The sequence below is a fragment of the Streptomyces sp. NBC_00252 genome, assembly GCF_036187565.1.
Taxonomy (GTDB): Bacteria; Actinomycetota; Actinomycetes; order Streptomycetales; family Streptomycetaceae; genus Streptomyces.
The window spans coordinates 8,857,579-8,968,993 of the sequence record NZ_CP108087.1 but is presented as its reverse complement, the minus strand read 5'-3'; the positions used below and the strand labels follow the sequence as shown (position 1 = coordinate 8,968,993).

Genomic DNA, 111,415 nt, shown 5'->3' with positions numbered 1-111,415 from the left:
TCTCCCCCGAGGCGGCCGAGCGGGTGCGCGAGGGCCAGGGCAGCTGCCGCGACCTGGTGCTCGGCGCCGGTTTCGCGCACGAGACGGAGGTCGGGCTCGGCCTGTGGCTCAGCGGCCCGAACGGATCGTACGGCCCCAACCCGAAGGCTTTCGGACACGACGGGTTCGGCGGCTCCTTCGGTCTCGCCGACCCCGAGGCGGGGGTGGCGATCGGCTATGTGATGAACCGGATGGGGCCTCATATCGCCGACGACCCGCGGAAGATGACCCTCATCGACGCGGTGTACGGCGCGCTGTGAGCGGTGATCGGCGCGGGTCGGTTTCGGCCTAACTGCCCTGCCGCTCTTCCCTGGTGGTTTAGACCAATGCTAGATCTGGTCGCGCAACGAGCCCGCACGGCTACGAATCGTCACCAGTTCTGCTCTCAGTCTTGTCACCAACAGGAGGCGCGGCATGGCCCGCACCACCCCCCACGACCACCCGATCGCCGACGACCAGCCCCTCTACGGGAAGGTCGCCGCGCAACTGCTCGGCGAGCTCCACGACGGCACCATCCCGCCGGGTGAACGCCTGCCCGGCGAACGGCACTTGGCCGAACACTTCCAGGTCAGCCGGGAGACCATACGGCAGGCATTGGAGGTGCTGCGCAGGGAAGGGCTGGTCTCCACCGACCGGCGCGGCAGCCACGCCACCTTGACCGGACACCCCGTCGAGAACCCGTCCTCCCTCACCTTCCCGGTCGGCGCCCGCAGCCCGGAACCGTCCGGCTTCGACCGGGCCACCGTCACCTGGGAGACGCCCCCGCCCGACCACGCCGAGGCCCTGGGCATCGCCCCGCACCGGCCGACGCTGGTGCACCACTACACGTCGGCGGCGGCCGACGGCAGCGGGCTGCGGACGGCCGTCACGTCCTTCTCCGCGGTGGCGCTGGCCGAGGTGGAGGAACTGGGCCGCTACCGCGACCGCGCCGACGGCTCCGCCGCCGCCCAGCTCCGGCGCGCCTACGACTGGATGCGCCGGGCGGGCCTGACCCTGCACCACCGCGACGCCATCACCCAGACCGCGCACGCCTCCTCGGTCCGGGTGACCCGGCGCGTGCACGACCAGTACGCGCGCCCGCTGGAGATCACCGACCTGGTGGTGGAGGCCCAACAGGACGCCCTGATCTACGAGTTCACGCTCCCGGCAGCGGGCTGAGGCCGAGGAGTCGGCGCGCGGCGGGTCTCACCTCGTCGCGCGCCACCCCGGCTTACGCGCTCGTGAGCACGACCAGCTGCTGGGTCGCCCGGGTCATCGCCACATAGTGGTCGACGGCTCCCTCGATGCCCTCGCCGAACTCCTCCGGGTCGACGAGCACGACCAGGTCGAACTCAAGTCCCTTGGACAGCACGGGAGTCAGCGCCCGGACGCGCGGCCTCGCCCGGAAGACGCCCTGGTCCAGGTCGGCCGTGGCGATGACACAGCCGATCCCGTCCGCGTGCTCGGCGAGCCAGCCGTCGAGAACCGACTCCAGGTCGGAGGCGGAACCGTGGGCGACGGGGATGCCGCTGCTGCGGATCGACGTCGGCACGTTGGCGTCCGGGAGCACGGCACGGATGACCGGCTCGGCCTCCGTCATGATCTCTTCCGGGGTGCGGTAGTTGATGGTCAGGGACGCGAGGTCGATCCGGTCGAGGCCGATCCGCTTCAGCCGTTCCTGCCACGACTCGGTGAAGCCGTGCCGGGCCTGGGCGCGGTCGCCGACGATGGTGAAGCTCCGGGACGGGCAGCGCAGCAGGAGCATCTGCCACTCCGCGTCGGTGAGTTCCTGAGCCTCGTCCACGACGATGTGCGCGAACGGCCCGGCGAGCAGGTCGGGTTCGATGCCGGGCTGCGCGGCCTCGTCGATGAGGGCGTCCCGTAGGTCCTGCCCGTGCAGCATGCCCATCGCGCCCTCGCTCTCGTCGATCTCGACGTTCTGCAGCAGGCTGTCGATGACGTCGGTCCTGCGGGAGTGCTCGGCGGCGACGGCGGCTTCCTGCCGGCGCTTGCGGCGCGCGGACTCGGGGTCGCCGAGCCGCTGCCGGGCCGCGTCGAGCAGCGGCAGGTCGGACACCGTCCACGCCTGGGCGTCCGCGCGCTGCAGCCGCTGCACCTCGTCGCGGCTGAGCGAGGGGGCGCACTTGCGCAGGTAGGCCGGTACGGTCCACAGGTCGCCGACGAGGTCGGCCGCCTCCAGCAGCGGCCAGGCGCGGTTGAAGGCGGTGAGCAGTTCCCGGTTCTGCCGCAGCGACCTGCGGAGCAGTTCGGGCGAGACCTGGCCGTCCGGCGCGGCGGCGCTGTCGTCGTGCTTCTCCATGAGGATCGTGAGCAGTTCCTGCCAGACCTGCTCGCGTGCCTCGTTGTGCGGGGTGCCGGGTTCGGCCGCCTCGAAGGCGACGGCCCAGTCCTCGGCGGTCAGCCGGATGTCGGACCAGTGCGTGGTGACCGTCATGCCCTTGGTGGGCGGCTCCTCGTAGAACCTGACGGCGGGCTCGATCGCCCGCACCAGCTGCACGGACGACTTCAGCCGGGCCACCTCCGGGTCGGCCTCGACGGTCGCGGCGGCGCCCTCGTCGACGAGGTCCCGCAGGATGCAGGTCTGCACGCCCTCCTCGCCGAGGCTGGGGAGGACGTCAGCGACGTAGTCCAGGTAGGGCCGGTGCGGCCCCACGAAGAGCACGCCGCCCCTGCGGTGGCCGAGGCGCGGGTCGGCGTAGAGGAGGTAGGCGGAGCGGTGCAGGGCGACGACGGTCTTGCCGGTGCCGGGGCCGCCGTCGACGACGAGCGCGCCGCGTGATCCGGCGCGGATGATGGCGTCCTGGTCGGCCTGGATGGTGCCCAGTACGTCGCGCATCCGGCCGGAGCGGTTGCCGCCGAGGCTGGCGATGAACGCGGACTGGTCGTCGAGCGCGGCGTGCCCGGCGAAGCCGTCGGCGGTGAACACCTCGTCCCAGTAGTCGCTGATCCGGCCGCGCGTCCAGCGGTACCTGCGGCGGCTCGCCAGGCCCATCGGGCGGGCGTGGGTGGCCCCGAAGAACGGCTCGGCGGCGGGGGAACGCCAGTCGAGCAGCAGCCGTCGGCCGGTGCGGTCGGTGAGGCCGAGCCGCCCGATGTACACGGGCTCGGCGGTGTTCTCGTCGACCATGTGGCCCAGGCACAGGTCCAGGCCGAAGCGGCGCAGGGTGCGCAGCCGGGTGGTGAGCCGGTGGATCTCCGTGTCCCGGTCCATCGCCGCCCGGCCGATGCCGCCGGGCGCCCTGCGCTCGGCGTCGAGGAGCTCGGTCAGCTCCGCGATCGACTCCTCCAGGCACTCGGCGATCGCCGCGAAGTGCCGCTCGTCGCCGGCGATCAGCTCCGGGTCGGCCTTGGCGGAGAGGCGGTCGGGGAGGTCGAAGGCGCTGGTGGTCAGGGGGTTCACGGCATCAATTCCGTTCTGCGGTCGCTCGCGGCGGGGCGTGCCGACCGGTGTGTGCGGGTTCTCGTGTTCTGTGTCCGGCCTGTTCACGCGCGCGTGGCGGGCCTTTCCTCGCTGACCGTGTCGAGGAGCATCTTCGCGGCCACTGTCGTCCCGTCGGTGCGGATCGTGCCGTCCGCTGACAGCGCCCGCGCCCGTGCCCTGGTCCCGGGGTCCAGGACGGTGGTGAGTGCGGCCGTCAGGGAGTCGTACGTCGGCGTCGGTCCGGCGTGTGCGACGCCGATGCCCAGGTCGGCCACTCCTGCCGCCCAGTATGGCTGGTCGGCGATCTGCGGCACGACCAGCTGCGGTACGCCGGCCAGCGCGGCGGTCGTGGTGGTGCCCGCCCCGCCGTGGTGCATGACGGCGGCGACCCGCCGGAAGAGCGCCTGCTGATTGACCTCTCCTACGACGAAGCAGTCGTCCCGGTCGTCGATCGCGGCCAGGTCGGCCCAGCCTCGGGCGAGCAGCACCCGGCGCCCCTGGGCGCGGACGGCCTCGATGGCGACCCGGGCGAGGTCGGGCGAGGTGCGCAGCGCCATGCTGCCGAAGCCGACGTAGACCGGCTCCTCACCGGCGTCCAGGAAGGTCTCCAGGTCGGCCGGGAGCGGGCGCTCGTCGGGCAGGATCCAGGGTCCGGTCACCACGACGTCGAGGTCGGTGTGGTCCTGCCAGGGGAACAGCGCCGGGTCGGCCGCGAGCCACGGCCGGTCGGTGAAGACGTAGTCCCGCACGTTCTCCACGGGCGGCAGGCCGATCTCCGCCCGGTGCCGGTTCTCGGCCTCGCCGTACAGGGCGTTCACGCGCTGGGCGTCCTGCTCCCACAGGGCCTTGATGTCGGTCTCCTCCGGCGAGGAGGCGTGGCCCGGTCGGGAGAGCGGCGGGTACTTCGAGGACGGCAGTCCGGCCGTGTGGAAGCAGGCCAGCACATAGCGGATGCCGAGTTTCTCGGCGACCGAGCGGGCCCCGGCCGGCATCAGTCCGGTGGCCAGCAGGACGTCACAGCCCTCGGCCGCCTTGGTGAGCGTCTCGTAGCGGGCGGCGACCAGCTCGGGCGCGAGTTCGAAGGCCCGCGCCGCCGACGGCGGTTTCGCGCCGTTCACCACGGACCGCACCGAGGGGCCGAGGGGCGTCAGCGGCACACCGGCCCGGGCCAGCAGCTCGACGAACTCCTCGTCGGGCGGCGCGCACACGCGCACCTCCGCGCCGAGTTCCAGCAGGCGCGACGCGAGTCCGGCGAGCGGTTCCACATCCCCGCGCGATCCCCACGTCGTCAACAACACACGCATTCGAGACTCCCGTTTCCGCAGGTCGTGGCCTCAGGCCGGACATTCTGCGGCACGACGGGGGCCTTGCCGCAAGCCCCCCGGTGCGCTATACGTTAAGAAGGGAAGAGGAGTGACCACCCGCCTCCCTTTCCGCCCTCCCCTTCTCCCCTCGCGAAACTCGCGGCATATCGATCCCGCGCCGATGTCGAGAACCCGCGCCCGGCTCCGTCCCCGAGGTGAAGGCGACCACAATGGATCGCACCGGCACCGAGGAGAACGACGATGGCCAAGTACCTGCTCCTGAAGCACTACCGCGGCGCCCCCGCCTCCGTGAACGACATCCCCATGGACCAGTGGACGCCCGAGGAGATCTCCGCCCACATCCAGTACATGAACGACTTCGCGGCCCGGCTGGAGAAGACCGGCGAGTTCGTCGACAGCCAGGCGCTCTCCCCCGAGGGGACCTTCGTCCGCTACGACGGTGAGGGCCGCCCGCCGGTCACCGACGGCCCGTTCGCCGAGACCAAGGACGTCATCGCCGGCTGGATGATCATCGACGTCGACACCTACGAGCGCGCGCTGGAGCTGGCCGGTGAGCTGTCGGCCGCGCCCGGGGCCGGTGGCCGGCCGATCCACGAGTGGCTGGAGCTGCGCCCGTTCCTGGGCCTGCACTCCACCGTCTCGGACACGGAGTGCACTTTCAAGTGAACGAAGTCCTGCTGAGGAGCCTCACGCCGAGCGTCCTCGGTGTCCTCGTCCGGCGCGGAGCGGATTTCGCGGCGGCCGAGGACGCCGTGCAGGACGCGCTGGTCGAGGCGGTCCGGGTGTGGCCGGACGATCCGCCGCGGGACGCGAAGGCCTGGCTGGTGACGGTGGCCTGGCGGCGGTTCCTCGACGCGACGCGGGCGGACAGTGCCCGCCGTAGACGCGAGGACCGTGTCGACGAGGAACCGGCGCCCGGTCCCGCGTCCGCGACGGACGACACGCTCCAGCTCTACTTCCTGTGCGCGCACCCGTCGTTGACACCGTCGTCGGCGGTCGCGCTCACGCTGCGCGCGGTCGGCGGGCTCACCACCCGGCAGATCGCGCAGGCCTATCTGGTGCCCGAGGCGACGATGGCGCAGCGGATCAGCCGGGCCAAGCGCACCGTCTCCGGGGTGCGGTTCGACCAGCCCGGCGATGTCGCGACCGTGCTGCGCGTGCTCTACCTGGTGTTCAACGAGGGCTACTCCGGCGATGTCGACCTCGCCGCCGAGGCGATCCGGCTCACCCGGCAGCTCGCCGCCGCGATCGACCACCCCGAGGTCGCGGGCCTGCTCGCGCTGATGCTGCTGCACCATGCCCGGCGCGCCGCCCGGACCGCGCCGGACGGCAGTCTGGTGCCGCTCGCCGAGCAGGACCGCACGCGGTGGGACACATCCGCGATCGCCGAAGGCGTCGCGATCCTCCAAGTCGCCCTGGCCCGCGACCGGTTGGGCGAGTTCCAGGCGCAGGCCGCGATCGCCGCGCTGCACGCGGACGCGCCCGCCGCCGAGGAGACGGACTGGGTGCAGATCGTCGAGTGGTACGACGAACTCGCGCGCCTGACCGACAACCCGGTGGTCCGCCTCAACCGCGCGGTCGCCGTGGGCGAGGCCGACGGCCCCCGCGCGGGTCTCGCCGCGCTCGCACCCCTGGACGACTCACTGCCCCGCTACACGGCGGTCGCGGCCTACCTGCACGAACGCGACGGCGACCTGAACACGGCGGCCCGGCTGTACGCGGAGGCGGCCCTGAAGGCACCCAACCTCGCCGAGCGCGACCATCTGACCCGGCAGGCGGCCCGGCTCAACTCCGCCCGCAGCCGCTGACACCCCACCGCACCCGGCCGCGGTCACTCCCACTGGTACTGCAGGTACTTGCCGTCGAGGGTGATGACCACCCGGTCACCGGCCGGGTCGGGCACCCGGCTCACGTCGAGGCGGAAGTTGATGGCGCTCATGATGCCGTCGCCGCACTGCTCGTGGATCAGCTCCTTGATGGTCGGGCCGTAGACCTGGACGACCTCGTAGAGCCGGTAGATCGTCGGGTCCACCGGTACGGCCGCGTCCAACGCACCCCGGGTGGGCTGGAGTTGGAAGGCGAGGGCGGCGTCCTCACCGAGTTCCAGGAGGGCGGCTGCCGTCGCCGCCTCGTCCTTGGACATGGGGTGCTGGCCCAGCAGGGCCGCCGTGGTCCACGCGAGCGGCCGGCCCACAGCCTCCGCCAACTGGGCCCATGTGACACCGGTCTTGACCTTGGCCTGGCGGACCGCTTCGCCGGCTTCACCCTTGCTGAGCATGTGCAACTCCGTTCCCGGACAACACGCTTGGCCACTCGACGCTCAGCGTAGGAGATCGCCCGGGCCGCGACAATGGCGTCGTCGTCCGCCGAGTGCGGGCATATGCCGGACTCGGGGACGCCCGCGGACGCATACTTCCGAGCATGACCCACATCGACGTGCAACAGATCGAGCAGGCGAACGCCGTCGACCGTACGCCGGTCGTATTCGTCCATGGCCTCTGGCTGCTGCCGAGCAGTTGGGACCGCTGGGCGGCACACTTCGAGCAGGCCGGGTACGCGCCGGTCTCCCTGTCCTGGCCCGACGACCCGGAGACGGTCGCCGAGGCCAACGCTCACCCCGAGGTCATGGCGGGCAAGACGGTCGGCCAAGTCGCCGACCACCTCGCGCAGTTGATCGGCACGCTGACCCGCAAGCCGGCGATCATCGGCCACTCCTTCGGCGGGCTGCTCACGCAGATCCTCGCCGGGCGCGGACTGTCCGCCGCGTCGGTGGCGATCGACCCGGCGCCGTTCCGCGGCGTCCTGCCGCTGCCCGTCTCCGCGCTGCGCTCCTCCGCACCGGTCCTCAGCAACCCCGCCAACCGCAATCGCGCCGTCCCCCTGACCTACGACCAGTTCCGCTACGGCTTCGCCAACGCCGTCGGCGAGGAGGAGGCACGGGAGCTGTACGAGACGTACGCGGTGCCCGCGCCCGGCGCCCCGCTGTTCCAGGCGGCCACGGCGAACCTCAACCCGTGGACGGAGGCCAAGGTCGACACGGAGAACCCCGACCGCGGCCCGCTCCTGATCATCTCGGGCGAGAAGGACCACACCGTGCCGTGGTCGATCGCCAACGCCTCCTACAAGAAGCAGCAGCACAACAAGAACGTCACCGAGATCACCGAGATCAAGGACCGGGGTCACGCGCTGACCATCGATCACGGCTGGCAGGAGGTCGCGGACACCGCCCTGTCGTTCGTGCGCCGCTATGCGTGAACTCCCGTACGGCTGCCAGGCATTGACCAGCACGCGTACGACGCCGATCTCCTCGACCTCGACTGGAGTCCACCGATGACGATGTCCCGTAGACCCCTGCTGCTGGGGGCGGTCGTCGCGGCCGGCACCCTCGCGGCCTCCGCGCTTCCCGCCTCGGCGGCGTCCGCCACCGGGGGTTCGCACTCCGCGCCGAAGCCCACCGTTGTCCTGGTGCACGGCGCGTTCGCCGACGCGTCCAGCTGGTCGGCGGTGGCCTCCCGGCTGCAGAAGGCGGGCTACACCGTCGTGGCGCCCGCCAATCCGCTGCGCGGGCTGATCTCGGACGCCGCCTACCTCACCGCGCTCCTCGCGACGATCGAGGGCCCCAAGGTCGTCGTAGGACACTCCTACGGCGGCGCGGTGATCACTCAGGCCACGGCGGGCGACGCGAGCGTGAAGGCGCTCGTGTACGTCGCGGCCTTCGTGCCCGACAAGGGCGAGCAACTCGGCGAACTGGGCGCGCGGTTCCCCGGTTCACAGCTGAGCGACGCGCTGCAACCGCTGCCCGACGGCGCGGGCGGCACCGATCTCGCCATCCAGACCGCGAAGTTCCACGCGGTGTTCACCGCCGACCTCCCGGCGGCGACCTCGGCGCTCATGGGGGCCTCTCAACGCCCCATCAGCGCGGCGGCGTTCACGGACGTCGCCACGGCGGCGGCCTGGCGCGACATCCCCTCCTGGGCGGTCGTGGCGGCGCAGGACCGGGCGATCTCGCCCGACCTGGAACGCTTCGAGGCCAAGCGGGCCGGTTCGCACACGACCGTCGTGGACTCCTCGCACGTCGTGATGATCTCCCACCCGGACCTGGTCACGAGGGTCATCAAGTCGGCGGCGACAGCGACCCGTTAGGCCCTCCGGCTACGGCAGCCGTCGCGCCGCGACCATGCGGACGCGGGGGCTGCCGTCGCCGCGCAGCCCGAACTCGGGCAGGGCGTACAGGTCGACGGCGAATCCGGCCCGCTCCAACTCCGGTCGCACGAGCCCGAGTTGGAAGTCCCGGTAGTACATGACGAACGGCGGCCGCCAGACGGCGTTGCGGACCTTCATCACCGCGTCGAAGCCGGACAGCATCCAGTACGCGGGCGAGGTCGGGCGCGGCGGCGCGACGACGGGGAAGGCGAAGCAGCCGCCGGGCCGCAGCGCGGAGCGGACCTGGTCGAACAGTCCCGGCAGTTCGCGGGGCAGGAAGTGCCCGAACGCCCCGAAGCTCACCACCAGGTCGAAGGCCGAGGCGAACGGCAGCGCCCTGGCGTCGCCGCGCACCCAGGAGACACGGGGTCCGCCGCTCGTGACGTGCTCCCGCGCGACCTCGAGCATCCCCGTGCTGAAGTCGACGCCGGTGACGCTCACTTGGCACACCTTCGTCAGGACCTCGACGCCCGCGCCGGTGCCGCAGCACAGGTCGAGTCCGTCGTCGAAGGGGCCGACACGGCGCAGCATCGCGGCCACCGCGTCGAGCAAAGGGGCCGGGGTGCGGAACGGGGTGTGGTCGAACTTGGGCGCCAGGAGGTCGTAGCCGTGCTCGACGGACGACAGTGCCTGGACGGCGAGTTCACGCAGACTGGGGCCTTCGGGGCTGAACACCGGGTCAGCCTAGGGCAACCCGCTGCTTCAGCACCGCGAGAACGCGCTCGCACCAGCGCAGGTTCTCCTCCTCGAAGGAGATCCCGGCCATCAGCGTGAGATACGGCCCGACGCGGTCGGCGTCCCGGAGGTACTCCTCCTCGGTCCGGCCGGCGAGGAGACGGTCCCGGACCCGTTCGTAGCGGTCGAGCTTACCGCGCGACCACGACCGGCGCTCCTCGATCAGCTCGCGGGTGACGGCGGGGTCGGTGCCGTCCATCGCCTGGATCTTGATGAGGAGTTCGTCGCGGATGGCGGTGGGACGCCGGGGCGGCTCGGCGGCGAAGGCGTCGAGGTCGCGGCGGCCGGCCTCGGTGAGCGTGAACATCCTTTTGTTGGGCCTGCGTTCCTGCTGTACGACCCGTGCCTCGATGAGGCCGTCCTGCGCGAGGCGTTCCAGTTCGCGGTAGAGCTGCTGCGGTGTCGCGGGCCAGAAGTTCGCGAGTGACACGTCGAACACCTTGGCCAGCTCGTAGCCGGAGGCCTCACCTTCCAGGAGGGCCGCGAGGACCGCGTACTTGAGGGACATATGGACACGCTAACAGCCGTTGATTAGTCTCATCCACACCTACTCAACTAATTGACTATGAGGTGAACCGATGCGCGCGTTCCGTGAGGCCGTCGAGGCGCAGGACATGGACGCCGTCGAGGCGCTGCTGGCCGAGGACGTGGTCTTCACCAGCCCGGTCGTGTTCAAGCCGTACCCCGGCAAGGCGATCACCGCGGCGATCCTGCACGGGGTGGCCCGGGTCTTCGAGGACTTCCACTACGTCCGGGAGATCGGCGACCCGGACGGCACCGACCACGCCCTGCTGTTCGCCGCGCGGATCGGCGACCGCGAGCTGACCGGTTGCGACTTCATCCACGTCAACGAGGACGGCCTGATCGACGAACTCACCGTCATGGTGCGGCCGTTGTCGGGGGCGCAGGCTCTCCAGGCGGCCATGGGCGCGCAGTTCGAGCAGATCGCGAAGGAGGCGGAGGCGCGGAGCACGGCGGGATGAAGGCGATCACGAACGCGCTCGACGCCAGGTGACGACCGGGGTGGACCCGCCCTAGCGGTCGGTGCGGTCGGTGCGCAGGCCGGCCGCGAGCCGGGTGATGCCCTGCACCGCCAGCTCGGCGAGGTTCGAGCGGGCCACGATCGCCTTGGTCTCGCCCTGCCGTCGCACGGTGCGCAGATCGCGCTGGAACTGCCGTGACAGGTCCTGGAGTTCACGCTGTGCGGCGGCGAACCGCTTCTCGGCGGCCGTGCGGACTTGCCGGTGCTCGCGACGGGTGCGGGGCGTGGCGGTGCTGCTCTCCGACCTGTGCGGCTCCGGGGCGGGCGGTGTCGCCACCGCGAGAGGACGGACACCGACGGAGGCCAAATAGGCTTCCACGACGGTGAGTTCGGCGGTGTCGACGACGGCCGCGACATAGCCGTCCGGGCGGACGAGTACCCACTGCTCGGCGGTGAGCCCGTAGGCGCTCTGGACCCAGCCGCCCGTGTCGAGGAGGTCGCCCCGGGCGCCGATGGTGTGAATGTGCAGGCCGGGGCGGGGAGTTGGGGCCGACGTGTCGTCGACTTCGTAGCCGAGCAGCGTCCAGTGGGGGCCCTGGAAGAGGGTGAACAGGCGGGTGGGGAGGCCGCCCGCGCCGGTCACGGGGGCGTCGGGCGCGCGGTCACCCGCGAGCACCCCTTGGCCGTCGCGCCGTGAACCGGGCAGCGACAACGGCGAGTCCGCGTACCCGAGGTCGAGCTGGCTGACCTCGCGGCCACGGCGGGTGTCGCGCTGCTTGGCCGCTTCGAGCAGCTTCTCGGAAAGTCCGAGGACGGCCTCGGCGATCGGGCGCCGCTCCGACTCGTATGTCTCCAGCAGGGATTCGGGGGCTCCGCCGAGTACGGCGGCGAGTTTCCAGCCGAGGTTGTAGGCGTCCTGGACGCTGGTGTTGAGGCCCTGGCCGCCGGTCGGCGGGTGGCAGTGCGCCGCGTCGCCGGTGAGGAACACCCGTCCGCGCCGGTAGGCATCGGCCAGCCGGGCGTTCATCTGGAACGCGGACGCCCAGGACACGGAACGGATCACGACGTCGTCGCGGCCGGTGCGTTCGCGGAGGAACGCGGTGAGCCCCTCGGCCGAGAGGTCCAGATCGACGTCGAAGGGGACGGGGGACTGGAGCTGGAACAGGTCGGTGCCGTAGAGCGGGCACAGCGACACCTGCGACCCGGTGCCCTCGCCCCAGCGGTGCCAGACGTCCCACGAGACGCCCTCGGCCAGTACGTCCGCGACGATCGCGCGGACGCCGAGGGTCTTGCCGGGGAAGCCGATACCGAGGGCCTTGCGGACGAAGCTCGATCCGCCGTCGGCACCGATCAAGTAGGCGGCCCGTACGGTCCGTTCGGCGTCCGGGCCGGCGATCCGCGCGGAGACTCCGTCGGCGTCCTGCTCGAAGCCGACGAGTTCGTGGCCGTAGTGCGGGGCGTGGCCCAGCTCGGCGAGCCGTTCGCGGAGTCGGCGCTCGGTGAGGAACTGCGGGACGAGCAGAGGGATTTGGTACGGCTCGGCGGGCGTCGCCTCCGCCAGCTCGACGACGGCCTCGTCGACCGGTCCGGCGTCGGTGTACACGCGCTGCACCGGGTACTCACCGCCGGAGGCGACGATCCGGTCGATCACGCCGAGGTCCTCGAACACCTCCTGGCTGCGGGGCTGGATGCCCTTGCCGCGTGAGCCGATGAACGGCTGTGCCGCCTTGTCGATCAGCAGGAAGGCGATGTTCCGGCGGGCGAGGTCGAGGGCGAGGGTCAGTCCGGCGGCGCCGGTGCCGCAGATGATGACGTCGGTGTCCGTGGTGGGGGACATGGCTCTGTGCTCCTTGGGTGATTCCGGTACGAACCGCGTGACGGACGGGGCGAGTTCAGGGCACCAGGACGGTGCGTACGCCCGGGACCTCGGGCGCGTTCCACACGCTCTCGACGTCGGCGAGGGGTACCGCCTGCGCGGTGACCGCGATGCCGCCGCTCTCGATCTCGTCGACCAGGGACGGGAGTTCCTCCAGATACGTCCTGGTCGACACGGCGCCCTGGCCGTTGCCCTGGAGGCGGAAGTTCGCCGAACGCAGCGCCACCGACGGGAGTTCGATGGTGGGTCCCGCCATGGCGCCGATCTGGATCCAGTTCAGGGCGCGGCCGCGGTCGGCGCGGGCGCGGAGCAGGGCCATGATCGTGTCGCCCGCGGGCTTGCCCCACAAGTAGTCGATGACCAGGTCGACTTCGGCGGCCTCCTTGGCCAGCGCCGTGGCGGTGGCGTCGGCGTCGTCGGTGAGCGCGACGGTCGCGTCCGCGCCGAGTCCGGCGAGGGTCGCCAGCCGGGCCTGGTCGCGTCCGGCGCCGACGACCCGTCCGGCACCGAGCCGCTTGGCGACCTGGACGGCCATCTGTCCGGCGTTGCCGGTGGCGCCGAGGATCAGCACCGACTGCCCGGCCTCGATCGGGACGCGGCGGCGCAGCGCGACCCAGGACGACATCGCGGGGTTCATCGCGGCCGCGATCTTGACGACGTCCGCGCCGTCCGGGAGCGGGACGCTGCGGCGGCCGTCGATGACCGTGCGGGTGGCCATCGGGCCGACGAGGTCGTCGTCGGCGACGAAGTACACCAGGCTGCCGTCGGCGCGCCGGCCGACGCCGTCGACTCCGGGGACCAGGGGCAGCTTGCCGGTGCTCGTGTAGTGGTTGCCGGACGCGCCGGTGCGGACGCGGGGGTGCAGGCCGACGGCGAGGACGTCGACCAGCTCCTGGTCCTCGTCGGTCGGCGCGGGCAGGTCGAAGGGCTCGTAGCGGGGCGGGCTGTCGTACGAGCTGACGACGGCGGCGTGGATGTCCATGACTGCTCTCCTGGGATGGGTGCAGGATGCGCGTGGTTTAGTAGGCGCCGCGAACGTTTTAGTACGTGACACCAATCAAATTAGTAGGTGCCACGTACCTTTGCAAGTAGAATCCGCGACATGACCTCATCGCACGACACCCCGGCCCCGCCGATCGAGGACCTCGGCCTGGTCGACGCCCTCGCCCAGCTGTCGTTCCTGGTGCAGAACGCGCTGGCCGAGATCGCCGGGGAGCACGACCTGTCGCTCACCCAGACCCGGCTGCTCGGGATCCTGCGGGACCGGGAGCCGACGATGAACGAGCTGGGCCGCCACCTCGGCCTCGACAAGTCCTCCATCACGGGCCTCGTCGACCGCGCCCAGCGCCGGGGCCTGGTCACCCGCACGCCCAGCACCGTCGACCGGCGCTCGTTCCAGGTGTCGATCACCAACGCCGGGCGCGAGATCGTGGCCCAGGTCGGCACCCGCTTCGCGCAGCGCATCGAGGGCTGCACCGCCCCGCTGACCGAGGCGGACCGCAAGCGCCTGTCCCGGCTGGCGACCCGGCTGGTGACCGCCGACGCCCAGGACCGCGGCATCGACCTGCGCACCACACCCCGCTGACCGGACTCCGTCAGAGGGAGCCGCGCGGCACCGTCACCACGTGCTTGCCCACGACGCCGCCGCGCTCGAACGCCCGGTGCGCGGCCGCGATGTCCGCGAGCGGGTACACGCTGTCGATCACCGGACGCAGCGCGCCCGAGGCGACCCGGTCGGCCACATCGCGCAGCACGGGGGTCTCAGGGTTGGCGCTGAAGGTGCGGATGCGGCGGGAGCCGTGCACGCTCGACGCGGCGATCGCGGCGATGGCCGACGGGGACAGCCCGACGGTGACCATCCGGCCGCCCTTGGCCAACCGGCCCCGGTAGCAGTGCAGTTCCGTGCCGACAGTGTCGACGATGACGTCGAACGGCCCGATCTCCTCCGACGTCGTGGAGCCGTAGTCCAGGACCTCGTCGGCGCCGAGGTCGGTCAGCAGCTCGGCGTGCCGGTCGCGGGCCAGCGCGGTCACATGGCCGCCCATCGCATGCGCCAACTGCACGGCGGCCGTGCCGACTCCACCGGCCCCACCCCTGACCAGGACCCTTTCGCCGCTCACCAGGCGCACGCTGTCGCGCAGCGCGATCAACGCCGTAGAACCCGCGACCACCAGGGAGGCCGCCTCGACCGACGACAGGTCGACCGGGGCGAGTGAGACGCGTCCCGCGGGGACCACGACGTACTCGGCCGCCCCGGCGACGGAGTGCCGCTGCCGCGGGTGCACCATACCCCACACCCGGTCCCCCACCCGGTATCCGTCGACGCCGGTGCCGGTCGCGGCGACGGTGCCCGCGAAGTCCAGCCCCGCCCCGATCGGGAACCGGCGCCCCGACACCACCTTCAACTCCCCTGCCCGGACGAGCACATCGTGTCCGTTCACGCTGGTCGCCTCGACCGCCACCAGGACCTCTCCGGCGCCGGGAGCCGGACGGTCCACGTCGTTGATCCGCAGTACGTCCGCCGTGCCGAAACCGGTGATCTGAACGGCCTTCATGTCGCTGTCCTTCCGTGGCCTGTCGCGTGGTCGGTCCGATGCTGGACCCCGCACGCGCCACCACGGTCGTTCTCCTTTTCCTGGGTCCGGCAGACCCACCCTCGCGCGCCGCACCGACGGCATACTGACGCAGTGACCGCCTCCTCCCCCGCCATGAGCGACGATCCCCGGCGCGAACTCGCCGAGTTCCTCCGCACCCGCCGAACTCGACTGCGGCCGGAGGACGTCGGCCTGGAGCCGGGTCCCAGGCGCCGCGTCGCGGGGCTGCGGCGCGAGGAGCTGGCCCTGCTGGCGGGAGTCAGCTCGGACTACTACCAGCGCATGGAGCAGGGCCGGGACGTACGGCCGTCCGAACAGGTCCTGGACGCCCTCGCGCGCGCCCTCGACTTCTCCGCCGAGGAGACCCGCCACCTGCACAGCCTCGCCGCCGCCGCACGCAACCCGGTCCAACTGCCGCGTTCCTACGAGCCGGAGGAGGTGCCGGACACCACGCTACGACTGCTGAACGACATGACCTCGCCCGCTCTGGTCATCGGCCGTTTCCTGGACGTCCTGGCCTGGAACCCGCTCGGTGGCGCCTTGTTGGGGGAGTTCACCCGGCAGCCCCAGCGGGAGCGGAACCTGCTGGCGCTGTTCCTGCACCCCGAGGCCGACCGCGCGTGCCCGAACCGGGCGGCCACCGTCGCGGAGCTGATCGGCATGCTGCGCACGCAGGTCGCCGCCGATCCCGGGAATCCGCGCGGCGTCGAGCTGGTCGGTGAACTCGCCGTCCACAGCGACGAGTTCGCGGCCCTGTGGGCCCTCCACGACGTGGTGGAACCGACCCGCGGCCAGCTGCGCCTCGACCACCCCCGGGTCGGCGAACTGAACCTGGACTGGGACGCCTACCCGATACCGGGCAACCCCGGCCCCGTCCTCATGGTCTGCACCGCGGCCGAGGGCGGCCTCGACGCCGAGCGGCTCCGGCTCCTCGCGGGCCTGCTCGACGTCCACTGAGGACGGCCCTGCTCAGCCGCGCAACCGGAGCGCCGCGAGCCAGGGCTCGGGCGTCCCGGGTTCCGGCTCCTCGGCCGCGAGCCGGGCCAGGAACTGCCCTACGCGGCGCAGGAATACGAGAACGGTCATCGGAACCTCCGGTGTGATGGGCTGTGTTCACCCCACCGACGAACGGCCCCTACGCAGATCGACACTCCGCGAGCCGCCGCTCCAGAAATCTGCGCTCCGCCGCGTTCTCCACCAGCTCCAGGGCATGTTCGTAGGCGAGAGCCGCCTCCGCCGTACGGCCGCTGCGGCGCAGCAGATCCGCGCGGGTCGCGGGCAGCAGGTGGTAGTCGGCCAGTTCACCCGACCGCTCCAGCTCAGCCACCAACTCCAGCCCTGCGTCCGGGTCTTGGGCCATGCCCACGGCGACCGCCCGGTTCAGGCGCACCACGGCCGACGGCACGAAGCGCTCCAACTCGCCGTACAGCGCGGCGATGTCGGCCCAGTCGGTCTCCTCGGCCGTGGGCGCGGTGGTGTGGCAGGCGGCGATCGCGGCCTGGATCTGGTACGGCCCGGGGCGGCCCCGGCGCAGCGCGGTCTCCAACAGGTCGGCGCCCTCGTCGACTTCGGCCCGGTCCCAGGCCGTACGGTCCTGGTCCTCCAGGGTCACCAGCTCCCCCGCCGGGTCCACGCGCGTGCCCCGGCGGGCGTCGTGCAGCAGCAACAGGGCGAGCAGGCCGAGGACTTCGGGCTCGTCCGGCATCAGATGGGCGAGGACGCGGGCCAGCCGGATGGCCTCCGCGCAGAGGTTCGTCCGCACCAACTCGGCGCCGGACGTGGCCGCGTAGCCCTCGTTGAAGAGGAGATAGACGACCCCCAGGACGCCCGTCGTCCGCTCGGGCAGCAGATGCGCGGGCGGCACCCGGTACGGGATGCCGGCGTTGCGGATCTTCTTCTTGGCCCGTACGAGCCGTTGCGCCATGGTCGCCTCGGGGACGAGGAAGGCGCGGGCGATCTCGGCCGTGGTCAGGCCCGCGAGCGTGCGCAGGGTCAGGGCGACCCGGGCCTCGATGGGCAGCGCCGGGTGGCAGCAGGTGAAGACGAGCCGCAGCCGGTCGTCCTCGACGCCGCTGTCGTCGCCGTCGTACTCCGGGTCGTAGGGTCCCTCGTCCCGCCCCAGCACCGCGACCTCCCGCAGTTTCGCCGCTCCGACCGCCTCCCGGCGCAGGACGTCGAGGGCGCGGTTGCGGGCGGTCGTCGTCAGCCAGGCGCCGGGGCGGCGCGGGATGCCGTCGCGCCGCCACCGGTCGAGTGCCTGGGCGAAGGCGTCCTGCGCGCACTCCTCCGCGAGGTCCCAGTCGCCGGTCACCCGGATCAGGGTGGCGACGACCTGGCCCCACTCCTCGCGGAAGGCCGCGGCGACCGCGCCCTCGACGTCCGGCACGCTCACTCCCAGACCGGCCGCACCTCGACCGAGCCGCCGCCGAGCGCGGCGGGGTGCCGGGAGGCCAGCGCGATCGCCTCGTCGAGGTCGGCGACCTCGATGATGTCGATACCGGCGACGTACTCCTTGGACTCGACGAACGGCCCGTCGCTGAGCAGGACTTCGTCGCCCTGGACGCGCACGGTGGTGGCGTCGGTGGAGGGCCGCAGCCGGGCTCCGCCGCGCATCAGATCGCGGCCCCGGACCTCCTCGATGTACGAGGTGAAGCGGGGGTCGCCCGCGATGTCCTCCGGGCTGAGTTCCTCGCCGCCGACGGGGGTGCAGATGAGCAGGGCGTACTTCATGACCCCTCCTCGGTCTTCACGGCCGCGACCGAGACGTGTTCGTGGACGATCTGCCAGCGCAGGCCCGCGTTGCGGTAGCCGGTGGTCACCCGCAGGACGTCGTCCAGCGGCTCGCCGCCGGCGAGGGTGCCGCGCAGCCGGACGAGGGCGTGGCCGAAGGCGATGGACTCGTCGACGCGGACGCGGAACTCCAGGACCTCGCGGCTCACCGGACCGGTGACGCTCGCGAAGACACCCTCCATGGCCTTGCGGAAGGCGTCGATGCCGTGCGCCTCCAGGCCGGTGGTGAAGTGGAAGGCCTCCACGTCGGGCGCGTAGCAGGCGACGATGCGGTCGACGTCCCGTTCGCGGGCGGCGTCGGTCAGTTCGGCGTCGAGCGCGCGGATCTCGGGCTCGCCCTCCTCCTCGCCCTCCATCGGCCAGAAGGGGCGGACCTCCATGGCGCCGATGGTGGCCACGGGGTGCCTGGCGGCGGCCTCGACGGCCTCCTCCAGGGTGTCGCACTCAAGGATGTCGTAGCCGGCGACGTACTCCTTGGTCTCCGCGAACGGCCCGTCGCTGCGCAGCACCTCACCGCCGCGCACCCGCACGGTCACGGCGTCGGCGGGCCTCGCGAGGCGGTGCCCGTGCAGCCGTACGTTCCGGTCGCCGAGGTCCTCCACCCACGGTTCCACGGGTGTCATCCCGGAGTCGTCGGCGGTGTCGTCGCCGCACACGAGCAGCATGTATTTCATGGGTCCTCCCGGTCCTCGATGAGCTTCCTACACCCCACCGACGAACGCGACCGAGCCGGATCGACACCCGGCACAGAAAACCGGAACAACTCACGGGTTCACGGAAGGATGTCCCCATGAGCACCGACGACCCCGCACGGCTGATGCGCGCCAACCAGGCCAACTGGGACGCCCGTACCCCCGTCCACCTCGCCAGCCGCTTCTACGGCCTCGACGGCGACCCGGATCCGGAGCGCTGGTTCGCTTCCTTCGAGTGGGACGACCTCGGCGACCTCACCGGCCGGGACGTCCTGCACCTGCAGTGCCACCTCGGCACCGAGACCCTCGCGTTCGCACAGCGCGGGGCGCGTGCCACGGGCCTCGACTTCTCCGAGGCCTCCGTGACGGCCGCGAACGACATCGCGGCGAAGGCCGGCCTCGACGTCGGCTACGTACAGTCGAACGTGTACGACGCCGCGGAAGCCCTGGGGCAACGGCAGTTCGACGTCGTGTACACCGGCAAAGGCGCCCTGTGCTATCTGCCCGACCTCCCCCGCTGGGCGGACATCGTCGCTCAACTCCTGCGCCCCGGCGGCCTGTTGTACATCGTCGAGTTCCACCCCCTGCTCAACGCGCTCGGCCCGAAACCCGCCCCGGACGAGGGGCCGGAACTCCTCCTCCGCCACGACTACCTGAGCGGCGGCGGCCCGGTCCACCGGGACGCCACCTTCACCTACACCGACGGACCGGCCGTGACCGGGGCGACCGACAGCTACGAGTGGATGCACGGAATAGACGAAGTCATCAACGCGTTGACGACAGCAGGACTGAACATCCGGCGCCTTCGCGAGAGCGACGAACTGCCGTGGCCGCGCTGGCCGCAGATGGTCCGCACCGAGACCGGCTGGTGGCGCCTCCCCGAGCCGAGGATCCCCCTCCTCTACGGCCTCCTGGCGAGCCGCTGAGCCGTACGTCACACCCAGACCGCACCGGGTGTGCTACGGTGCGGTCAGCACTTGTGTACGCCCCGTTCCGGGCGCCGGTGCAGATCTCATTTCACCTTCGCCGCACAGCCCGTCGGCTTCCGACCGGCACACCGGCTTCTCCACACCACCTCGTGACCGGCGTCTTTCCGCCGTACCCGAGGTGATGTTCCCCGCCGCCCCGAGGAGCGCTCGTTCGCCCTCCACCTGCGGCTTCTCCCCCTTCCTCGCATGACACATGCATCCGTCCTTGAAAGGACCACCCATCATGACCACCACACTCGAACCCCCCGTACAGGAACAGCCCCGCATCCAGACCGCCACCGGTGTCCTCGACATCGACGGCAACGGGAAGGGGCACCTGCGAGCGCTGAACTGCCAGCCCTCACCCACCGACCTCCAGGTCTCCCCCGCGCTGATCCGCCGTCACGGCCTGCGCAAGGGCGACCTCCTGGAAGGCGTCCGCGGCGGGCAGCGCGCCCTGACCGAGGTCGCGTTCGTCAACGGGCACACGCCCGGCGAACTCCGCGGCCGACGCCACTTCCGTGACCTGACCCCGCTGCACCCGCGTGAGCGGCTGCACCTCGAGCACCCGGCGGCCGGCCTGACCGGACGCGTCGCCGACCTGATCGCCCCCGTCGGCAAGGGCCAGCGCGGGCTGATCGTGGCCCCGCCCAAGACCGGCAAGACCGTACTGCTCCAGCAGATCGCGGCCGCCGTCGCCGGCAACCACCCCGAGGCCCGCCTCATGGTCGTGCTGCTCGACGAACGCCCCGAGGAAGTCACCGACATGCGGCGCTCCGTGCGCGGCGAGGTGTACGCCTCCACCTTCGACAAGGCCCCCAAGCAGCACATCACGCTGGCCGAGCTCGTGATCGAGCGGGCCAAGCGGCTGGTCGAGGCGGGCGAGGACGTGGTGATCCTCCTCGACTCGCTGACCCGCCTGTGCCGGGCCCACAACAACGCGGCCGCGTCCGGTGGCCGCACCCTCAGCGGCGGCGTCGACGCGACCGCCCTGATCGGCCCGAAGAAGTTCTTCGGCGCCGCACGCCTCGCCGAGGAGGGCGGCTCCCTCACCATCCTCGCCACCGCACTCGTGGAGACCGGCTCCCGTGCCGACGACTTCTACTTCGAGGAACTGAAGAGCACCGGCAACATGGAACTCCGCCTCAGCCGCGACCTGGCCTCCCGCCGCGTGTTCCCGGCCGTCGAGATCAACCCGTCCGGCACCCGCCGAGAGGAACTCCTCCTCACCCAGGCCGAGTTGACCGCGGTACGGGGCTTGCGCCGAGCCCTCCAGTCGAGGGACGGCCAGGGCAGCACGGAGACCCTGCTGGACCGCATGAGGAACACCCCGGACAACGCGACGTTCCTACGCCAGATCCAGCCGACCCTGCCCTCCGACTGACCTGAGCGGCGTTTTCCAGGGGCGCGGGGCTGTATCGATGTGCGGCTCCGCCGCGCGGGCGCGACCAGCCCCCACCGGCCGCGGACACATCACTAGCGCATCCGGGTGCTGACAGACCCCGTACGGCCCCGCCAGCACCCTCGACGGCACCTCCCGTTCCTACGTTTGCGGTATGACAATCGGACTCCCATCCCGGATCACCGTGTCGGCCTGCGCCCTCTGCCTCGCGGGCGTCCTCGCGTTCACCCCCACCGCGGCGGCAGCCCACACCGGGTCGGATCCCGGCACAGCCACACCCCCACCCGCACTCCTGAACACACCGGACACCCAGGTCAGACCCCGCCCGGGCGCCCCGGCCGTCCCCGACGTCTCCGCCCTCTCCTGGCTGGTCGCGGACGCGCAGACCGGCGAGGTCCTCGCCGCCCACGACTCGCACCGCAGACTCCCACCCGCCAGCACCCTGAAAACCCTGTTCGCCCTGACCGTCCTCCCGGTCCTCCCCGGAGGGATCCAGCACCGCGTCAGCGAACAGGACCTGGCCGGCATCGGCGAGGGCAGCAGCCTGGTCGGAGTCGAGGAAGGCCACACCTACCGCGTCGCCGACCTGTGGCGCGGGGTCTTCCTCAACTCCGGCAACGACGCCGTGCACGTCCTCGCCTCCCTCAACGGCGGCTGGGAGACCACGGCCATCCGGATGCAGGCCAAGGCCCGCACCCTGGGCGCCCTCGACACGCACGTCGTCTCACCGGACGGCTACGACACCGACGGCCAGGTGTCCTCCGCCTACGACCTCGCGGTGTTCGGCCGCGCCGGTCTGCGCAACGCGGACTTCGCGCGCTACTGCTCCACCGCCGAGGCCCGGTTCCCGGGCGAGGGATCGTCCTACGGCATCCAGAACACCAACCGGCTGCTGACCGGCAACGACGGTGTCGAGCGGTATCCGGGGATCATCGGGGTGAAGAACGGCTACACCACGCACGCCGGCAACACTCTGGTCGCGGCGGCGCGTCGGGGCGGCCGGTCGCTCGTCGTCACGGTGATGAACCCTCAGGCGGGCGGTGGTTTCACCGTGTACGACGAGGCGCGTCAGCTGCTCGACTGGGGCTTCGCGGCGGCCGGGCGGGTCGATCCGGTGGGGTCGCTGGACGCGTTGCGGGCCAGGCCGAGGTCGGGTCCCGCAGCCGTGCCGGTGGCCGCCGCGGTCGTACCGGACGAAGGGCCCGGCTGGGCCGACACCGTGGCGATCGTGGCCGCGGCCCTGCTCGGCGCGGGCGCGGTGGTGGCCGCGATCCGGTTCAGGATCAGGCGGCTCCCGCCGGTCTGACCGGTCGGCAGCCACAGCAGCAGGCCGAGGGTGATCCAGGTGTACGTGTTGCTGCCGAGGAAGCCGTCGATGCCCGAGGAGTCGTCGAACCACAGCCAGACGACGCTCGTGCACATCACCGCGTACAGGGCGCCCGCGATCCGCGGGTGCCCCGCGCGGACCAGGACGGCGAAGGACGGCAGCAGCCACACGAGGTGGTGCACCCAGGTGATCGGGCTGATCAGACACGCGGTCAGCCCGGTCAGCGCGAACGCGGCCGTCCAGTCCCCCACGCCGATCGCGCGGCGCGCCCGCAGCGCCCACACGGCCAGGACGAGCACGACGGCCGCCGCCCACAGGGGACGGCCGGTTTCGCCGAGCCGGGCCAGGACTCCTTGCAGGGACTGGTTGGAGACGTAGTCGAGGCGGCCCACCCGGGTCGTGTCCCACATCGCCCGGGTCCAGTAGAACTTCGACGCGTCCGGCACCACCAGGGCCGCGAGCCCGGTCGCCCCGAGCGCCACAGCCGTCGCCACCGCGGCGGCCTTCCAGCGTCTGGCCAGCAGCAACAGGCCGATGAACAGCGCCGGTGTGAGCTTGATGGCCGCCGCGAGGCCGATGCCGACGCCCGCCCAGCGGCTCCGGCCGCTGGAGAGCAGCCAGCAGTCACCCAGGACGAGGGCCAGCAGCAGAAGGTTGACCTGCCCGAAGCTGAAGGTGTCGCGCAACGGCTCGAACAGGGCCAGCCCACACGCCACCAGCGCCCATCCGAACCAGCCGTAGCGCCGCCATCCGGGACCGGCCAGGATGCGCAGCACCACGCCGAGAGCCACGAGGTTGAGGAGCAGGGCGGCGACGATCGCGGCGCCGAGGCCGAGGTAGCCCATCGGGGCCATGCTGACGGCGGCGAACGGCGGATACGTGAAGCCGTAGGCCGTGCCGGGCACGTGGTAGTCGTAGATCCGGCCGCCGTGGTGGAGCCAGGTGTGGATGGTGCCGTAGTAGACGCGCAGGTCGAACCAGTCGCGCAGCAGCGGGACGGTCGCGGTGAAGACGGTGACGACGGCGGCGAGGGCCAGCACCAGGAAGAGGCGGCCGCGGTCGGTGCGGGGTGTTCTCATGCCGCACGTCCCAGGGCCGGGGCCTCGGCGGCCTGGCGGGCCTGCCACAGGACGACGATCGCGAGGACGCCGCCGGAGACGGCCAGCACGAGTTGGCCTACGTCGGCGGGGCCGCCGCTGGGCAGGACCGCGAGGGCGAGGACCCCGGTCACGGCGGCCACCCGGTGTCGTACGGACGTGCTGGGCGCGGCGGCGGCGATGAGGAACAGGCCCCACAGCGCGTACCAGGGGCGGATCGCCGGGCCGAACGCGGCGACGACGGCGAGGCTCAGGCCGAGTGCGTAGACCGGGCTGGGGCGTAGACGCACCCATATGGCGAGGATGGCTGCGCCGGTGACCGCGAGTCCGAGGGCGTGCCAGGCCGGGACGGCGAAGGGAGCGAGATCGCTGCCGAGGTGTTCCAGCAGGGCGCCGGTGGCGCGGCCGAGGAGGCTCGTGAGGGCCCAGTTGTGGGACGAGACGGGCGTGTCGAGGGCGCCGATCCAGCCGTAGCCCGTGCCCGCGACGGCGGTGGCGGCGACCGTGGTGGCGGCGGACGCGACGACGGTCGTCGTGACCGCCTTGACCGGGCGGTGGCCCGCGCGGATCTGCAGGACCACGACCGCGGCGAGCCCGAGCGCGGCCGGAGCCTTGACCAGGGCGGCGAGGGTGACGAGTACGGCGCCCAGGATCGGCCAGCGGCCGAGGGCGGCGACCAGGCCGATGCCGAGGAGGCCGAGCATGATCGCGTCGTTGTGGGCGCCGGCGACGAGGTGGAGCAGGACGAGCGGGTTGAGGGCGCCCAGCCAGAGCGCGGCGCCCGGGTCGGCGCCGCTGTGCCGGGCGAGCCGGGGCAGCGCGGCGGCCATCAGGCCCACCCCGAGGAGGGCGACGACCCGCATCCCGAAGAGCCCGGCGGGGAGTTCGCCGCGGGTCAGCCCGGACAGCCCCGAGGCGAGGGCGAGGAACACCGGGCCGTACGGCGCGCCGGTGTGCTGCCACAGCGGGGCGACCTCGTCGGCGAGCGGCCCGCCGAGCGTGGCGGGGCCGTGCGCGTATACGTCCATGTGGGCGTCAACCATGGCGCCCTGCGCGAGGTAGCTGTACACGTCCCGGCTGAACAGCGGCGGCGCGAGCAGCAGCGGCGACGCCCACACGGCGAGCACCAGGAACAGGGAGCGCGGGGTGGGCGGTTCGGCGCTGCGGATCAGCTTGCCCAGCAGCAGCCAGGCCGCGATCAGCAGGACGACACCGAAGTAGACCCCGACCAGCCCGAGCGCCGCCTGCGCGGAGGCCGGGGAGAAGAGGTCCGCTGACGGGAGCGCCCCGGCCGTCTCACCGCCCAGCGCGAGGACGGCGGTTCCGGCCAGACCGAGTACCTGACAGCGACGGAGATCGACGGGAAAACCCATGGCCAACACTCGCCCAGCGTGTCAACGTCCGATGGCGGGAAAGCGACCTGCCGCTCTCCGTGCGGCGGACTGCGCGTGACCTCCGTGTGCTCGGCCCTCGGCACCGATGAGTTCTCGGTCCGCGACCGGTCTCCCTGATGACCGACTCTCCCAGAACGGACGTGATGACCGTGCCGACCAGCTCCGCCCGCACCAAGGTGAACGGCCAGGAGATGTACTACGAGATCCATGGCACCGAGCACGAGGGCCGGCGCCCCCTGGTGCTGCTGCACGGCGGTGTGCAGACCGTCGGGCTGACCTTCGGGGCGATGCTGCCCACGCTGTCGGCCGAGCGGTACGTGATCGCCCCCGAACTCCAGGGCCACGGCCACACCGCCGACACCGACCGGCCGCTGACGATCCCGGACCTGGCCTCCGACGTGGTGGCGCTGCTCGACGAACTCGGCGTCCGGCAGGCCGACTTCATCGGCTTCAGCCTCGGTGGACTGGTCGCGCTGGAGCTCGCGGTCCGGCACCCGGAGCGAGTCGGACGGATCGTGCCGGCGGCCAGTCAGTACACCCAGGACGGCGTCCACGAGGAGATCCGTTCCTCCGACTTCAGCTCGCCCCGGATGCCCAGCAAGGCCGACTTCCAGGAGATGGCCGACGCCTACGCGGCCGTCGCACCGCACCCCGAGCACTTCCAGGACTTCTTCGCCAAGTCCGCGGCGGCGGCGAACGACCCGCTGCCCTGGACCGCCGACGACCTGCGCACGGTGACCGCGCCCACGCTCCTCGTGATCGGCGACACGGACTTCTTCCCCGTCGAGCACCTCGCCGAGATGCAGCGGCTGATCCCCGGCGCGCAACTCGCGGTGCTGCCCGGCACCACACACATGCAGGTCATGCACCGGAAGGTGCTGCCGGCGATGCTCATGGAGTTCCTCGGCTGACGCCGGTCAGAACACCGACACTCCGGTCAGGGTCGTGAAGCGATCGAGCGCGGCGACCCCGGTCACCGAGTTCCCGCGTTCGTCCAGCCCGGGGCCCCACACGGCGAGGGTGCACCGCCCCGGGACGATCGCGATGATCCCGCCGCCCACCCCGCTCTTGCCGGGCAGCCCCACCCGGTAGGCGAACTCGCCCGCCGCGTCGTACGTCCCGCACGTCAGCATCACCGCGTTGACCTGCTTGGCCTGGGTGAGGGTGAGCAGCCGGGAGCCGTCGGAGCGGCTGCCGTGCCGAGCCAGGAAGCCGGCCGCGAGGGCGAGATCGGCGCAGGACGCCTCGATCGAGCACTGGCGGAAGTACTGGTCGAGGAGGACGGGCACGTCGTTGTCGATGTTGCCGTAGGACTTCATGAAGTGGGCGAGGGCCGCGTTGCGGTCGCCGTTCGCGGACTCGGAGGCGGCGACGTCCTTGTCGAAGTCGAGGGAGGGGTTGCCGCTCTCGGCGCGCAGGAACGCCAGCAGTTCTCCGGCCGCGTCTCCGGTACGGGTCTGGAGGCGGTCGGTGACGACGAGCGCGCCCGCGTTGATGAACGGGTTGCGCGGGATGCCGTTCTCGTACTCCAGCTGGACCAGGGAGTTGAAGGGGTTGCCGGAGGGCTCGCGGCCGACGTGCTCCCAGAGTTCGTCGCCCTCGCGGGCCAGGTCGAGGGCGAGGGTGAAGACCTTGGTGATGGACTGCGTGGAGAAGGGCTGCCGCCAGTCCCCCACGCCGTACACGGTGCCGTCCAGTTCCGCGACGGCCATGCCGAAGCGGCGCGGGTCGCAGGCCGCGAGCGCCGGGATGTAGTCGGCGGGCCGGCCGCGGCCGGGGGTGCGCTCGATCTCACCGGCGATGCGCTCCAGGACCGGCTGGAAGGTCATCGATGGGGACATGATCACCATTGTGCCTCCGGGCCGGTCCTGGTGCGCGTCCGCGCCTCAGACGGCCACGGGGCCGTTGCCTGCCAGGATCTCGGGCCGCAGCAGCGCGGCGAGTGTCTCGGCGGGCAACAGGCCCTTCTCCAGGACGAGTTCGGCCACGCCCCGGCCGGTCACGAGGGCCTCCTTGGCGATGTCGGTGGCGGCCGTGTACCCGATGTGCGGGTTCAGCGCGGTGACGAGGCCGATGGAGTTCTCCACGCTCGCGCGCAGCGCCTCCGTGTTGGCGGTGATGCCGTCCACGCAGCGCTCGGCGAGCGTGACGCACGCGGCGCTCAGGTGTGTGATGGACGCCGACAGCGAGTGCAGGATGATCGGCTCGAAGGCGTTGAGCTGGAGCTGTCCGGCCTCGGCGGCCATGGTGATGGTGACGTCGTTGCCGATCACCTCGAAGGCGACCTGGTTGACGACCTCGGGGATCACCGGGTTGACCTTGCCGGGCATGATGCTCGAACCGGCCTGCACCGGCGGCAGGTTGATCTCCCCGAGCCCCGCGCGCGGCCCCGAGGACAGCAGCCGCAGGTCGTTGCAGCTCTTGGAGAGCTTGACCGCGACGCGCTTGAGCACCCCCGACATCTGCACGAACGCCCCGCAGTCCTGCGTGGCCTCGACCAGGTTGGCGGCCGTCACCAGCGGCAGCCCGGTGATCTCCGACAGATGCCGGCGGGCCGACTCGGCATACCCGGCGGGCGCGTTGAGGCCGGTCCCGATGGCGGTGGCACCCAGGTTGATCTCATGGATCAACTGGACCGCCTCGCCGAGACGTTGACGGTCCTCGTCAATCATGACCGCGTACGCCGAGAACTCTTGACCGAGCGTCATCGGCACCGCGTCCTGCAACTGTGTACGGCCCATCTTGAGCACGTCATGGAACTCAACGGCCTTACGGGCAAAGGAGTCCTGCAGTACAGCCATCGACGTGAGCAGCCCCTGCACGGCGAAGACCGTCGCCACCTTGACCGCGGTCGGATACACGTCATTGGTGGACTGCCCGAGGTTGACGTCCTCGTTGGGGTGCAGGTACTGGTACTCCCCCTTGCCGTGCCCCAGCAGCTCCAACGCCCGGTTCGCCACGACCTCGTTGGCGTTCATGTTGGTCGAGGTGCCGGCCCCGCCCTGCACCACGTCCACCACGAACTGGTCGTGCAGCTTCCCGACCCGGATCTCCCGGCAGGCGCCGACGATGGCGCGCGTCTTCTCCGGCGAGAGCAGCCCCAGCTCCTCGTTGGCGAGGGCAGCGGCCTCCTTGACGGCGGCGAGCGCATTGATCAAGTGGGGATAGATGGAGATCGGCGTCCCGGTGATGGGGAAGTTCTCGGTGGCCCGCAGAGTGTGGACACCCCAATAGGCATCACCGGGTACATCCCGGTCCCCGAGCAGATCATGTTCGCGACGAACAGCAACGGTCATGAGGGTCACCTTCCAAAGGGGTCAAGGGCCAACGCACTGCTTTTCAGGGGCGCGGGGCTGTATCGACATGCGGCTCCGCCGCGTGGGCGCGACCAGCTCCCACCGGGCCCGCAGATCCCCACAACCGGTCTAGGCACACGCGGACAACGGCGGCACAGGGTCCAAAGCCCGCACAGGCCGAACACGACCGACCGGCTCCCCACCACCGAGCAACGGCTCCCCCGCGAACTCGGCGAGCAGCCCCTCCTCGACCCCGGCCCGCACCAGCGCGGCCGCGGCCACGGGAATCCGCGCCCGGTTGGCCCCGTCCGAGACCTTCACGGCAACAGCACGCCCATCGGGCAGCGCGGCCACCTGAACGCCTTCGAACCCGTCCTTGGCCAGCAGCCCGGGAACGGCCCGCATCAACGCGGCCACGTCCCGCCCGGCCCCGGACGCCATCTCCGCGTACGACCGCATCGCGTCGGCGACCCGTGCCTCAGGCGTCCCCGGCGCGGCGGTGGTGATCCGGGCAACGGCACGCGCCAGCCCGTGCAGGGAGATGGAGAACAGCGGCGCCCCGCACCCGTCGACGGACACCCGGGCGATCCGCTGCCCGGTGAGGTCCTCGACGATCTCCGCGATGGCCTGCTGCAAAGGATGGGCGGGGTCGAGATAGTCGTCCAGGGACCACCCGTTGAGCTTGGACACGTAGAGCATCGCCGCGTGCTTCCCGGAACAGTTCTGGGCCAGCCGCGACGGCTCCCGCCCCTCCCGCACCCAGGCGTCCCGCACGACCGGGTCGAACGGCAGGTCGGGAACGTTGCGCAGGGAGTCCTCGGTGAGCCCGGCGAGTTCGAGGATGCGCCGGGTCCCGTCGAGGTGGCGTTCCTCGCCGGAGTGGCTGGCCGCGGCGAGCGAGAGCAGCTCGCCGTCGAGCGGCAGCCCGGCCCGCACCATGGCGACGGCCTGGACGGGCTTGATCGCCGAGCGCGGGTAGAACGCGGCCTCGATGTCGCCGATCTGGAGCTGTACCTGACCGTCGGCGCCGAGGACGACGACGGAGCCGTAGTGGATGCCCTCGATCACTCCGCCGCGGATGAGGTGGGCGACGGGTGCGTGGAGGGGTTCACGGATGAGGGGTGGGTCCGCGAGGGAACTGCTGTACATCACTGCCTGTCAGGATCGGGACGACGTGGGTCTCACGCGTCGGGTGCGGTGGAGGACGTGCCGGCCACGCGGCGGCGGACGGCGAACCATCCGGCGACCAGGGCGGCGGCGATCAGCGGCAGGCACAGCACGGTGGTGCGTCCGGCGCCGCCGTCGGCGTACATGAGGACCAGGACGGTGACGAGGAAGGCCAGCGTCACGAGTTCGGTCCAGGGGGAGCCCGGCAACCGGTAGCTCGGCCGGGTCAGTTCGCCCTGCTCGGTCTTCCGCCAGAAGAGGAAGTGACAGAGCATGATCATGCCCCAGGTGGCGAGGATGCCGATCGCGGCGAAGTTCAGGACGATCTCGAACGCGTCCGCCGGGACCACGAAGTTGAGGGCGACGCCGAGGACGCAGATGCCGCTGGTGAGCAGGATGCCGCCGTAGGGGACCTGGCTGCGGCTCATCACCGAGGTGAACTTGGGGGCCGAGCCGGACATGGCCATGGAGCGGAGGATGCGGCCGGTGGAGTAGAGGCCGGAGTTGAGCGAGGACATGGCCGCGGTGAGGACGACGAGGTTCATGACGCCGCCGGCCGCGGGGATGCCGATCTGGGAGAGGACCGTGACGAACGGGCTCTGGTCAGCGGTGTACTTGCTCCAGGGCAGCAGCATCGACAGCAGGACGACCGAGCCGACGTAGAAGAGGCCGACGCGCCACATGATCGAGTTGATCGCCTTCGGCATGATCTTCTCGGGGTTCTCCGTCTCGCCCGCGGCGACGCCGACCAGTTCGACCGAGGCGTAGGCGAAGACGACGCCCTGGATGATCAGGAGCATGGGCAGCATGCCGTTGGGGAAGATGCCGCCGTTGTCGGTGATCAGGGACGGGCCGGGCGTGTGGCCGTCGACGGGGTGCTGGGTGACCAGCAGGAAGATGCCGATGAGCATGAAGACGACGAGCGCGCTGACCTTGATGATCGCGAACCAGAACTCCAGCTCGCCGAACATCCGCACCGAGATCAGGTTCACCGTGAGGACCACCGCGAGGGCGATGAGCGCGATCACCCACTGCGGGATGTCGGAGAACATGCCCCAGTAGTGGGTGTAGACGGCGACGGCGGTGATGTCGGCGACGCCGGTGGTGGCCCAGTTCAGGAAGTACATCCAGCCCGCTACGTAGGCGCCCTTCTCGCCGAGGAACTCGCGGGCGTACGACACGAAGGCGCCCGACGAGGGCCGGTACAGGACGAGTTCGCCCAGGGCGCGGACGACGAGGAAGGCGAAGAGTCCGCAGACCGCGTAGGCGATGAAGAGGGAGGGTCCGGCGTCGGCGAGGCGGCCGCCCGCGCCGAGGAAGAGGCCGGTGCCGATCGCGCCGCCGATGGCGATCATGTTGACGTGCCGGGACTTGAGGGACTTGCTGTAGCCGGCGTCTCCGGCGTCGACATGGCTGGATCGTTTCTGCACGCCGTCGTGCAGGGACTGCTCGCTCACGCCTCGGGTTCGCCTTCCGTGGGGGTGTCCGTGCGCGTGGGGCGCACGATGTCGGTGAGGGTCGTCTCGACCCGGTCGAGGTGGTGGGACATGGCTTCGACGGCGTCCGGCTCGCTGCCGTCGATCAGCGCCTCGACGATGGCGCGGTGCTCGCGGTTGGACTGCTCGCGCCGGCCGCCGAGTTCGTTGAGGAACGCGGACTGGCGGGCCAGGGCGTCGCGGATCTCCTCGATGACCCGGCGGAAGACCGGGTTCTGGGCCGCCTCGGCGACGGCGAGGTGGAAGAGGGTGTCCATCGCGACCCACGCGGTGGTGTCCGTCTCCTGTTCCATCCGGTCCAGGAGGTGGGCCAGGTGGTCCAGGTTCTCCGGGGTGCGGCGCAGTGCCGCGTAGCCGGCGACCGGGATCTCGACGTGGCGGCGCACCTCCAGCAGGTCGCTGGCCGCGTAGTCGCCGAAGGTGGGGTCCTCCACGGCGTTGGCGACCACGAAGGTGCCCTTGCCGGTCTTGGAGACGGTCAGGCCCATGGTCTGCAGGGCGCGCAGGGCCTCCCGCAGCACCGGGCGGCTGATCTCCAGGGTGCGGCACAGCTCCGCCTCGGACGGCAGCTTGTCGCCGATGGCGTAGTCGCCGCGTTCGATGGCGCCGCGGAGGTGGACGAGGACCGCTTCCATGGCGCTCACGCGCCGCGGCCCGACTCCACCTGTCTGGCTGTCTGACAGGTTCACGGACGTGATCCTGCGGGTGACGGGACAGTGCTGTCAAGCGGTCCGAAAAGAAAAATTCAGCGGGCGTGAAGCCTGAAAATCCGGCTTCACGCCCGCTGTGTCGATCGTCCCCGCGCCGTCAGCTGTTGAGCACACCCGCGCCGAGCAGGCCGAACAGCAGGACGCCGATGATGATCCGGTAGATCACGAAGGCGTTGAAGGAGTGCTTGGCGACGAACTTCAGCAGCCAGGCGATGGAGGCGTACGCCACCACGAACGACACGACCGTGCCCACGGCCAGCGGGGCCGCGCCCACGCCCGTGCCCAGGGCGTCCTTCAGCTCGTAGATGCCGGCGCCGGTCAGCGCGGGGATGCCGAGGAAGAAGGAGAGCCGGGTCGCGGCGACGCGGTCCAGGTCGAGGATGAGACCGGTCGACATGGTGGCGCCGGAGCGGGAGAAACCGGGGAAGAGCAGCGCGAGGATCTGCGAACTGCCCACCAGCATCGCGTCCTTGAAGGTGGTGTCGTCCTCACCGCGCTTGTGCCGGCCCATCTGGTCGGCGCACCACATGACACCACTGCCGACGATCAGCGAGGCGGCGACCACCCACAGCGAGCCGAGCGGGCCGTCGATCAGCGGCTTCGCGGCGAGACCCACCAGGACGATCGGGATCGTCGCGTAGATCACCCACCAGGCGAACTTGTAGTCGTGGTGGTAGCGCTCCTCCCGGTTGCGCAGGCCACGGCCCCACGCGGTCACGATCCGCACGATGTCCTTGAAGAAGTACACGAGCACGGCGGCGATGGCGCCGACCTGGATGACGGCCGAGAACCCGACGACGGCGTTGTCGTCGACAGGGATGTTCATCAGCCCCTCGACGATCTTCAGATGGCCGGTCGAGGAGACGGGCAGGAACTCGGTCACCCCCTCGACGACACCGAGAATGGCGGCCTGACCGACGCTGATGACGCTCATGAGATCCAGTTCTTGGGAGTTGGTCGACAGTGCTGTAGACAATAGCGCCGGGGGCGGTCGAGGCGGGGCACCGGATCCGCCCGACCTGTTACGCCCACAGGGCCTGCGCGATCGACACCCCGACAAATGCCGCACCGAGGCCCGCCGTCACGCTGCCGACGACGTTGGCGGCAGCGTAGAGGCCCGCCCCTGTCTCGGTCAGCCGCAGTGTCTCGTACGAGAAGGTCGAGTACGTCGTCAGGGCCCCGCACAGGCCTGTCCCGACGAGGAGTTGGAGATGCGGGCCCGCGGCACCGGCGGACACCGCGCCGGTCAGCACGCCCAGGATCAGACACCCGGTGACGTTCACCGCGAACGTGCCCCAGGGGAAGACGGTGTCGTGTCCGGTCTGCACCGCGCGGTCGGTGAGATAGCGGAGCGGGGCACCGACCATGGCGCCCGCGACGACCAACACCCAGTTCACAACGACCTCTTACCCTTCGCGTCCGATTCGCCGGAGTCATCCGTGCGGCCCACGTACCGGATGACCTCGCACTCGTCGAGGATCACGAGTCCCTCGGTGACGAGTTCGTCGAGCTGGGGCAGATAGGCCCGTACGCGCTCCTCGGTGTCCACGATCACGATCGCCACCGGCAGGTCCTCACTGAGCGACAGCAGCCGGGAGGTGTGGATGCGGGAGGAGGCGCCGAAGCCCTCGATGCCCCGGAAGACGCTGGCGCCGGCCAGCCCTGCCGTGTGCGCGCGGTGGACGATCTCGGCGTAGAGGGGCTTGTGGTGCCAGGTGTCGTTCTCGCCGATGAAGACGGTCACCCGCAGGGCGCTGCCGGTCAGCCTGGTCATCGCTGCCTCCGGGTGAGCACGCGCCGGGCCGCCGTCACGCCGAGCCACACCGCCGCGAGGGCCGCGAAGAGGGTCCCGGCGAGGTAGGCCAGCGCGGTGCGGGGATGGCCCGCGTCGATCAGTTTCTGGATGTCGGCGGCGTACGTCGAGAAGGTGGTGAAGCCGCCGAGCACCCCGGTGCCGAAGAACGGCCGGACCAGCCGGTGGGCGGCCCACACATCGGTGATGACCACCATGAACACACCGATCACGGCACAGCCGACGACGTTGATCCCGAAGGTCGTCCAGGGGAAACCCCCGTCCGAGGCGGGCCACCAGAGCGAGGCCGCGTACCGGGCCACGGCCCCGATCGCACCGCCGAGCGCGACCACCGCGACGACGGGCCCCTGCCCCTGCCAGACGGACGGGCGCGGGCCTTGCGACCGCGTGCGCAGGCTCTCGGCTTCGGGGGCTGTCATGGCCGTACGTCTCCTACTCGTCGGGGGCCCTGTGGGCGCACGCCTTCACAAGTAGGGACCGTTGGCGGCACCTCTGCCGCGGTTCGGGTACGGCGGGCCCCACCGCCGCGCCGCGAGAGCTGATCGCGGCCGGGCATCAGGGTAACGCCGGGGGCGCGCCGGGGTCACTTCGGGGCGGGCGGCTCGCACAGCGCGACACCGCGTTCCCGCAGGCTGCCCAGCACCAGGTGACCGGCCGCCTCGCAGACGCCGGTGACCATGCGGAAGGACGAGCCGCGCGCGGCGAGACGGTGCACGACCCGGCCCTCGTCGTCGACCGCGAGCGCCCCGATCGTGCCGGTCGGACGGTAGGGCGCGCGTACGGCGATCCGGGCGGCTGTGTGCCGTACGGCGTCGGGGGCGCGGTGGAGGAGGTCGAGCGGGGGCACGCGCGGTCCGGCGAGCGCGACCCAGATCGGCCCGTCGGGGCCCGCGCGCCACAGGTTGTCGGGCATACCCGGGAGATCCTCGACGAAGGGTCCGCTACGGCCCGCCTCGGGTCCGGTGAGCCAGTAGCGGGTGAGGCGGCGGGCGCCGGTCTCCGCGATCACCAGGAAGGACTGATCGGCGCTGGGCGCAAGGCCGTTGGCGAACTGGAGCCCGTCCAGGAGGACTTCGGGGGTGGCGCTGCCGGGCGCGAGACGCAACAGCCGTCCCGTGCCGGTGTGTTCGACGATGTCACCGAGCCACTGGTCGAGGGGGTAGCGACGGCTGGACACGGTGAAGTACACGCTGCCGTCGGACAGGGCGACCACGTTGCTGCAGAACCGCAGCGGCTCCCCCGCCACCGAGTCCGCGAGGACGCGCACGGCGCCGTTCCCGAGGTCGACCCGCAGCAGCCCGCGCTCCGCGTCGCACACCAACAGGCCCTCGTCCGGGAGGAGTTCGAGGCCGAGCGGCCTGCCGCCGGTGTCCGCGAGGGTCTCCACCCGGACCGCGTCGGGGTCGAGCAGTCCGTCGAGCCGGAGGATGCGGCCGTCCTCGACACCGGTCAGCACCCGGCCGCGGGCATCGGCCACCACGTCCTCCGGACCCCGGCCGCCGATCGCGACGTAGCGGCGGGCACGCAGGGCGTCGGGGCGGCCCATGGATCGGCCATCGGGTCGGCCATCGGATCGGTCGTCGGGTCGGTCCATGAAAACCTCCACGGTTGGGTCGGGCGCGCGTACGCTTGCTGCTCTTCCCGGTCATCGCGGCACCCGGCCACGTTTGCCGAGCGTATTCCCGGTGACCCGATTTTCGCTGCCGGTCGGCGAGAGGGGGCCCACATGTCACGGTCGGCCACCCGGTGTTCGGGACATCCGCGATGAGACGGGTGCGCGCGGTGTGGCAGGGACTCGGTCTCGCCGAACTCAACCGGCGCGGGCGGGAGTTGGAGCTGCTGCACCGGGCGATGGGGTTCGCGACGCTCGCCCTGGTCACGCTCGCGCCACTGCTGATCGTGGTGGCCGCGGCCGATCCGCTCGGGCACGGCGGGTTCGCGCTCTGGCTGGTGGACGGCATGGACCTGTCCGGCCGCTCCGCCCGCGCGCTCACCGACGTCTTCACCCCGCCCCGCAAGGTCATCGGCACCACCAGCGCGTTGAGTGTCGCGCTGCTCGCCCTGTTCGGCCTGTCCTTCGCGTCGAGCGTGCAGAACGGCTACGAACACGTGTGGCGCCCGACCGACGCCCCCTGGCACCGCATCTGGCGACGCCAACTGGTGTGGCTGGTCATGCTGATGGGCTACCTGTACGCGCAGGTGCAGACCCGCAACGTCCTCGCGGGCACGCCCCGCATCCTGCTCAGCATGGCGGCCGGCCTGCTGTTCTTCTGGTGGGGCCCGCACTTCCTGCTCAACCGCCAGGTCCCCTGGCGCTACCTCCTCCCGGGCGCGCTCGCCACGATGGCGGGCCTGGTCGGCCTGCGCTGGTTCTCGTATCTGGTGTTCACCCCGCTCCTGGTCACCAACGCGGTCAGCTACGGTCCGGTCGGCACGGTCCTGGTGGTGGAGTCCTGGCTGGTCGGCGTGGGCTTCGTGCTCTACGGCGGCGCGCTGCTGGGCAGGCTGCTGTGCGAGCGGTTCGGGGACCCCGGCGCCGCGTTCCGCACGGAACCGGGAGCGCCGGAGGCAGCGCAGGACCCGGTGACCGAGGCCGAGCAGGAGGAACCGCCGACGCGCTCCGAGCAGGACAAGGTGTGACACCCCGTGCGGCCGAGCCCGTCAGGAGGGTCGGCCTACCAGCCCTTCTCGAACATCCGGGCCACCTCGGCGATACGGACCTCGTCGCGCCGGTAGTAGGTGCGCCGCCGGACCCGCCGCGCCCTCAACAGGCCCAGCGAGGTGAGGAGTTCGAGGTGGGTGTCGGCGACCTGGCGGGACACGCCCAGCTTGGCCGCGACCGCCTCCGTACTCACACCGGCCTCGGGGACGACCCGGTGGGCGGGGAAATGGGCGGCCGGTTCTCTCAGCCACTCCAGGATGTCCAACCGCCGCTGACCTGCCGGAGTCCTCAGCATCTCGTGACCCTCCGTCCTGCTCGCCGCTTGCCGCGTCCTTCCACTCTCCCGCAGCACGGCTCGCCGCGTCCCGGACTCGGTGACCCTTGTCCGGGACCGACCGGTCCTGTTCGAGGGGACCGACCGGCCCTGGGGCGCGGGACTGCGGGTGGGACGGGATCGCACCAGCGTGACCGGCCTCCGGCCACCGGACCCGGACATGGCCGAACCGCACCGCCGTAGCCGAACAGAACCGCACGCCCGGAGGGCCCCGGAGGACGTCCCCCTCCACCCGCGGCTCACGGCTCGCGCGGGCGGAGGGGAGTCGGCTCAGCCGTCGAGCCGTACGACCCGCACGGCCCCGGCGGGCACCGCGAGACCCCCCGCGGCACGCTCACCGGTCAGCAACTCGGTCCCGTCTGCGCCGAGTTGGACCTTGACGTCCGAGGCGCTGTGGTTGATCGCGAAGAGGTAGTCGCCCGCGGCCCCTTCGCGCCGGACAACCTCCACGTCGTACGGCAGGTCGGCGCGCGGGGTGATCCGGGCGTCCTCGGCCGCCCAGCCGAGGAGGGCGTCCACGCCGTAAGCGTCGAGGCGCGTCGACACGTACCAGGCGGTGCCGTCGCCGAGGCGGTTCCGGGTGACGGCCGGATGGTCGGCGGTGAGGCCCTCGGCGTACGTCCACACGGTCTCGGCGCCGTCCGGGACGACGAACTCGGTCCAGACGTCACCGGTGAGTTCGGAGCCGTCGGGTCCGGTGATCCGCACCCGCTGGTCGGCGAGGAGCGGCGAGAACTCCTCGACGGTCAGGCCGAGTACGTCCCGCAGCGCGCCCGGACAGGCGCCCTCGTGGACGGCGTCGTGCTCGTCGACGATGCCGGAGAAGTAGGAGACGACGAGGGTGCCGCCGTTCTCGACGTACCGCTTCAGATTGCGCCCGGCCGCCTCCGTCATCAGGTACAACGCCGGTACGACGACAAGGGGATAGGCCGACAAGTCGGCTTCCGGGTGCGCGAAGTCGACGGTCAGGTGCCGGTCGTAGAGCGCCTCGTAGAACGCGTCGGCGCGCTCACGGGCGTCGTGGTCCTGGCTGGGACGCCACTCCAGTTTCTGCGCCCACCACGAATGCCAGTCCCATACGACGGCCACGTCGGCCTGCGTGCGCGTGCCGCGTATCTCGCCCAACTCCGCGACAGACGCGCCCAGTTCGACGACCTCGCGCCAGACGCGGGTTCCGGTGCCGCCGTGCGGGAGCATCGCGGAGTGGAACTTCTCGGCGCCGCGCCGGGACTGGCGCCACTGGAAGAACATCGCGCCGTCCGAGCCGCGCGCCACGTGGGAGAGGGCGTTGCGGGCCATCTGGCCGGGGGCCTTGGCGGGGTTGCGGGGCTGCCAGTTGACGCCCGAGGTGGAGTGCTCGAGGAGCAGCCAGGGGGCGCCGCCCGCGACGGAGCGGGTGAGGTCGGCGGCCATCGCGAGGTTGACGTGGGTGCGGCGGCCGTCGGTGATCAGGTAGTGGTCATTGGTGACGAGGTCGACCTCGCGGCCCCAGGCCCAGTAGTCCACGGACTCGCACTGGCTGAGCGCGGCCATGAAGTTGGTGGTGACCGGGACGCCGGGTGAGAGGCGGTGCAGGATGTCCCGTTCCGCGATGAAGTTCTCGCGCATCGTGACGTCCGCGAAGCGCGTGTAGTCCAGCGCCTGGGCCGGGTTGACGGCGGTCGGGGTGAGCCGCGGCGGGTTGATCTGGCCGAGGTCGCCGTAGCGCTGGCCCCAAAAGGCCGTGCCCCAGGCCGCGTTGACGCCGTCGACGGTCTGATAGGTCATGGCCAGCCAGCGGCGGAAGTGGGCGGCGCAGGAGTCGCAGTAACAGGCGGAGACCGGGACGCCGTACTCGTTGAAGACGTGCCACAGCGCGAGGGCGGGGTGGTCGCCGTAGCGCTCGGCGAGCCGGGTGGTGATGTTCGCGGCGGCGGCGCGGTAGTCGGCGTTGCTGTGGCAGATCGCGCCGCGTGAGCCGAACTCGTAGCGGGTGCCGTCGGCGGTGACGGGCAGCGCCTCGGGGTGGGCGCGGTAGAACCAGGCGGGCGGGGAGACGGTGGGCGTGCCGAGGTCGACGCGGATGCCGTTCTCGTGCAGCAGGCCGATGATCCGGTCCAGCCAGCCGAAGTCGTACACACCCTGCTCGGGTTCCAGCAGCGCCCAGGAGAAGATCCCGACGCTCACCAGGGTGACGCCGGCCTCCCGCATCAGCCGGACGTCCTCGTCCCAGACGCTCTCCGGCCACTGCTCGGGGTTGTAGTCCCCACCGAAGGCGAGCCTGGTGAGGCCCTTGGGGGTGGTCTCCGGCATGGATCTCTCCCGTAATCGATCAATTGGGAACGTGCACACAGCACGACCCAGGACGCGACCCCAACATAACCGCACGTTCGTGACCGCTGACAAGGAGCCCTGACGTTTCTCTGCTGTGAACGCTCCCATCCCTGTGCTACGGACTGCGGGCCCAGGAGCCGTAGAGTCTTGACCATGAGCAATACGGGGGGTCGGCGCAGGCCGCCGACGATCCATGACGTGGCGCGCGAGGCCGGTGTGTCGCGGGGCACGGTGTCGCGTGTCCTCAACGGCGGGCACTATGTGAGCCCGGCCGCGCAGGAGGCCGTCAACGCGGCCATCCGCAAGACGGGTTACGTGGTGAACCGGCACGCCCGTTCACTGATCACCGGGCGCTCGGACTCGGTCGGCTTCCTGCTGACGGAACCGCAGGAGAAGTTCTTCGAGGACCCGAACTTCAACGTCCTGCTGCGCGGCTGCACCCAGGCGCTGGCCGCGCACGACATCCCGCTCCTGCTGATGCTGGCCGGCACCGAGGACGAGCGGCGGCGCATCACCCGGTACATCACCTCCGGGCACGTCGACGGCGTCCTGCTGGTCTCCAGCCACTCCGGGAACCCGGTGGCGGAGGAGCTGAGCGAGGCGGGCGTCCCCCTGGTGGCCTGCGGCAAGCCGATCGGGCTCGGCTCCAAGGTGAGTTACGTCGCCGCCGACGACCGGGACGGCGCGCGTGACATGACCCGCCATCTCCTCTCCCTCGGCCGCCGCCGCATCGGCACCGTCACCGGGCCGCTGGACACACCGGGCGGCATCGAACGCCTCGCCGGTTACAAGGAGGTGCTCGCCGAGTCGGGCATCGACGTGGACGACGACCTCATCGTCTCCGGCGACTACAGCCGCCTCAGCGGTGAGCGGGGCGCCGAGCGTCTGCTCGCCCAGGTCCCGGACCTGGACGCGGTGTTCGTCGCCTCGGACCTGATGGCCCGCGGCGTACTCACCACCCTGGAACGGGCCGGGCGCCGAGTACCGGAGGACGTGGCGGTCGGCGGCTTCGACGACTCCCCCGCGGCGTTGGCGTCCAGCCCCGAACTCACCACGATGCGGCAGCCGTTCGACCGGATCAGTGCGGAGATGGTGCGGGTGCTGTTGGCGCAGATCGGCGGGGAGGACACGGCGGCGGTGATACTGCCGACGGAGTTGGTGAAGCGGGAGTCGACGTGAGGGGGTGGGTAACGGCTCGGCCCAGGTAGGGAGTTGAGGAGCCGGGGCGTCGAGACGCCGGGCTCTTGCGGGCAGGGTCGGCGCCAACCGTCGCCGCCAGTGGTTCAGTTACCTGTCTCGGGGCCCCATCGCTCGGGCCCCACACCGCGCCAGTCGATCCACGGCTGCCCCGCCAGTTCCGCCGGGTCGATGTCCAGTCCGGCTCGGCGAAGGAATTCCGCCACGTCGGTGGCACTGTGGGCCAGGCCGAGGATCACGCCGTCCACGCGTACACGCCGGCCGCCCTTGGCCAACGGCGGATGGACGATCACGCGAATCGGCACGGGTACGCCGTCGGGCTCGTCCGGGGGTTGCGACTCCGCGTTCCAGTCAGTCATCGGCCGAGCCGCTCATCCACGACTCCGGGCGACCGCCCCAGGTCACGTGGCTCGCACCACGCGACGGAACGTGGCGGTTGTCGGCGCCAACGGGCCTGAAAATACAGCTGAGTTGATGGCCGCCCCGCGCTCCGTTCCAGCCGTCGGCGCAGGTCGGTGCGATCGGGTCGTCGGGCGAGCTGTCGACAGGGGGCAGTCCCCTCCTGGTGGGTCTGGGCGGGGCGGTCGAGAAACAATGGCATACCCAAATTCAAGCACGTGTTCGATTTTCGGCGCCACTGGACGCTTCGCTGGGTGATCGGGGTGGGCGTGCGTGAGCGAGGGGGCCATGGGCGGGAGGGGGGTCGATAGGGGGAGAAGGTCGCAGCCGGGCGGCCCGAACGGGGCCCGGCACTGCGCCTGCGGCGGCACGGAGTCAGGCCCTCAGCCCTGGGGGTACGCGCCTGAACGCACTGCGCCTGCGGCGGCACGCAGCCCGGCCCTCAGCCCTGGGGGTACGCGCCGCCGATGCCCGGCGTACCGACCCGGTTGTCCGAACGGGCGCAGGGTCGCGTGCAGAGCCGCTGCCACCGCTCGGCAGACCAGCCCCGAAAGACGCCGCAGCCCTGGTCGGCCGGCATCAGCGTGTCCGGGGTCAGCTAATGGGCCGATGACCCGTTGCGGCCGGGCCGGGGTCCGGTGGGCGGGAATGCCCCGGCGAGCCGACCCGGCAGCCGGTCCCGCTCCCCCTCGCCGCCCGCGGCCCACTCCTCACGTGCTCCCAGCCGCGTCACGGCCAACGGCATCAGCTCGCACCTGCGCGCTTCTGTCCGAAGCACGAGAACCCCGGTTCCCGCGACCCCAACTGCCTTACCCGGCACCGCACTTCGTCGCCGGCACAGCTCCCCGTCCGACACCCGATCCGCCCGCCGCCTCAACCCGCCGCGCGCCCCGTGACGATCGGTTCGAGCAGTCGTCGCGGCGTGTTGATCGCGCTGGAGATGGGATCGCTGTCCGTCCCGGCCGACCGGTAGCCGGGTCCGGGTTCGCTCCGGATCTCCTGGACCGGGACCACCGCACCGCACTCCCCGCACCGGCCGTCCCCGTCGAGGACCCCCCCGTCCAGGTCATGGCGGAGCAGCCGCTTGACCCCAGCCGGGGAGTAGAAGGCCTCCCCCCAGTTCATCAGCGCGCGCACGGCCGGCCACAGGGCGAGGCCCTTGTCGGTCAGGCGGTACTCGACGACACCGGCCCCGTCGTCCTCACGGGTCAGCACGCCCTCCTGGGTGAGCGACTTCAGCCGGTTGGTGAGAACGGCCCGCGGGATACCGAGCTGCGTGGCGAAGTCGCCGAACCTCCGGACGCCGTAGAACGCGTCGCGAATGATCATGAGCGTCCAGCGCTCGCCCACGACCTCCAGCGTGCGCGCGAGGGGGCAGTTCCCGTCGGTGTAGGTGCTGGGAAGCGTCATACCCCCAATTCTACCAGCAGCAGTTCACTCACTGAACTGGCAGTGCTACGGTGGTCTCGCATGGGCAGTTCAGTCACTGAACCACCCGTCGTCACCTCACTGAATCAACCGGAACCGACCGGTCCCCGCCTGGAGGAGAGCCCCTCATGTACCAGTTCCTCGTGTCCTTCACCGTCCAGCCCGAGCACCGCGACGACTTCGTCCAAGCGGCTCACAGGACCGCCCGTGACTCCCTCGCGAACGAGCCCGGCTCGCACCGGTTCGAGGTCATCGCCGACGAGGAGAACCCGGACGTCTTCTACCTCAACGAGGTCTACGCCGACCTCGACGCGTTCACCACGCACGCCACCGGCCCCTACTTCGCCGCCTTCTTCGCCGAAGCCGGCACCTACGCAGAAGGCCCGACCTGGCTCATGCGGGGCAACCTCGTCGGCGACAAAGCCGCCGCCTGACCCGCACCCGCTCCCGCACCCCACGAAAGACGAGGTCCTCCCATGTCATCCGTACTCATCACCGGCGCCTCCAAGGGCATCGGCCGCGCCATCGCCCTCACGCTCGCGGAACGCGGTCACCGCGTGATCGCCACCGCACGCCGACCGGAAACCCTGGCCGATCTCCCCGTCGACCAGCGGCTGCGTCTCGACGTCACCGACCAGGAGAGCGTCGACCAGGCCGTCCGGGACGCCGGCCACATCGACGTCCTCATCAGCAACGCCGGTGACACCGTGCGCGCACCCCTGGAAAGCGTCCCGCTCGCGGAGGTCGAACGGCTCTTTCAGCTCAACACCCTGGGCGCCCTGCGCGTGGCACAGGCCGTACTGCCCGCCATGCGCGAGCGCGGAGCGGGCCGGCTCCTCTTCGTCTCCAGCATCCAGGGACGCCTGGTACTGCCCGTGATCGGCCCCTACGCCGCCAGCAAGTGGGCGCTGGAGGCGCTGGCCGAGACACTCGCCATCGAGGCGGGCCACTTCGGCGTCCAGGTGAGCATCCTGCAGCCGGGCGCGGTCTCCTCGGGCGGCGGCGAACGCGCCAGGGTGTTCCTCAAGGAGGACGATCCCTACGGCCCGCTGTACGCGGCGCTGCCCGCGCTCCGCGGCGAGGCCATCACCCCGGAGGACGTGGCCGCCGCGGTGGCCGACACGATCGAACACCCCGAGCCCCCGCTCCGCGTACCGGTCGGCGAACCCGCCGAGCGAGCCCTGAAGGCCCGCAAAGAGGCCCCCGAGAACGAGCCCTTCTTGGCGGTCAACATCGATTGGTGAGCACCGGGCATCGGAATCGGGCGCCAGATCGCCGGATGCCCCCACACGGCCCACTCGATCAGGATCGAAGAAGCCCCCGCCCCCTCCCCCGCCCTAGCCTGAATTCACCGGCGAAATCCGTCGGACCACGCTTCACGGAGGAGCTCGCCATGACCGACGGACTGAACACGATCATCTACCCCGTCAAGGACCTCGGCGCCGCGAAGGCCCTGTTCGGCGCACTGCTGGGCGTCGAGCCGTACGCCGACGAGTCGTACTACGTCGGCTACAAGGCCGCCGGACAGGACGTCGGCCTGGACCCGAACGGCCACGCCCGGGGCATGACAGGGCCGGTGCCGTACTGGACCGTGGACGACATCCGGACCCGGCTCGCGGCCATGGTGGAGGCGGGCGCCGAGCTGGTGCAGGACGTCCAGGACGTCGGCGGCGGCAAGCTGATCGCGTTCGTGAAGGACGCGGACGGGAACTTCGTCGGCCTCACGCAGAATCCGGCCGCCTGACGCCGCATCCCGCCGCCTGGCCCGGGACCGGTCGACTACTTGCACACGCACTAGTTGCGTGCTCAATAACTGGCCGAATCGGTGTACCGTTCGTATATGGCAGTGACGTCGGCCGGTGCCCGGCAACTAGAGGAACAGTGGCGGGACATCCTGTCCGTGCACGCGCGCACGATGTGCGAGATCGACCGTGTGCTGCACCCGCACGGCCTGGGTGCGAGCGACTTCGAGGTGCTCGACATGCTCGCGGCCGAGTCGCCCGAGGAGGGCGACCAGTGCCGGGTGCAGAACCTGGTCGGACGGGTGCATCTCAGCCAGAGCGCGCTCTCCCGTCTCATCGGGCGGCTGGAGAAGGACGGCCTCGTGGAGCGCTCCGTGTGCATCGAGGACCGGCGCGGGGTGTGGGTCGCGCTCACCCGGAAGGGCCGCGACCTGCACGCGGAGGTGCTCCCGCTCCAACGAAGCGCCCTGGCACGGATGTTGGACGACCCCGACGCCGGCACCGACAGCTGACGCGCCCCCTCACACCACGAACTCGGCCCCGTCCATGAGCACTTCGACCCCGGCCCCGTTCACCTGGGCCCGCGCCGCCGAGCCCGCGTCGAGCAGTGGGTTCGTGTTGTCGAGGTGGGTGTAGATCCGGCGGACCCCGGGGTGGCGGGCCAGCTCGGCGAGGCTCCCGCGGGGGCCGGCGACGGGCAGGTGTCCCCTGGTCGGCGGACCGGCGGGGGCGCCCCTGGGCGTCGTAACCGACGCGTCCGCGGTGAAGCAAGTGCCGTCCAGCACCGCGCAGTCGGCGGTCGTCAGCAGGTCGTCGAGAGTGTCCGTCCAGGCCGGGACGCAGGGTGCGTAGACAAGTGCTCCGCCGGTGGCCAGGTCCTCGATGCGGTACGCCGTCACCCAGCGGGCGTCCGGTGGGCGCGGCCGTACGTGCCTGGGGGTCTCGGTGGTCATCGGGTGCGCGGTGACGACCAGGCCGCCGGCCAGGACGAAGCCGTCCTCGCCGAGGCTGTCGGACCACTCCCAGGGGGCGTAGCGGTCGAGGACCGCGCGGGCCGGGGTGAGCGCGGCGAGGACGGGCGAGGGGGCGTACACCTTGAGGCCCGCCGCCCCGCGCAAGACGGTCAGGCCCGCGACATGGTCGGCCTCGGCGTCGGTGAGGAGGACGCCGCGCACCGGGGTGTCGCGTGGGCCGGGGCCCGGCCAGAGTGCGGGGGTGGCGGTGAGCTGGGTGCGGAGGTCGGGCGAGGCGTTGAGCAGCCACCAGTCGCGCGCGTTGCCGGTGACGGCCACGCACTCCTGGGTGCGCGAGGGGAGTTTCCCGTCGCGGGCTTCGGCGCACAGCGCGCAGGCGCAGTTCCACTGCGGAAAACCGCCACCGGCGGCGGTACCGAGCAGGACGACCCTCACGACGATCGCGCCCCCTTGTCGACTCGCCGAATCCCCCCGAGGGATCTTTCCTCCATATCGGGCCGGACTACCGCACCGCAGGGGGCAGTTCAGGCCGATCTCCCGCCGGCACACCCTCGTCAGCGCAGCAGATCCCGTACGGCCGCGAAGGCCGCGTCGACCGTCGCCGGATCGGCGCCCGGCCGGGCCAGCGCGCTCATCGGGATCGGAGTGACGGACGGCAGCCCGTCGTACGGAGTCAGTCCGTCCGGAGCCGAACCGACGGCCGCGAGGAGCGCGACGCCCTGCCCGGTGCGCGCGATGTCGAGGACCCCGGCGAGATAGCCCGCGTCGCCGACGACCGCGGCGGGCACGCCGTGCGCGGCGAGGGTGGAGATGGCGCGGCGGCGGATCGCGCACGGGTCCTCGATGGCGACCAGCGGGACGGGCGCGGGCGCGGCCGGTGGCTGCCAGCCGGGGGTCGCGTGCCAGGTGAGCGGGAGGCCGCCGACCGGTGTGCCCTCGGTGGCGGCGGCCTCGGTGACGTACACCGCGACGTCGACGCTGCCGCGTTCCACGGCCTCGACGAGCCGGGCCGAGCGGTCGATGCGGAACCGGACCCGACAGCCGGGCCGCACCTCCTGGACCGCGGCGGTCAGCCGTGGCAGGAACTGGTCGGCCGCGTGTTCGGTGGAGCCGATCGTGACGGTGTCGCCGTCCACATCGAGCAGCGTGCGTACGGCTTCGTCGTGCACGGCGAGGATGCGGCGGGCCTGTTCGAGGAGGAGCCGTCCCTCGGGTGTGAACCGGGTGCCGCGTCCCTCCCGCTCGACGATCGGGCGGCCCAGTGTCTTCTCCAGCCTGCGCACATGCTGGCTGACCGCGGACTGGCTCAGGGCGAGGGCCTGTGCCGCGCGGTGGAAACCGCCTCGGTCCGCGATCGCGGTCAGGCTGCGCAGGGCCACGATGTCGAGGACAGGTGGGGACATGCCGGTGACGGTAGCCTGTCGCGGGCAACGATCGCGACAGCTGATCGGTTTCGATGCGGAATCATCGTTGGACGCGATCGCTCGCGGCCGGTCATGATGGGCGCATGCTGCACACGCCCGCTTCCGCTGCCCTTCTGACGCAGCGCCGAGTCATCGACTTCGGCGTGGCGTGCAGCGCGCGCTGTCGTTGACCCACCGCCTCTCCGCGGCACCCCCTTCCCGAGTTCCCGCTGATCACGTCCGCCCTGCGCACTGACACGTGACGGCGGCTCCGGCCTGCCCACTTCCTCCCCCCCCACCCTCAATTCCCCTCCCCTTTCCCCTCGTTGGGAGTTGCCACCCCATGCCCTCCTCCTCCGTCTCGTCCTGGGACGAACCCGAAGGCCTCACCGCGCGCGGCACGTTGATCGTGCTGGCCGGGCGGGGCGAACACGGCGGCATCTACGAGCGGTTCGGCCGCCGCCTCGGCTTCGACGCCTACCGTGTCCGTGCCCTCGGCGACCCGACCGCCGACCCCGCCGTCCTGGAGCAGGCCGCCAAGCTGCTCGCCGACGAATCGCTGCCCGGCCCGAAGGTCCTCGTCGGTTCCGACACGGGCGCGCTCTACGCCCTTCAACTCGCCGCCGAGCGGACCGCGGGCGTCGACGCCCTGATCCTGGCCGGGCTGCCCACCGGCGCCTGGACGGCGGGCAGTTGGGAGCAGGAGGCCGCGGCCCGCACCGCCTGCCCGACCCATCAGGGCCGCCTCACCGGCGACCCCGGCTTCCGGCGCGGAGCCATCGACGGCACCCCCGACCTGCCCGCACCGCGCCTCGACCTGGTGCACGTCCCGGTCCTGGCCCTGCACGGCAAGGACGACACGATCAGCCCGCTCGACCGGGCGCTGAGCGTCTACGACGGTCACGCGGGCGTGCACACCGTCGTCTTCCACGGCGGCCGGCACGATGTCCTCAACGACGCCCTGCACCGCACTGCCGCCGCCACGGTCGTCCTGTTCCTCGAACGGCTCCGGCTGACCTCCGAAGTCCGTGAGGCGCCCGAGATCCACGACGCCGGTCAGACCCCCGGCATCCGCGAACTGCCCCTGATCGCGGAGAAGTTGACATGACCGGCCGCGTGACGACCACCGTCGCCGAACTGTCCGAGCTCCTCGGCTCCGAGCAGCCTCCCGTCCTGCTCGACGTCCGCTGGGCCCTCGGTGACCCCCACGGCCGCGACCACTACGCCGACGGCCACATCCCCGGCGCGGTCTACGTCGACCTGGACGCCGAACTGGCCGCACCGCCGAGCCCCGAGGGCGGCCGGCACCCCCTCCCCGACTTCACCGCACTCCAGGAATCCGCCCGCCGTTGGGGCATCGGCGCCGGTCAGCGTGTCGTGGTCCACGACGACCTGGGCAACACCGCCGCCGCCCGCTCCTGGTGGCTGCTGCGCTACGCGGGCGTCACCGAAGTGACCCTGCTGGACGGGGCGTTGGGCGCCTGGCGGAGGGCGGGACTGCCGCTGGAGTCCGGGGTCCCCGCCGATCCGGCACCCGGTGACCTCGCGCTCCGCCCGGGTGCGCTGCCGGTCACCGATGCCGACGGTGCCGCTGAACTCGCCGTATCGGGACTGCTGTTGGACGCCCGTGCCGGTGAGCGCTACCGGGGTGAGGCCGAACCGGTGGACCCGCGCGCCGGGCACATCCCGGGGGCCGTGTCCGCGCCGACCGGGGAGAACCTGGCGGCGGACGGGACGTTCCTGGCACCGGAGTTGCTGCGCAAGCGGTTCGAGGAGCGCGGGGCCGACCCAGCGACGCGCGTCGGCGTGTACTGCGGGTCCGGTGTCACCGCCGCCCATCAGATCGCGGCACTGGCGATCGCCGGGTTCGAGGCGACGCTCTTCCCGGGTTCCTGGTCCGCCTGGTCCGCCGACCCCGCGCGCCCGGCGGCGACGGGACACCGGCCATGACGACGGAGCCGCTGGACGCGGCCGTGCTGCCGCAGCAGAAGGACGTCGCCGCCGCGCCGTCCACCCGGGTCACCATCCGAGGGACCGCGAAGGTCGACCGCCGTTTCACCGTGCCCCGTTCGGTGCGGCGCGCCGCCGGACCCGTAGGACTCGTCCTGCTCTGGTTCCTGACCTCCGCCACCGGAGTGCTCCCCGAATCGGTGCTGGCCTCCCCCGTCGACGTCATCCAGCAGGCGGTGGACCTGACGAAGAACGGCGAACTCCCGCACGCCATCGCCGCGTCCGGCCGCCGCGCCGCCATCGGGTTCCTGATCGGGGCGACCGTCGCGCTGGTCCTGTCGCTGCTCGCCGGGCTGTTCCGGCTCGGCGAGGACGTCATCGACTCCTCGATGGGCATGTTCCGGGCGATCCCCTGGGTGGGGCTGATCCCGCTGTTCATCGTCTGGTTCGGCATCGAGGAGACCCCGAAGATCGCGCTCGTGGCGCTCGGGGTGACGTATCCGCTGTACTTCAACATCTACGGCGGCATCCGCTCCACCGACGCCCAACTCGTGGAGGCCGCACGGATGATGGGGCTCGGGCGGCTCGGTCTGATCACGTACGTCATCCTGCCGAGCGCGCTGCCCGGGGCACTCGTGGGCCTGCGGTACGCGCTGTCGACCGCGTGGCTGGCGCTGGTGTTCGCCGAGCAGATCAACGCGGACGCGGGGCTCGGCTATCTGATGAGCAACGCCCAGCAGTACTTCCGTACGGACGTCATCGTGCTGTGCCTCGTCGTGTACGCGCTGCTCGGGCTGGCCTGCGACTTCGCCGTACGGATCCTGTCGCGCCGGCTGCTGACCTGGCGGGCCAACTTCGAGGGTGAGGCGTAGCCATGGCCAACTCCGTGGAGATACGGGGGCTTTCGCGGGCCTTCGACGGCAACACCGTGCTGCACGATCTCGATCTCGACATCCGGGAGGGCGAGTTCGTGGCCCTGCTCGGGCACAGCGGCTGCGGCAAGTCGACGCTGCTGCGGATCCTCGCCGGGCTCGACGACGAGATCGGCGGCGAGGTGACGGTGCCCGCGCGGCGCAGCGCGGCCTTCCAATCACCGAGGCTGCTGCCCTGGTTGAAGGTGTGGCGCAATGTCGTGCTCGGGCTGCCCGGGCGGCCGGACCGGGCGCTCGCGGTGAAGGCGCTGGACGAGGTCGGCATCGCGGAGCGGGCGACCGTCTGGCCGAAGACGCTGTCCGGCGGGCAGGCGCAGCGGGTCTCCCTTGCTCGTGCGCTGGTGCGGGAGCCCGAACTCCTTTTGCTGGACGAGCCGTTCGGCGCGCTGGACGCGCTGACCCGGGGCAGGGTGCAGGCGCTCGTCGCCGAGCTGTGGCGGCTGCACGGGTGCGCGATCCTCCTGGTCACCCATGACGTGGAGGAGGCGCTGCTGCTCGCCGACCGGGTCCTGGTGATGGACGAGGGCCGTATCGCCCACGAGGTGACCGTCGATCTGCCCCGCCCCCGTGACCTGACCGCCCCCGAGTTCGTGACCCTGCGCGCCCGCCTCCTCAACTGGCTCGGCGTGACCCGTACATTGGAAGGAACCCCCTCGTGATCCGCAGCATCGCCGCCGCCTCCCTGAGCCTGACCGCCCTGCTGGCGTTGAGCGCCTGCGGTGCCGACTCCTCGGCGGACACCTCCGCCGGCGGGCAGGTCACCCTCACCATCGGCGACCAGGCCAAGACGCTCCAGACGATCGTCGCCGCGTCGAACGCGCTCAAGGGCGCCCAGTACAAGGTGAAATGGGCCGAGTTCGAGGGCGCGGCCCCGCTCTACCAGGCCGTGCAGGCGAACGCCGCAGACACCGGGTACTCCGCCGACCTGCCCGCGCTCCAGGCGCTCAGTGGTGGCGTCAAGGTCAAGAACGTGGCCGCCCTGAAGAACGACGGCACGCATGTCGGGATCGTCGTCCGCAAGGACTCCGGCATCGACAGCGTGCAGGACCTCAAGGGGCAGAAGGTCGTGGTGTCCTCGGCGAAGGGCAGCATCTCGGAGTACCTGCTGGCCAATGTGCTGAAGCAGAACGGGCTGAGCTACAAGGACGTCAAGGTGCAGTACCTGCTGCCGACCGACGCGCAGGCCGCCTTCGCCTCGGGGAAGATCAAGATCTGGGCGACGTTCGGCGTCTACCAGGCCGTCGGTCTGGAGCAGGGCGGCAAGCTCCTCGTCGACGGCGCGGACGGCCGGGTCAGCGGCTACGGCTTCATCAACGCCTCCGAGAAGGCCCTCGCCAACTCGGCGAAAAAGACGGCTCTTTCGGACTTCCTCCAGCGACTGAGCACGGCGCTGAAGTGGACCAGCACCCACCAGGACGCGTACGCGAAGGCCATCGAGCAGCGCAACGGCGCCGACGCCACGGTCGCCAAGACCCTCGCCTCGGCCGCCTACAGCCAGGTGCTGCCGGTCACTTCGGACGTCAACACGACCGTCCAGCAGGTCGCCGACCTCATGAACAGCATCGGGGTCCTCGACCCGAACGTCGACGTGGCCGAGTCCACCGACACCTCTCTGCTCAAGTGACCTTCCCTTCCTAGGAGTTCGCTCATGCCTGTCGAGTTCATCAGCGCCGTCCATACCGACGCCGGGGCCTCGGGCCCCGCCGCCGCGAGCCGTACCGGGTTCGATGTCGACCATCTCCGCAAGTACGCCCGCGCGTTGGACGACGGCGGTTTCGACCACACCCTGGTCGCCTACCACTCGGCCTCGCCCGACGCCTTCCAGGTCGCCCAGTTCGTGGCCACCCACACCGAGCGGGTCCGCCCGATCCTCGCGCACCGGCCCGGCGTCATCTTCCCCACGCATGCCGCTCGCGCTCTGGCCACGCTGGATCAGATCAGCAACGGCCGGCTGACGCTGCACATCATCTCCGGGGGCAGCGACGAGGAGCAGCGCCGGGAGGGCGACTACCTCAACAAGGCCGAGCGGTACGAGCGTTCGGACGAGTACATCCAGATCCTCCGGAAGGTGTGGCGGGCCGAGGGGCCGGTCTCGCACGAGGGCAGGCACTTCCGGTTCGAGGGCTACTACTCCGACGTGAAGCCGGTGAACGGACTCGTCCCGATCTCGGTCGGCGGCTCCTCGCAGGACGCCTACCGGGTCGGCGGGCAGCAGGGCGACATCTTCGGGCTGTGGGGCGAGCCGCTGAAGGAGACGGCCGAGCAGATCGCCGCCGTCAACGCGGTCGCGGACGCCGCCGGTCGCCCGCACCCCCGGATCTGGGTGTCGTTCCGGCCGATCATCGCGCCCACCGAGGAACTCGCCTGGGAGAAGGCGCACCGCACCCTCGGCGTCCTCAAGGACCAGGCGAGGAACACCGAGTCGCTCCGCCACTACCGCACCACCGGCCGCCCGGCGAACGTCGGCTCGCAGCGCCTCCTCGACATCGCCGAGCGCGGCGAGGTCCAGGACCGCTGCCTGTGGACCGCGCCCGCCGTCGCCACCAACGCGGCGGGAGCGTCAACTGCCTTGGTGGGTACGCCCGAGACGGTGGCGCAGGCGCTGCTCGACTACGTCGACATCGGCTGCGATCTCCTGTCGATCCGCGGCTACGACCCGCTCAACGACGCGATCGACTACGCCCGGCACGTCCTGCCGCTGGTCCGCCAGCAGCTCGCCCACCGCGCCACCGCCTCGCACGCCGCCTGACCCGTCCGTCACCTTCTGATTGCGAACCCCCTTATGGAGACCCCGTGTTGTTGCGCCACACCCTGCGCGCGTCCGCCGCCGCCCTCGTCCTGCTCCTGCCGTTCGCCGCGGCCTGCTCGGGCAGCGCGTCGGCCGAGTCCTCGTCCGACGTCTCCTCCGTCACCCTGCGCGTCGGCGACACCGGCTGGAAGGTCAGCTCGGCCGTCCTCAAGTACGCCCACCTCGACGACACCCCGTACAAACTGAAGTGGAGCCTCTTCCAGGGCGGCGACCAGCAGCTCCAGGCGATCCGCGCCGGAGCCCTCGACGTGGCCTACTCCAGCGAGATCCCGCCCCTCTTCTCGGCCGCCGACGGCAAACCGAACTTCAAGGTCGTCGCCGTACAACGCGGTTCGACCCTCAACCAGGAAGTCATCGTGCCCAAGGGCTCGAAGGTGACCGACATCGCCGGCCTCAAGGGCAAGAAGGTCGGCTACGTCCAGAACACCACCGCCCACTACTTCCTCTACGAGCTGCTGAAGCAGGCCGGGTTGAAGTGGTCGGACATCGACGCCAAGCCGCTGCTCCCGAACGACGGCCTCGCGGCCCTGAACGGCGGCTCCATCGACGCCTTCGCCTCCTACGGCACATCGATCACCACCGCCCACCAGCAAGGCGCGACGACGGTCGGCTCCGGCGCGGACATCCTGTCCGGCAACTTCCTCTGGTCCGCCCGCGACAGCGTCCTCAAGAGCCCCGCGCAACGGGCCGCCGTGGCGGACCTGATCGCCCGGATCTCCAAGGCGTACGCCTACGTCCGCGCCGGTCACGAGGCGGGCTTCGCGAAAGTCACCGCCGAGGCGACCCACCAGCCGTTCGCGCAGGCCGAGTCGGACCTGGTCGCCGGGCAGAAGCAACGTCCCTCGCAGGCACGGACGGTGGGCGCCGACGCGATCGCCTCGCAGCAGAAGGTGGCCGACGCCTTCACCGAACTCGGCGCGCTGAAGGAGCACTTGGACGTGACGTCGTTCTGGACCACCGAACTCACCGCCGACCTGAAGAAGGCCCTGTGACCGCCCGCATCGCCGAACTGGCCCCCGGCTACGACCAGTCGGGCGCCTTCCCCGCCGACTCCCTCCGCATCGCCCACGAGGAGGGCCTGCTCACCGCGACCATCGGCGCGTCCTACGGCGGCCGGGGCGCCCGGGTCGAGGAGAGCGCGCGCATCCTCCACCGCATCGGGCAGGGCGACCCGTCCGTCGCCCTGATCGCGGCGATGACCCTCAACACCCACGCCCGGCAGGCCGCGCAGCCGCACTGGCCCGAGGAGCTGTACGCGCGGGTGGTCAAGGAGTCCTTCGAGCGGCCGGTGCTCGTCAACCACGCCCGCGTGGAACCCGAGTTGGGCTCCCCCGCACGCGGCGGACTCCCCTCCACCCTCGCCCGGCGCACCCCGGACGGCTGGTCACTGAGCGGCACCAAACGCTTCGTGACCGGCGCCGAGGGTCTGGACTGGTTCCTGGTGTGGGCCACGACGGACGAGCCCGAGCCGCGCGTCGGCACCTTCCTGGTGCCCGGCGGCTCCCCCGGCATCGACATCACCGGCCGCTGGGACCAGTTGGGGCTGCGGGCCAGCGGCAGTCACGACGTGATGTTCCGGGACGTGGAGATCCCGTACGAGCACGTCATCGGGATCGGCCCGTACGGCGCGCAGGCCGAGCAGGACAACCGGGCGGGCGCCTCGCTCCATCTCCCCCTCGCCGCGCTCTACTTGGGGGTGGCTCGGGCGGCGCAGTCCTTCTTCCACACGTTCGCCCACGCACGCGTGCCCGTCAACCTCGGTCATCCGGTGGCCCGTACGGAACGCTTCCGCAGGACCGCCGGGGAGATCGAGGTGCTGCTCTCCGCCGCCGAGCAGCTGGTGTTCGGCGGGGCCGCCCGGGTGGACGCGGGCGACTCCGCGTACACGCCTGAACAGGCCCTCGGGGCACGGGTGTTGGCCGACCGGCACGGCGTCCGGGCCGTGGAGCTCGCCGTGCGGCTGCTCGGCAACCCCGGGCTCGCGCGCGGCAATCCGCTGGAGCGGCACTTCCGGGACATCCAGTGCGCGCCCGTGCACGCGCCCCAGGAGGACATCTCGCTGCTCGCGATCGGAACGAAGGCCTTGAACCCCTGACGGACACCCTCACGAACCCCATGTCGGCACGCACAGTGAAGGTACGGAACCGGTGACCACAGCTCCCCCCACCGCCCCCACCGCCGCCGCACGGCTCCTCGGTCTGCTCGCCCGGGATCTGCCGCCGGACCAACTGGCCACCGATCCGCGGACGTTGGCCGCACACACCACGGACCGTTCGGGCACCCGCCCGGAAGGTGTGCCGCTCGCCGTGGTGCACGCGCGGCGCACCGAGGACGTGACCGTCACGCTCCGGCACGCGAACGCGCTCGGGGTGCCGGTGGTGCCGCGCGGTGCGGGCACCGGTCTGTCGGGCGGGGCGTCGGCCGGCGAGGGCGTCCTCGTGCTGGACCTGTCGGGGATGAACCGCATCCTCGAACTGTCGGCAGACGACCAGCTCGCCGTGGTCGAACCGGGCGTGATCACCGCCGAGTTGGACCGGGCGGCGGCCGGGCACGGCCTGCGGTACGCGCCCGATCCGGCGAGTGCGGCGATCTCGACGATCGGCGGGAACATCGCGACCAACGCGGGCGGGCTGCGGTGCGCGAAGTACGGGGTGACGCGGGACAGCGTGCTCGGCCTCGAGGCCGTGCTCGCCGACGGGACGGTGGTCACGACCGGCCGCCGTACCGTCAAGGGGGTCACCGGGTACGACCTCACCGCGCTGCTGACCGGCTCCGAGGGCACCCTCGCCGTCATCACGTCGGCGACCTTGCGGCTGCGGCCTGTACCGGTGGCGACGGCGACGCTGGCCGCGTACTTCGACTCGTTCGAGGCGGCGGCCGAGGCGTCGTACGCAATCGGGCGGGCCGGGATCGTCCCCGCGCTCGCGGAGCTGCTCGACGGGCCGGTGCTGCGGGCCGTCGATCCGGCGCTCGGTGAGCGCGGGGCGGCGCTGCTGCTGGTGCAGTGCGACGGGGCGGGCGCAGCGGCCGAGGCGGAACAGGTCGCGCGGGTGCTCGCGCCGCTCGCCACGTCGGTGGAGACCACGGCGGACCCGGTCGAGGCGGAGGCCCTGCTCGCGGCCCGGCGGCTCGCCCTGCCCGCGCTGGAGCGGCTGGGCCGGCCGCTGATCGAGGACATCGCCGTGCCGCGCTCCCGGCTCGCGGAGGCGGTCCGCGAGATCCGTGCCATCTCGGCCCGCCACGACGTACCGGTCCACACGCTCGCGCACGCCGCGGACGGCAACCTCCATCCGATCATCGTGGTCGATCCGACCCTGGACCGGCTGCCGGACGCGGCCTGGGAGGCGGCCGGCGAGATCTTCGCGCTGGCGCTGCGCCTCGGCGGGACGCTGACCGGCGAGCACGGCGTGGGGGTCCTGAAGCGGCAGTGGGTGGCGGACGAACTCGGGCCCACCGCCCACGCGTTGCAGCGCCGGCTGAAGGAGGCGTTCGACCCCAGGGGCATCCTCAACCCCGGCAAGACCCTGTGAGGCGCCCCGGGTCGGATACCGCCGAACGGGTGAGGCCGAGTGATCCGGGGGTGGTGCGGGAGCACGTGCGCTTGGCATGTGCCTCGACCGCCGTCCGAAGTCATCACTCGTCGTGACCGGCGACGGGTAGCTCTACGCACGGAATGTGACGGACGGCTGCCGTCCGTCACCCGTGCGACAGGAGAGAAGGCACCATGTCGGTCGACACCGGTACCGCGCCCGAGGCGGGCGCCGAGGAGCGGGAACAACAGAGCCTCGGTACCGCCGCGGCACGCACTCTGGCGACCACGACCAAGTCCGAACCCCAGATGCAGGGCATCAGTTCACGCTGGCTGACCCGCATGCTGCCCTGGGTGAACGTGCCCGGCGGCACCTATCGCGTCAACCGCCGGCTGTCGTACACGCGCGGCGACGGACGGGTGACGTTCGTGCAGACCGGCGCACAAGTGCGGGTCGTCCCCGCCGAGTTGAGCGAGCTGCCGGCGCTGCGCGGCTTCTCGGACCCCGACGCGCTGGACGCGCTGGCCGAGCGGTTCGAGCAACGGGAGTTCGCGCCGGGCCAGTTGATCGTGGAGGCGGGCCGCCCCGCCGACCAGGTGTACCTGATCGCGCACGGCAAGGTGGAGCTGCTCGGCGAGGGTCCCTACGGCGACGAGGCGGTCACCGGGCTGCTCGCCGACGGCGACACCTTCGGCGGCGAGGTGCTCAACGACGCGGACGACAGCTGGGAGTTCACCGCCCGCGCGGCGACGGCGACCACGGTGCTGGCGCTCCCGCACTCGGCGTACCAGGCCGTCGCGGAACGGCATCCGGAGCTGAGCGCGCACGTCGAGGCGGCCGGCGCGGACGAGCACGGCCCGGTCAACCCGTTCGGCGAGGCGGCGATCGCCCTCAGCGCCGGACACGTCGGCGAGCCGGACCTGCCGGGCACGTTCGTCGACTACGACCTCGCCCCGCGCGAGTACGAACTCAGCGTCGCCCAGACCGTGTTGAAGGTGCACAGCCGGGTCACCGACCTCTACAACCAGCCGATGAACCAGACGCAGCAGCAACTCCGCCTCACCGTCGAGGCCCTGCGCGAGCGGCAGGAGAACGAGCTGGTCAACAACCGGGAATTCGGCCTGCTGCACAACGCCGACTACGACCAGCGGATCTCCACCCACTCCGGCCCGCCGACCCCCGACGACCTGGACGAACTCCTCAGCATGCGGCGCGACACCCGCTATCTGTTCGCCCACCCGAAGGCGATCGCCGCCTTCGGCCGCGAGTGCAACAAGCGGGGTGTGTACTTCAGCGGCATCGACGTCGGCGGCCACCATCTGCCCGCCTGGCGCGGGGTGCCGCTGCTGCCCTGCGGCAAGATCCCGGTCAGCGAGTCCCGTACGTCGTCGATCATCGCAATGCGCACCGGCGAGGACGACCAGGGCGTGATCGGCCTCTACCAGACGGGTATCCCGGACGAGCTCGAACCGGGCCTCAACGTACGGTTCATGGGCATCAACGAACAGGCGATCATCTCCTACCTGGTGAGCACCTACTTCTCGGCGGCCGTCCTGGTGCCGGACGCGGTCGGCATCCTGGAGAACGTCGAGGTCTCCCGCCGGGACGGCAACTGACCGACAGAACAAGCTAGTTCAGGAACGCGTCCAGCCGTGCCGCGTCCGGTGCCGTCGCCGGTCCCGACGCGGTGACGGCCAGGGCGGCGCCCGCGTTGGCCCGGTGAGCGGCGGCCACCGGGTCCACACCCCGAGCCAGGGCGGCCATGAACACCCCGGTGTGCGCGTCGCCGGCGCCGTTGAGGTCGACGGCGTCGACGACGAACCCGGGCACGGCGACCAGCCGCCCGCCATGGTGCAGGAGACACCCCTCGGGGCCGATACGGACGAGCACCGAGCCGCGCCCCAGCCGGGATTGGAGCGCGCGGGCGGCCTCCGCCGGATCGTCGAGGCCGGTGAGCAGCGCGGCCTCGCGGGCGTTGCAGCTCCACCAGTCGGAGCGGGCGAGCAGCAACTCCAAGGCCCCCGTGGGGATTTCGCGGACCAGCGGCCCCGGGTCGGTGACCAGCGTGACGGCCGGGTCCAGTCGGGGCAGGAGGTCGAGCAGGGCGGTGCGATTGCTGTCGTGGAGCAGGCTGTACCCGGTGACGTACACCAAGTCGCCCGCCCGGGGCCGGAGTTCGGCCAGGTCGGCGCTGCTCAGAGTCGTCTCCGCACCCGGGCTGGTGACGAAGGTGCGCTCGCCGTCCGCGTCCACCAGGCAGACCACGAACCCGGTGTCCTCCGCAGTGCGCGGTGCGAGCAGGACGTCGATGCCCTCGGTGTGCAGCGCGGCGCGCGCCCGGTCACCCAAGGGGCCGGTGCCGTGGGCTCCGGCGTAGGTGACCGCGAGTCCCTGGCGGGCGGCGGCGGCCATGACGTTGAAGCCGCCGCCCGGGGTGTGCTCGGTGCGGGTGGCGAGGACGTCGCCGCCGCGCTCGGGGAGGGCGGGGACATCGAGGACCAGGTCGACGACGACGTTGCCGAGGTGCCACAGTCTCGCGCTCACGACCGGGCCCTGAGTTCGAGCAACGCGGCTGCGGTGGCGCCCAGTTGGAGTGTCGGGTTGACGCGTGCGAGGGTCTCCCGCGCGTCGGCCGGGAAGGCGTCCACGCCGTGGCAGGCGCCGCCGACGGCTCCTGCGATCGCGGCGATGGTGTCGCAGTCGCCGCCGACGGACGCGGCGAGCAGGGCGGCCCGCCAGGGGTCGTCCGGGCAGGCGGCGAGGACGGCGAAGGCGGCGGGCACGGACTCCTGCGTGGCGAGGCTCGTCCCGACCAACGCGTAGACCCGCTCGCAGACTTGGGCCTCGGTCAGGCCTCGCACCAGTCCGGTCGCCCAGACGATCCGCTCGGCGACGTCGGCGGCGGCCACCCAGTGCCCGCGCCCCGCCGCCAACCGCGCCGCCGACACGGCCACTTCGACCGCTTCCGGAACCGACGCCCCGTCAACTCCCGCACTCACGGCGGCGGCCACGGCGGCGGCGCCGGCGAGGGCGACTCCACTGTTGTGGGTGAGGCTGCTGGCCTCCACCACCCGGTCCACCAGCACGGCGGGTTCCGCGACCGGCACCGCGATGCCCACGGGGGCGATCCGCATCGCCGCGCCGTTGGTGGTGCCGTAGCGCCCCACCTCGTCGACCGGGGTGCCCGCGAGGACGAGTTCCACCGCGCGCTTCGTGGACGGTCCGAGGAGGTCGAGCGAGCCGCGGGCGCGCATGTCGTCCTCCCAGGCGACCAGGCGCCGGGCGAGTTCCGCCGGGTCGACGCGGCCCTTGCCGTCGAGGAGCAACCCGGCCAGCAGCAGGGCCTGTTCGGTGTCGTCGGTGACGGCTCCGGCCGGCATCCCGGCGGCGAGGGGATGATCGGGGGCGGCCGGGTGGAAGCCGGTCAGGAACGGGCCGTAGCGAGCGGTGATGTCCGGGCGGGACAGCATCTGGGTGGGCATGCCGAGGGCGTCTCCGAGGGCGAGTCCGTGGAGGGCTCCGGTGGCGCGGCTCTGGAGGGTCATGGGCGCTTTCCGGTGCGGGGTGCGGGTCAGCCGAATTCGAGGGTGAGTTGGAAGTGGTCGGGGTCGAGGAGGCTCACGACATGTTCGACGAAGGAGCCGTCGGCCGCCCGGCTGGTGCGCCGCGTGTCGAGGAACCAGTCACCCGGTTCGCGGCGCAGCAGCTCCGCCTCCCGCCCGTCGATCCGCCGCCCGCTCACCCGCTGCTCCCCGTGGTCGGGCCGCAGCCCGGCCCGCAGCATCACCTCGGTCAGCGACTGCCCGGCGAGGCCCCGGGCGGGCAGCTCGCGCACCCCGGGGACGGGCGGCAGAAAGCTGCGTTCGTACGACACGACGACCGCGTCGGCGGCGAGTTCGCGTATCCGTTCCACGCATACGAACTCGGCGTTTTTCAGAGTGAGTTGGCGCGCGAGTCGCTCGTCCTGCCGGGCGTCCACCGCGAGGGTCCGCACCCGGGTGTCGATGCCCTGGGTGGCCAGTGCGTGGGCCCAGCCGAGGCGGTCGTCGAGGGGGCGGCCGTCGAAGAGGACGTAGGAACCCTTGCCGGTGCGGGTGGCGATCAGGCCCGCCTCGGCGAGTTCGGCGAGGGCCGCGCGGACGGTCGTACGGCTGACGCCGAAGCGTTGCGCCAGGGCGTGTTCGCCGGGGAGTTGTTCACCGGCGGGGCGGTGGCCGCTGCGGATCTCCTTGGCGAGCACCTCGGTGATGCGCTGGTGTTTGAGGCGGACGGCGGTCATGACGACTCCCCGACCGCCTCGGCGACGGTGACCACCCGGATCAGCGGACGGTAGAGGTCCATGACGTGCAGGGCCTTGGCGTGGGAGTCGTCGTCCACGCCCGCGCAGGCGTCGGCGACGACCAGCACCTCGGCGCCCGCGTCGGCGGCGGCGAGGGCCGTGGACAGGACACAGCAGTCGGTGCTGACACCCGCGAGGACGAGTCGGCCTGAGGGGGCGACGCGTTCGGCGAGTTCCGGGGTCCACTTGCCGAAGGTGGGCGCGTCCACGAACTGCCGTGCCTGGGCGGCGAATTCGTCGGTCAGCCGCCAGAGCGGGGCGTCCGGTGGCTGGAGGGCGAAGGGCCATTCGTCGTAGTAGGCGCGCCAGGCGCCCTCGGGTTTCTCGGGGGCCAGGAAGCGGGTGAAGGTGACGCGGTCGTCGAAGGCCGACAGCAGTCGTCGTACGCCTGCCGCCGCCTCGGCGAAGCGGGGGGTGGCCCAGGGGCTGTCGGGTTCGGCGAAGACGCGCTGCATGTCGATGACGGCGAGGTGACCGGTCGCGGTGGTCATACGGCGGCCACCGCCTCCGGGCTCGCGGCCTGTTCCTCCTGGCGGCGGACGCGGTTGCGGCCGAGGGCGAGGGTGCCGAGGAATCCGAGGGCGAGAGCGATCAGGACGCCGAGGTTGGCGTAGGCCCAGGCGCCGGACTTGCCGCCGAGACCGAGCGGGTCGAGCAGATAACCCTGCCAACTCAGCCAGCTGGCCGCCGTGTTGGTGACGAGGCCCCAGCCGATCGCGGTGGCGGCGAGGGTGAGCAGGAGGGGCGTGGGCTGGACGTCGCCGTAGCGGCCGTGCGGGCGGAAGAGGTCGCCCTCGTCGTAGTCGCGGCGGCGCAGGGCGAGGTCGGCGAGCATGATGCCGGACCAGGCGGCGATGGGGACGCCGAGCGTGGTGAGGAAGCCCATGAACTGGCCGAGGAAGTCGTCGGCGAAGAACACGATGTAGACGGAGCCCGCGATCATCAGGACGCCGTCGACGAGGGCGGCGAGATAGCGCGGCACCCGCAGGCCCGCCGAGAGCAGGGCCAGGCCGGAGGAGTAGATGTCGAGGACCGCGCCGCCGACCAGGCCGAGGACGGCGACCACGGCGAACGGGACCAGGAACCAGGTCGGCAGGATCGTCGTCAGCGCGCCGATCGGGTCGGCGGCGACCGCCTTGTTCAGCGTGCTGGAGGAACCGGCGAGCAGCAGACCGAAGACCAGCAGGAACAGCGGGGCCACGGAGGCGCCGAACGTCGTCCAGCCGATCACGCCTCTGCCGGACGAACTCCTGGGCAGATAACGGGAGTAGTCGGCCGCCGCGTTGACCCAGCCGAGGCCGAAGCCGGTCATCATGAACACCAGCGCGCCGATGAACTCCTGGGCGGAGCCCGCCGGTACGGCGCTCACCGTGCTCCAGTGGATGTGGTCGGCGACGAGCGCGATGTAGACGATCGTGAGCACGCCGGTGACCACGGTGATGACCGTCTGCAGCCGCATGATCAGGTCGAAGCCCATGACCCCGCCGACGACGGTCAGCGCGCCGACCAGGATCAGCGCGACCACCTTGGTCTCGGTGCCGCCGCCCCAGCCGAGCCTGCTGAAGACGGTCGCGGTGGCCATCGTCGCGAGGGAGGTGAGGACGGTCTCCCAGCCGACGGTGAGGACCCAGGAGATCACCGAAGGCAGCCGGTTGCCGCGCACGCCGTAGGCGGCGCGGCTGAGGACCATCGTCGGCGCGGAGCCGCGCTTGCCCGCGACCGCGATGAAGCCGCAGAGCAGGAAGGAGAAGACGATCCCGATGACCCCGGCGACGAGCGCCTGCCAGAAGGAGATCCCGAAGCCGAGCGCGAAGGCACCGTAGCTCAGGCCGAGAATGGAGACATTTGCTCCAAACCAGGGCCATAACAGGGTACTTGGGGTGCCTTTGCGCTCGGCGTCGGCGATCACGTCGAGGCCATGCGTCTCGACCTGGAGCTGCCGGGACTGGGAAGTCTGGGAGGAGTCCGCCATCGTCGACCTACCTGTCTAGACGTGTTCAGTCGAGGCTAGGTCGGGTGGTGAGGAGCGTCAAGAGCAGGCGTCGGGGTGGAAACGGGGCGGACCGCTCCCCGTCAGTGGCAGTCGCCCTGGCGGCCCAGGGTCTCCACGGGGGTCGCGCCCGGACGGGTCCACTGCGGTACCGGGCGGCTGGTCTCGCCCCAGGTGGCGTTCCCGTCGGCGTCCGAGCGCCAGTACCAGCAGGCGTCGCGGCCGGGCGGGTAGCCCTCGGGGGTGTCCTGCCAGGCCTCACCGCGGCCGTACGGCGTCATGTCGAGCAGGGCGAGGGAGCCGTTGACCGGTTCGTTGCCGCGGCCCGTCGTGGAGTAGGTGAGGAACACCCGGTCGCCGTCGCGCAGGAAGGCGAGGAGGTGACCCATCGCGCCGCCGATCGGCGCCTCCAGGCCGCGCACCGAGTACCAGGGCTCGGTGTAGCCCATGAACTCGACGTAGGGAGCGACCTCGTCCCACACGCCCGTGGTCAGGACGGCGTACGAGACGCCCCGGGCGTTGAGGTAGACCGCGTCCTTCATGTGCCAGGCCGTGGTGGTGCAGCCCTCGCACTGGCCCTGGTGGGGGGCGTGGTCGTGCCACATGTGCTGGTACACCACGAGTTCGTCGCGCCCCTGGAACAGGTCGAGGAACGGCACCGGCCCGTCCGCGCCGACGACCTCGACCTTCCCGTCGAGCTCGACCATCGGCAGCCGGCGCCGGGCGGCGGCGATCGCGTCCCCCTCGCGGGTGTGCGCCTTCTCCCGGAGCAGCAGCTCGCCGCGTGCCGCGTTCCAGGTGGCGATGTCTACGACGGGCGGCCTGCCGGGGAGGTCGCTGCTGTTCCCGGTGCCGGGTGTGGTCGTCATGGGTCCTCCGTGGTGAGTCGTGTCGGGCCGCGTCGTAGGGCGTGGTTCGTAGGCCGTACGACGGCGCTCACCGGATCAGACTCCGTGCGGGGCCGAAACTCATCGCGGCGGGCAGCGGGTCCGTCGCGGGTTCCCACATGTGGCGGCACCACACGGTGTCCGGCGTGGGTTTCCACACGTGGCCGCACCACATGTGCCCGCGCTACACATGGCGGCGCCACACGTGCCCGCGCCCCGCATGGAGGCACCCCGCTCTTGGCGGTCAAGGTCCGGGCCGGCGCCGACCCCGGCCCGGACCTTCTCCCGCGTCAGGCGGCGCAGCGTGGCGGGGTACAGGCCACCTGCGCACCACCTGGCCGCCCGTAGCTGTCGGGGGGCGCCGACGGGCGGTGACCGGCCCGGACTGCTGCGGATGGGCCGGTCGTCGTCCGCGCGGCGGACCGAAGGAGCGGACGCGCGGACACCAGGAATGCTAGGCCGCGGTGGCCGCCGCGCACGATCCACTGAGCGCGGCCGTTGTCCGCACAGCGCGTTCGATGGTGTGGGCCGCGGTCACCCGGAGCGCAGGGTCTGCGAGGGCAACTCGCCGAAGCGGGCGCGGTAACGGGACGCGAAGCGGCCCAGGTGGCCGAAGCTCCAGCGGTGGGCGACCTCGCTCACGTGCACCTCGCCCGGTGTGCCGCGGCGCAGCTCGTCGTGGGCGCGGGCGAGACGGACGTCGGTGAGGTAGGCCAGCGGGGTCATGCCGACGTACTGCTGGAAGGATTCCTGGAGTCGCCGCACGCTCACCCCGGCGAGTACGGCCAACTCACTTACCGTGAAGGGGTGTTGCGGCATGCCGTGCATGGCATCGACAGCACGCTTGACGGGGGCCGGGCGCAGGGCGTGGTGCGGTCGGTCGAGTTCGTCGCGGTAGCGGTGGCCGGTGGCGAGGAGGAACCCGGTCAGCAGGGCCTCCTGGAGCGGGCGGGCGACCATCGGCCGGGTGAGCAGCCCGCCGGCCCGCATCTCGTCGAACGCCGCGCGGACCATCCGGACCCAGCTCAGGCCCGCGCCGTGGGCGACGTCGAGTTCGGGCGCGAGGGCTACGGGGGTGCGCAGCGGTCGGCCGAGGAGGTGCTCAAGTTGGTCGTTGAGGGCCTTGGGATCGATCTTCACGGCCAGCATGGAGCAGTCGGTGCTCACGCGGTCCAGGGCCGTGTCTCCGTGCGGCTGGAAGACGGCGGCGTTCGCGGTGGTCGCCACCGCCTTGGTGCGCGTTCCCTGGCGCCAGGCCAGGTGGCCGCCCAGAGGGATGTCCACATGGTAGAAGCCGAGTTCGCCGAACCGGATGCGCACCTCCGCGCCGAACGCGAGCCGTCCGATGGTGAGCGGACCGAGTGTGGTGATGTCGTACTGGGCCATGAACTCGGCGCTGCCGTCGCGTAGGTCGATGAAGTTGGCGTAGAAGCGGTCCTGGATGACCTGCCGGGCCTCGTCCACATCCGTCGTCCGGAACTTCAGCACATCCTGCCCCTGGTTGGGCGAGCGGTGCATACCGCGACCTCCTGCGCCTGTGGATCTACAAGGGATGGTGCACGTTAGCGTCACCCCCTGCCCGGAGCGAGGCGCCCTCGGCAAGTCCCGCCCGGAGCACGGGGATCGGTGGCCGCCGAACCTGCCCGCGGTGGCGAAACCTCCTGAGCGCCCGCTCGTTGATCGTCCCGGAACTCCGGCGAAATTGTCCGTGCTCGGTAACAGGCGGATCCTCCCCCGCTTTTACCCCGTCCTGACGAGTGCACGGAGTCGTTCAAACAGGACAAGGGCAGGGCTGAGATGGCGCGGCACGGTGGGCGGGGTTGGTACGGGCGGGTACTCACGGCGGCGGTCGGGGTGACCGCGGTGGCGGCGGCGACCTCTGTGTGGACCGCGCAGGCCGGTGTCGTCGACGGGCAGGGCGCCAAGGGCTCCGGGCGTCCCTCCTCCGCGAGTTCGGCCCCCGCCCGGGCCACCGTGTCCGAGGAGATCGTGCACGCCTCCGACCAGGGTGCCCACGGCGTCAACATCACCATCGACGACGGCCCGGACCCGACCTGGACCCCGCAGGTGCTCCAAGTCCTCAAGGAGTACGGGGTGAAGGCCACCTTCTGCATGATCGGCCCCGATGCCGAGGCCCACCCCGACCTGGTCAAGGCGGTCGTGGCGGCCGGGCACCGGCTGTGCGACCACACGGTGTCGCACGACACCACGATGGACAAAAAGTCCGAGGCGTATCAGTCGCAGGAGATCCTGGACGCCGCGCGCATGATCACCAAGGCGTCGGGAGGCGTCCGGCCGCAGTACTACCGTGCGCCGGGCGGCGCGTTCACCCCGTACAGCCGCCACCTCGCCGCCTCGCAGGGGATGCGGCCGCTGGGCTGGAACGTCGACTCCAAGGACTTCGAACTCCCGGGTACGGACGCCATCATCGCCACCGTCAAGAGCGAACTCCCCAACGGGCCGACCGTCCTGTTCCACGACGCCGGCGGCGACCGTTCGCAGACCGTGGCCGCGCTGCGCGAGATCCTGCCGTGGCTGAAGCAGCAGGGCTATTCGTTCGGGTTCCCGGTGCGCTGAACCGTACGCCGAATTGCTGTCCGGCGTAATTCCCCACGGACATGTCCGACATGAAATACGCGGGAATTCCCGCCTCGCGGCCCGCTCGCCTCCCGACCAGCACGTGACGAATATGTGTGGGAAATGTGGTAACGGCCCGCGAGGTGGCGGTATTTAACCGTGTCAGTGCCGATTCGCGCTGTCGGCGGCACCCGGCGAAGGCTTGCGGCGATATCAGACGTGCAGTAACTACGTGACACATGAACCTGTTCAACCGTGCTGCGCCCCTCCGCCGCTCGGCATCCCCCGCCGTCCCGCAACGCCCCGCCGCCCCACCGGCGTTCAGCGCCTCCGGCCTGCCCGATCCCGGTCTCGCGGAACTGACCGGGGAGTGGATGATCGATCCCGCGCACAGCAGGATCGGTTTCTCCGTCCGGCACGCGATGGTGACGACCGTGCGCGGATCTTTCGCCGAATACAAAAGCCGGCTCTACTTCGACGGCCGTAACCCCGCCCGTTCGCAGGCCGAGATCGTGGTGTCCACCGGCAGTGTCGACACCGGTGTGGAACAGCGCGACGCCCACCTGGTCGGCCGCGACTTCCTGGACACCGCGACCTTCCCCCGGATGCGGTTCGCCAGTACCGCGGTGCAAATGGCGGGCAACGATGTCTACCGCATGCTCGGCGATCTCACCATCAAGGACGTCACCCGTCCCGTCGTCCTGGAACTCACCTATATCGGCCATGTCACCGACCCGTTCTCCGTCGAGCGTGTCGGCTTCGACGGCACCACCACCATCGACCGCTCCGACTGGGGGCTGACCTACAACTCCCGGCTGGCTGAGGGCGGTGCGATGGTGAGCGAGAAGGTGCGGCTCCAGTTCGACATCGCGGCGATCCGCACGATGCCGGCCGTCTGACGGAACGTTCACTCGCCCGGGCGCCGTGTCGCCGCGTGCCGGGCGAGTCATGTGTTCCCGATCGTTTCTGTTCGTTTCGACGTGTTTCCAGTCGTTTCCAGTTGTTTCGGTCCTGCGGTGTCCCTACCGGGTGACGAGCCGGCCGCCGACGATCGTGTGCACGGGGTTCAGGTCGCGCAGGGTGTCGCTCGGGCAGTCGGCGGGGTCCCGGTCCCACACGGTGAGGTCGGCGAGGCGGCCCGGTGCGAGGGTGCCGCGCAGGTCCTGATCGCCGCACAGGCGGGCCGCGTTGACGGTGTGCAGGGTGAGTGCCTCGTCGTAACTGATCGCGTGTTCGGGGCCCTTGACGCCGATGACGGTCTGGCGGGTGGTCATGCCGTGGACCGAGCGCATGGCGCCGAACCGGCCCACGGGGAAGTCGGATCCGGCGCTGACCTGTGCGCCCAGGTCGATCCAGCCGCGGGCCGGGAAGAGCCGGGCGACGCGCTCTGGGCCCCAGAAACCCTCCTGGACCTCGGCGGTGTCGTGCAGCAGGGGCTGCTGGATGGTGACGGGGATGCCCAACTCGACGGCGCGGGCGCGCTGTTCGGGTCCGGCGAGGCCGCCGTGCTCCATGACCAGGGTGCCGGCGGGCAGGCCGGGGTTGCGGGCGAGGACCTGCTCGTAGACATCGAGGAGGGTGCGGACCGCGCGGTCGCCGTAGGCGTGGGTGCCGACCCGCCAGCCGCGCCGGACCACGGCCTCCACGGCGTCGGCCATCGCGTCGGGCTCCCAGATCAGCATTCCGGAGAAGGCGTGGTCGCAGGCGTACGGTTCCTCGGTCGCGCCCGCTTCGAGGCCGCCGTCGAGCCCGAACTTCACGCCCCACACCCGCAGCCACGGGTCGGAGGTGTCGCGCCACTCCTCCATGGCGTCGAGCAGGTCCTCGACCTCGGCCGCGCCGGTCATGCCGAGCGCCGAGATCAGGGCCCGGACCCGGGTGCTGAGCGCGCCTGCGTCGCGGGCGGCGAGGAGGACGGCGTAGTCCTCCGGACTGACCGCGCAGTCGCGGACGGTGCCGATGCCGGTGGCCGCGTACTGGGCGGACGCCAGGCGCAGCCCCTCGATGCGCTGGGCCCGGTCGGGCGCCGGAACCAGGCGCTCCACCAGGCCGAGCGCGTTGTCGATCAGGCGGCCGTCGAGCCTGCCGTCGGCGTCGCGGCCGATGACACCGCCCGGCGGTACGGGGGTGTCCTCGGTGATGCCCGCCAGGCGCAGCGCGTAGCTGTTGACGACGTCGTTGTGGCCGCCGCGCTTGACCAGGACGGGGTGCCGGTCGGTGGCCCGGTCGAGTTCCGTCGCGGTGGGCATGCGGCGCTCGGCGAGGTTGAGTTCCTGCCAGTTGGTGGTGGTGCGGATCCACTCGCCCTCGGAGGTCGCCTTCGCCCGCTGCCGGATCAGGTCCAGGAAGTCGGGGATGTCGTGCGCCTGATGGACGGGCACGTCGTGCGCGCCGAGGGCTGCGTAGATGAGGTGCGTGTGGGTGTCGTCGAACGCGGGCAGCACCGTGGCACCAGGCAGGTCGCGCACCGTCGTGCGCTCACCGACGAGGTGGTCGAGTCCGTGCGGGTCCGGCGAGAGGGCCATGATCCGGTCGCCCCGCACGGCCAGCGCACGCTGCGGCGCCTGGCCGGGCACCCGTGTGTGGATCGCGTCGGCCCGGATCACCAGATCGGCTCCGTGATCGGTCATCGTTCTCTCCCGCCTGCTGTTCTCTGCGACATCCGCTGACGAGGTTGTTGTATGGCGCGATGGCTTGTCTGCGTACATGTCTGGATGTCAGGCGGAGGGAACACGACAGCTGTGCGGTTCCATATGGCAATCACACGCCAATCGATCAGCAAGGTGTGTCGTCGACGCGCCGACACACGACCGTTGTTGACAAGGTGAATAAGCAACGGTTGTCATGAACACATGCCGAGATCTCCGGAGACCTGCGACCACCGCCGATGCGACCGCCCCGCACTCGGCCGCGGTTGTGGTGCGTCTCCGGACTCGCCGTGGATGGACGGTCATTGACCGGGCGCCGCGAGCTGCTCGACGCCGCCCGGGCCGAGTTGACGAGCCGTCGCGGAGTACTGCTGTACGGTCCCGCCGGGATCGGCAAGTCCGTGGCGCTGGCCGCCCTCGTGGCGTCCTCGGCCGCTCAGAACCAGCCGCCCGTCACGGTGTTGCACTGCTCCCCCGCCGAGAAGGACGCCCGGCTCCCGTACGCCGGTCTCGTCGACCTGTTCGCGCGGGTGCCGGAGAGCTGCCTGGAGGCCCTCGCACCCGAGCCCCAACTAGCCTTGCGGGCGGCCCTGTTGCGCGGCGAGACACCGGCCGACGACCGCTGCGAACTCGCCGTCCGCGTCGCCGTCCTCGACGCGCTACGCGCGCTGACCGCCACCGGGCCCGTGCTGCTGGTCCTCGACGGCCTCCAGTGGCTCGACGAACCTACCGCCGATGTACTCGCCTTCGTCGTACGGCGCGTCGAAGGCCTGGACGTACGGGTGGTGGCCGCCGAGCGGGTGCCGGACGGTGAGCAGCCCGAGCGGCCGTACTGCTGCCCGCCCGGCACCGTGGAACTGCCCGTGCCGCCCCTGGCGGACGACGAGGTGGCGCGGCTCCTGGACGCCGAGCTGCCACCGGCGGTGGTGCGGGCCGTGCAGGACACGGCCGCCGGAAACCCTTGGTACGCGCTGGAGTTGGGACGGGCGGCTCCACGTGACGGAGCGGCCGTCGGTCCAGGCCGGAGCCTGCCCGTGCCCCGGCGGCTGCGCGATCTGCTCCTGGGCCGGGTGCGCACGCTGCCGGACACCGCGCGCCGCACCCTGCTCGTCTCCAGTGCCGCCGCCCGTCCCACCCTTACGCTGCTGCGGGCCGCCGGGTTCCAGGACCCCGCCGCGGATCTCGCGGAGGCGGAGCGGCTCGGCGTCGCGGTGGCCGACGCCGAGGGGACCGTGCGCTTCCGGCATCCGTTGGTCCGGGCCGCCGCCTACGCGGATGCTCCGGAGCACGAACGGCGGCAGGCGCATGCCCTGTTGGCCCGCGCGGTCACCGAACTGGTGCAGCGGGCGCGGCACTTGGCGCTGGCCCACCCGTACGAGGAGGAGACCACCGCGCAGACGCTGATGTCGGCGGCCGAGTCCGCGCGGCGGGACGGTGCACCCGACACCGCCTTCGAGCTGGCCGCCCTCGCGGCCCGGCGCACTCCCGGTGACCGTCAGGTGGAGCGGGCCGACCGGTTGCTGGTGGCTGCCGAATACGCGTGTGACGCGGGGCAGTTGGAGGAGGCGGGGCAGGCGGCCGAGACGGTGCTCGCCGGGTCGGGGTCCGCGCGGCAGCGGGTGCGGGCGCGGCTGGTTCTGCTGCGGAACGCCGGGCAGGCACTGAAGGGCGCGCATGCGCTGATCGAGGAGGGGCTGCGGGACGCCGACGGCGATCCGGAGGCGGAGGCGTGGCTGCACTACTGGGCGGCCGTGCGGGGCCTGTTGTGCGGGGAGTTGGCGGACGCGGCCCGGCATGCCCGGCGTGCGGCCTGGCAGGCGGCCGTGGTCGGTGACACGGAGACCCGGATCGGGGCGCTCGCCACGCTCGCCCGGGTGCACTCGCTGGGCGGTGAACCGGTCGCCGCCGACGTCGCGTTGGAGGAGGCCCTCACGCTGACCGGTGGCGCGGGTGCCGGGCCGGAGAGCTGGGGGCTGATCCGGATGCGGGCGATCCTCGCGCTGGACTCCGACAGGGTCGTCGAGGCTCAGGAGCGGGTGACCGAACTCCTCGCGGAGATCGGGGAGTTCGCCGGGGTCGAGGAGGTCATGGCGACCCTCGTCGCGCTCACCCGTATCCAAGTGCGCGCCGGGCACTGCCGGGAGGCCCTGGACACCGCCGCCCGCTGCACGCGCGCGGTGGCCGACACGGGCGTACAGACCGCTCCGGCGCTGTACGCGGCGGCGCTCGCGGCGACCGCGGGCGGAACCGCCGAGGAGGCGCGGCAGCTCGCGGAGCAGGCGGTGCGGGCGTCGGAGGCGGACGGTGACCGACTGTTCCTATTGCGGGCGCTGGCGGTGCTGGGGCAGGCCGAGTTGCTCGTCGGTGACCCGCGTGGCGCGGCCGCCGCGGCCGAGGCGCTGCACCGTGCGAAGGAGCTCGGCGCGGCCATGTCGGCCGCCGATCCGCCCCTGCTGCACTGGTACAGCGACCTTGCCGAGGCCCTGGTCGTGCTGGGTGAGACGGACGAGGCCGGTGCCGTGATCGACGAGGCCCGGAAGTGGGTGTCCGTCGACGCGCCCGGCAGCGTCCTGGCGGCGCTGGAGCGGGCGGAGGGGCTGCGCGAGGCGGGGCTCGGCCGGGCGAAGGAGGGGGCGGTACGGCTGCGGGCCGCCGTGGACCGGCTGCGCCAACTCCCGTTGCCCGTGGACCTGGTGCGCACTCTGATCGCGCTCGGTGCCGTGGAGCGACGGGCCCGGCACCGGAACGCGGCGCGCACCGCGCTCGGGGAGGCGCTGGAGACGGCGACGCGGATCGGGGCGGCTCCCCTGGCGGCGCGGGCCGGGGACGAGCTGGCGCGGCTGGAGGCCGGTGACCGGGACGGCGAGGGGCATCCCGAACTCACGCCCACGGAAGCCAGGATCGCCGAGCTGGTCGGCGGCGGGGCCACCAACAGGGAGGTCGCCGCGGAGCTGTTCATCAGCGTCAAGACGGTCGAGGGCACCCTCTCGCGGGTCTACCGCAAGGTCGGCGTCCGCTCCCGCACGGCGCTCGCCCACGCGATGGCGGTCGCCGTCATCGCGTCCGGCGCGGCGACCGTGAGCGTCGGCGACGACGACCAACAGCAGCTCACCGCGCAGGCCGTGACGATCAGTCAGCCCGGCCGGGTCAGGGCTCCCCGGACCCTCGACAACCGCCGCTGACCTGTCATCCGCGGTTCATGTGACATCCGCAGTTAACACATGAAGCAAGGGTTCCCCCGCTTATGCGGGTGGGGTCGGTGTTCCTACGGTGAAGGCGTTCCGCTTCCGGGACAGCAACCCCCCACTCCTCGGAGGACCTCAGTGACGTCACGCCTGAAGCTGGTCGGCCTGGTCGCCGTACCGGCACTGCTCGCCGCAGCCGTCCCGAGCGCCTACGCCGCCGCGCAGCCGCACACAACTCGGGCCGCCATCGCGGGAGATGTCCTCAAGGGCCTGAACCACGACGCGGCCCGCACCGGCGCCGTCTCCGCCTCGAAGCGGATAGCGGTGGCCATCAGCCTGACCCCGAGAAACGACAAGAGCCTCGACACCTTCATAGCCGATGTCAGCAATCCGCGGTCGAGTTCGTACGGCCACTACCTGACGAAGGCCCAGTTCGCGGCCCGCTTCGGCCGGACCGACGCCGAGGTGAAGCAGGTCAAGGAATACCTGCGCGCCCAGGGTCTCACCGTCGGCAAGGTCCATTCCGGCAATCTGCTGGTGGACGCCACCGGCACCGCCGCGCAGCTGGAGAAGGCCTTCGGCACCAAGCTGTCGACGTGGAAGGACGCCAAGTCGGGCCGTGCCTTCTACGCCAACGAGACCGCGCCGACCCTGCCGACCGCCATCGCCGGCCTGGTCAGCGACGTGACCGGCCTCAACAACCGCGCCCAGCTGCACCACCAGGCGACCGACACCGTCGCCCCGCGCAACGGCCCCGGCGGCGGCTACACCCCGGCGCAGCTCAAGGGCGGCTACAACGTCTCCAGCACGTACACCGGAAGCGGCCAGAAGATCGCGCTCCTGGAGTTCGACGGCTTCCAGCAGTCCAACATCACCAAGTACGACACCAACTACAGCCTGGGCTCCCCCACTCCGACCGTGTCGAAGGTCGACGGCGGTTCCGGTGCGCTCGGTGACGGTCAGGTCGAGGTCGAGCTGGACATCGAGGTCCTGCACGCGATCGCCCCGAAGGCGAACGTCACCGTCTTCGAGGGCCCGAACTCCGACGCCGGCGAGGTCGACACCTACCAGGCCATCGTCGACAGCGGCATCCCGACCACCTCCATCAGCTGGGGCGCGTCCGAGAGCCAGCGCACCACCTCCAACATCAACGCCGTGGACGCCGTGTTCAAGGCGGGCGCGGCCGAGGGCCTCGGCTTCTACGCGGCCTCGGGCGACGACGGTTCGGACGACGCGGGCAACGGCACGACCACCGTCGACTACCCGGCGAGCGACCCGTACGTCACTGGTGTCGGCGGCACCAAGCTGACCGTCACCTCCTCCAACGCGTTCAGCAAGGAGGTGGCCTGGTCCGGCGGTGGCGGCGGCAAGTCCTCCGTCTTCAAGATCCCGAGCTGGCAGACCGCGGTCCAGAAGAGCGCCGGTGGCGGCTACCGCCAGGTCCCGGACGTCTCCGCGCACGCCAACCCCAGCCCCGGCGTCTCGATCTATTCGCAGGGCACCTGGACCTCGGTCGGCGGCACCAGCGCCGCCGCGCCCGAGTGGGCCGCGTTCGGCGCCCTCTACAACCAGCAGGCCGCGGCGTCCGGCAAGGCCAACCTCGGCTTCGCCAACCCCGCGCTCTACGCGGCGAAGGGCACCGGCTTCCACGACATCACCAGTGGCAGCAACGGCGCCTACTCCGCCGCCACCGGCTGGGACTTCACCAGCGGCTGGGGCTCGTACAACGCCGCGACCCTGGCGGCCAAGCTGCTCGGCTGACCGCCGGTAGCCGAACTCCGATGAACGAAGCGCGGGCCGGGGATCACTCCCGGCCCGCGCTTCACGTCACCTGGGTCACCTGAACTTGGCCTTGCCCGGGCCCTCTTCGACGAAGCTCCGCATCCCGCGCTCACGGTCCTCGGTCGCGAACAGCCCGGCGAACCAGTTCCGTTCGACCGCGAGCCCGGTCTCGATGTCCGTCTCGAGCCCGACATCGATCGACTCCTTCGCCGCACGCAAAGCAATCGCCGGCCCCTGCGCGAGCTTCGCCGCCCACGCGAACGCCTCCGTGTACACATCGGCGGCAGGCACCAACCGGTCCACCAGCCCCAACGCGAGCGCCTCATCGGCCTTCACCATCCGACCCGTGAAGATCAGATCCTTCGCCTTGGACGGACCGATCAGCCGCGCCAGCCGCTGCGTCCCACCCGCACCCGGAATCAACCCGAGCAGGATCTCCGGCTGCCCCAACTTCGCGTTGTCCGCCGCGATCCGGAAGTCCGCGCACAACGCCAACTCACACCCCCCGCCCAACGCGTAGCCGGTGACGGCCGCGACGACAGGCTTGGGGATACGGGCCACCGCACTGAACGAGTCCTGCAACGCCCGCGACCGCACGACCATCGCCGCATGGTCCATCCGCTGCATCTCCTTGATGTCCGCGCCTGCCGCGAACACCTTGTCCCCGCCGTAGACGATCACGGCGCGGACATCCTCGCGACGCGTCGCCTCCTCGGCGAGGGCGCGCAGGCCGTCCTGCGTCTCCGTGTCCAGGGCGTTCATCGGCGGCCGGTCGAGACGGATCGTGCCGACGCCCTCGGCGACCTCGAAGTGAAGTGTCATGGCCGGCCTCAGCTGTCGTAGTCGACGGCGAGGGTGTCGGACACGGGGAAGGTCTGGCAGGTCAGGACGTAACCGGCGTCGACCTCGGCGGGTTCCAGGGCGTAGTTGCGCCGCATGTCCGCGGTGCCCTCGGTGACCAGCGCGCGGCAGGTGCCGCAGACGCCGCCCTTGCAGGCGAAGGGCAGGTCGGGGCGGGTCTTCTGGGCGCCGTCGAGGATCGAAGTGTCCCTGGGGAGCGCGGAGTTGGTGGTGCGGCCGTCGAGGGTGACGGTGACCTGGCTGACCGGGCCGTCGTAGGCCTTGTCGACGTGACGGTTCGGCCGGACGGGCTCGTCGTCGGCGTAGAACAGCTCCTGGTGGACGCGGTCGGCGGGGACGCCGAGGCCGCCGGTGAGGACCTGCTGGGCGTCGCGGACCATGCCGTGCGGGCCGCAGAGCCACCAGTGGTCGGCGGTGTCCACGTCGACGAGGGCGTCCACGAGCGCGCCGAGCCGGTCGGCGTCGATGCGGCCGGAGAGGATCTCGGCCTCGCGCGGTTCGCGGGACAGGATGTGCGCCAGCTGGAAGCGGCCGGGGTACAGGTCCTTCAGGTCGGCCAGCTCGTCGGCGAACATCACGGTGGCGCTGCGCCGGTTGCCGTAGAAGAGCGTGACGCGGGAGCGGGTGTCGGCGGCGAGGACGGATTCCGCGATGGAGAGCATCGGGGTGATGCCGGAGCCCGCGGCGATCAGGACGTGGTGGCCGGGGAGGGTGAGGTCGGGGGTGAAGGCGCCGGTGGGGGCCATCACCTCGACGGTGTCTCCGGGGCGTACGTCGTTGACCAGCCAGGACGAGAACAGGCCGCCGGGGACGACCCGTACGCCGATGCGCGGGTGCGCGCCGGCCGGGGAGCAGATGGAGTACGAGCGGCGCTCGTCGCGGCCCTCGACCTCACGGCGGAGGGTGAGCGACTGGCCGGGCCGGTAGGCGAACTCCTCGGCGAGGTGCTCGGGGATGTCGAAGCCGATGGCGGCGGCGTCTTCGCACAGCGGCTCGACACTGGCGACCCGCAGGGCGTGGAAGGCCGGGCGGCGGCGCGCCGGGCGGGCGGGGGTGGTGGGGGCCGGGGCGGTCACTGGTCCACCGTCCTTTCCACGGGCGGGAGTTGGGCACTCACCGCGAGCGGGTGTTGGGGGCTGTCCGCGAGCGGGCGTCGGGGGCTCGCCATCAGATCTCCTTGACGTACTCGAACGGCTCGCGGCAGGCGCGGCACCGCCACAGGGCTTTGCAGGAGGTCGCGGCGAAGCGCGAGGTCTCCTCGGTGTCCGCCGAGCCGCAGCGCGGGCAGGCAACCGTACGGCGGGTCGGCGACAGCGTGAGCTCGATCGGGCCTCGGGGGGCCGCGCCGGGCGGGGCGATGCCGTGCTCGGCGAGGCTGCGGCGGCCTTCGGGGGTGATCCAGTCGGTGCTCCACGGCGGGTCGAGCACGGTCCGGATCTCCACCTTGGCGAACCCCGCCGCCCGCAGTCGCGCCGCGACTTCGGCGCGCATCTCGGCCATGGCGGGGCAGCCGGAGTAGGTGGGTGTCAGGCTCGCGACGACACTGCCGTCCGCGTCGATCTCGACTCCGCGCAGCACCCCGAGGTCGGCGAGGGTGAGCATGGGCATCTCGGGGTCCGGGACCTGTGCGGCGATGTTCCAGGCGCGCCGTGAGTCGATCAGGGTGGTCACCATGTCGCCTCCGGGTGGGCGCGGGCCACGCTCTGGAGTTCGGCCAGCAGCGGGGCCAGGTGGTCGGTGTGGTCGCCGTCGCGGCCGTGTCCGGGGATCGGTGCCACCTCGGGGAGCACAAGCCCGGCCGCGTCGGTGACCTGGCGGAGTACGGCCAGGACCTCGGTCCTCAACTCGCCGTCGCCCGCGAAGAGTTCGTCGAGGTACGGGGCGACGGCGGTCAGCGCGTCGCGCATCCGGCGCTGCGACTCCTCGGTGCCGTCTCCGAGTCGGACGGCCCACTCGGCCGCGTACTGGCGGTGGTAGGCAAGCTCCTTGACGCCCTTGGCGGCGATGGCGGCGAGCACCGGGTCCGACGTCGTGGTGGCGAGCCGCTCGAAGAGGGCGAGCCGCCAGGAGGACAGCACCAGGAGCCGGGTGATGGAGAACGCGAAGTCCCCGTTGGGGAGTTCGGCCAGCCGTACGTTGCGGAAGGCGTCGGCGTCGCGGAAGTAGGCGTACGCGTCCTCGTCGCGTCCGGTGCCGTCGACCTGGCCGGCGCGGGCGTAGAGCAGGCGGGTCTGGCCGAGGAGGTCGAGCCCGATGTTGGCGAGGGCGACCTCCTCCTCCAACTCCGGTGCGGCCGTGCACCATTGGGCGAGACGCTGGGCGCTGACGAGGGCGTCGTCGCCGAGTGCCAGGCAGAACGCGGCCAGTTGGGCGGCGTCGGTCCCGGCCGGGACGGTCTGGTCGACGCCGTACAGCGGGTCCTCGAAGCCGGTGCCGAACGCCCAGCGGGCGTCGCTGTCGTCGTGTCCCTCGGCCAGGGACAGATAGACGTGGTCGTCACTCATTCCCTGCTCCTAGATGTGGGGGACGTCGTCGGGGATGTCGTAGAACGTGGGGTGGCGGTAGACCTTGTCGGCGCTCGGCGCGAAGAAGGGGTCCTTCTCGTCGCGGGTCGAGGCGGCGATGTGCTCGGAGCGCACGACCCAGATCGACACGCCCTCGTTGCGCCGCGTGTAGAGGTCGCGGGCGTGGGTGAGGGCCATGGCGTCGTCGGCGGCGTGCAGCGAGCCGACGTGGACGTGGTTCAGGCCGCGCTTGCCGCGGACGAACACCTCGTACAGGGGCCAGTCCTGCGTCATGCCGCCGCTCCTTCGGTTTTCTGTGTACGGGCGGCCTGCTTGGCCGCGTGGGCGGTGGCCGCCTCCCTGACCCAGGCGCCCTCCTCGTGGGCGGCCCGGCGGCGCGAGACCCGCTCGGCGTTGCGCGGTCCGTCGCCGCTGATCACGCGCTGCAACTCGGACCAGTCGGGGGTGCCGAAGTCGTGGTGGCCCCGCTCCTCGTTCCACCTCAACTCCGGGTCGGGCAGGGTGACTCCGAGCTTCTCGGCCTGCGGGACGGTCATGTCGACGAAGCGCTGGCGCAGTTCGTCGTTGCTGTGCCGCTTGATCTTCCAGGCCATGGAGCGTGCCGAGTTGGGCGAGTCGTCGTCGGGCGGGCCGAACATCATCAGCGACGGCCACCACCAACGGTCCACCGCGTCCTGCACCATGGCCCGCTGGCCCTCGGTGCCGCGCATCATCGTGAGCAGCAGCTCGTAGCCCTGGCGCTGGTGGAAGGACTCCTCCTTGCACACACGCACCATGGCCCGCGCGTACGGCCCGTACGAGCAGCGGCACAGCGGCACCTGGTTGCAGATGGCCGCGCCGTCCACGAACCAGCCGATCACGCCGACGTCGGCGAAGGTCGGCGTCGGGTAGTTGAAGATCGACGAATACTTCTGGCGGCCCTCGATCAGCGCGTCGGTCAGCTCCGCGCGGTCCGCGCCCAGGGTCTCGGCGGCCGAGTACAGATACAGTCCGTGTCCGGCCTCGTCCTGCACCTTCGCGAAGAGGATCGCCTTGCGGCGCAGGGAGGGCGCGCGGGTGATCCAGTCGCCCTCGGGCTGCATCCCGATGATCTCGGAGTGCGCGTGCTGCGCGATCTGCCGGATCAGGGTCTTGCGATAGCCGTCGGGCATCCAGTCGCGGGGCTCGATCCGCTGGTCCTTCGCGATCGTGGCATCGAACTGCTCCGCGAGCCGCGTTTCGTCCCAGCCGGCGGCTGACGCCTCCGTGCCTGTGCTGGTCATCGACACACCAACTTCCCTACCGACCATTCGTTCGGTACCTAGTCTGATGGGTTTCCCCCGGCGAGGCAAGACCTCCCGGGCGAATGGCTGCTCAGCGCCCCTCGAACGACGGCTCCGCCCGCGCAAGAAACGCCGCCACGGCGGCCCGGTGGTCCCGCGTCGCGCCCAGCCGCAACTGCGCCGCCGCCTCCCGTTCCAGTACGGCGGCGAGGCTCGCGCCGGGCGCGTCCCGCAGCAGTGCCTTGACCTCCGCGTAGGCGACGGTGGGCCCGGCGGCCAGGCGTTTCGCGAGGGCCAGCCCCTCCGCCGTGGCGGAACCGTCCGGTACGACCCGGTGCACCATGCCCCACCGCTCCGCGTCCGCCGCGCCGAACCGGTCCCCGAGCAGCATCAGCGCGGCGGCCCGCGACGGACCCACCGCCTGGGCCAGCGCCCCGCTGAGCCCGCTGTCGGCGGCCAGCCCGATCCCGGTGAACGCGGTCGCGAACCGGGCGCCCTCGGCCGCGACCCGTACGTCCGCGCAGAGCGCCAGCCCGAGCCCGGCCCCGACACACGCGCCCTCCACGGCCACGACCACCGGCTGCGTGAGCGCGTGCAGCGCCTCGATCAGGGGGTTGTACTCGTCCCGCACACAGGCGAAGGCAGTCTCGGGCCCGCTCTCCAGCGCCCGGGTGTGCTCCTTGAGGTCCTGGCCCACGCAGAAGTGCCTGCCCTGCGCGGCGAGCAGCACGGCACGGACCGCGTCCCCGTCGTCGCGCACCTGTCGTACGGCGTCCGACAGCCCACCGCGCAGGGCGGCATCGAGCGCGGGCCTGCGCAGCTCGATGGTGGCGACACCGGCGTCGAGGCGGTAGCCGACGCCGTCCGGGGTCTCGCTCACTCCCATGTGTAGAACCCCTGTCCCGTCTTGCGGCCCAGTTCGCCGCGGGCGACCTTGTCGCGCAGGAGCCGGGGCGGGGCGAAGCGTTCGCCGAGGGTGGAGTGCAGGTACTCGGCGATGGCCAGGCGTACGTCGAGGCCGACCAGGTCGGTGAGGCGCAGCGGGCCCATGGGGTGCTTGTAGCCGAGGCTCATCGCGTCGTCGATGGCCGCCGGCTCGGCGACGCCCTCCTCGACCATGCGGATCGCCTCCAGGCCGAGCGCCAGGCCGAGGCGGCTGCTGGCGAACCCGGGCGAGTCCTTGACGGTGAGGTCCTTCTTGCCGAGTGCGTGGGTCCAGTCGAGGGCGGCGCTGACGACGGCGGCCTCGGTGGACGGCGCGACGACGATCTCGACCAGGGCCGAGGCGGGCACCGGGTTGAAGAAGTGCATGCCGAGGAAGCGGCCGGGGCGGGTGAGCGCGGCGGCCAGTTCGGTGACCGACAGGGAGCTGGTGTTGGTGGCGAGCACGGTCGTCGCGCCCACCGCCCGCTCGGCCGCCGTGAGCACGCGGGCCTTGAGCCCGGCGTCCTCGGGGACGGCCTCGACGACGAGGTCGGCGTCCGCGGGCAGTTCCTCGACCGAGTCGGCCATGGTGACGCGGGTGAGGATCCGCTCGGCGGGTTCGCTGAGCAGCCCGCGCTCGGCGGCCCGCTTGAGGCCGGTGGCGACCCGGTCGTACGCGGCGGCCGAGGCGGCCCCGCCGCTCTCCACGACGGTGACGGAGGAACCGGCGACCGCGAAGGACTGCGCGATCCCGGCGCCCATCCGGCCGCCGCCGATCACACCGACAACTGCGGGCGCGGACTGGGGTGTTGGGCTCATCCTCGGCTGCTCCTCTTCTCCAGGAATCGTGTCATGCGGTCCCGCTTGTCCTGCCCCTCGAAGAGCACGGCCTGCGCGAGGTCGTCGGCGACCGGGTGCGCCCCGGGCGAGTCGACGACGAGCTTGGTGAGCCGGAGGGCCGTGGCCGACGAACGGGCCATGCGGTCGAGCAGCGCGTGTGCCTCGTCGAGCAGCTTCTCCGCCGGTACGACGTCGATGACCAGCCCGGCCGCGAGTGCCGCGGCCGCGTCGAGGTTCCGTCCGGCGAGCAGCACCTGCTTGGCGACGGACTCCCCCACCAGCTCGGGCAGCCGCCAGCAGGCACCGGCCGCGGCGAGGATGCCGAGGCCGGGTTCCGGGTTGCCGAAGACGGCGTCCGGTCCGGCGATCCGGAGGTCGCAGGCGTACGACAGTTCCGCGCCGCCGCCGAGCGCCCAGCCGTCCACCGCGGCGAGGGTAGGCATCGGCAGCCGCCGTACGCGCTCGAAGAGGCGGCTGTTGATGCCCTGCAGGGCCTCGTCCCGGCCGCGTGCCAGCAGCTCGCCGATGTCGGCGCCGCCCGCGAAGACACCGCCGTGTCCGGTGAGCAGGAGCAGATTGGGGTTCTCCTCCAACTGCTCGCAGACGGCGTGCAGTTCGCGGATCATCCGGCCGCTGATGGCGTTGCGGGAGTCGGGGCGGTGGAGGGTGACGACGACGCGGTCCTCGCGCTCCTCGACGAGGAGGGTCTTGTACGGGCCGGTCTCGGTGGGGGCGCTCATACCCGCTCCACGAGCATCGCGACGCCCTGCCCGACACCGACGCACAGCGTGGCCAGACCCCGGCTGCCGTTCTCGCGCTCCAGCCTGCCCAGCAGGGTGAGGAGAATGCGGGCGCCGGAGCAGCCGAGGGGATGGCCGAGCGCGATGGCACCGCCGTCGGCGTTGACCTTCTCCTCGTCCAGCTTCAGTCGGCGCGTGACCGCGAGAGCCTGTGCGGCGAAGGCCTCGTTGAGTTCCACGGCGTCCAGGTCACCGGTCTCCCAACCGGCGCGGTCGAGTGCCTTCTCGGTGGCGGGGACCGGGCCGAGGCCCATGATGTGCGGCTGCACCCCGGCCGAGGCCGCGGTGACGATCCGGGCCCTCGGGGTGAGCCCGTGGCGTCGGACGGCCGCGCCGCTCGCGACGACCAGGGCGGCGGCGCCGTCGGACAGCGGTGAGGAGGAGCCGGCGGTGACGATGCCGCCCTCACGGAAGATGGTGCGCAGCGAGCCGAGCTTCTCCAGCGTGGTGCCGGGGCGCGGGCCCTCGTCGCGGGTGACCTCGCCGTCCTTCACGGCGACCGGCACGATCTCGCGGTCGAAGCGGCCCGACTCCTGGGCGGCGACGGCCCGTTGATGGCTGCGCAGGGCGAACGCGTCGGACTCGGCGCGGGAGATGCCGTCGAGCGCGGCGACCTCCTCGGCGGTCTCGCCCATCGACAGGGTCTGCTGGGCGGCGAAGCGCGGATTGGTGAAGCGCCAGCCGAGCGAGGTGTCGTGCACCTCCCCCGGCTTGGCCCACGGGGTGCCGGGCTTGGCCATCACCCAGGGGGCGCGGGTCATGGACTCCACACCGCCCGCGACGACGAGGTCTGCCTCTCCGGCGCGGATCGCCTGGGCGGCGGAGGCCACGGCGGTCAGGCCCGAGGCGCAGAGCCGGTTGACGGTGTAGCCGGGCACGGTGTGCGGCAGCCCGGCGAGCAGGACGGCCATGCGGGCCACGTCGCGGTTGTCCTCGCCGGCCTGGTTGGCGGCGCCGAGGATCACCTCGTCGATCTGCTCGGCGGGGATTCCGGCGCGGCGGACGGCCTCGCCGACGACCAGGGCGGCGAGGTCGTCGGGCCGTACGGAGGCGAGGGCGCCGCCGTAGCGGCCCTGCGGGGTGCGGGCCCCGTCGATCAGATAGACCTCGTCGGAGGACAGCTCAGGCATCGGTGGTCTCCTCGGCGGGTGCGGACCGGCGTGACTGGAGGGTCGCGAACCGGCCGGTGACGAACGCGGGGTCGGACAGGGTGGCGCTGGCGGCCGGGTTGGCGGCGCTGCCGTGGAAGTCGCTGAACGCGGCGGACTGGTTGACGAAGACGCCGCCGGTGAGGTTCTCGGAGAGGTGCACGCCCGCGTCCAGCGCGGCCAATTCGGCCGCCTCCAGGACCTGTTCGCTGGTGGAGTGGACGGCGGCGGTCAGCGCGCCGTGCGCCCGCACGGTGTCGCGCAGGATCCGCAGGCTGTGCTCGGTGGAGTCGGTGCCGATGACGAACGACACCGGGCCGAACCACTCCCGGGTGTACGCCTCCCGGTCGTCCTCGGCGTCGAGGCGGGCGATCAGCGGCGTACGGACGACGGCCTTCGGGTGCTCGGGGTGCTCGACGGGCGCCGAGGCGCGCACCGTACGACCGACCGTGGCGGCCCGTTCCAAGCGGTCCCGCACGCCGTCGTTGACGATCGCGCCGAGGGTGCCCGCGGCGCGGGCCGGGTCACCGAGGAGTCCGTCGAGCGCCGCGGCCAGGTCGGCGGCGAACTCGTCGGCGGTGCGCGGGCCTTGGTCGGTGGTGATGCCGTCGCGCGGGATGAGGAGGTTCTGCGGGGTGGTGCACATCTGGCCGCTGTAGAGGGCCAGCGAGAAGGCGAGGTTGCCGAGCAGTCCGCGGTAGTCGTCGGTGGAGTCCAGGACGACGGTGTTCAGACCGGCCTTCTCCGTGTGGACGAGGGCCTGGCGGGCGTTGGTCTCCAGCCAGTCGCCGAACTCCGTGGAGCCGGTGAAGTCGACGATCCGGACGTCCGGGTGCACGGCGAGGACGGCGGCGCTGCGGCCCCCGGGCTCCTCGGCGGCGAGGATCACGAGGTTCGGGTCGAAGCCCGCCTCGGCCAGCACCTCGCGGGCGATCCGCACGGTCACGGCGAGCGGGAGGACGGCACCCGGGTGCGGCTTGACCACGACGGGGTTGCCGGTGACCAGGCTGGCGAACAGGCCCGGGTAGCCGTTCCAGGTCGGGAAGGTGTTGCAGGCGATGAGCAGCGACACCCCGCGGCCGACCGGGGTGAACTTCTTGTCCAGGACCTGCGGGCCGCCCTTGCGCTGCGGCTTGCTCCAGCGGGCCGTGCCCGGGTGGCGCTTCTGCTCGGCCCAGGCGTACGCGACGGCTTCGAGACCGCGGTCCTGGGCGTGCGGGCCGCCCGCCTGGAACGCCATGACGAAGGCCTGCCCGGTGGTGTGCTGCACGGCGCGCGCGATCTCGAAGCCGGCCGCGTTCAGCCGGGCCAGGATCTCGGCGGCGACTCCGGCGCGGGTGTCGGGGCCCGCGTCGCGCCAGGGTCCGGTGGCCGTCAGCGCGGCGGCCACCGCCTCGTCCGGCGCGACGCGCGGGTAGGAGATGCCCAGCTCGAAGCCGTACGGCGAGGTCTCGCCCGCCGCCACGCGCCCGTCGCCGGGATGCCCCGCCAGCTCGAAGTACCCGCCGAGCCGCTCCTCGAAGGCGGCTTCGCCGAGCTTGGCCGCGTCCTCGCCGTAGACCGACGTGCTGGGCGACTCCGGATACGGCGTCCAGTGGTCACGGGCGGTGGTAGCGGCGACCGCCCGTTCCAGCAGGGCGCGATGTCGCGCGAAGAAGTCGGGCAGCTCGGAGCTGGTCTGGGGCATGCGTTCCACCTCTTGACAGGCAGTGGTCTTGCTGGATTACTTGGCCGTGCCGCACGCTAACCGAATGTTCGGTCGGTCCACAAGGTGGTGGAATGATGACGCAGGCCATGAACACGGCTTCCAGTCCGACGGAGAAGATGTTCGCCGCGGACGAGGCGTCCCGGGCTCTCGGTATCGAGCTCGTCGAGCACGGCGAAGGGACCGCCGTGCTCCGTATGACCGTGACCCCTGCCATGGTCAACGGACACAAGATCGCCCACGGCGGCTATCTGTTCCTGTTCGCCGACAGCGCCTTCGCCTGCGCCTGCAACAGCCACGGCCCGGTGACCGTGGCCGCCGCGGCGGACATCGACTTCGTCGCCCCGGCGCACGAGGGCGACGTTCTGGTGGCGACCGCGACGGAGCGCACGCGGTTCGGCCGCAGCGGCATCTACGACGTGAGCGTGACGCGCGGCGACGAGGTGATCGCGGAGTTCCGCGGCCGCAGCCGCACGATCAACAGCGCGAAGACGAAGGAGTCTCCATGAGCAGCGACCTGACAGCCCCGGCGGCCTCACCGGCTTCGCCGCCCGTGAGTCCGCGCCTCGGGGAGCCGCTCCCCGACGGGTTGCTGGACGCCGCCGAGCGCCTGACCCGCGAGGAGCTGCGCGAGCACCAACTCGGCCTGCTCCAGGCGACGTTGAGGCACGCGTACGACAACGTGGAGCTGTACCGCAGCAAGTTCGACGCGGCCGGCGTCAAACCCGCCGACTGCCGCACCCTGGAGGACCTGGCCCGGTTCCCGTTCACCACGAAGGCCGACCTGCGGGACACGTACCCCTTCGGCATGTTCGCCGTCCCCATGGACCAGGTCCGCCGCGTGCACGCCTCCAGCGGCACCACCGGCCGCCCCACGGTCGTCGGCTACACGGAGAACGACCTCTCCATGTGGTCGGACGTCGTCGCCCGCTCGATCCGCGCGGCCGGCGGACGCCCCGGCCACAAGATCCACATCTCGTACGGCTACGGCCTGTTCACCGGCGGTCTGGGCGCGCACTACGGCGCCGAGCGCGCGGGCTGCACCGTGATCCCCGCCTCCGGGGGCATGACCGCCCGCCAGGTGCAGATCATCCAGGACTTCAAGCCCGAGATCATCATGGTCACCCCGTCCTACATGCTCACCCTCCTCGACGAGTTCGAGCGCCAGGGCGTCGACCCGCGCACCAGCTCCCTCAAGGTGGGCATCTTCGGCGCCGAGCCGTGGACGGAGGAGATGCGCCGCGAGATCGAGGAGCGCATGGACATCCACGCGGTCGACATCTACGGCCTGTCCGAGGTCATCGGCCCCGGCGTCGCGCAGGAGTGCGTGGAGACCAAGGACGGCCTGCACGTGTGGGAGGACCACTTCCTGCCGGAGATCGTCGACCCGATCACCGGCGAGGCGCTGCCCGACGGCGACAGCGGCGAGCTGACCTTCACCTCCCTCACCAAGGAGGCGCTGCCGATCATCCGCTACCGCACCCGCGACCTGACCCGGCTCCTCCCCGGCACGGCCCGCCCGGCGTTCCGCCGGATCGAGAAGATCACCGGCCGCTGCGACGACATGATCATCCTGCGCGGGGTGAACGTCTTCCCCAGCCAGATCGAGGAGATCCTGCTCCGCATCCCGGCCGTCGCCCCGCACTTCACGATCCAGCTCAGCCGCCGCGGCCGCATGGACCACATGACGGTCCGCGCCGAGGCCCGCCCCGGCACAGACCCCGACCAGCGCGCCGCAGCAGCGGCGGCGATCGGCAGGGGCGTGAAGGACGGCGTGGGCGTCACCGTGGACGTCGAGATCGTCGATCCGGAGACCCTGGAGCGCTCGGTCGGCAAGATCCGCCGGATCAAGGATCTGCGGGAGCAGTGACATCCGTGGCCGCGCCCGTCGCCGAGCTTGTCACAATGGGCCAGTGACCAGGACACCTGTGCAGAGCCCGGCCGGCCGTCACGGCCGTCCCGCCTACGACCGCGACTCGCTGCTGGAGGTCGCCGTCGTGGTCTTCAACGAACGCGGCTACGACGGCACCGGCATGGAGGAACTGGCCAGGCGCCTCGGCCTCAGCAAGTCGAGCATCTACCACCACGTGTCCGGCAAGGAGGAACTCCTCGAACTCGCCGTCAACCGCGCCCTGGACGCCCTCTTCGCCGTACTCGACGAGGAGGAGGCCGGGCACCGGGACGGCGTCAACGGGGGTGTGGGCGGCGGGAGTTGGGGCAGCGAGAGTTCCGGCACCACGGCGACCGCCCGTATGAAGCGCGTCGTGCATCGCAGCGTCGAGGTACTCGCGGCCGAACTGCCGTACGTCACGCTGCTGTTGCGGCTGCACGGCAACAGCGAGGTGGAGCAGCGGGCGCTGGCCCGGCGCCGTGAATTCGACCACCGGGTGGCCGAGTTGATGGCCCGGGCGGCGGCCGAGGGCGGCATACGGGCGGACATCGACCCGCATCTCGCGAGCCGGCTGCTGTTCGGCACCGTCAACTCCCTCGTGGAGTGGTACCGCCCCGACCGCGACCTGACCGTGCAGACACTCGCCGACGCCCTGACGACCATCCTCTTCGACGGTCTGCACGGCCGCCCGGCGGCCTGATCCCCGGTCCCGGGAACACCTCCCCTCCCGCACGGAACACCCGTCACACACGAGTACGATGATCGGGAGTTCGGCCCGATCCGTTCACCCGGCGCGATGGAGTTGCCATGACGTCCGACCCCCAGCCGTCACCTCAGATCGACACCGGCAAGGCGCATCCCGCCCGGGTCTACGACTGGCTGCTCGGCGGCAAGGACAACTACCCGGTCGACGAGGCCGTGGGCGAGAAGCTGCCGCCCGAGGCCAGGGACGCGGCCCGGCAGAACCGCGAGTTCATGCACCGCGCGGCGACCTGGCTCGCGGGCCGGGGCATCGACCAGTTCCTGGACATCGGCACGGGCATCCCCACCGAGCCCAACCTGCACCAGATCGTCCAGCGGACCGTGCCGACGGCCAAGGTCGTCTACACGGACAACGACCCGATCGTCCTGCGGCACGCCGAGGCACTGCTGATCAGCCACGCCGACGGGGTCACCGACTACATCCAGGCCGATGTGCGCCAGCCCGAGCGGATCGTCGAACACGCCCGCCACATACTGGACTTCAGCCGCCCGATCGCCCTGTCGCTGATCGCGCTGATGCACTTCATCCCGGACGATCAGGACGCCCACGGCATCGTCCGCAACCTCGTCGCCACCCTGCCCTCGGGCAGCTACCTGGTCCTGTCGCACGCCGCGTCCGACCTGTACCCGGAGCTCGCCGAGCAGGTCACCGCCGAGTACGCCAAGGGCGGCATCAAGCTCGGCTTCCGCACCCGCCCCGAGGTCGAGCGCTTCTTCGACGGCATGGACCTGGTGCCGCCCGGCCTGGTGACGGCGACGGAGTGGAACCCCCCGACGTCGGACGGTCCCGCCGAGGGCAGCGGCATCTACGCGGGAGTGGCGCGCATCCGCTAGCTGCGGGGCGCGGCCCCTGCCCGCACCTGAGGCTGGTCCGGCCACGCGAACGCGTAGCGGGCATCGCCGCCCCTGCTGAGCCGTACGAAGCGCAGCAGCTCGCGGACGATGCCCGCGTTGCCCATCGCCCACCCCGTGCACGGTTCGAGGTCGCTCGGGGTGGCCCGGTGTTCGACGTTGGACCAGCGGGCGCCGTCGCCGTCGCGGATCGCACGGGCGACGAGGTCCGCGACAAGGACGCCGGCGAAGTCGTACGACTCCTGCCGCTCCCCCTGTTCCCGCTGCTCGGCGAACCGGTCGCCGGCCAGGGCGAGGACGCCCGCCGTGCCGCAGCAGCGGCCGTTGTTGTCCCAGAAGCCGGGGCGCAGCCGCTCCGGCAGGCCGGAGTGGGTGACCGTGTGCCAGCAGCGGTCGGTGAGCGCGGACCAGGCGGGATCGGCCGTGAGGTCCCGCAGCAGCCGGAAGACCTGGGCGTCACCGGCCGGGCCGTGGCACCAGCCGTAGTTGACCGGCTCGATGACGTCGGGGCGGTACCGCGGGGTGGAGTGCGGGACCAGGAAGCCCTCGGGCCCGTCCTCGTCGCGTGCCACGACGTCCGCGGCACCGGCAAGCGCCAGGTCGAGCAGGTCCGCACGGCCGGTGGCCGCGCCGACCCGGGCCAGGCCGAGGACGATGCCGAGGGTGCCGTGCGAGATGTGGTGCAGGCGCGCTTCGACGCCCGTGCGGTGGGGCCAGTGCACGCCCGCCGGGGTCGGCTCCGCCGTCCGCAGGTACGGCTCCACGGCGAGGACGGCCAGTTCGGGGTCGCCGGCCAGGAGCGCGCCGAGGCCGATCCCCGCGTTGCCGCCCATCAGCTCGAACAGCTCGCCCCAGCGGGTTCCGTCGAAGCGTGACCGCGCGAGGTCCAGCGCGCGATCGGCGGCGGCACCGGAGGCCGCGTCGCCGAGTTCCTCGTGCAGGGTGCGCAGGACGAGGGCCATTCCGGTACGGCCGAAGTAGAGGGAGTCGCCGTCGATGCCCTCGACGGCGGCCGCGAGACCGCGGCCCGCGCGCAGGGCAGCGTCGGCGTAGGAGTCGTCACCGAAGTGCCGCCACGCCTCCAGGAGCACCGGGATGTTCCCCGCGGTGCCGCTGTAGAGCATGGGGTTGAGTTCGTCGTCCGAGGGCCTCGTCGTCCAGGCGAGGCCGCCTCTGGGGGTTTCCCGCGCCGCCCCGATCAGCCAGCGCAGCCCGTCCGTCGCGAGCCTCTCGACCTCGTCCACTGCCACGACCGTGGCTTCCGGTGCCGTCATGCGCCCACTCTCGCATGATCCTCCGGACCCGCCCAGGGCGTGCCGACGGCTGTTGGATCTTCCGCCGCCGCACTGCGACCGCGGTGATCCGGGCGGCGCCGGGCCGTCGCCAACTCGACTGACTCTCAGTCGAGTTCACTAGGTCGACCCGGCATCGCCCAGGCCCTCAGCTGGCGGTGTTCGTCTGCCAGACGACCTGGGTGTCGGTCGCGATGACCATGTTGCCGTTCTCCAGGATCTTGAGCACGGCCCCGGATGCGCCCTGCGTGTTGCTGCTCCACAGCGGCTGCTGTTGGGCGTCGTAGATCACGAGGTTGCCGTCCGACTGGAACACGGCCGTGTTGCCCTCGCCCTGGGTCTTGCTCGCCCAATGCGCCGTGCCCGATGCGTCGTAGAGCACGAGGTTGCCGTCCGGCTGCATGATCAGTTTCGAGCGTACGGTCTCGATGACCTTGCCGACGTCGAACGTGAAGGGGGGCTTCACCACCACGGCGTCGGGCAGGTGGGTGCCTGTGTCCGAGGCGGAGGGGGAAGGAGAAGGCGACGCCGTCGCCCCGCTGTCGGACGGGGCGGCCGACACCTGGGCGGCGCGGCCCGCGCTGGCGGACGGGGTGACATGCGGGGAGGCGGAGTCCTTGCTGTCGTCGAAGGCGTGGGACAGGTACAGCGCGGAGGATCCCGCGACGACCAGTGAGGCCGCGCCGATGCCGACCCAGAGCCACCGACGGCTGCTCGGGGCACGTCCGCCGCCCGGCTGGGTTCCCGGGTGAGGACCGGGGGCGCCTGCGTCGTGCGGCCATGCGGCGGTGAGGTGTCCCGCGTCCGGCGCGAGCAGGGTGACGCCGTGGCCTTCGCGGGCACCGGCCGTGCTCCCCGCCGTATGCGGAGCGAAGGCCGTCACCGCGTCCGGCGGGTGGGACACCCCGCCGTCGACGACCGTCATGGCACGCTCCCGGTCCGCCAACGAGCCCACGGCCAGGGCGCGTTGGTAGGCGGGGTGATGGACCAGGTCGGCCTCGGCGCGGCAGAGTTCGACGATGCGGTGCGGAGTGGGACGCAGGGCGGGATCGCTCTGCACACAGGCCTCGATCAGCTCGGCGACGCCCGGGTCCACGCCGTTGAGGTCGATCTCGCCGTGCACGGAGCGGTAGGTCACGGCCGCGAACGGCCCGTCCCCGTAAGGCGGTCGGCCGGTCACCGCGAACGCCAGGGTGGCCCCGAGCGCGAACACGTCCGCGCCCGGGCCGGTCTCACCGCCGGTGATCGTCTCCGGGGCGATGTACCCGGGACTGCCCATCGCGCCGCCGACCTGGGTGAGGTTGGAGGCGCCGGTGTCCTTGGCGATGCCGAAGTCGATCAACTGCGGGCCGGTGGCGGAGAGGATGACGTTGAGCGGCTTGAGGTCCCGGTGCCACACGCCCCGGACGTGAATGGCGTCAAGCCCCTCGGCCAGCGCGGCCAGCATGACCCGGGCCAGGTCGGCAGGGAGCGGTCCATGGGTGACGACCGCGGCGTGCAGCGTCGGCCCCGGCACGTACTCGGTGGCGAACCAGTACGGCGGTGTGTCCAGCTCCGCGTCGATCAGCGACGCGGTGTAGGCGCTGCGGACCGTGGCCAGGGTCTCCACCTCGCGGCGGAACCGGCTGAGCGCGTGTTCGTCTTCGCGGAGGCGATCGTTGATCACCTTGACGGCGGCGGGACGGCCACCCGGCGACCGCGCGAGGTACACCCTCCCCATACCGCCCTCGCCGAGTCTGCCGACCAGACGGTAGCGGCCTATGTGCGATGGGTCGGAGCCATCGAGCGCAAGCACGGGACATGTCCTCCTTGAGTGGAACCGACAGTCACCAGATCCACCGTGAGGTCAACTCGGCTGGGCTCCAACCCCGTTGGCCGATCGGGGCGCGACACCAGTCCTCGGACTACACACCCGGACCGGACCCCGACATAGTAGAGGTAACAGACAGCCACTACTCACCGGACGCATGGGTCACACCCAACCGACCGGTTTCAGCCGTCAGGGCGCGGGTCAGTGACGGCTCGTCATATGAGCCCGGGCCTGTTCGGCACTGTCGGGCGCGAAGGCACTGGCGATCCCCTCGGCGGCACCCTCCGCTGCCTCTACGGACCTGGGCAGCAGCACCTTCTCGTACGCGGTGACCGCCTCGTCGACGCCGTGGTGGTCGGCGAGCGCCCGGGCGAGGTCCGCGCCGTCACGCATGGCGAGGTTGGCGCCCATGCCGGAGAACGGGGACATCAGGTGCGCCGCGTCCCCGAGCAGGGTGACACCGGCCGTGCGCTCCCAGGTGTGCGGGACCGGAAGGGCGTACAGGGGACGGTTGACGTACCCGGCATCCGTGCCCGTGAGGTAGCGGAGCAACGCCGGGCTCCAGCCGGCGAAACGGGCCAGGAGTGCTTCGCGTACGGCGGCGGTGTCGGCGAGGTCGACGCCGGTGCGGACGTGCCAGTCCTCGGGGACGCGCATCCCGGCGTAGACCCGGATGTGGCCGCCGCTGTTGCGCTGGGCGACAATTCCGAGGTTGTCGTCGAGGGCCATCATCGTGCCGTTGCCCGCGAGTTCGGCGAGTTCCGGGTGGCGGGCGTCGGCGTCCTCCACGCCGGTCTCGACGAACGTGACGCCGGAGTAGACGGGCACGGCGTCGGACAGCAGCCGCCGCACCCGGGACCAGGCGCCGTCGGCCCCGATGACGAGGTCGGCCTCGGCGGTGTCGCCGTGGGCGAAGTGGAGCCGGTGCCGGCCGTCGCCGATCGGTTCGGCCCGCTCCAGTTTGTGGCCCCAGCGGATGGTGTTCGGGGCAAGGGAGTTGAGCAGGATCTCGCGCAACTGACCGCGGTCGATCTCGGGGTTGCCCCGGCCGTCCTCCGACGGCGCGCTGTCGAACACGATGCCGCCGTCCCGGGCGACCAGCCGCATCTGCTCGCCCTCGGGCCGGGCGAGATTCGCGAACTCGTCCCACAACTCGGCCGCCCGCAGAGCGTGTTGGCCGGTGTCGGGCTGCATGTCGAGGGTGCCGCCCTGGTTACGGACGGTAGCGGAGGCGTCCGCGTCGTAGACGGTGACGTCGATGCCGTGGAGCTGGAGCACGCGGGCGCAGGTGAGGCCGCCGGGGCCGGCGCCGATGATGGCGATGGGGGTGGGGGTGCTGTTCATGGTGGTTCTCCTTGGGTGTGCGGGTGTGCGGGTGCGTGGGTGGGGGCGCGTGGCCTGGAGGTGTCTGGCGTGGCCGCGTGAGTGCGGTGGCCGCCGGGTGATGGTCGGATCTCGGGAGAATCGCCCTGCTCAGCAGGCGAGTTGGCGGCCCGCTGCGACAACCGACCGCCGCTGCGGTTCAGTTGTCGGCCGCTACAGCTGCGGCGGTGCCCTGCGCCGGAACCGTCGCGGACCTCCCGCGCAGGGGAACCTCCTTGACGGCCAGCGCCATCAGGAAGCCCACGGCGCAGACGACGGCCATGGTGAGGAAGATGTGGCTCGTACCGGTGGCCACGGCATGCCGGTAGGTCGTGGCCGTGGAACCGCCCTCGCCGGTCGACCCGTGCCCGGTGGCGGCCGTGAGCAGGGAGCCGAAGACGGCGACGCCGAGTGAACCGCCCAGTGTGCGGAAGAGGTTGGTGGCGGCGGAGGCCGCGCCCATGTCCCGCAACTCGACGCTGTTCTGCGCGATGGTGGTCGACATCTGGAGCGTGAAGCCCAGGCCGATCCCTACGAGGACCAGATAGACACTGGTCAGCGCACGGGGAGTCGACGTGTCCATCGTGGCCAGCAGCGCGGTTCCGACGGTCAGACAGGCCGTACCGACGACGGGGAAGATCTTGTATCGGCCGGTGGCCGACATGACCTTGCCTGCGACGGTGGCCACCAGTGCGACCGGGATCATCAACGGCAGCAGCAACAAACCGGAGTTGGTGGCCGAGGCGCCCTGCACGGTCTGCTGGAACAGCGGCATGTACAGGGAGCAGCCGAACATCACCACACCGGCCACGAGCAACAGCCCGATGGCGAGCGGGAAGTTGCGCTGCTCGGTGAAGACGCGCGGGGGCAACACCGGTTCGGGCGCCCGGCGTTGAACGGCGATGAACGCGACCGCCGCGACGAGGAAGACCGCGAAGGCCGACAGCACCTGCCAGGAGCCCCAGGCGTAGGTGGCGCCCGCCCAAGTCGCCCCCAGGACAAGGGAACCGATGGCCGCGGTCATCAACGCGATGCCCGCCCAGTCGATACGGGCCCGGACGCGGGTGGCGGGCAGGTGCAGCATCACCTGCACCCAGACCAGGGCGACCAGGCCGAGCGGGATGTTGACGTAGAAGGCCCAACGCCAGCCCAGATGACCGGTGATCACACCGCCGAGCAGCGGGCCTCCGACGGTCCCGATGGCCATGAGGGTCGCGGTCATGCCCTGGTATCGGCCGCGTTCGCGGGGCGGGACGAGAGAGGCGATCAGGGCGAACGCCCCGGCGCCCAGACCTCCAGCACCCACACCCTGCAGGGCCCGGAAACCGATCAACTGCCCCATGGACTGAGCCGTTCCGGCCAGGGCCGACGCGACGAGAAACACGACGATCGAGCCGAGGAAGAGCCGCTTGCGTCCGTACAGGTCGCCGAACTTGCCCCAGATCGGGGTGGAGATGGCGGTGGTGAGGGTGTACGCGGTCACCACCCAGGAGATGTGGGCGAGTCCCCCGAGGTCGCCGACGATCGTCGGCATCGCGGTACCCACCACGTTGTTGTCGAGCATCGCCAGCAGCATCGCGAGCATCACGCCGAGCAGCGTCCAGCGAACCCGCGGATCGGTCGCGCCGGGCGCGGCTGTGGAAGTGGGGACAGACATGGCTGACCACCTCATTTCAGGTAGCGGGAGGGGGAGGGAGGCAGGGGCTACAGGGGTGCCGGGCCGGGGGTGTGGTGCCGCTCCCGGTGACTCTTCCGACTCCACAAAAGCAGACTCGCTACAAAAGTGCAACGAGGCAACTTTATTAATCGACCAACAAGCGGGGCGATGAAAGTCACGTCCCGTGACCCCGTGACCCCACGGGGACTGGCACACCGACCAGCGACGACACCGCGAACCTGATGGACCAGGGCGGCAACATCGCCCAGATGCTCGGTGTCGGGGCGGACGGGACCGGCGGTACGGCGGACGACGTGGACGTCGACTTCACCACCGACTCGTACACCCCGCAGGAACCGTTCACCGGCTTCGAGGACACCCTCGACACGACCGCCTGGGGGTACAGCCGCGGGCTCGGCTGAGCACGGATCCGGACGCCTCCTCGTGCACGGGCGAGGGGGCGTCCGCCCGCTGTCGGGACACCCTCGGACGGGTCGGCGGCGGCACGGAAACCCGCACGTCAGGCGCGTTGTCAGTGGCGGCAGGCAGGATGTGAGTCATGACAACTCCCGCAGCTGTGATCATGGATGCCGCCGCCTACGCGCAGGCGGTCGAGGACGCGGTGAAGGCGTCGGCCGCCTACTACGCCGGCGGTTCCTCCAGCCTCGACGACGACTCCTACGACCGGCTGGTGCGCGGCATCGCCGCGTGGGAGGCCGAGCATCCCGAGCACGTGCTGCCCGACTCGCCCAGTGGGAAGGTCGCCGGTGGCGCGGTCGAGGGCGATGTCCCGCACACGGTCGCGATGCTGAGCCTGGACAACGTGTTCTCGCCGGAGGAGTTCACCACCTGGACCGCCTCGCTGGCGCGAAGAATCGACCACGAGGTCACACGGTTCAGCGTGGAGCCGAAGCTCGACGGCCTCGCGATCGCCGCCCGTTACACGCGCGGCCGTCTCACCCGCCTCGTCACGCGCGGCGACGGCACGGCCGGTGAGGACGTCAGCCACGCGATCGGCACCATCGAGGGCCTGCCGCAGGAGCTGGCCGAGCCGGTCACCGTGGAGGTGCGCGGCGAAGTCCTCATGACCACCGCCCAGTTCGAGCACGGCAACGAGGTCCGCACCGCACACGGCGGCCAGCCGTTCGCCAACCCGCGCGGCGCGTCCGCGGGCACCCTGCGCGCCAAGGAGCGCGCCTACACGGTGCCGATGACGTTCTTCGGCTACGGCCTGCTGCCCCTCCCCGACACCGAGCCCGGACTCGCGGCCCGGCTGGTCGAGAGCGCCCACAGCGACCTCATGGCCCAGGCCGCCGCCTACGGCGTCAACACCACCGCGACCACCGACGTGCCCGGCATCACCGCCGACACGGTCGAGCAGGTGCTGACCCGGGTCCAGGAGATCGCCGCGCTGCGGGCCCAACTGCCCTTCGGTATCGACGGGATCGTCATCAAGGCCGACCTCGCCGCCGACCAGCAGGCCGCCGGGTCGGGATCGCGGGCCCCGCGCTGGGCCATCGCGTACAAGCTGCCCGCCGTGGAGAAGATCACCCGGCTGCTGGAGGTCGAGTGGAACGTGGGCCGCACCGGCATCATCGCCCCGCGCGCCGTCCTGGAGCCGGTCGAGATCGACGGCGCCACCATCACCTACGCCACGCTCCACAACCCCGGTGACATCACCCGCCGAGACCTGCGCCTGGGCGACCACGTCATGGTCCATCGCGCCGGTGACGTGATCCCCCGCATCGAGGCCCCGGTCGCGCATCTGCGCACCGGCGAGGAACAGCCCATCGTGTTCCCCGAGGTGTGCCCGCGCTGCGGCTCCGGCATCGACACCAGCGAACTGCGCTGGCGCTGCGAACAGGGCCGCAACTGCCACCTGGTCGCCGCTCTCTCCTACGCCGCCGGCCGCGACCAGCTCGACATCGAGGGCCTGGGCCACACCCGCGTCGTCCAGCTCGTCGACGCCGGCCTGGTCGCCGATCTCGCCGACCTGTTCGCCCTCACCCGTGAGCAGCTCCTGGGCCTGGAGCGGATGGGCGAGACCAGCACCGACAACCTCCTCGCCGCCATCACCGCGGCCAAGGGCCAGCCGCTCTCCCGGGTCCTGTGCGCGCTCGGGGTGCGCGGCACCGGGCGCTCCATGTCCCGCCGTATCGCCCGGTACTTCGCGACCATGGACACCCTGCGCGCCGCCGACGCGGATGCGATGCAACGGGTCGACGGCATCGGCACGGAGAAGGCCCCGTCGATCGTCGCCGAACTGGCCGACCTCGCCCCGCTCATCGACAAGCTCACCGCCGCGGGCGTCAACATGACCGAGCCCGGAGCGACCCCGCCCGCACCCACGACGGACGACGGCGCGGCCGAGTCCCCGGAAGGCACCGACCCGACCGACGCCGGTCCGCTGGCCGGGATGACGGTGGTCGTCACCGGCGCGATGACCGGCCCCCTGGAGAAGCTCAGCCGCAACCAGATGAACGAACTCATCGAGCGCGCGGGTGGTCGTTCGTCGTCCAGCGTCTCGAAGAAGACGGCCCTGGTCGTGGCCGGAGAGAACGCGGGGTCGAAGCGGGTCAAGGCGGAGAGCCTCGGGGTGCGGCTTGCCACTCCGGATGAATTTGCGAGCTTGGTCGCGGAGTACGTCGACTGAGGTGGTGCGGGTGGGGGTTCTGGGCGGGGTGCTCGGCGGGGGCGGCTCGGGGTGGTCCGGGCGGCGTGCTCGGCGGAGGGGGCGGCTCGGGGGGTCCGGGCTGGGTGCTCTCCCCGGGGTTTCCCGCAGCAGGTGTCCGACAGGGGGCTTCCGCAAGGGTGTTCCGCAGCTCACACCCGTCGGTGGGATGTCGGCGGGAACAATCGGCGGCGGTCGCCCGTTCTTGAGTACGTGGCTGCGGAGGGGACAGTGTCCCCGGGCCTCACCTATAGCCCATGGGGGCGATCGTTCGGCTGAAGCCCCATGGAGCCACTCGCCGAGAGGCGACCGCCCTCCGCTGTCACCACGTACGGCCCCGGCTGGTCTCCCCCGTCCAGCCGGGGCCTCTTTCATGCCCAAGGGCGGCTTCCGGCACTCCGCGCCGAGGGCAGAATGGACCCCCACACAGCCGCTGCGGATGGGGAGTTCATGGACACGCGTACGTTCGACGCGCTGACGGAGTCGATGAAGAGCGCGTACGTCGCGGGTCTCAGCGAGGGTGCCGTACCCCGCCCGGTCATCATGCCGCTCGTACGCGGTGAGTTGGTCGGCCTGATCTGGCAACGCCCCGCGAAGAGCCCCGAGGACGCGCTCACCGCGATCGCGTCGCTCTCCAACATCGCGGCGGCGGCGAGCTCCGACGAGATCGTCCTCGCCTGGGAGACCCGCGACGTCGCCACGGCCTGCGAACTGCCCGCCGACGGCCCGTCGCCCTGCCTCAACATGGTGCACGCCACGAAGGACGGCCACACGCTCCACCAGTTCCCCTACGCCGAGGACGCATCGTCGGCCGAACCGAACTGGCAGCCGACCCCGGCTCCCCAGCCCGGCGGCACCCTGCCGGCGCCCGTCCAGGCCGCGGTCGACTACTCCTTCACGCCCCTCGAACTGGACCACCCCTCCCCGTTCGGCGTCACGGTCGTCCTGATGGAAGAGGACGGCTACACGCTGCGGCTGACGGAGGCGTTCGCTTTCTGAGCAACGCGGGGTCAGCGGAAACCGGCTGGCGGGCTGGCGGGCTGGCGGGCTGGCGGGCTGGCGGAGCAGCTGGTGACCTCATTCGCCAGATTCCCGATTGCCATCACATGATTGACACAGTTCACGAAACACCGGCACCACACGCCCGCCCCCGGCCTACGCTGTGCCCGTGACCACTGTCGACGTCGCCGCCGGACCCGCCGCCGAGAGCGGTCCCGAGCCGCGTACCCAGTCCCTGATGCTGACCTTCTTCGGCGTCCACGTGCTGGGGCGGCCCGTCGCCGTGTCGTCGGGCAGCGTGATCGCCGCTCTCGGACGAGTCGGGAGCACCGAGGAAGCCGTACGCACGACCCTGAACCGCATGGTCAAACGCGATCTGCTGGAGCGCCGCCGCCAGGGCCGGAAGACGTACTTCGCACTGACACCGCACGCCGTCCAGGTGCTGACGGACGGCAAGGACCGAGTCTGGCGCACCGGCGCGGTGAACCGGGACTGGGACGGCCGCTGGACGATGGTCGGCTTCTCCCTGCCCGAGGCGTGGAGCCGTGAACGCCACGACCTGCGCTCCCGCCTGATCTGGGCGGGCTTCGGCCCCCTGCAGAACGGCCTCTGGGTGGCACCGGCCCCGGTCGACGTCCGCGAGATGGTGACAGGCCTCGGCCTGGAACCGTACCTGCGGGTGTTCCGGGCGGAGGTGGAGTCACCGACCGACGTCCGCGAGGTCCTGGAGCAGGCCTTCGACGTGCCGGCCATCGGCGCGCGGTACCGGGCGTTCCTGGACCGCTGGGACCGCACCGACCCCCTGCCCGCCGCGGCCTCGGGCGACGACCTCGCGGGTCAACTCCTGCTGCACACCGACTGGTTGGACCTGGTACGACGGGACCCGCACCTGCCCGCCGAACACCTCCCCGGAGACTGGCCCGCCGCCCAGGCGGAGACCGTCTTCCGCGGCCTGGCCAGCCGCTGGGACCGCCCGGCTGCCCGCGCCGCCGGCCGCCTGCTGGACACCCTGACCCTGGACTGATCCGGGCAGGACCCCTACAGCCCCCACGCCACCAAGCCGACCCACGGACGCCTTGCGTCACAGCACCGGGTCCCCGCACGCCCTCCACACGGACCCGTCCGCCTCATTATTGGTCACTCTATTGACGGCGGTTAAAAACGAGCCCTACATTCGCACCGCTCGTCCAGCACGCTCCCCCACTCGGTCCCCACTCGACTCGCGGAGCCGCCGCCATGCCCCGACCCCGTCTTTCGACCCTCGCCGCCGCCTGCGCGACCGCCCTCGCGACCGCCCTCCTCGGCCCGGTGACCGGCGCCCACGCCACCACCGCGGCCGGCCACTACACCGGCACGCTGACCGACGGCGCCACCTGGATCGCGGACACACCCCAGCAGTGGAACGGCACCCTGCTGCTGTTCAGCCACGGTTTCGGCCCGACCACCGCCGCCGACTCCCCCTCGCCCGCCGTGAGCCAGGCCCTGCTGGCCGCCGGTTACGCCCTCGCCGGTTCCTCCTACGACCCCAACGGCTCGATGTGGGCGCTGGATTCGGCCGAGCACGACCAGTTCGCCACGCTCACCGCCTTCCGCCGCCAGGTCGGCACCCCCACCCGCGTCATCTCGGTGGGCCAGTCCATGGGCGGACTCGTCAACGCCCGGATCGCCCGCGACGGCGCGGGCCGCGTCGACGGCGCGCTCGGCCTCTGCGGTCTGGTCGCGGGCGGTGTCGACCTGGACAACTACCAGCTGGACGCCGAGTACACCCTGGCCACGTTCTTCGACCCCGCCGACGCCGACGACTTGGTGAACCTCGGCAACCAGACGGAGGCCGCCGCCCTGGCCGACCGACTCACCAAGGCCGTGGAGACAGCGCAACAGACCCCGGCGGGCCGCGCCCGGATCGCCCTGGCCGCCGCCTACCTCAACCTGGCCGACTGGGCCCCCGGTCAACAGCCGCCCGCGCGGGGCGACTTCGCGGGCCAGGAGGCACAGCAGTACGCCTGGCTGGCCGAGGGCCTGCTCGCGTTCATCGTCCCGGCACGCTGGTCGGTCGAGCAGTCCGCAGGCGGCAACACGTCCTGGAACAAGGGCGTCGACTACGCCGGCCTGCTGCGCACGTCCGCCCACGCCAAGCAGGTCAAGTCCCTCTACCGCGACGCCGGCCTCGACCTGCGCACCGACCTGAACCGGCTCACCCGAGGCGCGGACATCGCGGCCGACCCCGCCGCCGTAACCCACCTGAAGCGGACCTCGACCGCCGGCCAGGGCCTGTCCGTGCCACTCCTCGACCTCCACACCACCGCCGACCAACTGGTCCCCGTGGAACAGGAATCGGCCTTCGCCGCACGAGTGCACACGGCCGGCGACTCCGCCCTCCTGCGCCAGGCCTACGTCGCCCGCCAGAGCCACTGCAACTTCACCACCGCCGAAGTCGTCGCCGGCCTGCACGCCGTGGAACACCGCCTGAACACCCACCACTGGGACAACTCCGCCACGGCCACCCAACTCCAGCGAAGCGCCGACGACTTGGGCCTCGACGGAGCCGCTTTCACCGACTACCGGCCGAGCCGCCTGACCGGTACCCGCTGATCCGGAATCACCGGACCATCGGCTGCACCGCCGCACCGACGCCCGCCAAAGCGCCCCCTCCCCATACGCACCCCGCGCGCCCCAGGAGCCCCCGTGTCCATGACGACCGAACCTTCCACCAGAACAGCCACCGGCCCCGGACTCACCACCGGCACCCTGGTCGCCGGTCTCCTCGCCGTCTGCCTGGCCCAGATCGGTCTGGCGATACCGGCCACCCTCAACGGCCTGTTCCAGTCCGACCTGAACCCGGTCGGCTCCCAACTCACCTGGATCTCCGACGCGTTCCTGCTCCCGGTCGCGGTCCTGGAGCTGACCTTCGGGCTGCTCGGCGACCTCTTCGGCCGCAAGCGGCTGCTGGTCGGCGGCGCCTCGCTGCTGGCCGTGGGCGAACTGGTCAGCGCCACCTCCTCCGGCGTCCATCAACTCTGGACCGGGCAGGCCCTGGCAGGCCTCGGCGCCGCCGCCCTGTTCCCGACCTCGCTGGCGATCCTGGCCGCCGGTACCACCTCCCCCGCCCAGCGCGCCCGGGTCATCGCGATGTGGGCCGCCCTCCTCTCCACCGGCGGCTTCCTCGCCCCGCTGCTCGGCGGCGTCACCGCCACCTACGGCTCCTGGCGCTGGTCCTTCGTCGTGGTCACCGTCATCGCCGCCGCGAGCGCCGCCGTCAGCGCCCTGTTCGCCACCGACTCCAGCGCGCCCGAAGGCCGTTCACTCGACCTCGCAGGCCAACTGACCATCGGCCTCGGCCTGTTCGCCCTGCTCTACGCCATCATCCAGGGCCCGACGGACGGCTGGTCCTCCCCCTCGATCGTCATCGCGTTCGTCCTCGCCGCCGTGTTCCTCGCCGGCTTCGTCCTGGCCGAGAAACGGGCCAAGTCCCCACTCCTGCGCCTGGACCTGTTCCGCAACCGCGCCTTCGCGGTGGCCTCGGTCGTCGCCGTGGTCGGCATGTTCGCCTTCCTGGGCACCGCCTACTCCGTCAGCATCCGGCTCGGCCCGGTCCAGGACCAGGCACCGATGCGCACAGGCCTGGCCTTCGTCCTGCTCAACGGCATCACCCTGGTGATGCTGCCGCTCACGGAACGACTCCTGCGCACCGTCACGCCGGGTCTCCTCCTGGGCACGGGGCTGCTGTTGATGGCCGCGGGCGACTACTGGGCGGCCACCCTGCCGATCACCGACACCGCCTTCACCTCCCTGATCCTCCCGCTCGGCCTCGTCGGCCTGGGCTTCTCCGTCACCGTCTCGTCGATCACGGCGACGGCCGTCAACACCGTGCCGACCCATCTGGCAGGTATGGCGAGCGCCACCACCAACCTGCTCCGGGACTTCGGCTTCACCCTCGGCCCCGCCGTCATCGGCGCCGTCGCCCTGAGCCGCGCGGCCGACAGCTTCTCCGCCTCCCTGCACGACTCCGCGCTGCCCCAGGCGCTGAAGGGCGCGGGCACGGCCGTACTGGAAGAAGGCGGACCCCTCGCGGTGAACGGCGCCTCGGCGGCCTCCCCGAAACTGGCCGACCTCCATCCACTCGCCCTGGACGCCCTCGGTCACGGCTACTCGATCGGCTTCGTCGTCTGCGGCACGGCCGCCCTGTGTTCCGCGCTCCTGGCCCTCGCCACCCTCCTCCGCAGTCGAACCCCCTCACCTGACGCACCCGTGGAGCAGTAGAGCCCCGCACCCGTCACAAGCCTGACCGGCCTCCGCGCCCCACCCCGATCACCGCCGCACCGGAGCCGCCAATCTCCTTAGTCTCAGCGCGAGTTGAACCTCCAGCACACGGGCCGGTTCCTGCCAGTCCTCGCCCAGGAGCTGGCCCACGCGCTCCAGCCGCTGGGCAACCGTGTTCACGTGGACGTGCAGGTCGTCCTTCGTCCGGGCCGGGCTCATCCCGCAGGCGAAGTAGGCGTCCAGCGTGCGCAGCAGATCCGTACCGCGCCGCTCGTCGTACCGCACGACCTCTCCGATGGTCCGATCGACGAAGCCGCCGATGTCCCGGTCCCCGGCGAGGAGCAGCCCGAGGAAGCCGAAGTCCTCGGCGGCTGCACCGTCTCCGGTTCGGCCGAGGAGGCGCAGGTTCGCGGTGTCCATGGCGGCCGCCGCGAGTGCGGCGAAGGAGCCGAGCAGTGCGATCTGCTCGCGCTCGAAGACCCGCGCCCGCCGGTCCGCCGCGAACAGCACCCCGATCACCCGGTGCCCGAGCATCAGCGGCACACCGAGGATCGCCACCAGCCCCTCGTCCCGTACACCGGAGTCGATGGTGACGGTGTGCTCGAAGCGCTCGTCCCTGAAGTAGTCGTCGGTGAAGTACGGCCGTGCCGTCTGGGCCACGAGTCCGCCGAGCCCCTCCCCCATGCCCAGCCGCAGCTGCTGGAAGCGGGCCGCGACCGAACCCTCGGTCACTCGCAGGTAAGTGTCGCCCCTGGCCGGGTCGTTGAGGCTGAGGTAGGCGACGTCGGTGCCGAGGAGCGAGCGGGCGCGCTGGACGATCGCCTGCAGTACGGCGTCCAGGTCGCGCAGTCCTGCGAGGTCGTGGGCCGTCTCGAAGAGCGCGGACAGCTCGGCCTCGCGCCGTCGGCGTCCCTCCAGCTCCGAACGCACGCGCAGCGCGAGGGTCTTGGCGTATTCGAGCCCGGCGATCAGTCCGGCCGCTCTACCCTCGGCGCGGGCGAGCAGCACGGGCTGCTCATAGGCGTCGGCGGAGGCGCCCCGGGCGAGCAGCTCCAGGAACGGTGCCTCGGCACTGCTCGGTCGCGCTGCGGCGCCGGTGGCGGTGGGGGAGCGCTCGGCGGACTGCACGTGATCGCTGGACATGCTCACAGGATTCCCCATCGCCGGGCCGGCCGGTCAGGCCTGTGGATAACTCGCCGTGGCCCGCGCACCGGGTGCTTCAGTGCACGGTCCAGCCGCCGTCCAGCACCAGCGAGGTGCCGGTGACGAAGGACGTGTGCGGGCCGCACAGGTAGGCCACGGCCTCGGCGACCTCCTCGGGTTCGATGAGCCGTTTGACCGCGCTGTCCTGGAGGAGGACCTCGCTCAGGACGCGTTCCTCGGGGATGCCGTGCGCCTGTGCCTGGTCGGTGAGTTGGCGTTCGACGAGGGGGGTGCGCACATAGCCGGGGTTCACACAGTTCGAGGTGACGCCGTGGGGTGCGCCTTCGAGGGCGGCGGTCTTGGAGAGTCCCTCCAGACCGTGTTTGGCGGCCACGTACGCGGATTTGAAGGCGGAGGCGCGCAGTCCGTGGACGGAGGACACGTTGACGATCCGGCCCCAGCCCTGGCCGTACATGTGGGGCAGGGCGCCGCGGATGAGCCGGAAGGGCGCCTCCAGCATCACCGTGAGCACCGTGTGGAAGACGTCGGGCGGGAACTCCTCGATGGGGCGCACCAGTTGGAGCCCCGCGTTGTTCACCAGGACGTCCGTGCCGGCGGCGGCATGCTCGGCGGCGTCCAGGTCGGTGAGGTCGAGTTCGTGCGGCTCGACGGTGCCCGCGAGGTCCCGGGCCCGTTCGGCTAGGGCGGCCAGTCCCGGGGCGTCCACGTCGAGGGCTCTGACCTTCGCCCCGGCTGCGGCGAGCCGCAGGGTGCAGGCGCTGCCGATGCCGCCGGCGGCACCGGTGACGAGGGCGGTTCGGCCGCTGAGGTCGAGGAGGCCGGCGTGGGGACCTGGGAGGGCGTGGGGCACGGTCATAGGGCGAGCCTAGACAGCGCCCCTGCCCCACCACATATGGGCAGCCCACATACTTCAGTCAGAACTCGTGGTGTCGAACCATGTGGGTGCATCGGCCAGGGTCTGCTTGATCCGGAACAGCTGGTGATCGCTCAGCTCGGGCAGCGCGTCCAGCTCGAACCAGCCGACCTCCAGCGACTCGTCGTCGTTCACGGCCGCCTCACCGCCGACGGCCCGGCACTGCAGCGTGATGTCCATGAACTGGCAGGCGTCGCCGTTGGGATAGCTGACCGGTCCCCCGGCCTGCACCACGACGACCCGTTCCGCGACGCATTCGACGGCCGTCTCCTCGAACACCTCGCGCACCGCGCAGACGGCGGGCTGCTCCCCGGGCTCGGGAATGCCGGACGGCAGCGCCCACTCGTGGTTGTCCGCCCGCTTGCCCAGCAGGACGCGACCCGCGTCGTCGAACACGACGGCGCTGACCCCGGGGAGCCACAGCAGTTGATGCCCGGCCGAGGCCCGGATCGTACGGATGAAATCAGGAGTAGCCATGTTCCGACCCTAACGGGACGATCCATGGCCACTCCACGAACTGCCGCGCGCGGGGCGGGCGTACCAGAGGCGTACGGCTACACGCCGCCCGCGCGCCGCCCGCGCACCCCGGCGGCGACCGCCCAGCCGAGGCCGCCCGCGGCGATGAGCACCAGGGCCATCTCCGGCAGGATGCCGAGCTTGGTGGCCGGGGTCTCGGAGGAGCGCAGCGGCACCTTCTGGACCAGGGAGTCGGCGACGAACATGCCGGTCTTCTGGGTGATCTTCCCGTCGGGCATGATGATCGCGCTGACGCCGCTGGTCACCGGGACGGTGACGGTCCGGCTGTGCTCGACCGCGCGGACCCGGGACATCGCGAGCTGCTGGTAGGTCATCTCGCTGCGGTCGAAGGTCGCGTTGTTGCTGGGCACGGAGATCAGCTGGGCGCCGTCGGTGACCTCGGAGCGCACGGCCCAGTCGAAGGCGGCCTCGTAGCAGGTGACCAGGCCGATCTTGGCGCCGTTCATGGTGAAGACGCCCGGCTTGGTGCCCCGGCTGAAGTCCTGGCGGACCATGGTGGTCCAGTTCTTGTTGATGGTCCCCAGGAGCGAGCGCATCGGCAGGTACTCCCCGAAGGGCTGGATCTGCCGCTTGTCGTAGGTGTCGGTCGGGCCCTTCACCGGGTCCCAGAGAATCTGCTCGTTGTAGAGCTTGCCGTCGCGCTCCACGACACCGCCGACCGAGATAGGGGCGCCGATCGCCTTGGCCGCCTCGTCGATGTCGGTGTACGCCTGGGCGTCGGCGAAGGGGTCGACGTCGGAGGAGTTCTCCGGCCACAGGACGACGTCCGGCTTCGCGACCTTGCCCGCCTTGACCTTCGCGGCCAGCCGCAGGGTCTCCTTGACGTGGTAGTCGAGCACGGCACGCCGCTGGGCGTTGAACTCCAGCCCCGCGCGCGGGACGTTGCCCTGGATGACCGCGACCGTCGTGGTGCCGTCCTCGGCCTTGTCGCTGACCAGGCCCCGCGCGGCCAGCGCGCCCACCACGGGTACGGCGACGCTCAGCAGGGCCACGGTCGCTGCGGACCGCCGTACGACCCGGGTCCGCCGGCTCTCCAGGGCCAGCCGCACGACCTCGTAGAGACCGAAGCCGCACAGGACGACGGCGAAGCCGAGGACCGGGGTGCCGCCCACCGCGGCGAGCGGGAGGAAGACGCCGTCCGCCTGGCCGAAGGCGATCTTGCCCCAGGGGAAGCCGTGGAAGGGGACACGCGCGCGTACCGCCTCACCGGCGATCCATAGTGCCGCCGCCCACAGCGGCCAGGCGGGGAGCTTCGAGATCGCGGTGATGCCGGCGCCGACCAGCGCGACGAAGATCGCCTCGACCGCGACCAGCGCGATCCACGGCCCGGGACCGACCTCCACGCCGGTCCACACCAGCAGCGGCAGCAGGAATCCGAGGCCGAAGAGGTAGCCCAGACCGAGCCCCGCCTTCCAGCTGCGGCCCCGCAGCACCCACCCGAAGCAGGCGAACGCGGGCAGCGCCAGCCACCACAGGGTGCGTGGCGGAAAACTGACGTAGAGCAGCACTCCGGAGAGCGCTGCTACGGCGGCCGGGACCAGACGGACGAGGCGGGCGAGGCGCGATCCGGGCGCGGCCTTCGGCTCCAGCTGGTCCGACTCGTCCACGGAAGTTGCGGTGACGGTCACTCCGGGAGTGTACGGCCGTCGACCTTGGACCCGACAGCACGGTCCGGACGGCGGCGCAGGGCACTGAACAGGGCCGCAGCCGTACCGTTCCTGCGCAACTCGTCCACAAATCGGCCATGAGCCGTTACGGTGAGCCGGAGCCCCTGTCGCACGGTCGGTCCAGGCCAGGACGGTCGGGGGCCGGTCACGGGTCGGGGGCGGCCTGGTTCAGGGGGCGGCGGGGTGAGTTCCACGGGGATGGCGTCGGCGACCGGTCCGGACGCCGACAGTGAGAGACGAAACGTTTCGGATGCCGCGGGCATCGTCGTGCTCGGATCATGTGCCGCGTGGTCGCTGATCACCGCGGCCCTGCACGACGGCAGGCCCGAGGGGGTGCTGCTCGCGGTCCTCGCGGTCGCCGCCGGTTACGCGTCGGGGCGGATCTCCGGGGCGCTCGTGCCGGTCGCCGCGCCCTGTGTCGGGGCGTTGGCCGGACTCGGGCTGGCGCTGGCCGAACCGCATCTCGCCCCGGGCCCCCAGTTCGTCGTCCCGCTCGGGCACGCCGGGGCGACCGCGGCCCTGCTGACCGTGGCCGCGGGTTCGGCGTGCTGCGCGGCCTGGGCCGCCACGGCACCGGTCCTGCGGCTCGCGCTGGGGCTGCTAGCGGCCGGGATCACCGTCACCGCGGCCGTCCTGGGATCGAGCACCGGATTCCTCCTGTGCACGGCGGTCCTGCTGTGCTCGCTCGCGGCCGGCCGGCTGCGCCACCGCGGCCCGGGCATCGCGGGCCTGGGCCTGGCCACGGTGCTGGTGACCGGCGTGTCCTGGGCGCTGGCCGGAAACGTGCTCCCGGACGGACTGACCGCGTCCCTGGAGGGCCAGCTGACCCCGCACCGGATCCAGCTGTGGCAGGACGCCCTGCACATGGCACACCAGGACTCCTCCACCGGAGTGGGCCCCGGGCGCTTCGGCGAGCTGAGCAGCGCGGCGGCCGAGGCGCTGCTGCCGGACGGCAAACCGCACTCCGCGCCGCTCCAGCTGGCGGCCGAGCAGGGAATCGTCGGCGTGCTCCTGCTGGCGGCGGCCTACGGCTGGATCCTGCACGCTCTGTGGCGCACCACACGCTCCACCCCGATCGCGCTCACCGCGGCCGCGGCGCTGACGGGGCTCGCGCTCGTCGCCTCGGTCGGCAACGCGCTGAGCTTCACCTCGGTGTCGGTCGGCGCGGGTTTCCTGGCCGGGCTGGCGACGGCCCATCCGATCGCCGAGGACGCCTCACACACCAGACCGGACGCACACGCGCGTGGCGACCGTCTGGCCCCCTGACGACCAAGAGGGTGTCAGAGCAACGCGCCGGGCGTGGGCGGCACCAGCCGGGCCGTGATGATCCGTACGGCCGCCTCCGCGTTGTCCACGGTGATCGTGAACGTGTGCCCGTCCCACAGGCGCAGCACGATGCCCTCACCACGGCGTACGACGACGGCGGTGCCCTTCTCGGGCCGCCAGCGGTAGCCCCAGCCGCCCCACTGGCGCGGGGTGACGTGCGGGGCGAACTCGGCGCCCGCGACGCTCGCGAGGGGGATGCGGCGGCGCGGCACACCGATGTGGCCGCAGCGCACCTCGAGGGACTCCGTGTCGACCTTCAGGCCCACGTGCACGAAGGCGAGCGTGCCGAACATCATCAGCAGCCCGGCGGCGATGCACCCGACGACGGACATGACGAGCGGGGCGATGCCGGACGTCCAGGCGGAGTCCACGGCCAGCTCGATGCCGAGCGCCATGCAGGCGGCACCGGCGAGCGCCAGCAGCCACTGGAACCGGTTCGTGGCGCTTCCGGTCCAGATCTCGGCCTGCGGGAAGATTTCGTCGCGGGGGTGGTCCCTCATGCCTACGAGACTACTCAGGTTTCGCTGCGCGGGTACGGCGTTGCGGAGAGTGACCGTTTTACGTGGCGGCACGGCGGATGTGCGCGCCGGTACGGCGTCGATCCATCGCCATAGGTCAGTGCGCGGGGGCCACGGTCCGCAGGAGCCGTCCCTCGGCGTAGGTCGAGGCCGCGGCGGGCAGCTCGCCCTCACGGCCGTTCAGGATCACCGTGAGGGTGCCGTCGGCCGCCGCGTCCGGGGCGGGCTGAGCGCCGATCCGGCGCAGCGCCTGGGCGGCCACCGCGTCGGCGGAGCCGTGCAGGACGAGCGGCGGGCGGTCGGGACGCTGCACGGCGGCGCGGATACGCTCGGCGACCAGTTCGTAATGGGTGCAGCCCAGGACGACGGTCGTTACATCGTCGGGGGTCAGCTCGGCGGCCGCGGCGACGGCGGCGTCGATGGCCGCCTCGTCACCATGTTCCACGGCTTCGGCCAGTCCCCAGCACGGCACCTCGGTGACCCGGACGCCGTCGGCGAAGTCCGCGATGAGGCCGCGCTGGTAGGGGCTGCCGGTGGTGGCGGGCGTCGCCCAGATCGCGAAGGGCGTGCCACCGGCGGCGGCCGGCTTGATCGCCGGGACGGTGCCGATGACCGGGATGCCGGGTTCCAGGCGGTCGCGCAGGGCCGTCAGCGCGTGCACGGTCGCCGTGTTGCAGCCGACGATCAGGGCGTCGGGCCGGTGCGCGGCGGCGGCCTCGGCGACGGCCAGCGCGCGCTGCGTGAGATCTTCCGGGGTCCTCGGTCCCCAGGGCATGCCGTCGGGGTCCAGGGAGAGCACCAGGTCCGCGTCGGGGCGTACCCGCCGTACCGCGGCGGTGGCCGCCAGAAGGCCGATTCCGGAGTCCATCAGCGCGATCTTCACCCGGCCACGATAGACGATGGCCTCTGCGGACCCGGTCCCGTGGGGCAGACTGCGCCCGTGAGCGCCTTCGTGTGGATCGCCGCCGGATCACTCGCCGCCTGGCTGTGGCTGCTGTGCTGTCAGGGCTTCTTCTGGCGCACGGACATCAGACTTCCGGCCCGTACCGACCCGGACGACTGGCCGTCGGTCTGTGTCGTCGTCCCGGCCCGCGACGAGGCCGCCGTCCTGCCCGACAGCCTGCCCTCGCTGCTGGCCCAGGACTATCCCGGGCGGGCGGAGATCTTCCTTGTGGACGACGGCAGTTCGGACGGCACCGGGGATGTCGCCCGCGAACTGGCGTCCCGGCACGGCGGTCTGCCGCTGACCGTGGGCTCCCCCGGCGAACCGCCCCCGGGCTGGACCGGCAAGCTGTGGGCCGTACGCCACGGAATCGGTCTGGCACGCGCGCGTGGACCCGAGTACCTGCTCCTGACGGACGCGGACATCGCCCATGCCCCGGACAGCCTGCGGGAGTTGGTGGCGGCGGCGCGCACCGGTGGCTTCGACGCCGTGTCGCTGATGGCGCGGCTGCGCGTGGAGAGCCTGTGGGAGCGGCTCGTGGTGCCGGCGTTCGTCTACTTCTTCGCGCAGCTGTATCCGTTCCGCCGGATCGGCCGGAAGGGTTCCCGTACGGCCGCCGCGGCGGGCGGCTGCGTCCTGCTGCGCGCCGACGCGGCGGAGCGGGCGCGGATCCCGGACGCCATCCGGCACGCGGTGATCGACGACGTGGCGCTCGCCCGGGCCGTCAAGGGCGGCGGCGGTCACATCTGGCTGGGGCTCGCCGAACGAGTCGACAGCGTGCGTCCTTACCCCCGGCTGCACGACCTGTGGCGCATGGTCTCGCGCAGCGCGTACGCCCAACTGCGGCACAACCCGCTGCTCCTCCTGGGCACCGTCATCGGCCTGGCGCTCGTGTATCTGGTGCCCCCGGTGGCGCTGTTGGCAGGTCTGGCGGCGGGAAGCACGGCAACTGCGGTGCTCGGCGGGCTCGCGTGGCTGGTGATGACCGGGACGTACATCCCGATGCTCCGCTACTACGGGCAGCCGCTCCGGCTCGCTCCCCTGCTGCCGTTCACCGCGTTTCTGTACCTCCTGATGACCGTCGATTCCGCGGTGCAGCACTACAGGGGACGCGGTGCGGCCTGGAAGGGCCGCACCTACGCGCGTCCGGACGCCGTCGTCGGCGAGGAGAGCTGAGCGGTCACTTGCGACCCGGGGTCCAGTTCATGCCCCACCCGTAGACGCGGTCGACGGTCCGCTGCGGGCTCACCCCGCGGTCCGGGACGAGGTACCGGGCCTCGCGCTGGACGACGAGGTCGCCCCCGGTGTTGGTGATCAGGGCGAGCGCGCACACCGTGGAGGGCACCGTGCACTCGTCGAGGGAGAAGTCGATCGCGGCGCCGTGCTGCGGCTGGAGCGTGACCGTGGCGTGCAGGTCGGCGAAGGAACGGGCGCCTTCGTAGATGGTCACGAAGACCAGGATCCGCCGGAAGTCCTTGATGTGGTCGAGGTTGACCGTGAGGTTCTCGCCGCTCGCCGAGGCGCCGGTGCGGTCGTCGCCGTCGAGGTGGATGTACGGGGGCCGCTGCAGGGAGCCGTACGCGTTGCCGAGGGCCTGGACGACGCCCTTGCGGCCGTCCGCGAGTTCGTACAGGGCGCACAGGTCGAGGTCGAGGTCCGCGTGCATCGCAACCGCCCGGCCGCGCTTGCTGCCCCAGCCCGAGAACTGCTTGCGCACCTCCCAGTTGAGGTTCACACGCAGGGCTCCCGAGGTGCCGCCCTGCTTGGTCAGGGAGACCGAGGGCGCCGCCTTGGTGAGCGTCACCTTGGAGAGCCGCACCGGGGTCGCCGAAGGGGGCGGGCTCACCGGGGGCGCGACCGGCGGCGGAGGCATGGTCACGGGCGGCTGGACCGGCGGCGGCAGGTTCACGGGTGCCCCGGAGGGCGGCGGCAGGTTCACCGGCGGACCGGACGGCGGTGGCATGGTCGCGGCCGGTGCCGACTGCTGCGGCTCGTCCACGGTGATGCCGAAGTCGGTTGCCAGGCCGCCGAGTCCGCTGTCGTAGCCCTGGCCGACGGCCCGGAACTTCCAGGCGCCCTGGCGGCGGTAGAACTCGCCGAGCACGAACGCCGTCTCGACCGTCGCGCCGGTGCTGTCGAAGCGCGCGACCGTAGTGTTCTGGGCGGCGTCCCGGACCTCGATGTAGAGGTCGGGGACGCGGCCAAACGTTCCGCCATCGGCCGAGGCGGCGAGGACGATGCGGTCGACGGCGGGCTCCACGCGCGCGAGGTCGACGAGCAGCGTGTCGGTCACCTGCCCGCCCGCGCCGCCCTTGCCCTCGTGGCGGACCGCTCCGGAGGCGTGCGCAGGCTGGTTGTAGAAGACGAAGTCGCCGTCGGAGCGCACCTTGCCGTCGACCAGCAGCAGGGCCGAGGCGTCCGCGTCGGGGACGCCGGGTCCTGAACGCCAGCCCAATTCGACGCGCAGTGCCGTCGTCGGCACCGGAACATTCGACCCTTTCGGCATTGACATGCCTGCCCCCATCACGTGTCACCGTGCCAGGACACACCCCGGCAGCCCTACGGGTGTCTACCCGCACAACCTATTCCCCGGGGCGCCGAACCGCTCCTGAGAGGTGCCCGGACACCGTCGGTCAACCGCTGGTAACCCGCCGGGAACTCGGCTTTTACCCGATCCGAACACTGGTCGATGCCCTTTTTTGCCAAGTTCGCTCGCATTGGGGATCCCGTGCCGCCACCGACACGGAAAACAACCCTCTTATCGGTCTCCCCAACCAGCACATCCTGGGCTTAACTTATGTGCCATGACCTCCCCCCGCTCCACTTATGGCGGCGGCTACTACTCCGCCTCCTTCCCGGACACCCCGATCTACGACTCCCTCGTGGCCGAGCGCGGCACCCCGCAGATCGCCCCGATCCGGGTCCCCGCCGCCTACGACATGCCGGGGAGCAACCTTCCGGCGCTGCCGTCGGCGCTCCCCGCCCTCCCGGCGGGACCCTCGCAGGCTTCCTACGGCGGCTATCCGCAGGCGCAGCAGCCCGCCCCGCTGCAGCAGGCGCCCGCCGCCTACATCCCGCAGCAGGCCCCGCCGCGCGGTTACCCGCAGCAGCAACAGCAGCCGCGCCCCATGGCGGCCCCGGCCGGCTACGAGGCGATGCGTCCGGCGGCTCCCCGCCCGGCCCCGGCGCCGTACCAGCAGCAGGACCCGTACAACAACCAGCAGCAGTACCGCGGTTACTGATCCCCACCCTGCGTTGTCGGTGCCACCTGGCACGATGGAGCGATGGGGAATGCGGAGCTGCGGTCGATCCACGTTCATCCGGTCAAGGCACTTCGGGGCTTTTCACCCCGCGAGGCTCTCGTGGAGCCTTGGGGACTGGCCGGGGACCGACGCTGGGTGCTGATCGACGACGGGGGAAAGGTCGTCACGCAACGCGAGCACCCGCGTCTCGCACTGGCCGCCGCCGAGCTACTGCCCGGCGGCGGCATTCGTCTGTCCGCGCCCGGCCGTGAGCCGTTGACCGTGCCCGTCCCGGCGCCGGACGCCACCGTGGCGATGGAGATCTTCGGTACGAAGGTCGACGCGGTGCCGGCGCAGGATGTCGCGCACAGGTGGTGCGGCGACTATCTGGGCCTCGGCGTACGGCTCGTCCACATGGACGACCCGGCCACGCGCAGACCCGTCGACCCGGAGTACGCGCTTCCCGGCGAGACCGTCAGTTTCGCCGACGGCTATCCGTTGCTGCTGACTTCGGAGGCCTCTCTCGACGCCCTCAACTCCCTTGTCGCGCAAGGCGATCACGCGGCCGAGGGACCGTTGCCCATGAACCGGTTCCGGCCCAATGTGGTCGTCACGGGCACCGAGGCCTGGGCCGAGGACGACTGGTCGGAGGTCACGATCGGCGAGGTCGCCTTCCGGGTCGCGAAGAAGTGCGGGCGCTGCGTCGTGACCACCACCGACCAGCACACCGCCGAGCGCGGCAGAGAACCGCTGCGCACCCTGGCCCGGCACCGCCGCATCGGCGGCAAGCTCGTCTTCGGGCAGAACCTGGTGCCCCGCTCGACCGGCACGATCCGCGTCGGCGATCCGGTCCGCGTCTTCGAGTAGACGGCGTTCCGCTTGTCGCGCCGGAGAAGTTCCGCGGTGGGGGTGCGAGGCGGGAACCCTCCCTGTGGGCCCGGTCGTTGAGATCGCGTGAGAAGTTCATGAGAGGGCTGGGGAGAGGTGATTTCGCTCTCTCTTTGGCGGCTCCCTTGGGTGAACGGCGGAGCGCGGAGTTATGACGGAGCGGGAAGGGGGTGCGGGACGGTGGGAGC

106 protein-coding genes and 1 pseudogene (2 of these 107 running past the window's edge) are annotated in these 111,415 nt (G+C 71.6%); 48 read left to right on the top strand and 59 right to left on the bottom strand.

From position 1 onward, the window contains the following. Positions 1 to 299 carry the final stretch of a serine hydrolase domain-containing protein gene (locus tag OHT77_RS39875; RefSeq protein ID WP_328833225.1) on the top strand. The gene continues 868 nt to the left of window position 1, outside the view, so the window shows 299 of its 1,167 coding nt (coding positions 869–1,167); the start codon falls outside the window, past its left edge; its stop codon occupies positions 297 to 299. Positions 300 to 453: 154 nt separating this feature from the next. Continuing rightward, complete coding sequence (locus OHT77_RS39870; RefSeq protein WP_328833224.1) at positions 454 to 1,197, top strand: GntR family transcriptional regulator; 744 nt, start codon at positions 454 to 456, stop codon at positions 1,195 to 1,197. 52 nt (positions 1,198 to 1,249) lie between these two features. On the opposite strand, the gene helR is transcribed toward OHT77_RS39870, so the two are convergent. Further along, positions 1,250 to 3,439 (bottom strand): RNA polymerase recycling motor ATPase HelR, encoded by a 2,190-nt coding sequence (helR, locus tag OHT77_RS39865; protein WP_328833223.1) that lies wholly within the window; start codon positions 3,437 to 3,439, stop codon positions 1,250 to 1,252. A gap of 83 nt (positions 3,440 to 3,522) precedes the next feature. Further along, positions 3,523 to 4,764 carry a glycosyltransferase gene (locus OHT77_RS39860; protein WP_328833222.1) on the bottom strand — a complete coding sequence of 414 codons (1,242 nt, stop codon included), beginning with the start codon at positions 4,762 to 4,764 and terminating at the stop codon, positions 3,523 to 3,525. 261 nt (positions 4,765 to 5,025) lie between these two features. On the opposite strand from OHT77_RS39860, the gene OHT77_RS39855 reads away from it, so the two are divergent. Then, the gene (locus OHT77_RS39855; RefSeq protein WP_328833221.1) at positions 5,026 to 5,451 is read left to right on the top strand and encodes a YciI family protein; all 426 of its coding nucleotides are present in this window, start codon (positions 5,026 to 5,028) and stop codon (positions 5,449 to 5,451) included. Next, positions 5,448 to 6,593, top strand: coding sequence for an RNA polymerase sigma factor (locus OHT77_RS39850; RefSeq protein ID WP_328833220.1), 1,146 nt, complete (start codon positions 5,448 to 5,450; stop codon positions 6,591 to 6,593). The genes OHT77_RS39855 and OHT77_RS39850 overlap by 4 nt, the downstream gene beginning before the upstream one ends. A gap of 23 nt (positions 6,594 to 6,616) precedes the next feature. Here OHT77_RS39850 and cynS read toward each other — a convergent pair whose 3' ends face one another. Beyond that, complete coding sequence (gene cynS / locus OHT77_RS39845; RefSeq protein ID WP_328833219.1) at positions 6,617 to 7,063, bottom strand: cyanase; 447 nt, start codon at positions 7,061 to 7,063, stop codon at positions 6,617 to 6,619. A gap of 143 nt (positions 7,064 to 7,206) precedes the next feature. Between cynS and OHT77_RS39840 the strand changes: the two genes are divergently transcribed. Further along, a complete protein-coding gene (locus OHT77_RS39840; protein ID WP_328833218.1) occupies positions 7,207 to 8,040 on the top strand; it encodes an alpha/beta hydrolase in 834 nt (277 codons plus the stop codon). A 75-nt stretch (positions 8,041 to 8,115) separates the two neighbouring features. Further along, positions 8,116 to 8,928: an alpha/beta fold hydrolase gene (locus OHT77_RS39835; RefSeq protein ID WP_328833217.1), complete on the top strand. Its 813-nt coding sequence runs from the start codon at positions 8,116 to 8,118 to the stop codon at positions 8,926 to 8,928. A gap of 9 nt (positions 8,929 to 8,937) precedes the next feature. On the opposite strand, the gene OHT77_RS39830 is transcribed toward OHT77_RS39835, so the two are convergent. Further along, the gene (locus tag OHT77_RS39830) at positions 8,938 to 9,663 is read right to left on the bottom strand and encodes a class I SAM-dependent methyltransferase (RefSeq protein ID WP_328833216.1); all 726 of its coding nucleotides are present in this window, start codon (positions 9,661 to 9,663) and stop codon (positions 8,938 to 8,940) included. 4 nt (positions 9,664 to 9,667) lie between these two features. Further along, entirely contained in the window at positions 9,668 to 10,231 is a 564-nt protein-coding gene (locus OHT77_RS39825) for a PadR family transcriptional regulator (protein ID WP_328833215.1), read from the bottom strand. Between the two features lie 70 nt (positions 10,232 to 10,301). Here OHT77_RS39825 and OHT77_RS39820 point away from each other — a divergent pair, with 70 nt between their 5' ends. After that, positions 10,302 to 10,706 carry a nuclear transport factor 2 family protein gene (locus OHT77_RS39820; RefSeq protein WP_328833214.1) on the top strand — a complete coding sequence of 135 codons (405 nt, stop codon included), beginning with the start codon at positions 10,302 to 10,304 and terminating at the stop codon, positions 10,704 to 10,706. A 51-nt stretch (positions 10,707 to 10,757) separates the two neighbouring features. On the opposite strand, the gene OHT77_RS39815 is transcribed toward OHT77_RS39820, so the two are convergent. After that, positions 10,758 to 12,542 (bottom strand): FAD-dependent oxidoreductase, encoded by a 1,785-nt coding sequence (locus tag OHT77_RS39815; RefSeq protein WP_328833213.1) that lies wholly within the window; start codon positions 12,540 to 12,542, stop codon positions 10,758 to 10,760. 55 nt (positions 12,543 to 12,597) lie between these two features. Then, a complete protein-coding gene (locus OHT77_RS39810; RefSeq protein ID WP_328833212.1) occupies positions 12,598 to 13,563 on the bottom strand; it encodes a quinone oxidoreductase family protein in 966 nt (321 codons plus the stop codon). A gap of 120 nt (positions 13,564 to 13,683) precedes the next feature. Here OHT77_RS39810 and OHT77_RS39805 point away from each other — a divergent pair, with 120 nt between their 5' ends. Beyond that, on the top strand, positions 13,684 to 14,166 hold the full coding sequence (locus OHT77_RS39805) for a MarR family winged helix-turn-helix transcriptional regulator (RefSeq protein ID WP_328833211.1): 483 nt from the start codon (positions 13,684 to 13,686) through the stop codon (positions 14,164 to 14,166). Positions 14,167 to 14,176: 10 nt separating this feature from the next. On the opposite strand, the gene OHT77_RS39800 is transcribed toward OHT77_RS39805, so the two are convergent. Further along, on the bottom strand, positions 14,177 to 15,136 hold the full coding sequence (locus OHT77_RS39800) for an NADP-dependent oxidoreductase (protein WP_328833210.1): 960 nt from the start codon (positions 15,134 to 15,136) through the stop codon (positions 14,177 to 14,179). 153 nt (positions 15,137 to 15,289) lie between these two features. Between OHT77_RS39800 and OHT77_RS39795 the strand changes: the two genes are divergently transcribed. Then, positions 15,290 to 16,132, top strand: a complete 843-nt coding sequence (locus OHT77_RS39795; RefSeq protein WP_328834462.1) for a helix-turn-helix transcriptional regulator — start codon at positions 15,290 to 15,292, stop codon at positions 16,130 to 16,132. A gap of 178 nt (positions 16,133 to 16,310) precedes the next feature. Here the strand turns inward: OHT77_RS39795 and OHT77_RS39790 are convergent, their stop codons facing one another. The 3 genes from OHT77_RS39790 to OHT77_RS39780 are packed head-to-tail and all read right to left on the bottom strand — an operon-like array spanning position 16,311 to position 18,639. Next, positions 16,311 to 17,567, bottom strand: a complete 1,257-nt coding sequence (locus tag OHT77_RS39790; RefSeq protein WP_328833209.1) for an RNA polymerase sigma factor — start codon at positions 17,565 to 17,567, stop codon at positions 16,311 to 16,313. After that, positions 17,564 to 17,905, bottom strand: coding sequence for a YciI family protein (locus OHT77_RS39785; RefSeq protein ID WP_328833208.1), 342 nt, complete (start codon positions 17,903 to 17,905; stop codon positions 17,564 to 17,566). Before OHT77_RS39785 ends, OHT77_RS39790 begins: the two co-directional genes overlap by 4 nt. Further along, entirely contained in the window at positions 17,902 to 18,639 is a 738-nt protein-coding gene (locus OHT77_RS39780; RefSeq protein WP_328833206.1) for a nuclear transport factor 2 family protein, read from the bottom strand. Before OHT77_RS39780 ends, OHT77_RS39785 begins: the two co-directional genes overlap by 4 nt. A gap of 116 nt (positions 18,640 to 18,755) precedes the next feature. Here OHT77_RS39780 and OHT77_RS39775 point away from each other — a divergent pair, with 116 nt between their 5' ends. From OHT77_RS39775 to OHT77_RS39765, 3 genes and pseudogenes are all read left to right on the top strand, one after another. Then, positions 18,756 to 19,583, top strand: coding sequence for a class I SAM-dependent methyltransferase (locus OHT77_RS39775; RefSeq protein WP_328833205.1), 828 nt, complete (start codon positions 18,756 to 18,758; stop codon positions 19,581 to 19,583). A 286-nt stretch (positions 19,584 to 19,869) separates the two neighbouring features. After that, entirely contained in the window at positions 19,870 to 21,009 is a 1,140-nt protein-coding gene (rho, locus tag OHT77_RS39770) for a transcription termination factor Rho (RefSeq protein WP_328833204.1), read from the top strand. Positions 21,010 to 21,181: 172 nt separating this feature from the next. Next, positions 21,182 to 21,997, top strand: a pseudogene (locus OHT77_RS39765) (D-alanyl-D-alanine carboxypeptidase family protein); the annotation flags it as partial. Between the two features lie 98 nt (positions 21,998 to 22,095). Here OHT77_RS39765 and OHT77_RS39760 read toward each other — a convergent pair. Both OHT77_RS39760 and mptB read right to left on the bottom strand, forming a co-directional pair. Beyond that, complete coding sequence (locus OHT77_RS39760) at positions 22,096 to 23,433, bottom strand: glycosyltransferase 87 family protein (protein ID WP_328833203.1); 1,338 nt, start codon at positions 23,431 to 23,433, stop codon at positions 22,096 to 22,098. Then, positions 23,430 to 24,824 carry a polyprenol phosphomannose-dependent alpha 1,6 mannosyltransferase MptB gene (mptB, locus tag OHT77_RS39755; protein ID WP_328833202.1) on the bottom strand — a complete coding sequence of 465 codons (1,395 nt, stop codon included), beginning with the start codon at positions 24,822 to 24,824 and terminating at the stop codon, positions 23,430 to 23,432. The genes OHT77_RS39760 and mptB overlap by 4 nt, the downstream gene beginning before the upstream one ends. A gap of 137 nt (positions 24,825 to 24,961) precedes the next feature. Here mptB and OHT77_RS39750 point away from each other — a divergent pair, with 137 nt between their 5' ends. Continuing rightward, on the top strand, positions 24,962 to 25,756 hold the full coding sequence (locus OHT77_RS39750; RefSeq protein WP_328833201.1) for an alpha/beta fold hydrolase: 795 nt from the start codon (positions 24,962 to 24,964) through the stop codon (positions 25,754 to 25,756). Between the two features lie 6 nt (positions 25,757 to 25,762). Here OHT77_RS39750 and OHT77_RS39745 read toward each other — a convergent pair whose 3' ends face one another. The 10 genes from OHT77_RS39745 to OHT77_RS39700 all read right to left on the bottom strand — a co-directional run bounded on the left by OHT77_RS39745 (position 25,763) and on the right by OHT77_RS39700 (position 34,873). Next, the gene (locus tag OHT77_RS39745) at positions 25,763 to 26,695 is read right to left on the bottom strand and encodes a glutaminase (RefSeq protein WP_328833200.1); all 933 of its coding nucleotides are present in this window, start codon (positions 26,693 to 26,695) and stop codon (positions 25,763 to 25,765) included. A 36-nt stretch (positions 26,696 to 26,731) separates the two neighbouring features. Beyond that, positions 26,732 to 28,141 (bottom strand): aspartate ammonia-lyase, encoded by a 1,410-nt coding sequence (gene aspA / locus OHT77_RS39740; RefSeq protein ID WP_328833199.1) that lies wholly within the window; start codon positions 28,139 to 28,141, stop codon positions 26,732 to 26,734. A 129-nt stretch (positions 28,142 to 28,270) separates the two neighbouring features. Beyond that, positions 28,271 to 29,290, bottom strand: coding sequence for an asparaginase (locus OHT77_RS39735; protein WP_328833198.1), 1,020 nt, complete (start codon positions 29,288 to 29,290; stop codon positions 28,271 to 28,273). A 32-nt stretch (positions 29,291 to 29,322) separates the two neighbouring features. Next, the gene (locus tag OHT77_RS39730) at positions 29,323 to 30,765 is read right to left on the bottom strand and encodes an amino acid permease (RefSeq protein ID WP_328833197.1); all 1,443 of its coding nucleotides are present in this window, start codon (positions 30,763 to 30,765) and stop codon (positions 29,323 to 29,325) included. Beyond that, the gene (locus tag OHT77_RS39725) at positions 30,762 to 31,439 is read right to left on the bottom strand and encodes a FadR/GntR family transcriptional regulator (RefSeq protein ID WP_328834461.1); all 678 of its coding nucleotides are present in this window, start codon (positions 31,437 to 31,439) and stop codon (positions 30,762 to 30,764) included. Before OHT77_RS39725 ends, OHT77_RS39730 begins: the two co-directional genes overlap by 4 nt. A 172-nt stretch (positions 31,440 to 31,611) precedes the next feature. After that, positions 31,612 to 32,448, bottom strand: coding sequence for an undecaprenyl-diphosphate phosphatase (locus tag OHT77_RS39720; RefSeq protein WP_328833196.1), 837 nt, complete (start codon positions 32,446 to 32,448; stop codon positions 31,612 to 31,614). Positions 32,449 to 32,536: 88 nt separating this feature from the next. Next, positions 32,537 to 32,911 (bottom strand): fluoride efflux transporter CrcB, encoded by a 375-nt coding sequence (crcB, locus tag OHT77_RS39715; RefSeq protein ID WP_328833195.1) that lies wholly within the window; start codon positions 32,909 to 32,911, stop codon positions 32,537 to 32,539. Next, a complete protein-coding gene (locus tag OHT77_RS39710) occupies positions 32,908 to 33,288 on the bottom strand; it encodes a DUF190 domain-containing protein (protein ID WP_328833194.1) in 381 nt (126 codons plus the stop codon). The genes crcB (OHT77_RS39715) and OHT77_RS39710 overlap by 4 nt, the downstream gene beginning before the upstream one ends. Next, a complete protein-coding gene (crcB, locus tag OHT77_RS39705; RefSeq protein WP_328833193.1) occupies positions 33,285 to 33,746 on the bottom strand; it encodes a fluoride efflux transporter CrcB in 462 nt (153 codons plus the stop codon). Before crcB (OHT77_RS39705) ends, OHT77_RS39710 begins: the two co-directional genes overlap by 4 nt. Before the next feature lie 164 nt (positions 33,747 to 33,910). Then, the gene (locus OHT77_RS39700; protein ID WP_328833191.1) at positions 33,911 to 34,873 is read right to left on the bottom strand and encodes an SMP-30/gluconolactonase/LRE family protein; all 963 of its coding nucleotides are present in this window, start codon (positions 34,871 to 34,873) and stop codon (positions 33,911 to 33,913) included. A gap of 218 nt (positions 34,874 to 35,091) precedes the next feature. Here OHT77_RS39700 and OHT77_RS39695 point away from each other — a divergent pair, with 218 nt between their 5' ends. Further along, the gene (locus OHT77_RS39695; protein ID WP_328833190.1) at positions 35,092 to 35,967 is read left to right on the top strand and encodes a ribonuclease BN; all 876 of its coding nucleotides are present in this window, start codon (positions 35,092 to 35,094) and stop codon (positions 35,965 to 35,967) included. Positions 35,968 to 36,002: 35 nt separating this feature from the next. Here the strand turns inward: OHT77_RS39695 and OHT77_RS39690 are convergent, their stop codons facing one another. Next, positions 36,003 to 36,284, bottom strand: a complete 282-nt coding sequence (locus OHT77_RS39690; RefSeq protein ID WP_266774636.1) for a helix-turn-helix domain-containing protein — start codon at positions 36,282 to 36,284, stop codon at positions 36,003 to 36,005. Between the two features lie 309 nt (positions 36,285 to 36,593). After that, positions 36,594 to 38,615: a beta-galactosidase gene (locus OHT77_RS39685; protein ID WP_328833189.1), complete on the bottom strand. Its 2,022-nt coding sequence runs from the start codon at positions 38,613 to 38,615 to the stop codon at positions 36,594 to 36,596. Positions 38,616 to 38,783: 168 nt separating this feature from the next. On the opposite strand from OHT77_RS39685, the gene OHT77_RS39680 reads away from it, so the two are divergent. Continuing rightward, the gene (locus OHT77_RS39680) at positions 38,784 to 39,815 is read left to right on the top strand and encodes a LacI family DNA-binding transcriptional regulator (RefSeq protein WP_266774634.1); all 1,032 of its coding nucleotides are present in this window, start codon (positions 38,784 to 38,786) and stop codon (positions 39,813 to 39,815) included. 104 nt (positions 39,816 to 39,919) lie between these two features. On the opposite strand, the gene OHT77_RS39675 is transcribed toward OHT77_RS39680, so the two are convergent. Together OHT77_RS39675 and OHT77_RS39670 are read right to left on the bottom strand one after the other, a co-directional pair. Then, a complete protein-coding gene (locus tag OHT77_RS39675) occupies positions 39,920 to 40,126 on the bottom strand; it encodes a hypothetical protein (RefSeq protein WP_402413509.1) in 207 nt (68 codons plus the stop codon). A 979-nt stretch (positions 40,127 to 41,105) separates the two neighbouring features. After that, positions 41,106 to 41,642, bottom strand: coding sequence for a winged helix-turn-helix transcriptional regulator (locus OHT77_RS39670; RefSeq protein ID WP_328833187.1), 537 nt, complete (start codon positions 41,640 to 41,642; stop codon positions 41,106 to 41,108). Between the two features lie 146 nt (positions 41,643 to 41,788). On the opposite strand from OHT77_RS39670, the gene OHT77_RS39665 reads away from it, so the two are divergent. The 4 genes from OHT77_RS39665 (at position 41,789) to OHT77_RS39650 (ending at position 43,914) form a co-directional block, all read left to right on the top strand. Then, a complete protein-coding gene (locus OHT77_RS39665; RefSeq protein WP_328833186.1) occupies positions 41,789 to 42,094 on the top strand; it encodes a putative quinol monooxygenase in 306 nt (101 codons plus the stop codon). 42 nt (positions 42,095 to 42,136) lie between these two features. Then, positions 42,137 to 42,904, top strand: coding sequence for an SDR family oxidoreductase (locus OHT77_RS39660; RefSeq protein ID WP_328833185.1), 768 nt, complete (start codon positions 42,137 to 42,139; stop codon positions 42,902 to 42,904). A gap of 149 nt (positions 42,905 to 43,053) precedes the next feature. Then, on the top strand, positions 43,054 to 43,404 hold the full coding sequence (locus OHT77_RS39655; RefSeq protein WP_328833184.1) for a VOC family protein: 351 nt from the start codon (positions 43,054 to 43,056) through the stop codon (positions 43,402 to 43,404). 96 nt (positions 43,405 to 43,500) lie between these two features. Continuing rightward, positions 43,501 to 43,914: a MarR family winged helix-turn-helix transcriptional regulator gene (locus tag OHT77_RS39650; protein WP_328833183.1), complete on the top strand. Its 414-nt coding sequence runs from the start codon at positions 43,501 to 43,503 to the stop codon at positions 43,912 to 43,914. Between the two features lie 9 nt (positions 43,915 to 43,923). Here the strand turns inward: OHT77_RS39650 and pqqB are convergent, their stop codons facing one another. Together pqqB and OHT77_RS39640 are read right to left on the bottom strand one after the other, a co-directional pair. Next, the gene (gene pqqB, locus OHT77_RS39645) at positions 43,924 to 44,811 is read right to left on the bottom strand and encodes a pyrroloquinoline quinone biosynthesis protein PqqB (protein ID WP_328833182.1); all 888 of its coding nucleotides are present in this window, start codon (positions 44,809 to 44,811) and stop codon (positions 43,924 to 43,926) included. 119 nt (positions 44,812 to 44,930) lie between these two features. Continuing rightward, positions 44,931 to 45,779, bottom strand: a complete 849-nt coding sequence (locus tag OHT77_RS39640; RefSeq protein WP_328833181.1) for a LysR family transcriptional regulator — start codon at positions 45,777 to 45,779, stop codon at positions 44,931 to 44,933. Positions 45,780 to 46,122: 343 nt separating this feature from the next. Here OHT77_RS39640 and OHT77_RS39635 point away from each other — a divergent pair, with 343 nt between their 5' ends. The 10 genes from OHT77_RS39635 (at position 46,123) to OHT77_RS39590 (ending at position 56,616) form a co-directional block, all read left to right on the top strand. Continuing rightward, complete coding sequence (locus OHT77_RS39635; RefSeq protein ID WP_328833180.1) at positions 46,123 to 46,887, top strand: alpha/beta hydrolase; 765 nt, start codon at positions 46,123 to 46,125, stop codon at positions 46,885 to 46,887. Next, positions 46,884 to 47,729 (top strand): sulfurtransferase, encoded by an 846-nt coding sequence (locus OHT77_RS39630; protein ID WP_328833179.1) that lies wholly within the window; start codon positions 46,884 to 46,886, stop codon positions 47,727 to 47,729. The genes OHT77_RS39635 and OHT77_RS39630 overlap by 4 nt, the downstream gene beginning before the upstream one ends. After that, complete coding sequence (locus OHT77_RS39625) at positions 47,726 to 48,601, top strand: ABC transporter permease (RefSeq protein ID WP_328833178.1); 876 nt, start codon at positions 47,726 to 47,728, stop codon at positions 48,599 to 48,601. The genes OHT77_RS39630 and OHT77_RS39625 overlap by 4 nt, the downstream gene beginning before the upstream one ends. A 2-nt stretch (positions 48,602 to 48,603) precedes the next feature. After that, positions 48,604 to 49,320, top strand: coding sequence for an ABC transporter ATP-binding protein (locus OHT77_RS39620; RefSeq protein ID WP_328833177.1), 717 nt, complete (start codon positions 48,604 to 48,606; stop codon positions 49,318 to 49,320). Then, entirely contained in the window at positions 49,317 to 50,285 is a 969-nt protein-coding gene (locus OHT77_RS39615; protein WP_328833176.1) for an ABC transporter substrate-binding protein, read from the top strand. The genes OHT77_RS39620 and OHT77_RS39615 overlap by 4 nt, the downstream gene beginning before the upstream one ends. A gap of 24 nt (positions 50,286 to 50,309) precedes the next feature. Then, on the top strand, positions 50,310 to 51,410 hold the full coding sequence (locus OHT77_RS39610; protein ID WP_328833175.1) for an LLM class flavin-dependent oxidoreductase: 1,101 nt from the start codon (positions 50,310 to 50,312) through the stop codon (positions 51,408 to 51,410). Between the two features lie 44 nt (positions 51,411 to 51,454). Beyond that, positions 51,455 to 52,462, top strand: coding sequence for an ABC transporter substrate-binding protein (locus tag OHT77_RS39605; protein WP_328833174.1), 1,008 nt, complete (start codon positions 51,455 to 51,457; stop codon positions 52,460 to 52,462). Then, on the top strand, positions 52,459 to 53,565 hold the full coding sequence (locus OHT77_RS39600) for an acyl-CoA dehydrogenase family protein (protein WP_328833173.1): 1,107 nt from the start codon (positions 52,459 to 52,461) through the stop codon (positions 53,563 to 53,565). Before OHT77_RS39605 ends, OHT77_RS39600 begins: the two co-directional genes overlap by 4 nt. Before the next feature lie 52 nt (positions 53,566 to 53,617). Beyond that, positions 53,618 to 55,000: an FAD-binding oxidoreductase gene (locus OHT77_RS39595; protein WP_328833172.1), complete on the top strand. Its 1,383-nt coding sequence runs from the start codon at positions 53,618 to 53,620 to the stop codon at positions 54,998 to 55,000. Between the two features lie 194 nt (positions 55,001 to 55,194). Further along, positions 55,195 to 56,616 carry a family 2B encapsulin nanocompartment shell protein gene (locus OHT77_RS39590; RefSeq protein ID WP_328833171.1) on the top strand — a complete coding sequence of 474 codons (1,422 nt, stop codon included), beginning with the start codon at positions 55,195 to 55,197 and terminating at the stop codon, positions 56,614 to 56,616. 13 nt (positions 56,617 to 56,629) lie between these two features. Here OHT77_RS39590 and OHT77_RS39585 read toward each other — a convergent pair whose 3' ends face one another. The 7 genes from OHT77_RS39585 to OHT77_RS39555 form a co-directional block, all read right to left on the bottom strand. Continuing rightward, on the bottom strand, positions 56,630 to 57,544 hold the full coding sequence (locus OHT77_RS39585; RefSeq protein WP_328833170.1) for a PfkB family carbohydrate kinase: 915 nt from the start codon (positions 57,542 to 57,544) through the stop codon (positions 56,630 to 56,632). Continuing rightward, positions 57,541 to 58,545, bottom strand: a complete 1,005-nt coding sequence (locus tag OHT77_RS39580) for an ADP-ribosylglycohydrolase family protein (RefSeq protein ID WP_328833169.1) — start codon at positions 58,543 to 58,545, stop codon at positions 57,541 to 57,543. Before OHT77_RS39580 ends, OHT77_RS39585 begins: the two co-directional genes overlap by 4 nt. Before the next feature lie 26 nt (positions 58,546 to 58,571). Further along, positions 58,572 to 59,279 (bottom strand): GntR family transcriptional regulator, encoded by a 708-nt coding sequence (locus OHT77_RS39575; protein WP_328833168.1) that lies wholly within the window; start codon positions 59,277 to 59,279, stop codon positions 58,572 to 58,574. Then, positions 59,276 to 59,830, bottom strand: a complete 555-nt coding sequence (locus OHT77_RS39570) for a cysteine hydrolase family protein (protein ID WP_328833167.1) — start codon at positions 59,828 to 59,830, stop codon at positions 59,276 to 59,278. The genes OHT77_RS39575 and OHT77_RS39570 overlap by 4 nt, the downstream gene beginning before the upstream one ends. Beyond that, positions 59,827 to 61,311, bottom strand: coding sequence for a purine-cytosine permease family protein (locus OHT77_RS39565; protein ID WP_328833166.1), 1,485 nt, complete (start codon positions 61,309 to 61,311; stop codon positions 59,827 to 59,829). The genes OHT77_RS39570 and OHT77_RS39565 overlap by 4 nt, the downstream gene beginning before the upstream one ends. 101 nt (positions 61,312 to 61,412) lie before the next feature. Then, positions 61,413 to 62,198 (bottom strand): DUF899 family protein, encoded by a 786-nt coding sequence (locus OHT77_RS39560; protein WP_328833165.1) that lies wholly within the window; start codon positions 62,196 to 62,198, stop codon positions 61,413 to 61,415. Positions 62,199 to 62,750: 552 nt separating this feature from the next. Then, positions 62,751 to 63,734: an AraC family transcriptional regulator gene (locus tag OHT77_RS39555; protein ID WP_328833164.1), complete on the bottom strand. Its 984-nt coding sequence runs from the start codon at positions 63,732 to 63,734 to the stop codon at positions 62,751 to 62,753. A gap of 279 nt (positions 63,735 to 64,013) precedes the next feature. On the opposite strand from OHT77_RS39555, the gene OHT77_RS39550 reads away from it, so the two are divergent. Both OHT77_RS39550 and OHT77_RS39545 read left to right on the top strand, forming a co-directional pair. Next, positions 64,014 to 64,793, top strand: coding sequence for a polysaccharide deacetylase family protein (locus tag OHT77_RS39550; protein ID WP_328833163.1), 780 nt, complete (start codon positions 64,014 to 64,016; stop codon positions 64,791 to 64,793). A gap of 239 nt (positions 64,794 to 65,032) precedes the next feature. Next, positions 65,033 to 65,692, top strand: a complete 660-nt coding sequence (locus OHT77_RS39545; protein ID WP_328833162.1) for a YceI family protein — start codon at positions 65,033 to 65,035, stop codon at positions 65,690 to 65,692. A gap of 123 nt (positions 65,693 to 65,815) precedes the next feature. Here the strand turns inward: OHT77_RS39545 and OHT77_RS39540 are convergent, their stop codons facing one another. Further along, positions 65,816 to 67,423: an amidohydrolase gene (locus OHT77_RS39540; protein ID WP_328833161.1), complete on the bottom strand. Its 1,608-nt coding sequence runs from the start codon at positions 67,421 to 67,423 to the stop codon at positions 65,816 to 65,818. 323 nt (positions 67,424 to 67,746) lie between these two features. On the opposite strand from OHT77_RS39540, the gene OHT77_RS39535 reads away from it, so the two are divergent. Further along, the gene (locus OHT77_RS39535; protein ID WP_328833160.1) at positions 67,747 to 70,623 is read left to right on the top strand and encodes a helix-turn-helix transcriptional regulator; all 2,877 of its coding nucleotides are present in this window, start codon (positions 67,747 to 67,749) and stop codon (positions 70,621 to 70,623) included. Positions 70,624 to 70,764: 141 nt separating this feature from the next. Then, positions 70,765 to 72,387, top strand: coding sequence for a S53 family peptidase (locus OHT77_RS39530; protein WP_328833159.1), 1,623 nt, complete (start codon positions 70,765 to 70,767; stop codon positions 72,385 to 72,387). Between the two features lie 75 nt (positions 72,388 to 72,462). On the opposite strand, the gene OHT77_RS39525 is transcribed toward OHT77_RS39530, so the two are convergent. The 11 genes from OHT77_RS39525 to paaN form a co-directional block, all read right to left on the bottom strand. Beyond that, positions 72,463 to 73,230: an enoyl-CoA hydratase/isomerase family protein gene (locus OHT77_RS39525; protein ID WP_328833158.1), complete on the bottom strand. Its 768-nt coding sequence runs from the start codon at positions 73,228 to 73,230 to the stop codon at positions 72,463 to 72,465. An 8-nt stretch (positions 73,231 to 73,238) separates the two neighbouring features. Beyond that, positions 73,239 to 74,345, bottom strand: a complete 1,107-nt coding sequence (gene paaE, locus OHT77_RS39520; protein WP_328833157.1) for a 1,2-phenylacetyl-CoA epoxidase subunit PaaE — start codon at positions 74,343 to 74,345, stop codon at positions 73,239 to 73,241. Positions 74,346 to 74,436: 91 nt separating this feature from the next. Further along, positions 74,437 to 74,943 carry a 1,2-phenylacetyl-CoA epoxidase subunit PaaD gene (gene paaD, locus OHT77_RS39515; RefSeq protein WP_328833156.1) on the bottom strand — a complete coding sequence of 169 codons (507 nt, stop codon included), beginning with the start codon at positions 74,941 to 74,943 and terminating at the stop codon, positions 74,437 to 74,439. Beyond that, positions 74,937 to 75,773: a 1,2-phenylacetyl-CoA epoxidase subunit PaaC gene (gene paaC / locus OHT77_RS39510; RefSeq protein ID WP_328833155.1), complete on the bottom strand. Its 837-nt coding sequence runs from the start codon at positions 75,771 to 75,773 to the stop codon at positions 74,937 to 74,939. The genes paaD and paaC overlap by 7 nt, the downstream gene beginning before the upstream one ends. A gap of 9 nt (positions 75,774 to 75,782) precedes the next feature. Further along, the gene (gene paaB, locus OHT77_RS39505; RefSeq protein WP_019075091.1) at positions 75,783 to 76,067 is read right to left on the bottom strand and encodes a 1,2-phenylacetyl-CoA epoxidase subunit PaaB; all 285 of its coding nucleotides are present in this window, start codon (positions 76,065 to 76,067) and stop codon (positions 75,783 to 75,785) included. Continuing rightward, a complete protein-coding gene (gene paaA / locus OHT77_RS39500; RefSeq protein WP_328833154.1) occupies positions 76,064 to 77,056 on the bottom strand; it encodes a 1,2-phenylacetyl-CoA epoxidase subunit PaaA in 993 nt (330 codons plus the stop codon). Before paaA ends, paaB begins: the two co-directional genes overlap by 4 nt. A gap of 91 nt (positions 77,057 to 77,147) precedes the next feature. Beyond that, complete coding sequence (locus OHT77_RS39495) at positions 77,148 to 77,942, bottom strand: enoyl-CoA hydratase/isomerase family protein (RefSeq protein WP_328833153.1); 795 nt, start codon at positions 77,940 to 77,942, stop codon at positions 77,148 to 77,150. Next, complete coding sequence (locus OHT77_RS39490; RefSeq protein ID WP_328833152.1) at positions 77,933 to 78,799, bottom strand: 3-hydroxyacyl-CoA dehydrogenase family protein; 867 nt, start codon at positions 78,797 to 78,799, stop codon at positions 77,933 to 77,935. Before OHT77_RS39490 ends, OHT77_RS39495 begins: the two co-directional genes overlap by 10 nt. Beyond that, positions 78,796 to 79,560, bottom strand: coding sequence for an enoyl-CoA hydratase/isomerase family protein (locus OHT77_RS39485; protein WP_328833151.1), 765 nt, complete (start codon positions 79,558 to 79,560; stop codon positions 78,796 to 78,798). Before OHT77_RS39485 ends, OHT77_RS39490 begins: the two co-directional genes overlap by 4 nt. Further along, the gene (locus OHT77_RS39480) at positions 79,557 to 80,750 is read right to left on the bottom strand and encodes a thiolase family protein (RefSeq protein WP_328833150.1); all 1,194 of its coding nucleotides are present in this window, start codon (positions 80,748 to 80,750) and stop codon (positions 79,557 to 79,559) included. Before OHT77_RS39480 ends, OHT77_RS39485 begins: the two co-directional genes overlap by 4 nt. Then, a complete protein-coding gene (paaN, locus tag OHT77_RS39475) occupies positions 80,743 to 82,455 on the bottom strand; it encodes a phenylacetic acid degradation protein PaaN (protein WP_328833149.1) in 1,713 nt (570 codons plus the stop codon). Before paaN ends, OHT77_RS39480 begins: the two co-directional genes overlap by 8 nt. Before the next feature lie 95 nt (positions 82,456 to 82,550). Here paaN and paaI point away from each other — a divergent pair, with 95 nt between their 5' ends. The 4 genes from paaI (at position 82,551) to OHT77_RS39455 (ending at position 85,960) form a co-directional block, all read left to right on the top strand. Further along, entirely contained in the window at positions 82,551 to 82,982 is a 432-nt protein-coding gene (gene paaI / locus OHT77_RS39470; RefSeq protein WP_328833148.1) for a hydroxyphenylacetyl-CoA thioesterase PaaI, read from the top strand. Beyond that, positions 82,979 to 84,343 carry a phenylacetate--CoA ligase PaaK gene (paaK, locus tag OHT77_RS39465; protein ID WP_328833147.1) on the top strand — a complete coding sequence of 455 codons (1,365 nt, stop codon included), beginning with the start codon at positions 82,979 to 82,981 and terminating at the stop codon, positions 84,341 to 84,343. The genes paaI and paaK overlap by 4 nt, the downstream gene beginning before the upstream one ends. Positions 84,344 to 84,386: 43 nt before the next feature. Further along, positions 84,387 to 85,064, top strand: coding sequence for a TetR/AcrR family transcriptional regulator (locus tag OHT77_RS39460; RefSeq protein WP_443048173.1), 678 nt, complete (start codon positions 84,387 to 84,389; stop codon positions 85,062 to 85,064). Positions 85,065 to 85,171: 107 nt separating this feature from the next. After that, the gene (locus tag OHT77_RS39455; protein WP_328833146.1) at positions 85,172 to 85,960 is read left to right on the top strand and encodes an SAM-dependent methyltransferase; all 789 of its coding nucleotides are present in this window, start codon (positions 85,172 to 85,174) and stop codon (positions 85,958 to 85,960) included. Here the strand turns inward: OHT77_RS39455 and OHT77_RS39450 are convergent. The 4 genes from OHT77_RS39450 to OHT77_RS39435 all read right to left on the bottom strand — a co-directional run bounded on the left by OHT77_RS39450 (position 85,957) and on the right by OHT77_RS39435 (position 92,099). After that, a complete protein-coding gene (locus OHT77_RS39450; RefSeq protein WP_328833145.1) occupies positions 85,957 to 87,252 on the bottom strand; it encodes a lanthionine synthetase LanC family protein in 1,296 nt (431 codons plus the stop codon). The genes OHT77_RS39455 and OHT77_RS39450 overlap by 4 nt on opposite strands. Positions 87,253 to 87,418: 166 nt before the next feature. After that, entirely contained in the window at positions 87,419 to 89,065 is a 1,647-nt protein-coding gene (locus tag OHT77_RS39445) for a protein kinase domain-containing protein (protein ID WP_328833144.1), read from the bottom strand. Between the two features lie 216 nt (positions 89,066 to 89,281). Beyond that, the gene (locus OHT77_RS39440; protein ID WP_328833143.1) at positions 89,282 to 90,424 is read right to left on the bottom strand and encodes an FAD-dependent oxidoreductase; all 1,143 of its coding nucleotides are present in this window, start codon (positions 90,422 to 90,424) and stop codon (positions 89,282 to 89,284) included. Positions 90,425 to 90,602: 178 nt separating this feature from the next. Further along, positions 90,603 to 92,099 carry an MDR family MFS transporter gene (locus OHT77_RS39435; protein WP_328833142.1) on the bottom strand — a complete coding sequence of 499 codons (1,497 nt, stop codon included), beginning with the start codon at positions 92,097 to 92,099 and terminating at the stop codon, positions 90,603 to 90,605. Between the two features lie 242 nt (positions 92,100 to 92,341). Here OHT77_RS39435 and OHT77_RS39430 point away from each other — a divergent pair, with 242 nt between their 5' ends. The 6 genes from OHT77_RS39430 (at position 92,342) to OHT77_RS39405 (ending at position 100,029) form a co-directional block, all read left to right on the top strand. After that, a complete protein-coding gene (locus OHT77_RS39430) occupies positions 92,342 to 92,521 on the top strand; it encodes a hypothetical protein (RefSeq protein ID WP_328833140.1) in 180 nt (59 codons plus the stop codon). A gap of 137 nt (positions 92,522 to 92,658) precedes the next feature. After that, a complete protein-coding gene (ligA, locus tag OHT77_RS39425) occupies positions 92,659 to 94,752 on the top strand; it encodes an NAD-dependent DNA ligase LigA (protein ID WP_328833139.1) in 2,094 nt (697 codons plus the stop codon). A gap of 468 nt (positions 94,753 to 95,220) precedes the next feature. Then, positions 95,221 to 95,769, top strand: a complete 549-nt coding sequence (locus OHT77_RS39420; protein ID WP_328833138.1) for a hypothetical protein — start codon at positions 95,221 to 95,223, stop codon at positions 95,767 to 95,769. A gap of 163 nt (positions 95,770 to 95,932) precedes the next feature. After that, a complete protein-coding gene (locus OHT77_RS39415; protein WP_328833137.1) occupies positions 95,933 to 96,793 on the top strand; it encodes a PaaX family transcriptional regulator in 861 nt (286 codons plus the stop codon). A gap of 212 nt (positions 96,794 to 97,005) precedes the next feature. Beyond that, on the top strand, positions 97,006 to 98,361 hold the full coding sequence (locus tag OHT77_RS39410; RefSeq protein ID WP_328833136.1) for an alpha/beta hydrolase: 1,356 nt from the start codon (positions 97,006 to 97,008) through the stop codon (positions 98,359 to 98,361). A gap of 99 nt (positions 98,362 to 98,460) precedes the next feature. Then, the gene (locus OHT77_RS39405; RefSeq protein ID WP_328833135.1) at positions 98,461 to 100,029 is read left to right on the top strand and encodes an MFS transporter; all 1,569 of its coding nucleotides are present in this window, start codon (positions 98,461 to 98,463) and stop codon (positions 100,027 to 100,029) included. Between the two features lie 48 nt (positions 100,030 to 100,077). Here OHT77_RS39405 and OHT77_RS39400 read toward each other — a convergent pair whose 3' ends face one another. The 4 genes from OHT77_RS39400 to lnt all read right to left on the bottom strand — a co-directional run bounded on the left by OHT77_RS39400 (position 100,078) and on the right by lnt (position 104,271). After that, entirely contained in the window at positions 100,078 to 101,172 is a 1,095-nt protein-coding gene (locus tag OHT77_RS39400) for a helix-turn-helix domain-containing protein (RefSeq protein ID WP_328833134.1), read from the bottom strand. A gap of 76 nt (positions 101,173 to 101,248) precedes the next feature. Beyond that, the gene (locus OHT77_RS39395) at positions 101,249 to 102,049 is read right to left on the bottom strand and encodes a 3-hydroxybutyrate dehydrogenase (protein WP_328833133.1); all 801 of its coding nucleotides are present in this window, start codon (positions 102,047 to 102,049) and stop codon (positions 101,249 to 101,251) included. Positions 102,050 to 102,103: 54 nt separating this feature from the next. Next, entirely contained in the window at positions 102,104 to 102,583 is a 480-nt protein-coding gene (locus OHT77_RS39390) for an NUDIX hydrolase (RefSeq protein WP_328833132.1), read from the bottom strand. 77 nt (positions 102,584 to 102,660) lie between these two features. After that, entirely contained in the window at positions 102,661 to 104,271 is a 1,611-nt protein-coding gene (gene lnt / locus OHT77_RS39385) for an apolipoprotein N-acyltransferase (protein WP_328833131.1), read from the bottom strand. Between the two features lie 237 nt (positions 104,272 to 104,508). Between lnt and OHT77_RS39380 the strand changes: the two genes are divergently transcribed. Continuing rightward, on the top strand, positions 104,509 to 105,576 hold the full coding sequence (locus OHT77_RS39380; RefSeq protein WP_328834459.1) for an O-antigen ligase family protein: 1,068 nt from the start codon (positions 104,509 to 104,511) through the stop codon (positions 105,574 to 105,576). Between the two features lie 14 nt (positions 105,577 to 105,590). On the opposite strand, the gene OHT77_RS39375 is transcribed toward OHT77_RS39380, so the two are convergent. Together OHT77_RS39375 and OHT77_RS39370 are read right to left on the bottom strand one after the other, a co-directional pair. Then, a complete protein-coding gene (locus tag OHT77_RS39375) occupies positions 105,591 to 106,136 on the bottom strand; it encodes a hypothetical protein (RefSeq protein WP_328833130.1) in 546 nt (181 codons plus the stop codon). 115 nt (positions 106,137 to 106,251) lie between these two features. Further along, positions 106,252 to 107,037: a glutamate racemase gene (locus tag OHT77_RS39370; RefSeq protein WP_328833129.1), complete on the bottom strand. Its 786-nt coding sequence runs from the start codon at positions 107,035 to 107,037 to the stop codon at positions 106,252 to 106,254. 69 nt (positions 107,038 to 107,106) lie between these two features. Here OHT77_RS39370 and OHT77_RS39365 point away from each other — a divergent pair, with 69 nt between their 5' ends. Further along, positions 107,107 to 108,273, top strand: coding sequence for a glycosyltransferase (locus tag OHT77_RS39365; RefSeq protein ID WP_328834458.1), 1,167 nt, complete (start codon positions 107,107 to 107,109; stop codon positions 108,271 to 108,273). Positions 108,274 to 108,277: 4 nt separating this feature from the next. Here OHT77_RS39365 and OHT77_RS39360 read toward each other — a convergent pair whose 3' ends face one another. After that, positions 108,278 to 109,603, bottom strand: coding sequence for a TerD family protein (locus tag OHT77_RS39360; RefSeq protein ID WP_328834457.1), 1,326 nt, complete (start codon positions 109,601 to 109,603; stop codon positions 108,278 to 108,280). A gap of 298 nt (positions 109,604 to 109,901) precedes the next feature. Here OHT77_RS39360 and OHT77_RS39355 point away from each other — a divergent pair, with 298 nt between their 5' ends. From OHT77_RS39355 to OHT77_RS39345, 3 genes are all read left to right on the top strand, one after another. Beyond that, entirely contained in the window at positions 109,902 to 110,339 is a 438-nt protein-coding gene (locus OHT77_RS39355; protein ID WP_328833128.1) for a DUF6643 family protein, read from the top strand. Positions 110,340 to 110,381: 42 nt separating this feature from the next. Then, positions 110,382 to 111,206, top strand: coding sequence for an MOSC domain-containing protein (locus OHT77_RS39350; RefSeq protein ID WP_328833127.1), 825 nt, complete (start codon positions 110,382 to 110,384; stop codon positions 111,204 to 111,206). Between the two features lie 201 nt (positions 111,207 to 111,407). Next, on the top strand, positions 111,408 to 111,415 hold the start of the coding sequence (locus tag OHT77_RS39345; RefSeq protein WP_328833125.1) for an Rv1733c family protein. 598 nt of this gene lie beyond the right edge of the window; only the first 8 of its 606 coding nucleotides appear in the window; its start codon is at positions 111,408 to 111,410; its stop codon lies off the right edge, out of view.

What these genes read in the sequence shown, in the direction of transcription:
- paaA (WP_328833154.1), bottom strand. Translation starts at nt 77,056, where the DNA reads ATGACCAGCACAGGCACGGAGGCGTCAGCCGCCGGCTGGGACGAAACG.
- OHT77_RS39560 (WP_328833165.1), bottom strand. Translation starts at nt 62,198, where the DNA reads ATGACGACCACACCCGGCACCGGGAACAGCAGCGACCTCCCCGGCAGG.
- paaB (WP_019075091.1), bottom strand. Translation starts at nt 76,067, where the DNA reads ATGACGCAGGACTGGCCCCTGTACGAGGTGTTCGTCCGCGGCAAGCGC.
- OHT77_RS39700 (WP_328833191.1), bottom strand. Translation starts at nt 34,873, where the DNA reads ATGGGCCGCCCCGACGCCCTGCGTGCCCGCCGCTACGTCGCGATCGGC.
- mptB (WP_328833202.1), bottom strand. Translation starts at nt 24,824, where the DNA reads ATGGGTTTTCCCGTCGATCTCCGTCGCTGTCAGGTACTCGGTCTGGCC.
- OHT77_RS39380 (WP_328834459.1), top strand. Translation starts at nt 104,509, where the DNA reads ATGGCGTCGGCGACCGGTCCGGACGCCGACAGTGAGAGACGAAACGTT.
- OHT77_RS39575 (WP_328833168.1), bottom strand. Translation starts at nt 59,279, where the DNA reads ATGACCGCCGTCCGCCTCAAACACCAGCGCATCACCGAGGTGCTCGCC.
- OHT77_RS39840 (WP_328833218.1), top strand. Translation starts at nt 7,207, where the DNA reads ATGACCCACATCGACGTGCAACAGATCGAGCAGGCGAACGCCGTCGAC.
- OHT77_RS39435 (WP_328833142.1), bottom strand. Translation starts at nt 92,099, where the DNA reads ATGTCTGTCCCCACTTCCACAGCCGCGCCCGGCGCGACCGATCCGCGG.
- OHT77_RS39760 (WP_328833203.1), bottom strand. Translation starts at nt 23,433, where the DNA reads ATGAGAACACCCCGCACCGACCGCGGCCGCCTCTTCCTGGTGCTGGCC.
- OHT77_RS39665 (WP_328833186.1), top strand. Translation starts at nt 41,789, where the DNA reads ATGTACCAGTTCCTCGTGTCCTTCACCGTCCAGCCCGAGCACCGCGAC.
- paaN (WP_328833149.1), bottom strand. Translation starts at nt 82,455, where the DNA reads ATGCCCCAGACCAGCTCCGAGCTGCCCGACTTCTTCGCGCGACATCGC.
- OHT77_RS39860 (WP_328833222.1), bottom strand. Translation starts at nt 4,764, where the DNA reads ATGCGTGTGTTGTTGACGACGTGGGGATCGCGCGGGGATGTGGAACCG.
- OHT77_RS39355 (WP_328833128.1), top strand. Translation starts at nt 109,902, where the DNA reads ATGACCTCCCCCCGCTCCACTTATGGCGGCGGCTACTACTCCGCCTCC.
- OHT77_RS39725 (WP_328834461.1), bottom strand. Translation starts at nt 31,439, where the DNA reads ATGGAAGCGGTCCTCGTCCACCTCCGCGGCGCCATCGAACGCGGCGAC.
- OHT77_RS39650 (WP_328833183.1), top strand. Translation starts at nt 43,501, where the DNA reads ATGGCAGTGACGTCGGCCGGTGCCCGGCAACTAGAGGAACAGTGGCGG.
- OHT77_RS39480 (WP_328833150.1), bottom strand. Translation starts at nt 80,750, where the DNA reads ATGCCTGAGCTGTCCTCCGACGAGGTCTATCTGATCGACGGGGCCCGC.
- OHT77_RS39350 (WP_328833127.1), top strand. Translation starts at nt 110,382, where the DNA reads ATGGGGAATGCGGAGCTGCGGTCGATCCACGTTCATCCGGTCAAGGCA.
- OHT77_RS39430 (WP_328833140.1), top strand. Translation starts at nt 92,342, where the DNA reads ATGGACCAGGGCGGCAACATCGCCCAGATGCTCGGTGTCGGGGCGGAC.
- OHT77_RS39635 (WP_328833180.1), top strand. Translation starts at nt 46,123, where the DNA reads ATGCCCTCCTCCTCCGTCTCGTCCTGGGACGAACCCGAAGGCCTCACC.
- OHT77_RS39525 (WP_328833158.1), bottom strand. Translation starts at nt 73,230, where the DNA reads ATGACACTTCACTTCGAGGTCGCCGAGGGCGTCGGCACGATCCGTCTC.
- OHT77_RS39495 (WP_328833153.1), bottom strand. Translation starts at nt 77,942, where the DNA reads ATGGGAGTGAGCGAGACCCCGGACGGCGTCGGCTACCGCCTCGACGCC.
- paaD (WP_328833156.1), bottom strand. Translation starts at nt 74,943, where the DNA reads ATGGTGACCACCCTGATCGACTCACGGCGCGCCTGGAACATCGCCGCA.
- paaI (WP_328833148.1), top strand. Translation starts at nt 82,551, where the DNA reads ATGACGCAGGCCATGAACACGGCTTCCAGTCCGACGGAGAAGATGTTC.
- OHT77_RS39375 (WP_328833130.1), bottom strand. Translation starts at nt 106,136, where the DNA reads ATGAGGGACCACCCCCGCGACGAAATCTTCCCGCAGGCCGAGATCTGG.
- OHT77_RS39805 (WP_328833211.1), top strand. Translation starts at nt 13,684, where the DNA reads ATGACCTCATCGCACGACACCCCGGCCCCGCCGATCGAGGACCTCGGC.
- OHT77_RS39390 (WP_328833132.1), bottom strand. Translation starts at nt 102,583, where the DNA reads ATGGCTACTCCTGATTTCATCCGTACGATCCGGGCCTCGGCCGGGCAT.
- OHT77_RS39815 (WP_328833213.1), bottom strand. Translation starts at nt 12,542, where the DNA reads ATGTCCCCCACCACGGACACCGACGTCATCATCTGCGGCACCGGCGCC.
- OHT77_RS39620 (WP_328833177.1), top strand. Translation starts at nt 48,604, where the DNA reads ATGGCCAACTCCGTGGAGATACGGGGGCTTTCGCGGGCCTTCGACGGC.
- OHT77_RS39870 (WP_328833224.1), top strand. Translation starts at nt 454, where the DNA reads ATGGCCCGCACCACCCCCCACGACCACCCGATCGCCGACGACCAGCCC.
- OHT77_RS39405 (WP_328833135.1), top strand. Translation starts at nt 98,461, where the DNA reads ATGACGACCGAACCTTCCACCAGAACAGCCACCGGCCCCGGACTCACC.
- OHT77_RS39835 (WP_328833217.1), top strand. Translation starts at nt 8,116, where the DNA reads ATGACGATGTCCCGTAGACCCCTGCTGCTGGGGGCGGTCGTCGCGGCC.
- OHT77_RS39720 (WP_328833196.1), bottom strand. Translation starts at nt 32,448, where the DNA reads ATGAGCGTCATCAGCGTCGGTCAGGCCGCCATTCTCGGTGTCGTCGAG.
- OHT77_RS39565 (WP_328833166.1), bottom strand. Translation starts at nt 61,311, where the DNA reads ATGGCGGACTCCTCCCAGACTTCCCAGTCCCGGCAGCTCCAGGTCGAG.
- OHT77_RS39490 (WP_328833152.1), bottom strand. Translation starts at nt 78,799, where the DNA reads ATGAGCCCAACACCCCAGTCCGCGCCCGCAGTTGTCGGTGTGATCGGC.
- OHT77_RS39775 (WP_328833205.1), top strand. Translation starts at nt 18,756, where the DNA reads ATGAGCACCGACGACCCCGCACGGCTGATGCGCGCCAACCAGGCCAAC.
- OHT77_RS39455 (WP_328833146.1), top strand. Translation starts at nt 85,172, where the DNA reads ATGACGTCCGACCCCCAGCCGTCACCTCAGATCGACACCGGCAAGGCG.
- OHT77_RS39550 (WP_328833163.1), top strand. Translation starts at nt 64,014, where the DNA reads ATGGCGCGGCACGGTGGGCGGGGTTGGTACGGGCGGGTACTCACGGCG.
- OHT77_RS39555 (WP_328833164.1), bottom strand. Translation starts at nt 63,734, where the DNA reads ATGCACCGCTCGCCCAACCAGGGGCAGGATGTGCTGAAGTTCCGGACG.
- OHT77_RS39540 (WP_328833161.1), bottom strand. Translation starts at nt 67,423, where the DNA reads ATGACCGATCACGGAGCCGATCTGGTGATCCGGGCCGACGCGATCCAC.
- crcB (WP_328833193.1), bottom strand. Translation starts at nt 33,746, where the DNA reads ATGACAGCCCCCGAAGCCGAGAGCCTGCGCACGCGGTCGCAAGGCCCG.
- paaK (WP_328833147.1), top strand. Translation starts at nt 82,979, where the DNA reads ATGAGCAGCGACCTGACAGCCCCGGCGGCCTCACCGGCTTCGCCGCCC.
- OHT77_RS39710 (WP_328833194.1), bottom strand. Translation starts at nt 33,288, where the DNA reads ATGACCAGGCTGACCGGCAGCGCCCTGCGGGTGACCGTCTTCATCGGC.
- OHT77_RS39795 (WP_328834462.1), top strand. Translation starts at nt 15,290, where the DNA reads ATGAGCGACGATCCCCGGCGCGAACTCGCCGAGTTCCTCCGCACCCGC.
- OHT77_RS39750 (WP_328833201.1), top strand. Translation starts at nt 24,962, where the DNA reads ATGACCGACTCTCCCAGAACGGACGTGATGACCGTGCCGACCAGCTCC.
- OHT77_RS39825 (WP_328833215.1), bottom strand. Translation starts at nt 10,231, where the DNA reads ATGTCCCTCAAGTACGCGGTCCTCGCGGCCCTCCTGGAAGGTGAGGCC.
- OHT77_RS39590 (WP_328833171.1), top strand. Translation starts at nt 55,195, where the DNA reads ATGTCGGTCGACACCGGTACCGCGCCCGAGGCGGGCGCCGAGGAGCGG.
- OHT77_RS39745 (WP_328833200.1), bottom strand. Translation starts at nt 26,695, where the DNA reads ATGGTGATCATGTCCCCATCGATGACCTTCCAGCCGGTCCTGGAGCGC.
- OHT77_RS39610 (WP_328833175.1), top strand. Translation starts at nt 50,310, where the DNA reads ATGCCTGTCGAGTTCATCAGCGCCGTCCATACCGACGCCGGGGCCTCG.
- OHT77_RS39545 (WP_328833162.1), top strand. Translation starts at nt 65,033, where the DNA reads ATGAACCTGTTCAACCGTGCTGCGCCCCTCCGCCGCTCGGCATCCCCC.
- OHT77_RS39395 (WP_328833133.1), bottom strand. Translation starts at nt 102,049, where the DNA reads ATGACCGTGCCCCACGCCCTCCCAGGTCCCCACGCCGGCCTCCTCGAC.
- OHT77_RS39640 (WP_328833181.1), bottom strand. Translation starts at nt 45,779, where the DNA reads ATGTCCCCACCTGTCCTCGACATCGTGGCCCTGCGCAGCCTGACCGCG.
- ligA (WP_328833139.1), top strand. Translation starts at nt 92,659, where the DNA reads ATGACAACTCCCGCAGCTGTGATCATGGATGCCGCCGCCTACGCGCAG.
- OHT77_RS39360 (WP_328834457.1), bottom strand. Translation starts at nt 109,603, where the DNA reads ATGCCGAAAGGGTCGAATGTTCCGGTGCCGACGACGGCACTGCGCGTC.
- paaC (WP_328833155.1), bottom strand. Translation starts at nt 75,773, where the DNA reads ATGAGTGACGACCACGTCTATCTGTCCCTGGCCGAGGGACACGACGAC.
- OHT77_RS39810 (WP_328833212.1), bottom strand. Translation starts at nt 13,563, where the DNA reads ATGGACATCCACGCCGCCGTCGTCAGCTCGTACGACAGCCCGCCCCGC.
- OHT77_RS39785 (WP_328833208.1), bottom strand. Translation starts at nt 17,905, where the DNA reads ATGAAGTACGCCCTGCTCATCTGCACCCCCGTCGGCGGCGAGGAACTC.
- OHT77_RS39580 (WP_328833169.1), bottom strand. Translation starts at nt 58,545, where the DNA reads ATGACCCTCCAGAGCCGCGCCACCGGAGCCCTCCACGGACTCGCCCTC.
- rho (WP_328833204.1), top strand. Translation starts at nt 19,870, where the DNA reads ATGACCACCACACTCGAACCCCCCGTACAGGAACAGCCCCGCATCCAG.
- OHT77_RS39735 (WP_328833198.1), bottom strand. Translation starts at nt 29,290, where the DNA reads ATGTACAGCAGTTCCCTCGCGGACCCACCCCTCATCCGTGAACCCCTC.
- OHT77_RS39655 (WP_328833184.1), top strand. Translation starts at nt 43,054, where the DNA reads ATGACCGACGGACTGAACACGATCATCTACCCCGTCAAGGACCTCGGC.
- OHT77_RS39695 (WP_328833190.1), top strand. Translation starts at nt 35,092, where the DNA reads ATGAGACGGGTGCGCGCGGTGTGGCAGGGACTCGGTCTCGCCGAACTC.
- OHT77_RS39630 (WP_328833179.1), top strand. Translation starts at nt 46,884, where the DNA reads ATGACCGGCCGCGTGACGACCACCGTCGCCGAACTGTCCGAGCTCCTC.
- OHT77_RS39670 (WP_328833187.1), bottom strand. Translation starts at nt 41,642, where the DNA reads ATGACGCTTCCCAGCACCTACACCGACGGGAACTGCCCCCTCGCGCGC.
- OHT77_RS39450 (WP_328833145.1), bottom strand. Translation starts at nt 87,252, where the DNA reads ATGACGGCACCGGAAGCCACGGTCGTGGCAGTGGACGAGGTCGAGAGG.
- aspA (WP_328833199.1), bottom strand. Translation starts at nt 28,141, where the DNA reads ATGACCGTTGCTGTTCGTCGCGAACATGATCTGCTCGGGGACCGGGAT.
- OHT77_RS39820 (WP_328833214.1), top strand. Translation starts at nt 10,302, where the DNA reads ATGCGCGCGTTCCGTGAGGCCGTCGAGGCGCAGGACATGGACGCCGTC.
- OHT77_RS39660 (WP_328833185.1), top strand. Translation starts at nt 42,137, where the DNA reads ATGTCATCCGTACTCATCACCGGCGCCTCCAAGGGCATCGGCCGCGCC.
- cynS (WP_328833219.1), bottom strand. Translation starts at nt 7,063, where the DNA reads ATGCTCAGCAAGGGTGAAGCCGGCGAAGCGGTCCGCCAGGCCAAGGTC.
- OHT77_RS39440 (WP_328833143.1), bottom strand. Translation starts at nt 90,424, where the DNA reads ATGAACAGCACCCCCACCCCCATCGCCATCATCGGCGCCGGCCCCGGC.
- OHT77_RS39570 (WP_328833167.1), bottom strand. Translation starts at nt 59,830, where the DNA reads ATGACCACCGCGACCGGTCACCTCGCCGTCATCGACATGCAGCGCGTC.
- OHT77_RS39625 (WP_328833178.1), top strand. Translation starts at nt 47,726, where the DNA reads ATGACGACGGAGCCGCTGGACGCGGCCGTGCTGCCGCAGCAGAAGGAC.
- OHT77_RS39400 (WP_328833134.1), bottom strand. Translation starts at nt 101,172, where the DNA reads ATGTCCAGCGATCACGTGCAGTCCGCCGAGCGCTCCCCCACCGCCACC.
- OHT77_RS39485 (WP_328833151.1), bottom strand. Translation starts at nt 79,560, where the DNA reads ATGAGCGCCCCCACCGAGACCGGCCCGTACAAGACCCTCCTCGTCGAG.
- OHT77_RS39780 (WP_328833206.1), bottom strand. Translation starts at nt 18,639, where the DNA reads ATGAAATACATGCTGCTCGTGTGCGGCGACGACACCGCCGACGACTCC.
- OHT77_RS39420 (WP_328833138.1), top strand. Translation starts at nt 95,221, where the DNA reads ATGGACACGCGTACGTTCGACGCGCTGACGGAGTCGATGAAGAGCGCG.
- OHT77_RS39855 (WP_328833221.1), top strand. Translation starts at nt 5,026, where the DNA reads ATGGCCAAGTACCTGCTCCTGAAGCACTACCGCGGCGCCCCCGCCTCC.
- OHT77_RS39690 (WP_266774636.1), bottom strand. Translation starts at nt 36,284, where the DNA reads ATGCTGAGGACTCCGGCAGGTCAGCGGCGGTTGGACATCCTGGAGTGG.
- OHT77_RS39685 (WP_328833189.1), bottom strand. Translation starts at nt 38,615, where the DNA reads ATGCCGGAGACCACCCCCAAGGGCCTCACCAGGCTCGCCTTCGGTGGG.
- OHT77_RS39410 (WP_328833136.1), top strand. Translation starts at nt 97,006, where the DNA reads ATGCCCCGACCCCGTCTTTCGACCCTCGCCGCCGCCTGCGCGACCGCC.
- OHT77_RS39800 (WP_328833210.1), bottom strand. Translation starts at nt 15,136, where the DNA reads ATGAAGGCCGTTCAGATCACCGGTTTCGGCACGGCGGACGTACTGCGG.